This window comes from Streptomyces sp. NPDC006512 (assembly GCF_040611935.1).
Taxonomy (GTDB): Bacteria; Actinomycetota; Actinomycetes; order Streptomycetales; family Streptomycetaceae; genus Streptomyces.
The window spans coordinates 1,277-113,408 of record NZ_JBEXPG010000013.1; the positions used below are offsets into that span (position 1 = coordinate 1,277).

Here is a 112,132-nt window from a genome sequence, read left to right on the forward strand (position 1 = left end):
ACGATGACCGTGGTGGCCGTCCCACCGGTGGTGGCGACCGTCCCTCGTACCCGCGTCGCGATGACCGTGGTGGGGACCGTCCGTCGTACCCGCGTCGTGACGATGACCGTGGTGGTTTCCGTGGCGGTCGTGACGACCGTGGTGGCGACCGCCCCTCCTACCCGCGTCGTGACGACCGGGGCGGCGACCGTCCGTCCTACCCGCGTCGCGATGACCGGGGCGGCGACCGTGGTGGGTTCCGTGGCGGCCGCGATGACCGCGGTGGCGACCGTGGTGGCTACCGCGGGCGTGACGACCGTGGCGGCGACCGCGACTACCGCGCCGACCGCGACCGCGACCCGGTCAAGCGGCTCCCGATCGACGACGACGTCACCGGTCACGAGATCGACGCCGACGTGCGTCAGGAGCTCCTGAGCCTGCCCAAGGGCCTGGCCGAGGAGGTCTCGCGCAACCTGGTCATGGTGGCCCGGCTGATCGACGAGGACCCGGAGCAGGCGTACGCGTACGCCCGCATCGCCCTGCGTCTGGCTTCCCGCGTCGCCGCCGTCCGCGAGGCCGCCGGCTTCGCCGCGTACGCGACGCAGAAGTACAGCGAGGCGCTCGCCGAGTTCCGTGCCGCGAAGCGGATGACCGGTTCCGTCGAGCTGTGGCCCGTCATGGCCGACTGCGAGCGCGGCCTCGGCCGCCCGGAGCGGGCGCTGGCCATGGCCGGCGAGCCCGAGGTGCAGAAGCTGGACAAGGCCGGTCAGGTCGAGATGCGTCTCGTCGCCGCCGGTGCCCGCCGCGACATGGGCGAGCTCGACGCCGCCATCGTCACCCTGCAGAGCCCGGAGCTGGCCTCCAGCTCCGTGCAGCCGTGGACCGCGCGCCTGCGGTACGCCTACGCCGACGCCCTGCTGGCGGCCGGCCGTGAGGACGAGGCGCGGGAGTGGTTCGCCAAGACCCTCGAGGCCGACAAGGACGGCGCCACCGACGCCTCCGACCGGCTCGCCGAGATCGACGGCGTCGAGTTCGTGGACGCGGCGACCCTGGAGGACGAAGCGGACGACGAAGCGGACGCCCGCTTCGACGACGAGGACGACGAAGACGACGAGGACGACGACCAGGACGAAGCCGAAGTCGCCGCCGCCGAGCGCGCGGGCGACCAGGCCGAGTACTACGACGAGGACGACGACGAGTACGAGCCCGCCGAGGACTCCGACGTCGACGTCACCGACGAGATCGTGGTCATCGAGGACGACGAGGTCGAGGACGACGAGCGCGACAAGGCCTGAGTGGTCTGACTGACGGCGAAAGGGCGGTACCCCACCAGGGGTACCGCCCTTTCGTGCGTTCGGGGTCCGGTCAGTCGAGGCTGCGCAGGACCAGTCCGGTCGCCGGCTTCGGGCCGAACGACGTGGACTTGCGGGGCATGGTGACGCCCTGCCGGGCCAGGTCCCGCACCACGTCCTCGCGCACGGGGTGCAGCAGGACCGCCGTACCGCCGTGGCGCTCGGCCATGGCCACGGTCGCCGGGGCGTCGTGGATGTACGCGATGTGCTCCGGGGCGTCCGGCACCTGCCATAGGGCGTCGAGCAGGGAGGCGTGCAGCACGGTCGCGTCGAGCCGGCGCCAGGCCTCGGGGCGGTCGCGGCGGACGGTCCGGGCGATGAGGGCCGGATCGGGGTCCGTGACCAGGTGGAAGGTGCCGTCGCCGGTGAGCAGGAAGGCGTTGCCGCGTTCCGAGGCGTCCGCGAGCACTTCCAGAGCGAGCGGCAGGGGGCCCTCGACCGGGCGGACGCGGAAGTTGCCCTCCAGTGCGGCCAGCGCGTCCGCGAGGGGGAGCCGGCGCAGCATCCGGTGGATCGCCCGGACCTGGAGCGGGTAGCGGGCCGTGTCGACGAGGAGGACCAGGCCGAAGTCCCAGGGGGTGGGGGAGCCGTGCTCCTCCTGGAGGCGCAGGTACGTCGCCCAGCGGTGGTGGCCGTCGGCGATGAGGGCCTGGCGGTGGCCCAGGTCGTCGGCCACGGCGGCCAGCTCGGCCGGGTCGGTCACGGCCCACAGCCGGTGCAGGAAACCGTCCTCGGTGACGGTCGACAGCAGGGGGGTGCGGGCCGCCGCCGCCTCCACGACGCCGGCCGCTCCGGCGCCCGGGCCGTCGCCCCGGTAGGTGAGCAGGAGCGGTTCGAGATTGGCCGAAGTGGCGCGCATCAGGCCGGCGCGGTCGGTGACCACGTCCGGCATCACGTCCTCGTGCGGCAGGACGATGCCGGCGTCCGCGGTGGACAGGGCGAGGGCGCCGACGATGCCGCGTTGCAGGAGAGCGCCCTTGCGCTGCTCGTACACGTAGAGCGCGGGTTCCGGGTCGGCGCTGAGGACGCCCTCGGCCAGCCAGTCTCGGAGGGTGCGGGCGGCCTGCTCGTTGCGGGCGGCCGGGGTCCCGGCCTGCGGGAGGATCAGCCGGACGATGTTGTGCGGGTCGGCGGATTCGAGGTAGTCGACTCCGTCGGGTCGTACGACCACGTCGTACGGCGGCGAGGTGACGGCGGCCAGGCTGCCGACGCGTTCCGGGACGTAGCGCAGTCCGTGGAAGGGGATCAGGCGCAGCCCGTGCTCCGCGTTGCCAGGTGTGGTCATTGGTGCATGGTAAGACGCGTCTCGCGATGCGGGATGATCGGGGGAGCAATGGGGCAGAACAAACTCGGACAAGATCGATCATGTGAGGAGCGGACCGGATGACCCGGCAGAGCAGGACCAGTCCCGCGGGCAGTGAGCGGAGTCTGCACCAGGCGTACGACACGGCCCTGCTGGACCTCGACGGGGTGGTGTACGCCGGAGGGCTCGCCATCGCGCACGCGGTGGACTCCCTCGCGACGGCCCGGGCGGAGGGGATGCACCTCGCCTACGTCACGAACAACGCGCTGCGGACGCCGGACGCGGTCGCGGAGCACCTGGGCGAGCTGGGGATCCCCACGGACGCCGCCGAGGTGATCACCTCGGCGCAGGCGGTGGCGCGGCTGATCGCGGAGCAGGTCGAGCCGGGCTCGAAGGTGCTGGTGATCGGCGGCGAGGGGCTGCGGGTCGCGCTGCGGGAGCGCGGGCTGGTGCCGGTGGACTCCGCCGAGGAGGAGGGGCTCGCGGCGGTCGTCCAGGGGTACGGGGGGCCCGACCTGGCCTGGGGGCGGTTCGCGGAGGCCTCGTACGCCGTCAACCGCGGGGTGCCCTGGTACGCGTCGAACACCGACCTGACGATTCCGGGGGCGCGCGGCATCGCGCCGGGCAACGGGGCCGCCGTGGAGGTCGTACGGATCGCGACGGGCGCGGAGCCCCAGGTCGCCGGGAAGCCGCTGCCCCCGATGCACCGGGAGACCGTGCTGCGGACCGGGGCGAAGCGGCCGCTGGTGGTCGGGGACCGGCTGGACACCGACATCGAGGGTGCCTTCAACGGGGACGTCGACTCGCTGCTGGTGCTGACCGGGGTGACGGACGGGGCGCAGCTGCTGCGGGCCGAGCCGAAGCACCGGCCGACCTATGTGGACCGCGACCTGCGGGGGCTGCTGACGGGGCAGCCGGAGGTGACCGGGCAGGGCGGTGCGTGGCGGTGCGGCGGGTGGAGCGCCGTGGACATGGGCACGTTCCTGGACGTGTCGAAGGTCCTCGACATCAGCGGCGGCTCGCCGGTCGAGGGGGACGCGGAACCGCTCGACGGGCTGCGGGCCCTGTGCGCGGCGGCCTGGTCGGCGGCCGGAGACGGGGCGTACGCGCACGACGTGGAGAAGGCCCTGGCCAAGCTGGGCCTGTAGCCCCGGCCTTTGGGCCGTTCGGAGGAATGTCGGGCGGGCGAGGTAGGTTAGCCTAACCTTCGTGTTGGTTGACAGTCCCCCCGAATCCGAACAGGGCGCCGCCGTGCCGGTGCCCGCCGCCCGCCCGCGGCACGCGGTGCGCGCCGCCGGTCTGCTGGTCGCGGTCCTCGCGCTGGCGCTGGTCGTGGTGGCGAGCATCGCCGTCGGCGCCAAGGCGATGTCCCTCGACGACGTCTGGCACGGCCTCTTCGCGTACGCCGGAACCCCGAACGACGTGGTGGTGCGGGACCTGCGGGTCCCGCGCACCCTCCTCGGGGTGCTCGTCGGACTCGCACTGGGCCTGTCCGGGGCGGTGATGCAGGCACTGACCCGCAACCCGCTGGCCGAGCCCGGCATCCTGGGCGTGAACGCGGGCGCCGCGGCCGCAGTCGTCTCGGCGATCAGCTTCTTCGGCGCCGCCTCGCTGACCGAGTTCGTGTGGTGGGCCTTCCTCGGAGCCGGGACCGTCTCGGTCGTCGTGTACGTGCTCGGCGGCAGCCGCAGCGCGACGCCGGTGCGCCTCGCGCTCGCCGGTACGGCGGCCAGCGCGGCGCTCGTCGGCTACATCAACGCCGTGCAGCTGACGGACACCAAGGCGCTGGACAAGCTGCGCTTCTGGACGGTCGGTTCGCTGTCCTCCGCGAACATGGACACCGTCACGCAGGTGGCGCCGTTCCTGCTGGCCGGCGCGGTCCTCGCACTGCTGCTGGGCCGGCCGCTCAACGCGATGGCGATGGGCGACGACACGGCGAGGGCGCTCGGCGCCCACCTGACGCGGACCCGGATCGCCGCCATGGCCGCCATCACCCTGCTGTGCGGGGCGGCGACCGCGGCCTGCGGGCCGATCGTCTTCGTCGGGCTGATGATCCCGCACCTGGTGCGGGTCATCACCGGGCCGGACATGCGCTGGGTGCTCGCGTACTCGGCGGTGCTGTCGCCGGTGCTGCTGCTGGGCGCCGACGTGGTCGGACGGGTCGTCACCCGGCCCGCCGAGCTCCAGGTCGGCATCGTCACGGCGCTGATCGGCGGCCCGGTCTTCATCTACCTGGTTCGGCGCAAGAGGATGGCCCAGCTGTGACCGCGAACGGCATCGAGAGCGCCGCCCCCGCCGCCACGGCCACCGGCCCGAAGGCACGGCTGCGCGCGCTGCGCGGACCCGGGCGGACCTCGCTGCGGATGGAGCCGCGTGCGCTGGTGACCGGCCTGGTGCTGGCCGTCGCGACGGCGGTGCTGGCCGTCGTGCTCATCGGCACCGGCGACTTCGAGATCGCGCCCTGGGACGTCGTACGGACCCTGCTGGGCGACGGCAGTCCCGCCCACGACTTCATCGTCAACGACCTGCGGCTGCCGCGGGTCCTGGTCGCGCTGCTGGTCGGGGCGGCCCTCGGGATGGCCGGGGCGGTCTTCCAGTCCGTGTCCCGCAACCCGCTGGGCTCGCCCGACCTGCTGGGCTTCGCGCACGGCTCGGCCGTGGGCGCGCTCACCGTCATCGTCTTCTTCGGGGGCGGTGCCACGGAGGTGGCGGCGGGCGCGCTGGCGGGAGGTCTGCTGTCCGGTGCGGCCGTCTACCTGCTGGCCTACAAGCAGGGCATCCAGGGGTACCGGCTGGTGCTCGTCGGCATCGGGGCCTCGGCCGTCCTCGTCGCCGTGATCCAGTACCTGATGACCAAGGCCCACGTCGTCGAGGCGACCCGGGCGATGGTCTGGCTGACCGGCTCGCTGGCCGGCCGGGACTGGGCGCAGGTGTGGCCACTGCTGGCGACCTGCGCGGTGCTGTTCCCGCTGGTCCTCGGGCAGAGCCGGGCGCTGCGCATGATCGAGATGGGGGACGACGCCGCGTACGCGCTGGGCGTGCGGGTGGAGCGGACCCGGATGCTGCTGATGCTGGCGGCGATCGTGCTGACCACCGCGGCGGCCGCCGCGGCCGGCCCGATCAGCTTCGTCGCGCTGGCCGCGCCCCAGCTGGCCCGGCGCCTGAGCCGCTCGACCGGCTCGAACCTGCTCACGGGAGCGCTGATGGGCGCGGTGCTGCTGCTGGCCTCGGACCTGGCCTCGCAGCGGGCCTTCGGCGCCGACCAGTTGCCGGTGGGCGTGGTGACCGGGCTAGTCGGCGGCCTCTACCTGCTGTGGCTGCTCGTCACCGAGCGCAAGGCGGGACGCATATGAGGGCGCGGGCCGACGGCCGCGCCCCGCAGAACACGTCCGGGTACGAGCCCGGCCCTACGAGGAGTACGCACGTGCAGCGGCTGACCGCGGAGAACGTCACGCTCGGCTACGACCAGCGGGTCATCGCCGAGAACCTGTCGGTGGAGATCCCCGACCGCTCCTTCACGGTGATCGTGGGCCCCAACGCCTGCGGGAAGTCGACGCTGCTGCGGGCCCTGTCGCGGATGCTGAAGCCGTCCGCCGGGCGGGTGCTGCTGGACGGTCAGTCGATCGCGTCGATGCCCGCGAAGAAGGTGGCCCGGACGCTGGGCCTGCTCCCGCAGTCCTCGATCGCCCCGGACGGCATCACCGTCGCCGACCTCGTCTCGCGCGGCCGGTACCCGCACCAGGGGCTGCTGCGCCAGTGGTCGCCCGAGGACGAGCGGATCGTCGACGAGTCGATGGCCGCCACCGGGGTCGCCGAACTCGCCGACCGGGCCGTGGACGAGCTGTCGGGCGGCCAGCGCCAGCGCGTGTGGATCGCCATGGCGCTGGCCCAGCAGACCCCGCTGCTGCTCCTCGACGAGCCGACGACCTACCTGGACATCCAGCACCAGCTCGACGTCCTCGACCTGTGCGCGGAGCTCCACGAGGAGCAGGGGCGGACCCTGGTGGCCGTGCTCCACGACCTCAACCACGCGGCCCGCTACGCGACCCACCTGATCGCGCTGCGCGGTGGCGTGGTCGTCGCCGAGGGCCCGCCGGCCGAGGTGGTCACGGCCGCACTGGTGGAGGAGGTCTTCGGGGTCCGCTGCCAGATCATCGAGGATCCGCAGACGGGGACGCCGCTGGTGGTGCCGGCGGGGCGGTCGGCCCGTACGCGGGCGACCGCCGGGGCGCTGTAGGGACGGTCGCTGTAGGGGCGGTCGCTGTAGGGACGGTTCAGAGGAGGGACTTCAGGCGGAGCAGGTCGCGGAACCCCGCCTCCAGCCGGACCCGGCCGGAGGCCCAGGCCTTGGCGAACTTCAGCTCGCCGGCGACCAGCGCGAGCAGGTCGTCCCCGGTCATCGCCAGCCTGATCTCGGCCTTCTGGCGGGGCGGGCCCGCCTCGACGGAGTCCACCCGGATCCGGCCGCCGTCGAGGCGGCCGGCGAAGGTCCGGTCGAGGTCGGTGATGTGGCAGCTCAGGGAGCGGTCCAGGGCGGCCGCGCCGCGCACGTCCCCCTCGGCCTTCGCCAGGTTGCCGGAAAGTCGGTCGAGTGCTTCGCGGCACTCCTCGATCGTAGCCATGGTGATCACGACCGTACCGCAGAGCCGTGCGCGGCCGTCGCCCCGCTTCGGGGTAGCGTCGGTCCATGACCGACGAAGAGCCCGCGAGCGCCCCGGACGTCCCCGAGGGCCCGGAAGCCCCGGGGGCACCGGCCGGCGCGGAGCACGCCGGACCGGCGGGGCCCGCCCCGCTGGGCGTCGTGCGCACCCCCACCGGACACCCCGCCGTGGACGCCCACCTGGAGCGGCTGGCGGACGCGGACCGGCTGGCGGCGGACGGACACGTCGAGGTGTACGAGGATGTGCACAGGGGACTGCGCGAGGCGCTGACCGCGCTGGACGCACCGACCGTCCCCGGACCGAACGAAAACAGGAGCTGAACCGATCGTGGCAGGAGTGGCACGCCGCCGCCTGGACGCCGAACTGGTACGCCGCAGCATGGCCCGCTCGCGGGAGCACGCGGCCCAGCTGATCGCCGCGGGCCGGGTGACCGTGGGCGGTACCACCGCGACCAAACCGGCCACCCAGGTCGAGACCAGTGCGGCCCTCGTCGTACTCAAGGACGACAGCGACCCCGACTACGTCTCCCGCGGCGGCCACAAGCTGGCCGGCGCCCTCGCCGCGTTCACGCCGCAGGGGCTGCTGGTCGAGGGCCGGCGGGCGCTGGACGCGGGGGCCTCGACCGGCGGCTTCACGGACGTGCTGCTGCGCGCGGGCGTGGACCACGTCGTCGCCGTCGACGTCGGCTACGGGCAGCTCGCCTGGTCCTTGCAGAGCGACGACCGGGTCACCGTGAAGGACCGCACCAACGTCCGTGAGCTGACGGTCGAGCTGATCGACGGGATCCCGGTGGACCTCGTCGTCGGAGACCTGTCGTTCATCTCGATCGGACTGGTGCTGCCCGCGCTCGTCCGGTGCACGGCGCCCGGCGCGGACCTCGTGCTGATGGTGAAGCCGCAGTTCGAGGTGGGCAAGGAGCGCCTCGGCAGCGGGGGCGTGGTGCGCAGCGCCGAGCTGCGGGCGGAAGCCGTGCGCGAGGTCGCGGCGCGGGCCTGGAAGCTGGGACTGGGCGTGCTCGGGGTGACGGCGAGCCCGCTGCCCGGGCCGTCGGGGAACGTCGAGTACTTTTTGTGGCTGCGGGCGGGGGCACCGGCACTCGACCCGGGGGATGTGGACCGTGCAGTGGCGGAGGGGCCTCAGTGACAGATTCGTCGGCGTCGGCAGCTTCGGGAGTTTCACCGGACCCGGCGGATCCGGGAGGGACGCGTACGGTCTTCCTGGTCGCGCACACGGGGCGGCCGGCGGCCATCCGCAGTGCCGAACTGGTCGTCCAGGGCCTGCTCAAGTCCGGGCTGGGGGTCCGCGTCCTGGAGCACGAGGCGGCGGACCTGCCGCTGCCCCCCGAGGTGGAGCTCGTCGCGGAGTGCACGCCGACGGTGCTCGAAGGGTGTGAGCTGCTGATCGTCCTCGGCGGCGACGGGACCCTGCTGCGCGGGGCGGAGTTCGCGCGCGGCTCGGGCGTCCCGATGCTCGGCGTCAACCTGGGCCGGGTCGGCTTCCTCGCCGAGGCCGAGCGCGACGACCTCGACCGGGTCGTGGACCGGGTCGTCACCCGGGAGTACGAGGTCGAGGAGCGGATGACCCTCGACGTCCTCGTACGGACGAACGGTGACGTGGTCCACCGGGACTGGGCGCTGAACGAGGCCGCCGTCCAGAAGGTGTCCCCGGAGCGGATGCTGGAAGTGGTCCTGGAGATCGACGGACGCCCGGTGACCGGCTTCGGCTGCGACGGGATCGTGTGCGCGACGCCGACGGGCTCCACCGCGTACGCCTTCTCGGCCGGCGGGCCGGTGGTCTGGCCGGAGGTCGAGGCGCTGCTGATGGTGCCGATCAGCGCGCACGCGCTGTTCGCGAAGCCGCTGGTGACCTCGCCGGACTCGGTGCTGGCGGTCGAGGTGCAGACCGGGACCCCGCACGGCGTGCTGTGGTGCGACGGGCGGCGGATGCTGGAACTGCCCTCCGGGGCCCGCGTGGAGGTCCGCCGGGGCACGGTGCCGGTACGGCTCGCCCGGCTGCACCACGCGTCCTTCACGGACCGGCTCGTCGCGAAGTTCGCGCTGCCGGTGTCGGGGTGGCGCGGTGCACCCCATTAGTACGTATTCGCACACGCGTTCGGAAGGCTCCGGGCGGGTGCTGTCCCATGGCACCGGTGAAACCTCGGTATCGTCGTCCCGTGCTTGAGGAGATGCGGATACGGTCGCTCGGGGTCATCGACGACGCGGTGGTCGAGCTGTCGCCCGGATTCACCGCGGTGACCGGCGAGACCGGCGCGGGCAAGACGATGGTCGTCACCAGCCTCGGGCTGCTGCTCGGCGGCCGCGCCGACCCGGCCCTGGTGCGGATCGGGGCCAAGGCGGCGGTGGTCGAAGGGCGCATCGTGCTGCGCCCGGACGCGCCCGCCGCCCTGCGCGCCGAGGAGGCAGGGGCGGAGCTCGACGACGGCACGCTGCTGATCAGCCGGACCGTGTCCGCCGAGGGGCGTTCGCGCGCCCACGTCGGCGGCCGCTCCGTGCCCGTCGGCCTGCTCGGGGAGCTCGCGGACGAGCTGGTCGCCGTCCACGGCCAGACCGACCAGCAGGGCCTGCTGCGGCCCGCCCGGCAGCGCCAGGCCCTCGACCGGTACGCCGGGAACGCGGTCGCCGTCCCCCTGGAGAAGTACGCCGGCGCCTACCGCAGGCTGCGGGCCGTCGCCGTCGAGCTGGAGACCCTCACCACCCGGGCCCGGGAGCGGGCCCAGGAGGCGGACCTGCTGCGCTTCGGGCTGGACGAGGTCGCCGCCGTCGAGCCGCTGCCCGGCGAGGACGCCGAGCTCGCCGCCGAGGCCGAGCGGCTCGGGCACGCCGAATCCCTCGCGTCGGCCGCGCAGGCCGCCCACGCGGCCCTCGCGGGCAACCCGGAGGACCCGGAGGGCATCGACGCCAACACGCTCGTCGCGGGCGCGCACCGGGCCCTGGAATCCGTACGCTCCCACGACCCGGCCCTCGGCGCGCTCGCGGAGCGGATCGGGGAGCTCGGCATCCTGCTGGCCGACGTGGCCGGCGAACTGGCCGGGTACGCCGACGACCTCGACGCCGATCCGCTGCGGCTGGCCGCGGTGGAGGAGCGGCGGGCGGCGCTGACCCAGCTGACCCGCAAGTACGGCGATTCGATCGACTCCGTACTGGAATGGGCCCAGCAGGGCTCCGCCCGGCTGCTGGAGCTGGACGGCGACGACGAGCGGATCGCGGAGCTGACCGCCGAACGGGACGCGCTGCGCGACGAACTGTCGCTGCTGGCCCAGGCGTTGACGGACGCGCGCGGCGAGGCGGCCGAACGGTTCGCCTCCGCCGTCACCGCCGAGCTGGCCTCCCTGGCCATGCCGCACGCCCGGGTGACGATCGACATCCGGCAGACCGAGGACGCCGAGGGCGTCGAGGTCGGCGGCCGCACGGTCGCGTACGGGCCCTCCGGCGCGGACGAGGTCGAACTGCTGCTGGCCCCGCACCCGGGAGCCCAGCCCCGGCCGATCGCCAAGGGCGCCTCGGGCGGTGAGCTGTCGCGGGTCATGCTCGCGGTGGAGGTCGTGTTCGCCGGGTCCGACCCGGTGCCCACCTACCTCTTCGACGAGGTCGACGCGGGCGTCGGCGGCAAGGCGGCCGTCGAGGTCGGACGGCGGCTCGCGAAGCTCGCGAAGTCCGCGCAGGTCGTCGTCGTCACCCACCTCCCGCAGGTGGCGGCCTTCGCCGACCGGCAGCTGCTGGTGGAGAAGACCGTCGACGGGTCCGTGACCCGCTCGGGCGTGACCGTCCTGGAGGGCGAGGACCGGATCCGGGAACTGTCCCGGATGCTCGCCGGCCAGGAGGACTCGCAGACCGCCCGCGCCCACGCCGAGGAACTGCTCGCGGCGGCGCGGGCCGACGCCTGAGCGCACCGGCGGGGTCCGGAGCCCGCAGGCCGCCGGGCGGCCGGTGGCCGAGGAGCCGGCGGGGCCCGGGACGGACGCCGTCCCGGGCCCCCGGCGTGTCCGGGGCCGGGCCCGGGCCGGGTTCGGAACCGTAGATTCCGGGGGCTCCGGGATGACACCGGGATAGCCCGTGTGGGTGAGGCTGGAAGACGTCGCGCGGTATCTCGTACGGGATCCGCACCCGTATGGTCCCGGAACGCGCGTGCGGACTGGCATCCTGGGCGACGTCTCTGACTCCTCCCCCTGGAGCTTCGGCCCGTGAGCAGCTCCCCGGTTTCGCTCCCCGCCCCCGCACAGCCGTACGGGCGGCCGCCGCTGCGTACCGTCCAGGTCCTCGGCGGTGCGGGCGCGGGCAGCAGTGCCCACGTACGGTCCCTGACGACCGGTCTGGCCGCGCGCGGTGTACGGGTGACCGTGTGCGCCCCCGTCACCGCCGAGGGCGAGTACGACTTCACCGGCGCGGGCGCCGAGTTCACCCCGGACGCCGGGAGCGCCCTGCGGGCCGCCTGCGCCGGAGCCGACCTGGTCCACGCGCACGGCGTACGGGCCGGCATGCGGGCCGCGCTCGCACTGCGCGGCGGCGGGCGGCGGGTGCCGCTGGTGGTGACCTGGCACGGGGGCGCCCCCGAAACGGCGGGCGTCTTCGGGCGGCTGGGCCGGCTGCTGGAGCGGCGCGTGGCGCGGGCCGCGGCCGTGGTGCTCGGCGCCTCCTCGGACCAGGTGGACCTGGCCCGGCTGCGGGGGGCGCGCGACGCCCGGCTCGCGGCCGTGGCCGTACCCGCACCCGCGGCCGCCGGACCGGAACCGGTGGCCGACGCCGACAAGACCCGGGCGGAACTGGGCGTCGTCGAGCGGCCGTTGGTCATCGCGGTCGGGAGCCTGGTGGCACGCCGCGGGTACTCCGTCCTGCTGGACGCGGCGCGCTCCTGGCGGGCGCTGGACCCGGTGCCGCTGCTCGTGATCGCGGGGGAGGGGCCGCTGCGGGCCGAACTGTCCCGGCGGATCGAGGAGGAGGGCCTCCCGGTACGGCTGCTCGGGCGGCGCCGGGACGCGGACCGGCTGCTGGCCGCCGCGGACGTCGCGGTCCTGCCGAGCCGCTGGGAAGGACGCTCCCTGCTCGCCCAGGAGGCGCTGCGGGCCGGGGTGGCCCTCGTGGCCACCGAGGTCGGCGGAGTGCCCGAGCTGGTCGGGAACGCGGCCGTGCTCGTCCCGTACGGGAATCCCGGCGCGCTCGCGGGCGCCGTGGCCGCGCTGCTGGGCGATCCCGGGCGGCGGGCCGAACTCGCGGAGGCCGGGCGGGCCCAGGCCGCGACGTGGCCGTCCGAGGACGACACCGTCGCCCAGGTCCTGTCGGTGTACGACGAACTGATGGAGCGCCGGCGCTGAACCCCGCCCCGGCGCGTCAGGCCGGGGCCACGTGCCGTCGGGCGCGCAGGGCCAGGCTGAGGGAGAGGACCGTCTCCGGGTCGTCCAGGTCCGTGCCCAGCAGCTCCGAGATCCGCGCCAGCCGGTTGTACAGGGTCTGGCGGTTCAGGTGCAGCTCCCGGGCCGTCTCCGCCTTGCGCCCCGCGTGCGCCAGGTACGTCTCCAGGGTGGGCAGCAGCGGCGGCCGGGAGGCGGCGTCGTGGACGCGCAGCGCCCCGATCGCCCGGTCCACGAACGCCGCCAGGTCGGGGTGTTCGCGCAGCCGCCACAGCAGCAGGTCGATGTCCAGGCGGCGGGCGTCGTACCAGGGCCGGGCCGGGAGCCCGTGCGCGGCGGTGGCGGTCTCGGCCGCGTGCCGCAGGCCCGCCGAGGCGGCCGCCCAGCTGCCGGAGACCCCCACGACCACCGCCGGCGGCGACCCGGCCCGGTCCAGGCCGGCCCGCTCGACGCCCGCCCGCAGCGCCGAGGCGACCCGGTCGGCGACCGTCGTGCGCTCCGACTCCGCGCGCAGCGACACCAGCAGCGGCACCCGTCCCTCCACCGGCCGGACGCCCAGCAGCACCGGGACCCCGACCGACGACAGCTCCTCCAGCACCGCCCGGGCCAGGACGGCCCAGTTCCCCGCGGCCCCCAGTTCGGTGGACAGCCGCATCACGATCGGCAGCAGCGGCCCCGTGCCCGGCCGGAAGCCCAGCACCCGCGCCTGCGCCGGGGCGTCCTCCGCCGAGATCCGGCCCTCCGCCAGGTCCGTCAGGAAGTCGCCGCGGCCGCGCGCCGCCAGCTCCTCCTCCTGCCGCGCCTGCATGAGGACCACGGCCAGCACCCCGGCCGTGCGCTCCGCCGCCATCCGGTGGACGGGCAGCAGCGGCGCCGAGACCCCGGCCAGGACCACCCGGGCCCGGACCGAGCCCGTGCCGTGTCCGCCGCCGGGGACGTCGACCACCACCGCGTTCCCCGAGGGCTCTGCCTCCCGCTGGCCGCGCAGGCCCTCCCACACCTGGAGCGGGTCCGCCGCGGCCTCCCCGGACACCGGCCCGGCCGCGTACAGCAACTGCCCGTCCGGGGTCTCCAGGAAGACCGGGTTCGCCGTGAAGTCGGCCAGGATGCGCAGCACCTGCGGGATCCCGCCGCCGCCGAGCAGGGCCTCCGTACAGCGCCGGTGGACCTCCTCGGCCCGCTGCAGGAGGGCGTAGTGGCCGTTGACGATCTCGGTGTGGACCTCCTCGGTCACCGCCACGAAGGGCACCTCGCGGTGGAGCTGCACCAGCGGCAGCCCGGCCGCGCGCGCCGTCTCCACGATGGTCGCCGGCAGCCGTGTGAAGCGCGGTCCCAGCTCGACGACCAGCGCGGCGATGCCCCGGTCCGCGAGGCGGCGTACGAAGGCGCGCTGCTCGGCGGGCCGGGTGCCCAGGCCCAGGCCCGTGGTCAGCAGCAGCTCGCCGCCCTTGAGCAGCGAGGCGATGTTGGGGACCTCGCCCGCGTGCACCCAGCGGACGGTCCGGCCGAGCCGGTCGGCGCAGGCCACCACCTCCGGGAGACCGCCGCGCAGCCCCGGCAGCTCAAGTGCCCGCTGAACCGTGATTCCGCCCTGGTTGTCCATATCGCGGACCGTACCCGTGCGTCACGCCGGAGCGCTAAGCGGGTGCGATGTTGTGGTTGAACCGGAAGACGTTGTCCGGGTCGTACTCCCGCTTCACCGCCCCCAGCCGCCGCATGTTCTCCGCGCCCAGCCCGGCCACGACCCGCTCCGCGCCCTCGTGTCCGGTGAAGTTGAGGTAGACCGCGCCGGTCGACCAGGGCCGCACGTCCTCCCGCACGTCCTTGACCCACTGGCGGCACAGCTCGTCGTCCGCGGGGTCCTCCCAGATCGCGAACGGGTGCACGGCCCACGGCGCGTCCCGGTAGGGGACCGGGTAATCGGCCGGGCCGTCGGCGATCGCGCCGCCCTGCGGGAACACGAGGTGCTGCGTGCCCGTCGGCACCGGCATGGCGCCCGCCCGGGCGCAGAACACGTCCACGAACGCGTCCGGGACGCCCGTCAGATACTCCGCCGACCAGTAGTTCCGCATCCCCGGCGGGTCGTCGATCATGCACTGGAGGTCGGCGTACGGGATGGCCGTCACGATCTCCGACTCGTGCGGCAGCGCCAGCAGCGGCTCGGCCAGCCGGCGCATCTCGTCCTCCGGACCGGCGTACGTCAGCAGCGCACCCGCCATCAGCCGCCCCACCAGGTGGGCCGGTACGAACTCCTCCGGCGGGCCGGTCAGGTACATGGCCGCCCCGCTCGCCTCGCGCGGACCCGCCTCGATCACGGCGCGGAACGTACGGAGCACCTCGGGCCCGTACTCGGGCAGGTACAGGACGAACGCGATCGACATGGCGGGCAGCTCGTGCAGCCGCAGCGTCATCGAGGTGGCGATCCCGAAGTTCCCGCCGCCGCCGTGCAGCGCCCAGAACAGCTCGGGACGGTCCTCGGCGGTCGCGGTCACCGTCTCTCCGTCCGCGGTCACCAGGTCCACGCCGAGCAGATTGTCGACGGCCAGCCCGAACGCCCGGTCCAGCCAGCCCGACCCGCCGCCCAGCACGAACCCGCCGACCCCGGTGGTGGAGACCCGCCCGCCGGTCGTGGCCAGGCCGTGCGGCTGGCAGGCCCGGTCCAGGTGGCTCATGGTCGCGCCGCCGGCCACCCGTACCGCCCGGGCCGCCGGATGCACCGTCACCTCGTTCATCCGCCGCAGGTCGATCACCAGCGCCCCGTCGCCGAGCGCCGTCCCGGCCACGCTGTGCCCGCCGCCGCGCACCGCGACCGGCAGGTCCAGCTCGCGGGCGAAGCGGACGGCCGTGACCACGTCCGCCTCGCTCTCGCACTGGGCGATCACGGCCGGCCGCCGGTCGATCATGGCGTTGAAGACCGTCCTGGCCTCGTCGTAGCCGCTGTCCTCCGGAGCGAGGACCGGGCCCGAGAGGTCCTCGCGGAGCGCGGCCAGGGCCGTACCCGCCTTCGATGGGGAAGCCATGACCGGCCCCCTTCCGGGAAGGGCATGGGACCCCTTCAGGCTAGGCGCGCCACCGCCTCGGGGCATCCCGGGGGCGGCGGCCCTGCGGGCGGCCGCCCCCGGGATCCGGTGCGTCAGCCCCCGTACGCGCCGCTCGCGGTGAGCCGCAGCGCGGTGTCGATCAGCGGGACGTGGCTGAAGGCCTGCGGGAAGTTCCCGACCTGCCGCTGGAGCTTGGGGTCCCACTCCTCGGCCAGCAGCCCCAGGTCGTTGCGCAGGGCGAGGAGCTTCTCGAAGAGCCGGCGGGCCTCGTCGACCCGGCCGATCATCGCCAGGTCGTCGGCCATCCAGAACGAGCAGGCCAGGAAGGCCCCCTCGTCACCCGCCAGCCCGTCCACACCGGCCTCCTCGCCGGCCGTCGGGTAGCGCAGGATGAAACCGTCCTGGGTCGACAGCTCGCGCTGGATCGCCTCGATGGTCCCGATGACGCGCTTGTCGTCCGGCGGCAGGAAGCCCATCTGCGGGATCAGCAGCAGCGAGGCGTCCAGCTCCTGGGAGCCGTAGGACTGCGTGAACGTGTTGCGTTCCTTGTCGTAGCCCTTCTCGCACACGTCGGCGTGGATCTCGTCGCGCAGCTCGCGCCAGCGCTCCAGCGGGCCGTCGGCGTCGCCGCTCTCGATCAGCTTGATCGTGCGGTCCACGGCCACCCAGGCCATCACCTTGGAGTGCACGAAGTGGCGGCGCGGGCCGCGCACCTCCCAGATGCCCTCGTCCGGCTCGCTCCAGTGGGTCTCCAGGTAGCGGATCAGCTTGAGCTGGAGCAGCGACGCGTAGTCGTTGCGCGCCAGCCCGGTCATGTGCCCCAGGTGCAGGGCCTCGGTGACCTCGCCGTACACGTCGAGCTGCAGCTGGTGGGCGGCCCCGTTGCCGACGCGGACCGGACCGGAGTTCTCGTAGCCCGGCAGCCAGTCCAGCTCCGTCTCGCCCAGCTCCCGCTCGCCCGCGATCCCGTACATGATCTGCAGGTTCTCCGGGTCGCCGGCGACCGCGCGCAGCAGCCAGTCCCGCCAGGCCGCGGCCTCCTCGCGGTAGCCGGTGCGCAGCAGCGAGGACAGGGTGATCGCGGCGTCCCGCAGCCAGGTGTAGCGGTAGTCCCAGTTGCGGACCCCGCCGATCTCCTCCGGGAGGGAGGTGGTCGGCGCGGCGACGATCCCGCCCGTGGGGGCGTACGTCAGGGCCTTGAGGGTGATCAGGGAGCGCACCACGGCCTCCCGGTAGGGCCCGTGGTACGTGCAGTGCGCCACCCACTCCCGCCAGAACTCGCTGGTGGCCTCCAGCGCGGCCTCGGCGTCGGGGCACTCGGGGGCGCTGCGGTGCGAGGGCTGCCAGCTGATGGCGAAGGTCACCCGGTCACCGGGGCCGACGGTGAAGTCGGAGTACGTCGTCAGGTTCTTGCCGTACGTCTCGGCCTCGGTGTCCACCCAGACCGAGTCCGGGCCGGCGACGGCCACCGTACGGCCGTCCACCTTGTGCACCCAGGGCACGACCCGGCCGTAGCTGAAGCGCATGCGCAGCGCCGAGCGCATCGGGACGCGCCCGCTGACGCCCTCCACGACGCGGATGAGCTGGGGCGCGTGGCCCTCGCGCGGCGGCATGAAGTCGATGACTCGGACGGTCCCCCGCGGGGTGTCCCACTCCGACTCCAGCACCAGTGATTCGCCGCGGTAGCGGCGACGGTCGGCTCGCGGCGCCTCGGTCCCGGGCGGGACCGCGGGGCCGACCCGCCAGAACCCGTGCTCCTCGGTACCGAGAATGCTCGCGAAGGCGGCAGGGGAATCGAAACGGGGCAGACACAACCAGTCCACCGCTCCGTCCCGGCAGACCAACGCCGCGGTCTGCATGTCCCCGATCAGTGCGTAATCCTCGATGCGCCCGGACACGTTGCATCTCCAGTCGAACGGCCACGTCCGCCCCTGAGGGCGCTTGCATTGCGCGGATGCGCGGTCTTCCTGCGTGTAGGGATCACCGCGTCGAGCTCCAGACTGCCGGACGAGGCGTGGTGACGCCGAATTCCGGCCTGCTCGACGGCGATGTAACAGCGGTATCCGAGCAGGGTATGACGGGCACCCTAGTGATCTCCTGAAGTCCTGGGACAATGTGGCTGGACTGAACGGGTGACCTGGGCGAACGGCCCTGACGGGCCGCCCCGGGAGGGTGTGGCGCGCGCCCGCCGCCGCGCGCCCGGAGGCGGACCGTCCCGGGCGCTGATAGGCTGGTACCCCGTGGACCGGTGGTCTGCCTGTGCGAATCAGGAGCCCCGAAACCGCAGCTTCGGCGCCCCCTGAGACCCCTTCCGGATCTCCGCGGAACGGCGCCGGACGCACCTCACCTCGCGACCACGGGAGCCCCCTCTTGGCGATGCCGCCCAAATCCATGACGACCAAGCACATCTTCGTCACCGGGGGTGTCGCTTCGTCCCTCGGCAAGGGGCTGACGGCCTCCAGCCTGGGTGCGCTGCTGAAGGCGCGCGGCCTGCGGGTCACGATGCAGAAGCTCGACCCGTACCTGAACGTCGACCCCGGCACGATGAACCCCTTCCAGCACGGTGAGGTGTTCGTCACCAACGACGGCGCCGAGACCGACCTGGACATCGGCCACTACGAGCGCTTCCTCGACGTCGACCTCGACGGCTCGGCCAACGTCACCACCGGCCAGGTCTACTCGCAGGTCATCGCCAAGGAGCGGCGCGGCGAGTACCTCGGCGACACCGTGCAGGTCATCCCGCACATCACCAACGAGATCAAGCACCGCATCCGCCGCATGGCGACCGCGGACGTCGACGTGGTGATCACCGAGGTCGGCGGCACCGTCGGCGACATCGAGTCGCTGCCCTTCCTGGAGACCGTCCGCCAGGTCCGCCACGAGGTCGGCCGCGACAACGTCTTCGTCGTGCACATCTCGCTGCTGCCCTACATCGGCCCCTCCGGCGAGCTGAAGACCAAGCCCACCCAGCACTCCGTCGCGGCGCTGCGCAACATCGGCATCCAGCCCGACGCGATCGTGCTGCGCGCCGACCGCGAGGTCCCCACCTCCATCAAGCGCAAGATCTCGCTGATGTGCGACGTGGACGAGGCCGCCGTGGTCGCCGCGATCGACGCCAAGTCGATCTACGACATCCCGAAGGTCCTGCACACCGAGGGCCTCGACGCGTACGTCGTCCGCAAGCTCGACCTGCCCTTCCGCGACGTCAACTGGACCGTCTGGGAAGACCTCCTGGACCGGGTCCACAACCCCGACCACGAGGTCAAGGTCGCGCTCGTCGGCAAGTACATCGACCTGCCCGACGCCTACCTGTCGGTGACCGAGGCGCTGCGCGCCGGCGGTTTCGCCAACCGGGCCCGCGTCCAGATCAAGTGGGTCGCCTCCGACGACTGCAAGACCCCGGCCGGGGCGGCGGCGGTGCTCGGCGACGTGGACGCGATCTGCGTCCCCGGCGGCTTCGGCGACCGCGGTGTCAACGGCAAGGTCGGCGCGATCACCTACGCCCGCGAGAACAAGGTCCCGCTGCTCGGCCTGTGCCTGGGCCTGCAGTGCGTGGTCATCGAGGCCGCGCGCAACCTCGCGGGCATCGAGGACGCGAACTCCACCGAGTTCGACGCCTCCACCCCGCACCCGGTCATCTCGACCATGGAGGAGCAGCTGGCCTTCGTCGAGGGCGCGGGCGACCTGGGCGGCACCATGCGCCTCGGCATGTACCCGGCGAAGCTCGCCGAGGGCTCCATCGTGCGCGAGGTCTACGGCGACCAGGCGTACGTGGACGAGCGCCACCGCCACCGCTACGAGGTCAACAACGCCTACCGCGGCGAACTGGAGCAGAAGGCGGGCCTCGTGTTCTCCGGCACCTCCCCGGACAACAAGCTCGTCGAGTACGTCGAGTACCCGCGCGAGGTCCACCCCTACCTGGTGGCCACGCAGGCCCACCCGGAGCTCCGCTCCCGCCCGACCCGGCCGCACCCGCTCTTCGCGGGCCTGGTCAAGGCGGCCGTGGAGCGCCAGCAGTCGGCGAAGTGACCGCCTGAGCGCATAACGTAGGCAGCCGGGGTACGGAAAGATCCGTACCCCGGCTGTCGCGCGTTGTGTGGAGGCTAGGGGCATGGGCATCAGCGATACGTCGGAAAGCTGGGAGACGCTGTCGACGCGGCGGCCCTTCCAGGGCGCCAAGACGGCCGTCGACTCGGACATGGTGCGGATGCCGGACAGGTCGGTGGCCCGCCGCGACTACCAGGTCCACCCCGGCTCGGTGTGCGCCCTGGCCCTCGACGCCGAGGACCGGGTCCTCGTGATCCGCCAGTACCGCCACCCGGTGCGCCACCGGCTGTGGGAACTGCCCGCCGGTCTGCTGGACGTGCCGGGGGAGAACCCGCTGCACGCGGCGCAGCGCGAGCTGTACGAGGAGGCGCACGTCAAGGCCGAGGACTGGCGGGTGCTGGCCGACTTCTTCGCCTCGCCCGGCGGCTCCGACGAGGCGATCCGGATCTTCCTGGCGCGGGGCGTCTCCGCCGCCGAGGGGGAGCGGTACGAGGAGTCCGACTCGGAGGAGGCCGACATGGAGGTGGCCTGGGTACCCCTGGCCGACCTCGTGCGCGGCGTCCTCGCGGGCGAACTGGGCAACCCCGGCCTCGTCACGGGCGTACTGGCCCTCGCCGCCGCCACGGCCTCCGGGGACGGCCCCGACGGCCTCCGCCCGGCCCTGGCCCCCTGGCCGGCCCGCCCGTACGAAGCGTAGTCACCGCGCCCCGCACCCCGGCGCGGCCCGGGGGTCCGGCCCGGCCGGGGGAGCGGGGGAGGCCTCCCCGCCCGGCCGCAGCCGCCCACGGGCGGCTGGCCGCCGCCCCGCTCCGTACCGCGACCCGCCCGGCCTGCGCGGGACCCGCCGGCGGGCGGTGGCGCGGGGCGGCAACCCGGCCCGGGCGGGGCGCCGGAGCCGGGACGTGCCGCCCGCGCACGATAAAGCGGACCATCCGCTGATCCGATTGGGGGATCTACCCGCCGCGCTCCACCCGGGTCGTCGCTCTGCGTGAACTACGCTCGCAACCCGAAGGCAGGGAGAGGAGCGGATCCGTGACGGATTTCGTCGGGCGGCGGCGTGAGCTCAAGGAGCTGCGCGAGGACATCGCGCGGACCGGGCTCGACACCCTCTCCGGCCGCAAGGCCAAGGCGCCCCGCGCGCGGGTGCTGCTGGTCGCCGGACGGCCCGGCTCCGGCCGGACCGCCCTCGCCGAGGCCTTCGTCCGCGAGGTCGCCGACCAGTACCCCGACGGGCTGTTCACGGTCCGTCTCACCACCCCCGGCGGGGAGGCGGTGACCGCCGAACGGGCCGGCCGCACCCTGCTGGAGGCCCTCGGCAGGCCCACCCCGCCCGGCGCCGGTGAGGAAGACCTGAGCGCCGCCCTGCGGGAGGCGCTCGCCGGCCGGCGGGCCATCCTCCTCCTCGACGACGCCGCCGACCCGCAGCAGGTCGACGCCCTGCTCCCGGACACCCCCGAGTGCCTGGTCGTCGTCACCGCCGAGGGACCGCTCACCGGGATCCCGGACGTCCGCCCCTGCACCCTCGGCGGCCTGGACACCCCCTCCGCCGTCGAGATGCTCGCCCAGCAGATCGGCGACACCCGCGTCACCGTCGACCCCCGCGCCGCCGAGGCCCTCGCCGAGGAGTGCGGAGGCCAGCCCGCAGCCCTCGCGCTGGCCGGCGGCTGGCTCGCCGCCCACCCCAAGGCCGCCGTCGCCGACCTGGCCAAGCAGCTCCACGACATGCCCCCGGGCACCAGCGGCCCGCTCGCCCGCTCCTTCCGGCTCGTCTACGCGTCCCTCCCGCAGCCGGCCCAGCGCACGCTGCGGCTCCTGCCGCTCGCCCCCGCCGGGATGCTCGACTCGCACACCGCCTCCGCCCTCGCCGGATGCTCGGTGGCCGCCGCGCAGTCCACCCTGGAGGACTTCGCCGGGCTGGGCCTCGTACGGCACGCGCACAACGGCCTGTTCCTGCTCCCCGGCTGCCTCGCACCGCTGCTCCAGTCCCTGCTGGAGGCCAAGGAACGGCCCGCCGAGGTCCAGCTCGCCCGCGCCCGGATGCTGGAGCGGACCGTACGGCTGCTGACCTCCTGCCGCGCCATGGCCGAGGACGACGAGGACCTGCTGCGGGAGCGCCTCGACGGGACGCCCCGCGCCCTGCGGTTCCCGGACCGGCGGGCCGCGGCCGTGTGGCTGGACACCCGGCTGCCCGCCCTGACGGCGGCCGCCACCCTGGCCGTCGCCGACGGCGGCCTGGACACCCTCGCCCGGCGCCTGGTGTCCGCCCTGGTCAGGGCCCTCGCCGAGCACCGGGGCACCGAGGCCGCCGCCCCCGAGCTGTACGGGCTGCACCGGCTCGTCCTCGACGTGGCCGAGCGGCGCGGCCTGCACCGGGAGCAGGCCGCCGCCCTGCTGAACCTGGCCGACCTCGACGCCGAGACCGGCCGCACCCAGGAGGCCCTGGAGCGGTACCGGGCCGCGCTCGACGCGGGAAAGGCCGCGAAGGACCCGTACGCCACCGGCCGCGCGATGGAATCCGTAGGCGGCGCGTACCAGGAGCTGGAGGACTGGCCGCGGGCCTCCGACTGGTTCGGCCGCGCCCTGTCCCACGCCCTCGCCCGGGGGGAGCGCGCGGACGAGGCCAGGCTGTACGGCCGGCTGGGCAACGTGCACACCTACGCGGGCCGCTACGGGGAGGCGCTGCGCAGCTGGCGGGCCGCCGCCGCGGGCTACCGCAAGCTCGCCGATGTTCCGGGCCAGGCAAAGGCGTTGAGCGAGATGGCGCGGGTCCAGGAGTACGCCGGACGGCCCGAGGAATCCCTGCACACCTGCCGCGAGGCGATCGAGCTGGCGCGCCGGGCCGGGGACCTGCGACTTCAGGCCGCCCTACAGGTCCGGCTGGCCGACACGCTGGACCGGCTCGGCGACCCCGCGGCCGCCAGGCTGCACCGGTCCGCAGCCGACAGATTGCTGGGAGATGACCCCGCTGCCTGCGAAATCCGTAGTGCTTCCGACTGAGATTATTCGTTTGCAAGGCTAGACAGCGACTCATCCTTCATTAGACTGGGTTCACCGCGGCTTCCCGTGGTGCATCCCGTTGCGCGTTCTTGTGGGCGGGTATGTATGGAAGTAGCCCGTAATATCCCCTGAGCCAAGGACCGTGATCGACGATGAAGGTCGGCATCCCCCGCGAGGTCAAGAACAACGAGTTCCGGGTCGCCATCACGCCCGCCGGCGTGCATGAGCTGGTCCGCAACGGCCACCAGGTCTTCGTCGAGCAGAACGCCGGTGTCGGCTCCTCGATCACGGACGCCGAGTACGTCTCGGCCGGTGCCGAGATCCTCGGTACCGCCGACGAGGTCTGGGCGACCGCCGACCTGCTGCTGAAGGTCAAGGAGCCCATCGCGGAGGAGTACCACCGCCTCCGCAAGGACCAGACCCTCTTCACCTACCTGCACCTCGCGGCCTCCCGCGAGTGCACGGACGCCCTCCTGGAGTCCGGCACCACCGCCATCGCGTACGAGACGGTCGAGCTCGCGAACCGCGCGCTCCCGCTGCTCGCCCCGATGTCCGAGGTCGCGGGCCGCCTGGCCCCGCAGGTCGGCGCCTACCACCTGATGCGCTCGGCCGGCGGCCGCGGCGTGCTCCCGGGCGGCGTGCCCGGCACCTCCGCGGGCGAGGCCGTCGTCATCGGCGGTGGCGTCTCCGGCTGGAACGCCGCGCAGATCGCCATCGGCATGGGCTTCCACGTGACCCTGCTCGACCGCGACATCAACAAGCTCCGCGAGGCCGACAAGATCTTCGGCACGAAGATCCAGACGATCGTCTCCAACGCCTACGAGCTGGAGAAGGCCGTCCTCGCGGCCGACCTCGTCATCGGCGCGGTGCTGATCCCGGGTGCGAAGGCGCCGAAGCTGGTCACCAACGAGCTCGTCTCCCGGATGAAGCCCGGAAGTGTCCTTGTCGACATTGCGATCGACCAGGGAGGCTGCTTCGAGGACTCCCGTCCGACCACTCACGCCGAGCCGACCTTCCAGGTCCACAACTCGGTCTTCTACTGCGTCGCCAACATGCCGGGCGCGGTGCCGAACACCTCCACCTACGCGCTGACCAACGCGACCCTGCCGTACATCGTGCAGCTCGCGAACCTCGGCTGGGCCGAGGCCCTCCGTCGCGACCCGGCGCTCGCGCTCGGCCTCAACACCCATGACGGCCAGGTCGTTTACGGTCCCGTCGCCGAGGCCCACGGCCTCGAGACCCTTGAGCTGAGCACGCTGCTCGGCTGATCCGTCAACGACTGACGTCAATCTCACGTATCCGGCCGGACCTTGCCCGCAAGGTCCGGCCGGACGCGTTCGCGGGGTGCCCGCCGACCCGCCTCAACTCGCCTCGAACGTAACCCTTTAACCCTTTCGCACACCCGCGAAACTTCGCGGCGACAGCTCGTACGCCCTTGACAGAGTGGTGTTCGGTTGCCGACACAACGCGTCGGGTCCGGCGGATTGTGTTGCCGCTGAGCGGTGACACGCCATAGAGTCGCCAACCGTCGGCATGGTGCAACGCTGACCTATCGATAAGTGTCCTGGTCACGTCCGAGGAGGTAAGACGACTTGTGAATGAGTCGACATTTGCTCCTGGGGGTGGTCGAGCAGGGACGCCTGAGCGGGCCCAGGGTCCTGCCGGGCTCGAAGCTGTCGGCTCCGTCGCAGTCCGCACCTTCGCAAACCACCAGCACATGACGACGCCCCAAAAGAGCATGGACGGCCTAGACGTGAACTCCAGGGCCGGCGACCTGAGCGGCGAAAAGCCCACTGGTTTCGCCGACTACGACAATGTGCCCGAGGGGCACTTCTACGACCCCGACGCGGAGTACGAACCGGACCCCGAGTACGCGGCCACTCTCGCCCCCGACGCTGCCCGCCAGCGCCGCGAGCGGATCGGCCCGACCGGACGCCCGCTGCCGTACTTCCCGATCCCGGGTCCGCTGGCCGAACACGGCCCGGCGAAGATCATCGCGATGTGCAACCAGAAGGGCGGCGTGGGCAAGACCACGTCGACCATCAACCTGGGTGCCGCGCTCGCCGAGTACGGGCGCCGCGTGCTGCTCGTCGACTTCGACCCGCAGGGCGCGCTGTCCGTGGGCCTCGGCGTGAACCCGATGGAACTCGACCTGACGGTCTACAACCTGCTCATGGAGCGGGGCATGTCGGCCGACGAGGTGCTGCTCAAGACGGCGGTCCCCAACATGGACCTGCTGCCGAGCAACATCGACCTCTCGGCCGCCGAAGTGCAGCTGGTCAGCGAGGTCGCGCGCGAGTCCACCCTCCAGCGGGCCCTCAAGCCCCTGATGGCCGACTACGACTACATCGTGATCGACTGTCAGCCCTCGCTCGGCCTGCTGACCGTGAACGCCCTGACGGCGGCTCACAAGGTCATCGTCCCGCTGGAGTGCGAGTTCTTCGCGCTGCGCGGCGTGGCGCTGCTGACCGAGACGATCGAGAAGGTGCAGGAGCGGCTCAACCCGGAGCTGGAGCTCGACGGCATCCTCGCCACGATGTACGACTCCCGTACGGTGCACAGCCGCGAGGTCCTGGCGCGCGTCGTCGAGGCGTTCGACGACCACGTCTACCACACGGTCATCGGCCGGACGGTGCGCTTCCCGGAGACCACGGTCGCCGGTGAGCCGATCACCACGTACGCGTCCAACTCCGTCGGCGCCGCCGCCTACCGCCAGCTGGCCAGGGAGGTGCTCGCCCGGTGTCCCGCCGAGTGAGTCTGCCCGGAGCCGACGAACTGTTCCGCACGACCGGGGGCACGGCCCTCCAGTCGTCCTCGCCGAGGCGGGGAGCCGACGAGGTGCCGGCCGGCGGCACGGAACACGCGGCCGCCCCGGCGGACGGCACGGCGAGGACCACGGGAGACGGCCGCGTCCGGGAGGGCGGCGACCCGGCGGTGGGCGCGCAGCGCAGGCCGCAGGAAGGTTCTGCCACTGCCGCCGGGGCGTCCTCGCCCCGGTCCGGCAAGGGGCAGGGCCGGGGCGCGAACCGGCGGCCGAGCGGCCGCGAGCGGCACGACGAGAAGATCACGGTCTACGTCTCCGCCGAGGAGCTCATGGACCTGGAGCACGCCCGGCTGGTCCTGCGCGGCGAGCACGGGCTGGCCGTGGACCGCGGCCGCATCGTCCGCGAGGCGGTCGCCGTGGTCCTGGCGGACCTGGAGTCCCGCGGGGACGCCAGCATCCTCGTACGCCGCCTGCGCGGCCGCTGATCCGGCCCGGGCCCCAGGGCATAGGCTGCGTCCGGGGGCGGGCGGTGCCCGCCCGGCCGTAAGCCGAACCCTCCGCACCACCCTGGACCGCGATGCCCCCGCACGACGACCCCGCCCGTCCCGCCCGCCCGGCCCGCCGGAGTCTGGGCCGCGGGAGCCTGGGCCGCGAGCCGGGAGCGGCCGAGGAGCCCCTGACGGGCCCGCCGCAGGACGTCCCGGACGAGGAGACCCCCGAGGCCCCCCGGGCCGCCGACACCCCCGCCGAGCCCCGCCAGGAGGCCGCGGGGGAGGGCGAGGCCCCCGGTGACGGACGGTTCACGCTGCGGCTCGCCAACTTCGAGGGCCCCTTCGACCTCCTGCTCCAGCTGATCTCGCGGCACAAGCTCGACGTCACCGAGGTGGCGCTGTCCGAGGTCACCGACGAGTTCATGGCGCACATCCGTGCCATGGGCCCCGACTGGGACCTCGACCAGACCACCGAGTTCCTGGTGGTGGCGGCCACCCTCCTCGACCTGAAGGCGGCCCGGCTGCTGCCCGCCGCCGAGGTGGAGGACGAGGCCGACCTCGCCCTGCTGGAGGCGCGGGACCTGCTCTTCGCGCGGCTGCTCCAGTACCGGGCGTACAAGCGGATCGCCGAGATCTTCGAGCTGCGGGCCGAGGATGAGGGCAGGCGGTACCCCCGCACGGTCGGCCTGGAGCCGCACCACGCGGACCTGCTGCCCGAGGTGGTCATCAGCATCGGCGCCGAGGGCTTCGCCCGGCTGGCGGTGCGGGCCATGCAGCCCAGGGCCAGGCCCGAGGTGTACGTCGACCACATCCACGCCCCGCTCGTCAGCGTGCGGGAGCAGGCGGGACACCTCGTACGCCTGCTCAAGGCGCGGGGCGAGGCGACCTTCCAGGAGCTGACCGAGGACGCCCCGGACACCCTGACCGTCGTCGCGCGGTTCCTGGCGCTGCTGGAGCTCTACCGGGAGAAGGCCGTCGTCCTCGACCAGGAGGAGGCCCTGCGGACCCTCACGGTGCGCTGGAGCGGCGGGGACGGGGACGGAATGCCGAAGGTCACCGACGAGTTCGACCAGGTCGTGGAGGCGGGCGAATGACACAGGCGCTGGACGTCAAGGGCGCCCTGGAGGCCGTCCTGATGGTCGTGGACGAACCCGCGACCACGGAACACCTCGCCAAGGTGCTGGAGCGCACCCCGCGCGAGGTGGCCGACGCCCTGCGCGAGCTCGCCGACGAGTACACCGTGCAGCGCAGGGGCTTCGAGCTGCGGCCGGTCGCCGGCGGCTGGCGGTTCTACACCCGGCCCGAGTACGCACGGGCCGTCGAGGCCTTCGTCCTGGACGGCCAGCAGGCCCGGCTCACCCAGGCGGCCCTGGAGACCCTGGCGGTCGTCGCGTACCGCCAGCCGGTCAGCCGGTCGAGGGTCTCGGCGGTCCGCGGAGTCAACTGCGACGGGGTCATGCGGACCCTCCTGCAGCGGGGTCTGGTGGCCGAGGCGGGGACGGAACCCGAAACAGGTGCGATCCTGTACAGGACGACGAACTACTTTCTGGAGCGGATGGGCCTGCGCGGCCTGGACGAGCTCCCGGAGCTCGCGCCCTTCCTCCCCGAGGCGGACGCGATCGAAGCCGAGACGCAAGAGGGTGTTCCGTCGTTCGATCCGGATGCACCGGATACCTCTGAAGACGACAAGACGACGGAACTTTGATGCGAAGCAGCGGCAACGGTAACGGCAACGGCGGCGGCAACAGGAACAGCAGCGGCGGCGGTGGCGGCGCACGCGGCGGCAGCTCCCGCGGCGGCTCGGGCTCGGGCGGCGGCAGCCGCGGAAGCGGCTCCGGCGGCGGTGGCTACCGCGGCGGCTCGGGCAGCGGCGGCTCCGGCGGCGGCTACCGCGGCGGCTCGGGCGGCGGCAGCTCCTCCGGCGGCTACCGGGGCGGCTCGGGCGGCGGCTACCAGGGTGGCGGCGGCTACCAGGGCGGCTCCGACTCGCGCGACCGCGACCAGCCGGCGCCCCGCATCCGCAACCCCCGCCCCGAGGAGCGCCGCTACGACGTCGGCCCCGAGGGCGAGCGCAACGGCCGCGGCGGTGCCAAGGCGGGCGGCGGCGGTGCCCGCGGCGCCGCCGACGGCGGCCGGGGCGGCTCCGGTGCCCGTGGCGCCGCGGCGCGCGGTGGCGCCAAGGGCGGCCCCAAGACCTCCAAGACCCCCGGCATCGGCGGGGCCGGCGGCCCGCGCCGCGGTCCCGGCAGCCGCAGCGGCCAGTCCCGCCCGCGCGAGCTGGACGCGCGGATCGAGGAGCGCGTGCGCGACCGGTACGCCGACAAGCCCGTGATCAAGACCCCGAAGACCTTCCCGGGTGCCGAGGAGGAGGGCGAGCGCCTGCAGAAGGTCCTCGCCCGCGCCGGCATGGGTTCGCGCCGCGCCTGCGAGGAGCTCATCGAGCAGGCCCGCGTCGAGGTCAACGGCGAGATCGTGCTGGAGCAGGGCAAGCGCGTCCTGCCGAAGGACGAGATCAAGGTCGACGGCCTGACCGTCGCCACCCAGTCGTACCTGTTCTTCGCGCTGAACAAGCCCGCCGGCGTCGTCTCCACCATGGAGGACCCCGACGGCCGCCAGTGCCTCGGCGACTACGTCACCAACCGTGAGACGCGTCTCTTCCACGTCGGCCGGCTCGACACCGAGACCGAGGGCATCATCCTGCTCACCAACCACGGCGAGCTGGCGCACCGCCTCACGCACCCGAAGTACGGCGTGAAGAAGACCTACGTCGCCGCGATCACCGGCCCGCTGCCGCGCGAGATCGGCAAGCGCCTCAAGGACGGCATCGAGCTGGAGGACGGCTACGCCCGCGCCGACCACTTCCGCGTCGTCGACCAGGTCGGCAAGAACTACCTGGTCGAGGTGACCCTCCACGAGGGCCGCAAGCACATCGTGCGCCGCATGATGGCGGAGGCCGGCTTCCCGGTCGAGAAGCTCGTCCGGACCTCCTTCGGCCCGATCGAGCTCGGTGACCAGAAGTCCGGCTGGCTGCGCCGCCTGACCAACACCGAGGTCGGCATGCTGATGCGCGAGGTCGGTCTGTAACCCCTCCCGTTCCCCGAGAAGAGCCCGCGGCGCCCCGGCGCCGCGGGCTCTTCCGCTTGTCAGGCCGTCCCGCCCCTGTTTATAGTCAGGATGACTATTAAAGGGAGCGGGGGCCGTCATGGGCTGGAGTACGAGCTGGACCGAGATCCTCGGGTTCGCCACGGGGGCCGTCTGCGTCTGGCTGGTGGGCCGGCAGCACGTCGCGAACTGGCCGGTCGGCATCGCCAACAACGTCTTCTTCATCGTGCTCTTCACCCAGGCCGGCCTCTACGCCGACGCCGGGCTCCAGATCGTCTTCATCGCCCTCGCCGCCTTCGGCTGGTGGACCTGGACCCACGGGGGTGGACCAGGAACCGCGGGAGCCCTGCCGGTGCGCCGCACCACGCGCGCCGAATGGGCCTGGCTGATCGCGGCGGGGGCGGTAGGAACCACCGCGCTGACCCTCCTGCTGGACCGGGTCACCGACTCCACCGTGCCGTTCTGGGACGCGCTGACCACCGCCCTCTCGCTCATGGCCACCTACGGGCAGTGCCGCAAGCGCCTGGAGTCCTGGTGGCTGTGGATCGCCGCCGACCTCGTCTACGTCCCGCTCTACGCCTACAAGGGGCTGTACCTGACCTCGGTCCTGTACACCGGCTTCCTCGCCCTGTGCGTGGCCGGGCTGATCGGCTGGCGGCGCACCCTGCCGGCGCGGGACGCCCGTACGGCCGTCGGGGCGGCGGCATGAGCGCCGGCGAGCGGTACGGGCACGGGCTGGTGCTGGGCAAGTTCTACCCGCCGCACGCCGGCCACCACCACCTCGTGCGCACGGCCCAGGACCGGTGCGAGCGGCTGACCGTACTGGTCTGCGCCGCCTCCGTGGAGTCGGTGCCGCTCGCCGACCGGGTCGCCTGGATGCGCGAGGAACACCCCGGTGCGGACGTGGTCGGCGCCGTCGACGACATCCCGGTCGACCTGCACGACCCGGCGGTCTGGGAGGCCCACATGGCGATCTTCCGGAGCGCGGTGGGCCGGCCCGTGGACGCCGTGTTCACCTCCGAGGCGTACGGGACGGAACTCGCGCGGCGGTTCGGGGCGCAGGAGGTCTGCGTGGACCCGGAGCGGACGCTGTTCCCCGTCTCCGGGACGGCCGTGCGCGCGGATCCCGTGGCGTGCTGGGAGTTCCTGGGACCGGCCGTGCGGGCCGCCCTGACCCGGCGGGTCGTCGTCCTGGGCGCCGAGTCCACCGGGACCACGACCCTGTCGCGGGACCTGGCGGCGCACTACCGGGCGCGGGGCGGGGTCTGGGCCGGGACGGGCTGGGTCGCCGAGTACGGACGCGAGTACAGCGAGGAGAAGCTCGCCGCGGCCCGGGCGGCCGACCCGGCCGCCTCCTGGTCCGAGGTGACCTTCGCCTCGCGGGAGTTCCCCGTGATCGCCCGCCGCCAGGAGGAGGCCGAGGAACGGGCGGCCCGGCTCGGCTCGCCCGTCCTCTTCTGCGACACCGACTCCTTCGCGACCGGCATCTGGCACGAGCGGTACCTGGGCGGCCGCAACGCCGAGGTCGAGAAGATCGCCGCCCTGACCCGCCGGGACCTGTACCTGCTGACCGACGACGCCGGGGTGCCCTTCGAGGACGACGGGCTGCGGGACGGCCCGCAGCTGCGGCCGTGGATGACCGGCCGGTTCCGGGAGGAACTGGAGGCGACCGGACGGCGCTTCCTCGTCCTGCGCGGGGACCGGCGCACCCGGCTGGAGACGGCCGTCACGGCGGTCGACGCCCTCATCGCCGAAGGCCACCACTTCGCGGACCCCCTCCCGGAGAAGCGGTGAACGGGCCGGGGCCGGCGGGCGGTCCCCCCGCGCGCGGTCCGCAGGACTACGACCCCCACGCCTTCGAGCCGTTCGCGGTGACCGTCGACCTCGCCGTCCTCACCGTGCGCGGCGGCGCCCTGCACGTGCTGCTGATCCGCCGCGGCCAGGAACCGTACGCGGGTGCCTGGGCGCTCCCCGGCGGCTTCGTCCTGCCCCGGGAGTCCGCCGAGACGGCCGCGCGCCGCGAACTGGCCGAGGAGACCGGTCTGGCCGAGGCCCTCGTCGCGGACCTGCACCTGGAACAGCTGCGCACCTACAGCGAACCGGACCGGGACCCCCGGATGCGGGTGGTGTCGGTGGCCTTCACCGCCCTGGTCCCGGACATGCCCGAACCGGCCGCGGAAGGCGGCGGCGACGCCGACGGGGCCCGGTGGGTGCGCGTCGAGGACGCCGCGGACCTGGCCTTCGACCACGCGCGGATCCTGGCCGACGCCCGGGAGCGGGTGGGCTCGAAGCTGGAGTACACCTGCCTGGCCACCGCCTTCTGCCCGCCCGAGTTCACCCTCGGCGAGCTCCAGGCCGTCTACGAGACGGTCTGGGGCACCGCCCTCGACCGGCCCAACTTCCGCCGCAAGGTGCTCGCGACGCCCGGCTTCGTCGAGGCCGTGCCCGGCGCCGCCCGGCTGACCGGCGGCCGCGGCAAACCGGCCGCGCTCCACCGGGCGGGACCGGCGACCACCCTCCACCCTCCCCTGCTCCGACCCCCGGAAGGCTTCGCCCGATGACGACGAACACGACGACGGCCCGCGCGCCGAGGACGACCGCCAAGCGCCCCGCGACCGGAGCCCTCGTCGGCCTGGCCCTGGGCGACGCCCTGGGGTTCCCGACGGAGTTCAACGACGTCCCCTCGATCCTGGCCAAGACCGGGCCGTGGCGGGAGATGGCCCTGCCGCGTCCGGCGATCGTCACCGACGACACCCAGATGACGCTGGCCCTGGCCCGCGGCATGCGGACGGCCGGCGAGCGGGGCCGCGTCGGCCCGCTGCGGCTCGCCCGGCCGGTCCGGGAGGAGTTCGTCGACTGGTACCACTCCCCGGAGAACAACCGCGCGCCCGGCCGCACCTGCATGACGGCCTGCCGGCTGCTGGACCACCCGGAGCGGGACTGGCGGGACGCCAGCCAGATCGGCTCCAAGGGCTGCGGCGCGAACATGCGCGTGGCGCCCGTCGGGCTGGTGCCCGGCTGGACCGAGGAGGAACGCGCCGGGGCGGCCCAGCTCCAGTCGGCCCTCACCCACGGCCACCCGACCGCCCTCGCCGCATCCGACCTCACCGCCCGGGCGGTCCACCTGCTCGCCGGCGGCACCGAAGTGACCGGCCTGGTCGGCCGGCTGCGCTCGTACGCACTGGAGAACCGCACCCGCTACCACGAGCGCTGGCTCGGCGACCTCTGGACGCGCACCGCCTCCGACGCCTCGCCGGAGTCCTTCATGGCGCGGGGCTGGGACGACTGCCTGGGCGTCCTGGACCGGCTCGCGGCGGCCCTGCGCACGCCCTCCCCGGAAACCGACCCCTGCCTGACCACCGGCGCCGGCTGGATAGCGGAGGAGGCCCTGGCCACGGCCCTCCAGTGCTTCCTGCTCTTTCCGGAGGAACCCCTCCTGGCCCTGCGCCGCGCGGCCTGCACGTCGGGCGACTCCGACTCGATCGCCTGCCTCGCCGGCGCGTTCGCGGGAGCCCACCTCGGCGCGGACGCCTGGCCCCGCGACTGGGAGGGCCGCATCGAGTACCGGGACGAACTCCTGGCCTTCGGCGCCCTCTGGGACGCGTGACGGCGTGACTGCGTGATCGTGTGACCGTGTAACCGCCTACGCCGCCGAGGCGCGGCGCCAGTGGTGCAGGAAGGACTCGACGCGGGCGCGGTCGGGTTCGGGCGGGAGGGGGCTGGTGGTGAGGGCCGCGTCGGACGCGTCGGCGAGGCGGGTCATCCAGGCGTCGACCTCTTCCCACGACAGTTCGCCCCGCTTGACCGCGAGGAGGCGCTCGCGGTCGGGGCCCGCGTCGATCGTGAGGCGGCCCGTGCGGAGCAGGTCGCGGCAGGATCCGAGGAGCCGCAGCAGGTGCATGGCGTGCTTCCAGCGCGGGGCGCCGTGCAGCCGGACGTCCGCGAGGAGCTTGCCGTGCTGGGACTTCGCGTAGCGGGTGAAGGTGGTGTGGGCCCGGCGGGAGAGGAAGGCCTCGCGCAGGGAGAGGAGTTCCTCTCCGGCCGGGGTGATCCGTTCGGTCAGGGGGGAGTGCAGGCACTCCAGGATGTTCGGGTTGGCCCGCAGCGCGAGTTCGCAGAAGCGTTCCAGCTCCCAGGAGAACTCCTCCTCCCGGGGCCCCTCCACGTGCGTAGGCGGCTTGTCGAACCGCCAGAACAGCGGCGTCGGGGCGAGGTAGACACCGCGCCGGTCGGTGTCGCTCGCCTCCGTCGCCAGGCCGAAGGCACGGGAGCCCATCACGCAGGCGTAGATCGTGTGGTCCCGTACCAGGGTGAGGTCGTCCATCCCGGGAGGTTAGGCGGGGAGCGTTCCGCTAGGCGAGCGAGATATTGCCGTCCGCCGCCACCGTGATCTTCTTCTCGGGCAGCGGCCGGGTGGCCGGACCCTTCGTCACGGCACCGTCCGTGTCCTTGAACCTGCTGCCGTGGCAAGGGCAGTCGATCTCCCCGTCCTGGACCTTGTCGACGAGGCAGCCCGAGTGCGTGCACACCGCCGAGAAGCAGCGGAAGGACCCGGCGGTCGGCTGGGTGACCACCAGCTTCTCCGCCTTGAGGACCTTGCCGCCGCCGACCGGCACCTCCGAGGACTTGACCAGTGCCTTCGCGGCCGGGGCCGCGGCGGACCCGCTCGGCTCCGCGACGGACGCGCCGCCCGACTCGCCCGCCGGCTCGTCGCCGCCGCCTCCGCAGGCGGCGAGCGTGCCGGCGGCGAGGGCGGCGGCTCCGGCCGCGAGTACGGTGCGCCGGGCGGTGTGCGTGGGGTCGTTCATGGGATCTCCTCGCTGGGGTGCCGGGATGGCGAGCATCCTGGCGTGTGGAGGGCCCCAGGTGAAGCCCGCCACACCGGTTCAGACCCCGGGCTCCCGGCGGGTCAGTTCCGCCGGGCGGCCGGGGGTGCGTACGACCTCCCACACGCGGGCCACCGCGTTCCGGTTCAACGGACCGTGAACGTGGGGGTAGCGGTCGCCGGATTCACCCGCCCGGCGGACCTCCGACGTGAGCGCCGCCTCGTCCAGCTCCACGGCGAGCAGGGTGCCGGGCACCTCCCGGTAGTGGGACTCCACGATGGCGAGCGCGGTCGCGCGGTCCGCCGAACAGTGGACGAAGCCCTCGGAGGCGAGCGAGGGAGGGGCGTACGGGAACTCCGGCGCGGCGTTCCAGTCGGCGAGGGGGACGATGTGAAAGATCATGACGGCCGTTGTACCGCACCGGCCGGAGGGCGTTGCGCCGAGTGGCGATACGGGTCGATCCGGGTGACATTGTCCGTGTCTCGAAGCCGGGCCCTCCGCTGGGTGTGCGGCCCGGTCCCTCTTCGAAAGGCATGACCATGGCGGGTAACGACCTCGGCTCCCTTCTCGGCAGTCTGCTCGGCGGTGGCGGTCAAGGCGGTCAGGGCGGTGGCGCGGGCAACATCCTCGGCGCGCTGCTCGGAGCCCTCGGCGGCGGGGGCGGAGGCCAGGGTGCCCAGGCCGCGGGCGGCGGCAACCCGCTGGGCGGGCTGATGGACATGCTGACCAAGTCCGGTCTGGCCGACCAGGCGCAGTCCTGGCTCGGCACCGGCGAGAACAAGGCCGTCAGCGGGGCGGAGATCGCCGACGCGCTGCCGGACGAGGTCCTCCAGAAGGCCGCGGGCCAGGCCGGCGTCAGCCCTGAGCAGGCCGCCGACCAGATCGCCCAGGCGCTGCCCACGGCCGTCGACAAGCTGTCGCCGCAAGGTCAGCTGCCGACCGGTTCGCTGGAGGACATCATCAAGCAGCAGAAGTTCTAGCCCCGGATCCCGCAGTCCGGATCCCGCAGTCCGGATCCCGCACTCCGGATCCCGGTCCGGATCCCGCGGTCCCGGATCCGACGAGGGCCCGGCCGCCGTCCCACGGGGTGGCCGCCGGGCCCTCGCGCCGTACGGGCTGGCTACCCTGAGTCAGGCCCCGCCGTCCGCGATCACCCTGGAGCACCCCGTGAGAACCGCCGTCGTCATCGGAACCGGACTGATCGGCACCTCCGCGGCGCTCGCCCTGACCGGCCGAGGCATCACCGTCCACCTCGTCGACCACGACCCCTCGCAGGCCCGTACCGCCGCGGCCCTCGGCGCGGGCACCGACGAGGCGCCGGAGAACCGCGTCGACCTCGCCGTCGTGGCCGTCCCCCCGGCCCACGTGGCGGCCGCCCTGGCCGACGCGATCGGCCGCGGCCTCGCCCGCGCCTACGTGGACGTCGCCAGCGTCAAGGGCGGACCGCGCCGCGAACTCGCCGCGCTGGGCGTCGACGCGACGGCGTACATCGGAACCCATCCGATGGCCGGCAAGGAACGCTCCGGACCCCTGGCCGCGACGGCCGACCTCTTCGAGGGCCGCCCCTGGGTGCTCACGCCGACCCGCGACACCGACCACGAGGTGCTGAACCTCGCGCTGGAACTGGTCGCCCTGTGCCGGGCCGTCCCCGTCGTGATGGACGCCGACGCCCACGACCGGGCGGTGGCGCTGGTCTCGCACACCCCGCAGCTCGTGTCCAGCATGGTCGCGGCCCGGCTGGAGGAGGCGGACGAGACGGCGGTGCGGCTCTGCGGGCAGGGCATCCGGGACGTCACGCGGATCGCGGCGTCGGACCCGCGGATGTGGGTGGAGATCCTGTCGGCCAACCCGGGTCCGGTCGCCGACGTCCTGTCCGGGATCGCCGCCGACCTGGAGGAGACCGTGGAGGCCCTGCGCGGACTCCAGTCCTCCGACGAGGCCAAGCGCCGCGGCGGCGCCGCCGGCATCGAGGACGTCCTCAGGCGCGGCAACGCGGGGCGCGTCCGCGTCCCGGGCAAGCACGGCGCGGCCCCCACCGCGTACGAGACGGTCGGGGTGTTCATCAGCGACCGCCCCGGAGAACTGGCGCGCATCTTCGCGGACGCGGGCCGGGCCGGGGTCAACATCGAGGACGTGCGCATCGAGCACGCCACCGGCCAGCAGGCCGGCCTGGTCCAGCTCATGGTCGAGCCGCGCGCCGTTCCCGGCCTGGAGGCCGAGCTGCGCGAGCGGGGCTGGGCGCTGCGCCAGCAGTAGCCGCCGGAACCGGCCGCGGGACGGGCGGCGGGACGGGCCGTAAGACCGGCCGCGGCACGGGCGGAATCAGCGGGTGCCGGGGGCCGGTAACCTGGGGGAGGGGCGCTTTTGGCGCGCCCGGACACGTACGCGCAACCAGGAAGGTGCCCGCACCGTGGAAACCGCAGCTCCGTCCGCCGTGATCGTCGCCATCGACGGTCCCTCCGGCACGGGCAAGTCCAGCACCTCCAAGGCCGTGGCAGCCAAGCTCGGACTCCGCTACCTGGACACCGGCGCCCAGTACCGGGCCATCACCTGGTGGATGATCACCAACGGCGTCGACACCGACGACCCGCAGGCCATCGCGGTCGCCGCCGGCAAGCCCTCCCTCGTGTCCGGTACGGATCCGGCCGCGCCCACGATCACCGTGGACGGCCTGGACGCCGCCGGCCCCATCCGCTCCAGGGAGGTCACCTCCAAGGTCAGCGCCGTCAGCGCCGTCCCCGAGGTGCGCACCCTGATCACGGACCTCCAGCGCTCCATCGCCGCCGAGGCGGCGGAGGCGGGCGCCGGGATCGTCGTCGAGGGCCGGGACATCGGCACCACCGTCCTGCCCGCCGCCGACCTCAAGGTGTTCCTGACGGCCTCGGCCGAGGCCCGCGCCGCCCGCCGCAGCGGGGAACTGCGCGGCAAGGAGGCCGCGGACCTCGCGGCCACCAGGGAAGCCCTGATCAAGCGGGACGCCGCCGACTCCGGCCGCAAGACGTCCCCGCTGGCCAAGGCCGACGACGCCGTCGAGGTGGACACCACCGAGCTCACCCTCGACCAGGTCGTCGAATGCGTCGTGACCCTGGTCGAAGAGCGGCGCGCCAGGTGACCTCAACGCCCTCCTCCAAGGGTGCGGCGGTCGGCAGGCGCATCGGCATCGGGCTCATGTACGGGCTGTGGAAGCCGCGCGTGCTGGGTGCCTGGAAGGTGCCCGCCTCCGGCCCCGTCATCCTGGCGGTGAACCACTCCCACAACATCGACGGGCCCATGGTCATGGGCACCGCCCCGCGCCCGCTGCACTTCCTGATCAAGAAGGAAGCCTACGTGGGCCCGCTCGGCCCCTTCCTGGAAGGGATCGGGCAGGTCAAGGTGGACCGCACCGGCGCGGACCGGACCGCCATCACCCGCGCCCTCGGCGTCCTGGACAACGGAGGCGCCCTGGGGATCTTCCCCGAGGGCACCCGCGGCGACGGCGAATTCGCGTCCCTGCGCGCCGGACTCGCGTACTTCGCGGTCCGCAGCGGCGCCCCGATAGTGCCCGTCGCCGTCCTGGGCAGCACCGAGGCCAAGGGCCGCGTCGTCAAGGGGCTGCCGCCGCTGCGCAGCCGCGTCGACGTGGTCTTCGGCTCCGCCTTCGACGCCGGGGACGGCACGGGCCGCCGTACGCGGACCGCGCTGGACGCGGCCACCGTACGCATCCAGGACCGGCTGACCGCCCACCTGGCCGACGCCAAGCGCCTCACCGGGCGCTGAGCGAGACTTGACCTAGTAGTGGAACCGCGCTGCGCGGGTGCCACCGATCACCACGAACGACGAGGAACGGACTTCATGAACGACCAGCACGACCACGGAGCACTTGGCGACGCCGAGTACGCGGAGTTCATGGAGCTCGCCGCGGAGGAAGGCTTCGACGTCGAGGACGTCGAGGGCGCGATCCAGGAGGCGGGCCACGGCCCGCTGCCCGTGCTCGCCGTCGTCGGCCGCCCGAACGTCGGCAAGTCGACCCTGGTGAACCGCATCATCGGCCGCCGCGAGGCAGTCGTCGAGGACAAGCCGGGCGTGACCCGCGACCGCGTGACCTACGAGGCGGAGTGGGCAGGCCGCCGCTTCAAGGTCGTCGACACCGGCGGCTGGGAGCAGGACGTCCTCGGCATCGACGCCTCCGTCGCCGCCCAGGCCGAGTACGCCATCGAGGCCGCCGACGCGGTCGTCTTCGTCGTGGACGCCAAGGTCGGCGCCACCGACACCGACGAGGCCGTCGTCAAGCTGCTGCGCCGGGCCGGCAAGCCCGTCGTGCTGTGCGCCAACAAGGTCGACGGCCAGAGCGGCGAGGCCGACGCGGCCTCCCTGTGGTCCCTGGGCCTCGGCATGCCGCACCCGGTCTCCTCGCTGCACGGCCGCGGCACGGGCGACATGCTCGACGCCGTGCTGGAAGCGCTGCCGGAGGCCCCCGAGCAGACCTTCGGCGGGGCCCCCCTCGGCGGCCCGCGCCGGATCGCGCTGATCGGCCGCCCGAACGTCGGCAAGTCCTCCCTCCTGAACAAGGTCGCGAAGGAGGACCGGGTCGTCGTCAACGAGCTGGCCGGCACCACCCGCGACCCGGTCGACGAGCTGATCGAGCTCGGTGGCGTCACCTGGAAGTTCGTCGACACCGCCGGCATCCGCAAGAAGGTGCACCTCCAGCAGGGCGCCGACTACTACGCCTCCCTGCGCACGGCCGCCGCCGTCGAGAAGGCGGAGGTCGCGGTCATCCTGATCGACACGACCGAGAGCATCAGCGTCCAGGACCAGCGCATCATCACCATGGCCGTCGAGGCCGGGCGCGCGATCGTCATCGCCTACAACAAGTGGGACGAGCTCGACGAGGAGCGCCGCTACTACCTCGAGCGCGAGATCGAGACCGAGATGCAGCAGGTCGCCTGGGCGCCCCGGGTGAACGTCTCGGCGCTCACCGGCCGCCACATGGAGAAGCTGGTCCCGGCCATCGAGACCGCACTCGCCGGCTGGGAGACCCGTGTCCCCACCGGCCGGCTGAACGCCTTCCTCGGCGAGGTCGTGGCCGCGCACCCGCACCCGATCCGCGGCGGCAAGCAGCCCCGCATCCTGTTCGGCACCCAGGCGGGCAGCAAGCCGCCGCGGTTCGTCCTCTTCGCCTCCGGCTTCCTGGAGCACGGCTACCGCCGCTTCATCGAACGCCGCCTCCGCGAGGAGTTCGGCTTCGAGGGCACCCCGATCCACATCTCGGTGCGGGTGCGCGAGAAGCGCGGCGCGCAGTACAAGAAGAAGAAGTAGCAGCGGTACCGGCGCGGGGTCAGTAGCCCCGGCGCGGAGCGGGCGGCAGGGCCGCCGGGATGTGCTGCATCCCGGTCTGGTGCTGCCGCCCGCCGCCGTATCCGGACCCGGTGGTGCCGGCGTGGGCGTACGAGGGCTGCGGGGCGGGTGCGGGCGGCACCGGGGCGTACGAGGGCTGCCAGGGGTCGCTCTGCCATGCGGAACCGTTCCATCCGCTGCTGTAGGAGCTGTACGGGCTCCCCTGCGAGAACGCCGTGAAGCCGAGGTCCTCCTCGCCCGTCCGGTCTCCCGGCAGGGCCCGGAAGGCGCGCAGGTACTCCGAGTAGAGCGTGTCGTAGATCGGGGTGTGCGAGGCGGCCGGAGCGTGGTCCCGGTCCCGTGAAGGGCGCATCGGGGGGACGCTGCTCGGATAGGACGGGGCGCGGGATGGGTCGTATGAATGCACGTATCAGCCAACGAACCCGAGGCCCTGCGGATGCGGGGTGACGGGGCGGAAAACGCAGATCGCCGGGGGTGCGCGGGACGGACCGCGCACCCCCGGCGCATGCCTCCCGGCCCCCTCGTGAGGGGCGGGCGGCCGTCTTCCGGAGGGAAGTCTGGAGCTGGCTGGAAGGGGGATCAGGCGCCCGGCGTACCGGCCAGGGGCATGGAGGCGGCGACCAGCTTGCCGTTGCTCGCGGCCTTGTCCAGGGCGTCGCGGAGCAGGTCCTCACGGGGCTGCTGGCCGATGGAGCCCACGGGGGCGGCGTAGATCAGCACGCGCTGGGTCTTGTTGACGGCGGCCCGCCAGCCGTCGGTGACGCTCAGCGCCTGGTGCGCCTGCCACCAGGCCACCTGGGCCCCGCCGTCGACGCCCGGCTGGAGGACGGCGTGCAGCTGGCCGCCCGCGAGCAGGACGGACCAGCCGGCGAGCGCGGAGGGAACCTCGTCGGTGTCGGTGACGGGGATGAAGCCCTGCTCGATGAGGAGCGGCAGGAAGTCGTCGCCCGGGCCGGTGGTGCCGGGGCGGGCGATCGGGGCGGTCGGCTCGACGACCAGCGCGGGGTGCAGGTCTCCGTTGATCAGGACCAGACCGCTGGTGATGCCGAGGACGGCCTGGCCGCCGGGGACGGCCTGCGGCACCTCGCCGGCGGGCGCCGGGGCGGGGGCCGGGCTGTCGCCGGTGATGCTGCGGACCGCGCCCTGCAACTGCTCCTCGGACACGGAGACGACCTGCGAGGGAATGCAGTTGGCGTGGGCGAACGCGAGGACGGCGGTCTCCTCGCCGACGAACAGCACCGTGCTGGTGGGGTCTCTCTCGGGGTCGCCGGGGGTACGGCAGGAGGTGCAGTCGTAACTGCGCGGGGCGTCGTCGCCGGTGAGCAGCCTGTCGGCTTCTTCGTCACCGATCTCGGCACGTACCTCAAGACTGACGTCGAGCATGCGCGGCACGGGGTGGCTCCTCATTCGTGCGGAGGCCGGGAGGCTCCCGGCTCGCCGGGCTCAACGCGGGAGCGGCGGCCGGGGTCACGCCGTTTGAGGGAACGGAATCGAACCTGACACCCGGAAGAGTGAACCGTCCGGCGGCCGCTTCGTGTTCGTGTCAACTGTTGCCTGGTTGTGCGCAGTTGGTGGCTGCCGATGGCCGTTTGAGTGGTGGCGGGCGGTGCGCCGTACGGGTGGGCCGCGCGGGCGCGCCGCGTGGCGGGGCGGGGGGCGGGCGGGGGCTGCGTAGCGTGAGCCGATGCCCGACCTCCGTCTCCGGATCCGGTGGGCCGCGGTCCGGGCCGCCGCCGCGCTGGCGCTCGTTCTCCCGTCGGGCGCCGCGGCGGCCGCCCCGGCCCCCGCCCCCCTCGCACCGCCGCCCCCGGCACCGGGACCCGCGGGCGCCGCGCACCCGGGATCGCCCGGGATGATCGGCAGCGGTCCGGGGGACTGCGGACCGGGCGGGGAATGGCCCTGGGACTGCGTGGCCGACTGCGAGAGCGGCGGACGCTGGGCGGTCAACACCGGCAACGGCTTCTACGGGGGACTGCAGTTCTGGCAGCCGACCTGGGAGGACCACGGCGGGCTCGCCTACGCGCCCCGAGCGGACCTCGCCACCCGGACCCAGCAGATCCGGGTGGCCGAGGACCTGCTCGGCACCCAGGGGTGGGATGCCTGGCCGGTGTGCTCGAAGCGGTACGGCCTGGCCGGCCGGATGCACGTGGTGCGGCCCGGGGACACGCTCGCCGCGATCGCGGGCAAGCGCCGGGTGCCGGGGGGCTGGCGGGCGCTCTACGAGGCCAACCGGAAGGTGATCGGGGAACGGCCGCAGCGCCTCGTGGTGGGGACCCTGCTGGCCCTGCCGCCCGGGCCAGCGCCCGCCCCCGAGCCGCAGACGCAGCCCGCTCCGGCGCCGGTACCCACCCCCGCTGCGCCGACCGCGGCGCCTCCTGGACCCGCGCCCGCACTCGCACCCGCGCCCGTACCCGGACCGGCGAACGCGCGCTGAGCCGCGGCGCCGGGGGCTGGACCGGGGGCGCCCCGGCGGTCGGCGAGACTACGGGGATGCTGGAGACCTCCGCACGACTGCTGCGCCTGCTGTCCCTGTTGCAGGCCCACCGCGAATGGACCGGGGCCGACCTGGCCGACCGGCTCGGCGTCACGCCGCGCACCGTGCGCCGCGACGTGGACCGGCTGCGCGAGCTGGGGTACCCGGTGAACGCCAGTCCCGGGACGGGTGGCGGGTACCAGCTGGGGGCGGGGGCCGAGCTGCCGCCGCTGCTCCTCGACGACGACGAGGCCGTCGCGGTGGCCGTGGGCCTGCGGACGGCGGCGGGCAACGGCGTCGAGGGGATCGGGGAGGCCTCCGTACGGGCGCTCGCCAAGCTGGAGCAGGTGCTGCCGTCGCGGCTGCGGCGACGGGTGTCGGCCCTCAACGAGTTCACCGTGCCGATGCTGCGCGGGCCCGCCCCCTCGGCCGTCGACCCGTCGGTGCTGACCGAGCTGGCCGCCGTGTGCCGGGACGGCGAGCGGCTGCGCTTCGGCTACCGCGACCACGAGGGCAACGTCAGCCGCCGCACCGTCGAACCGCACCGGCTGGTGTGCACCGAGCGGCGCTGGTACCTCGTCGCCTGGGACGTGGACCGGGAGGACTGGCGCACGTTCCGGGCGGACCGGATCGAGCCCCGGCCGCCGCACGGCCCGCGCTTCACCCCGCGCCCGGCGCCCGCCGAGGACCTGGCGGCGTACGTCTCCCGGGGGGTGTCGCAACGGGCGTACGCGGCCCAGGCGGTGGTGCGGCTGCGGATGCCGGCGCAGGAGGCGGCGCGGGTCATCGGCCCCTCGGACGGCGCGCTGGAACCGCTCGACGCGCACAGCTGCCTGCTGCGCACCGGGGCCGTCAGCCTCGACGTTCTGGTGATTCACCTCATGCTGCTCGGCTGTGAGTTCGAGGTGGTGGAGCCGGCCGAGCTGACCGGCCGGCTCCGGGCCGCGAGAGACCTTCTCGGCCGCGCACTGGAAGGCACAACGGACAAAAGGTGAGGGGGTCCGGCGGCTCTCCGAGCGGCGGGAGCCCGGCAATACCCGGGGGAATTCGACGGTTCTCGACCGGAATTCGAAAGGGACTCCGACCGCGTTGTGCGGGGGCCGGAAACAATGCCGCGCGCGCTCCCCGACGGCGGATCCCGGGCGGGGCGGCTCGGCCAATCGGCTGTCGACAACCCGTGACACAAGCGTGACCCGGTACGGAGGAACCTCCTGGCGTGACGCTGACGCGCCGGGCATATGAACGACGAAGGCGGGCCGGTCAGGTGAACCGGCCCGCCTCGTGTGCGCGGGGCAGGGGGTGTGCGTACCGCCTCCCGCGCGGGGTGCCTCAGCCGCCGGTGGCGGGCCGGGCCGCGGCCCCCCGGGCGGCGGTCCGCTCGGTGTGCGCCGGCCGGCGGCTGCCGGCGGGGGTGACCGGGGTGCGCTCGGAGCGGATCAGGTGCGGCCGGGCCGCGGGGTGCGCCGCGGGACGCGGCGCGGGGGAGTGCCCGGCGGTGGCCGCGGCCGCGGCGGTGGCTGCAGCGGCGGCGGGCGCGGGAGCCTGGGCCCCGGTCCCGGTGGCGCGTCGCGGCTGCCACTTCCCGCCCGCGGAGAGCAGCGGGGTGAGCGCCGCCGCGACCGGTTCGGAGATCCGGCCCTCCTCCAGCCGGCGCCGCAGCATCTCGCGCAGCTCGAAGACGTAGGCCTCGGCGCGGGCGATCAGCGGCTCGAACCACGGCAGCGCCAGCATGATCAGGATGCCGGCCGTCCAGCCGAGCAGGACGTCGGAGACCCAGTGCGTACCGAGGTACACGGTGGTGGCGCCGACGCTCAGCGAGACGACCGCGGAGACGATGGACAGCACCCGCCGGGTGACCGAGGTGGAGGCCAGGTAGGCCAGGATTCCCCAGGTCACGACGGCGTTGGCGGTGTGGCCGGAAGGAAATATATCGCCGCCCGCGAAGAGCTCGGCCGAGCCGATCTGGGTGGCGTAGTGGGGGCCGAGCCGGCCGAGGCCGAGCTTGACGGCGCCGACGGTGACGTTCAGGAGCAGCAGGGCCACGCCGAGCGTGATCAGCGGCCGGAGGGTGTGCTGGCGCCAGGAACGCCAGCCGAGCCAGGCCGCGACCATCACCGCGGTGGGTCCGCGCTGGCCGAGCACGACGAGGTAGTCGAGGAAGGCGTGCAGCTGCGGCCACTGCTCGTAGGGCCGGAAGAACATGATCTGCCAGTCCAGCCGGACGAGCCAGGACGTCATCAGCACGGCCACGACGATCGCGAGGTAGAAGGCGAGGGTCGAGGCGAGGAGCACGACGCGGTGCCGGCTCATCTGCGGCGTTTGCAGATGAGCCGGTCGCTCTGGTTCCCGGTCCAGCCGGGCGAACACCGGCTCCAGACGGGTCAGCAATTGGTCGGTACGCACTCAATCGACGTTACCGCGCGTCGAAGCGCGGCCCGGTCGAATCGCGGGCTTTGTGATGACCATGTGATGTGGAGTGCGTCTCACGCAGTACTTAATTCCCGTTATTCCGGCACCGGTTGGAACTCCGTGGATTCAACTCCCGTGGCTCCGGCCCCGTAATTATCTGCATACTTACGGGAGTCTTATTGCCGCAGGTCAATTCCTTTGCCCAATCATGGATTGGAATGATCCGTTCCGTGATCGCGGCCCCGGCGGTCCTCCGGCGGCCCCTTCCCGCGCCCTTCCCGCGCCCTTCCCGCGGCCCTCCCTACGGAGGCCCCGACCCGTTCAGCCAGAAGGCCCCGTACACCGCCGAGCACAGGGCCAGCGCCCCCAGCACCGCCGCCGCCCGCCGGGTCCGCCACCGGCCCAGCGCCACCGCCACCGGCAGCAGCAGCGGGAACGCCGGCAGCAGCAGCCGGGGCTTGGAGCCGAAGTACCCGGAGGCGCACAGGGCCAGCGCCACCACGATCCCGCAGTACACGAGCAGCGCGGCGGGCTGCCGCTGCCGTACGCACAGCCGGTACAGCCACAGCACCAGCAGCACCCCGACGATCAGCCCGACCCCGGCGAGGAAGGCCGGGGAGGCCAGCCGCGCCCCGACGAAGCGGGCGAAGGCCCAGCCCCCGTCGAAGCCGTTGCCCCAGCCGGCCTGCACGTCCAGGTACCCCAGCAGGCCGCCGCCGGTCCGGTGTCCCACCCACAGCACGTACGCCGCCGCGCCCAGCGGGGCCAGCAGCACCCCGGCGGCCGTCCGCCAGGACCGCTCCCCGCGCCGCCACGCCAGGGCGGCCGCCACCCAGAGCGCCGCGACGACGGCGGCGCCGACCGGGCGGGTCAGTCCGGCCGCGGCCGCGAGCAGGCCCGCCGTGATCCAGTGCCCGCGCAGCACCCCGTACAGCGCCCAGGCGGCCAGGGCCGTGAAGAGGGCCTCGCTGTAGGCCATGGACTGCACGACGGCGACGGGCAGCGCCGCCCAGAGCGCGACCGCGAGGATCCCGGCGCGGCGCCCGTACAGCAGTGCGGCCACCGCGAAGATCCCCCAGGCGGCGGCGAGCCCCGCCAGCACCGAGACCACCAGGCCCGCCGAGCCGTACGAGAGCCCCGTGACCGCCGCCACCAGCCGCTCCAGCCACGGCAGCAGCGGGAAGAAGGCCAGGTTGGAATGGACGGCCCCGCTCGGCAGGACCACCTCGTACCCGTACCCCTCGGCGGCGATCCGGGCGTACCAGAGCGAATCCCAGCGGGCCGAGAGCAGGGTGTGGGGACTGCTGTCCGCCACCGCCCCCCACACCGAGAGGACGGCGAGGCCGAGCAGCCGGACCGCCGCGAAGACCGCCAGCGCCGGCGCGGCCCGCCGCAGCCCGGGGGCCGCCACCGGCACGTCGTTCACATCGTTCTCAGGGATCAGGGGCGCGTCTCTCACCCGCACAGTCTCGCGGGCCCGGCCGTCGGCGGCTCCGCCGCCCGGCCGGACCGGACCGGACGGAACCACGCAAAGTGAACGGCCGTGTACACGGAGGGAAGGCGGACGGAGGACGGCCGGAGGGAGGAGGGGAGCGAGTGGCGCACACCACACGGCGGCCGCCGCCGCGATGAGAGCTTGACCACGTGTCGGACACGCGAACTCGCGTACGCTGACCCTTCACTCGCGTGTCGATGCCGGACCCCGTTGGACGCCGCAAGCGCACCACCCGCGGCGGGCCGACGACGCAGGTCCGCCGAGTGCGAGGGATCACCTGGGAGGTACATGCATGTCGGGGACGAACATGACCGGCGACAGGACCCCTTCCCTCCGGCAGCGGATCGGCGCGGCCTCCGGTGGGGCGAACCGCTGGCTGGTCCTCGCGGTCCTGTGCGTCAGCCTGGTGCTCGTCGCGCTCGACGCGACGATCCTGCACGTCGCCGTCCCCTCCGTCACCGAGGACCTGCGCCCCGGCCCGATCGAGCTCCTGTGGATCGTCGACGCCTACCCGCTGGTCTGCGCCGCGCTCCTGATCCTCTTCGGCACCCTCGGAGACCGCGTCGGCCGCCGCAGGATCCTGCTCCTCGGCTACGGGCTCTTCGGCGTGGCCTCCGCCATCGCGGCCCTCGCCGACAACGCGCAGGTCCTGATCGCCGCGCGCGCCCTGCTCGGCATCGGCGGCGCGATGATCATGCCCGCCACCCTGTCGATCCTGCGCCAGGTCTTCCCCGACCGGCGCGAGCGGGCGCTGGCCATCGGCATCTGGACCGCCGTCGCCGCGATCGGCGCGGCCAGCGGCCCCGTACTCGGCGGATTCCTCGTCCAGCACTTCTGGTGGGGCTCCGTCTTCCTGATCAACATCCCGCTGATGGCCCTGATCCTGCCGCTCGGCCGCTGGCTGCTCCCCGAGTCCAAGGGCTCCTCGGACGGACCCTGGGACGTCCTCGGCGCCCTGATGGCCGCCGCCGGTGTGCTCGGATCGGTCCTCGGCATCAAGCGGATCGGCGCCGAACGCCACCTCGCGGACCCCCAGGCGCTGGTCCCGCTGGTGATCGGCGTGACCCTGCTGATCCTCTTCGTACGCCGCCAGAAGCGGCGCGAGCACCCGCTGATCGACATGCGGATGTTCTCCCGGGCCGCCTTCTCCACCTCCGTCGGCTGCATCGTGCTGGCCATGCTGGCCCTGGTCGGCCTGGAGCTCATCGCCGTCCAGTACCTCCAGCTGGTGCTGCACCTGACCCCGCTGGAGACCGGCCTGCGGCTGCTGCCGCTCACCTTCGCCGCGATGGCCGCGGGCGCCACCGGCTCGTACACCCTCCAGCGCGTCGGGCCCCGCACGATGGTCTCGCTGGGCTTCCTGCTCACCGCCGGCGCCGTGCTGCTGCTGACGCTGATGGGCCAGCAGGACCGGCCCGTGCTGCTGACCGCGGGCTTCATCCTGCTCGGCTTCGGCCTCCAGACCACGCTGTTCGCCGCCTACGAGTCCATGCTGAGCGAGGCCCCGGCGGCCACCGCCGGCGGCGCGGCCTCCATAGGCGAGACCTCGTACCAGCTCGGCGCGGGCATGGGCATCGCCCTGCTCGGCAGCGTCATGAACGCCGCCTACGCGCCCGGTCTCCTCGGGATCCCCGGAGTCTCCGCCGCCGAGTCGGCGGGCGCCGCGCACTCCCTCGGCGAGGCCTACCAGATCGCCGCGCAGCTCGGCGGCCCGGCGGGGGAGTCCCTGTACGCCGCCGCCCGGCACTCCTTCGTCCACGGGCTGCACGTCACCCTCGTCGTCAGCGCCGGCCTGCTGCTCGCGGGCGCCGTCATGGCGCTCAAGCTGCCGCGCACCATGGACACCGCGCCGGCGGCCGACGAGCCCGCCGAGCAGTCCGTACGCCTCCCCGCGCAGGCATCCGGCCCGGCCGCTCCCGCCGGCGCGCGGATCCCCGGTCCGGCGCAGGCCGAGTGCGACCGGGCCGTCGGCGGGGCGTCCGGCCGCACCGCCTGACGGCCCGCCCCGAAGACGGGGGTGGACCCGGGGCCCGACCGGCGACAAACTTGCACCGCTAGGTTTCGCCCACGTGCCTGCCGGGAGGCCCCTCTTGTCCGCCTCGTCTGCGTCCTCCGCGTCGAAGACCCCCTTCGTCCCCACCGATCCGCTCGGGCTCGACGAGCTGCTCGGCCCCGAGGACCTCGCCGTCCGCGACACGGTCCGCTCCTGGGCCGCCGACCGGGTCCTGCCGCACATCGCGCAGTGGTACGAGGACGGCGAGCTCCCCGGCATCCGCGAGCTGGCCCGTGAGCTCGGCTCGATCGGCGCCCTCGGGATGTCCCTGGAGGGCTACGGGTGCGCCGGCTCCAGCGCCGTCCAGTACGGCCTGGCCTGCCTGGAGCTGGAGGCCGCCGACTCCGGGATCCGCTCGCTGGTCTCCGTACAGGGCTCGCTGGCCATGTACGCGATCTGGAAGTACGGCTCCGAGGAGCAGAAGCAGCGCTGGCTGCCCGGCATGGCGGCCGGCGAGCTGATCGGCTGCTTCGGGCTGACCGAGCCCGACGTGGGCTCCGACCCGGCGGCCATGCGCACGTACGCGAAGCGGGACGGCACCGACTGGGTGCTGAACGGCCGCAAGATGTGGATCACCAACGGCTCGGTGGCCTCCGTCGCCGTGGTCTGGGCGCAGACCGACGAGGGGATCCGCGGCTTCGCCGTCCCCACGGACTCGGCAGGCTTTTCGGCGCCGGAGATCAAGCACAAGTGGTCCCTGCGCGCCTCGGTGACCAGTGAACTCGTCATGGACGACGTACGGCTGCCCGCGGACGCGGTCCTGCCGGGCGTCACCGGGCTCAAGGGGCCGCTGGGCTGCCTCAGCCACGCGCGGTACGGGATCATCTGGGGTTCCATGGGCGCGGCGCGCGCCAGCTTCGAGTCGGCGCTCGACTACGCGAGGACGCGGGAGCAGTTCGGCAAGCCGATCGGCGGCTTCCAGCTCACCCAGGCCAAGCTCGCGGACATGGCGCTGGAACTCCACAAGGGCATCCTGCTCGCCCACCACCTGGGCCGGCGCATGGACGCGGGCACTCTGCGGCCGGAGCAGATCAGCTTCGGCAAGCTCAACAACGTCCGCGAGGCCATCGACATCTGCCGCACCGCGCGGACCGTCCTCGGGGCCAACGGGATCTCCCTGGAGTACCCCGTCATGCGGCACGCCACCAACCTCGAATCGGTGCTCACCTACGAGGGCACCGTGGAGATGCACCAGCTGGTGCTGGGCAAGGCGCTCACCGGGCTGGACGCCTTCCGGTGAGAGCCCCGCTCAGCTCTGGTTGAAGAAGTCGCGCGAGCGGCCGCCCGCTTCACCGTTGACGATCTGGGTGTCGGCCGGGGTCAGGAGGAAGACCCTGGTCGCCACCCGCTCGATCGAACCGCGCAGTCCGAAGGTCAGGCCCGCCGCGAAGTCGACGACCCGCTTCGCGTCGCCCGGGTCCATCGACGACAGGTTCACGATGACCGGGACGCCCTCGCGGAACAGCTCGCCGATGCCGCGGGCGTCACGGAAGCCGTCCGGGGTCACGGTCGCGATGCGCCGGCCCTGCTCGACGGCGGACTCGGAGGCCACCTTCACACGGGGGTCGGTGACCCACTGGTCACCGGGGCCGGAGACCGTGCCCTGCTGGCGCTCCACCGCCTCCGCGTAGTCGTCGTCGTAGTACCGCTCGTCGTCGCTGTCCTCTACGAGACCCAACCAGGCACTCGCCTTGCGTACCGAACCCATGGACGCCTCCTTTCACCGTGGCCAGTCTGTCTTCTTCTCCGCTGCCCCTATGGTCGTCCATGATGCTGACAACGCGCCAAGTGGATAGTCGCCGCGCAGGGGTTTCGTGACGGGACTGGTGCAGAACATCCGTTGCACGGTCAAGGATTCAGAGCGGCTGCCGCTGCTGTCTGAGTGAAAATACGACCGCCGCCGCCGTCCGGGTGAGCGGTTGGGGCGGACGAGTGAACGACCTGGCTGGATACGATGCCCCGGAAACGCGCGGATCACACACGGGGGAAACGGATTGTTCGGCATCGTCAGACCTTGCACGCACCGGCTCGGCGAGCGGTTCAAAACGGAGTGGATGGCCCATCTGTGCGGGCTCTGCCTGGCACTTCGCGGCGACCACGGACAGTTCGCCCGCATCGTCACCAACTACGACGGGCTGCTCGTCTCCGTCCTGACGGAGGCTCAGTCCGGACCGCTGCCCGGTGCGCGGCGCACCGCGGGGCCCTGCCCGCTGCGCGGCATGCGGACCGCCCCCGTGGCGAACGGCGAGGGGGCCAGGCTCGCGGCCGCGGTCTCGCTCGTACTGGCGTCCGCGAAGGTGCGCGACCACGTGGCCGACCGCGACGGGCTGTTGGCGCGGGCCCCGATCGCCGCCGCCGCGCGCAAGGTGGCCCGGGGCTGGGACCGGGCCGGCGCCCGCACCGGGGCCTCGCTCGGCTTCGACACGGCCGTGCTCGTGGACGCCGTGGACCGGCAGGGCGGCATCGAGACCCTGGCCGGGACCGGCACGTCCGTGCTGGTGGTGACCGAGCCGACGGAGACCGCGACCGCGGCCGCCTTCGCGCATACCGCGGTCCTCGCGGGCCGGCCAGGCAACGGCCCCGCGCTCGCCGAGGCCGGCCGGTACTTCGGGCGGCTCGCGCACCTGCTGGACGCGGTCGAGGACCAGGCCGCCGACGCCGCGGCGGGCGCCTGGAACCCGCTCACCGCCACCGGGACCTCCCTGGCCGAGGCGCGGCGGCTGTGCGACGACGCGCTGCACGGGATACGCCTGGCGCTGCGCGAGGCGGAGTTCGCCGACGCGGGCCTCGCCCACCGGTTGCTGGTGCACGAGCTGCGCACCTCGGTGGACCGCGCCTTCGGGACCAGCGCCTGCGGGCACACCGCGACCGCCTCCGCCGGCCAGGACGGCGGCCCGTACGGGGCAGGCCCGTACGCGGGCGGCCCGGAGGTGGGCGGGAACCCCTACGGGGGCGGTCCCTACGGCAGCAATCCCTACGCCCCCGGAGCCCCGCAGGCTCCGCAGGCACCGGGCGGGCCGGGCGGGCCGCCGCCCATCTGGCCCGGTGGCGGCGGCGGTGGCGGCGGCCTGCCCCCGCAGCGGCCGCGCCGCGGGCTGCTCGCCGGCTGCGCGGTGGCGATCGGGCTGTTCTGCACCTGCCAGCTGTGCTGCACCGAGCACGACGGCCCCTGGTCGCGGGAGAAGCGCGACCCGTGGTGCGATGCCGGTGACTGCTGCGACGGCTGCGACTGCTGTAGCAATTGCGGCTGCGACGACTGCTGCTGCTGTCCCTGCGACGGCTGCTGAGCCCCTTTCAGGTCCGCGCGCCCGGACGGCGTACCGGTGGATTCCCGTCCGGGCCCGTGTGGAAGGGTTGAGCGGCATGAGTGACGATGACGCCGCCACGGCCTGGCAGGAGTGGCACGAGCACCGGGTGGCCACCGTTTCCGGCCCCTACGGACCCCTCGCCCTGACCGGGACCCACTGGCTCTCCGAGGCGGGCGACGAGCACCCGGAAGGTCGAATTCCGGCCGTTCCGGGGCGCTGGCGCGCCACCGACGGCGGCGTCCTGCTGAGCGCCGCCGCCGAGGACGGCCTCACGCTCGACGGCGAGCCGTTCACGGGGGACGCCGTCCTCGGCGCCGACGAGGGCCGGCCCGCGGACTCCCGGGTCGGTGCCGGGGACGTACGGCTCGTCGTGATCCGCCGGGAGGGGGAATGGGCGCTGCGCGTCTACGATCCCGCCTCGCCCGCCCGGCGGGCCTTCGCCGGGATCGAAGCCACCCCGTACGACCCCGCCTTCGCGCTGCCCGGCCGCTTCCGCCCGTACGGCGAGGACCGGACCGTCCAGGTGGAGAACGCCGACGGGCGGGAACGCGGGCTCGGACTCGGGGGCGAGCTGAGCTTCTCGTACGAAGGGAGCCCCCACACCCTCCAGGTCGCCGTGGACGGCGAGGACGGCAGCCTCTGGGCCGTCTTCGCCGACACCACCGGCGGCCGTTCCAGCTACCGCTTCCGCTTCCTGCGGCCCGGAACCCCGGCCGCCGACGGGGCCGTCACCGTCGACCTCAACCGGGCCCTGCTCCCGCCCTGCGCCTTCGCGGACCACTTCGTCTGCCCGTTCCCGCCGCCCGGCAACACCCTGCCCTTCGCGGTCGCGGCGGGCGAGCGACGGCTGAAAGGCGCCCTTGCCGCCGGTAACTGACGCCAGGACACTCCCGTCAGCGTCATCCGGCGGACTTGTCAGGGGCACGGCGAAAGTGTGCGGGGCGGAACCCCGCGCCCAGGCCCTGCCCCCACCGCCGCTCACGGGCTCCGGCACCCCCACGACCGCCGGGCCCCCGACCCCCCATCGGGAGGACGTGCAGTGAGGATCAACCGCATCACCCGTGTCAGGCTGCTCGCGGCGGCCACCGGCCTGGCCGCCGTCGCCGCACTCGCCGCCCCCACGGCCGCCAGCGCCGCCGCACCCGACCCCACCGACAACGGCTTCAGCGCCGCCCGGCTCGCCGCCGCCGAGGCCTCGGTGCTGCGCGCCGACGTGGCCGGTACCGCCTGGCACACCGACCCCGCCACCGGCACCCTCGTGGTCACCGCCGACTCCACCGTCAGCGCCGCCGACCTGACCAGAATCCGCCGCGGGGCCGGAGCCGACGCGCAAGCCCTGCGCATCGAGCGCACCCCGGGCAAGCTGACGAAGCTGGCCTCCGGCGGCGACGCCATCTACGCCAGCAGCTGGCGCTGCTCGCTCGGCTTCAACGTGCGCAGCGGCAGCAACTACTACGCCCTCACCGCCGGCCACTGCACCGACGGCGCCGGCACCTGGTGGACCAACTCCGCCAAGACCAACGTGCTCGGCTCCACCACCGGCTCCAGCTTCCCGACCAACGACTACGGCCTGATCAAGTACGCCAGCAACTCGCCCGTACCGCCGGGCACCGTCGGCAGCCAGGACATCACCAGCGCGGTCAACGCCACCGTGAACATGTCCGTCACCCGGCGCGGCTCCACCACCGGCATCCACAGCGGCCGGGTGACCGGCCTCAACGCCACCGTCAACTACGGCGGCGGCGACGTGGTCTACGGAATGATCAAGACCAACGTGTGCGCCGAACCCGGCGACAGCGGCGGCCCGCTCTACTCCGGCACCCGCGCCGTCGGTCTCACCTCCGGCGGCAGCGGCAACTGCTCCTCGGGTGGAACCACCTACTTCCAGCCCGTCGTGGAGGCCCTGAACGCCTACGGGGTCAGCGTCTACTGATCCACGCGCCCCCCGTCACGCCCCTGGACGTCCTCCCGCCTTCCGGGAGGGCGTCCAGGGGCCCGTGTGCGCGGGGGCCGTCTGGGACGGCCATAGGGTGCACTCCGGGAATTTCTTGTGAAAGTTTTCACAAGCGCGCAGGGGTCCTAGGTCCCTCGCCATTTCCGCAGGTCACGCACCTGTTGGCGAGGGAGCGGGCGGGGGTGAAGGGTCCTTCGGCCCGCCTGGGCAGGGCTTTTTCGGCGCCACCGCTTCCGCTTTCGGGTGTCGAATTGAGACATCAGGAAAAGGCCGAAACGAAGGAGTCGTGCCATGCGGGCCAACGAGACGGTGGACGGACTGGTCCAAAGGGCGCTCCGGGCGCTCGGCCGGTTCGAGTCGTTCAACCAGGAGCAGGTCGACCACATCGTCAAGAAGGCCTCCCTCGCCGCGCTGAGCCGGCACGGCGACCTCGCCGGGCTCGCGGTCGAGGAGACCGGCCGCGGTCTCTTCGAGGACAAGGCCGTCAAGAACCTCTTCGCCTGCGAACACGTCGTGAACTCGATGCGCGGGCTGAAGACCGCCGGCGTCATCCGCCGCGACGAGCTGAACGGCATCACCGAGATCGCCGAACCCGTCGGCGTCGTCTGCGCGATGACCCCGGTCACCAACCCGACCTCGACCACGGTCTTCAAGGCGCTGATCGCCCTGAAGACCCGCAACCCCATCATCTTCGCCTTCCACCCCTCCGCGCAGAACTGCTCCGCCGAGGCCGCCCGCATCGTGCGCGACGCCGCCGTGGCCGCCGGGGCACCGGAGGACTGCGTGCAGTGGGTCGAGCAGCCCTCCATGGAGGCCACCGGCGCCCTGATGAACCACCCGGGGGTCTCCACCATCCTCGCCACCGGCGGCAACGCCATGGTCAAGGCCGCCTACTCCTGCGGGAAGCCGGCCCTCGGCGTCGGCGCGGGCAACGTCCCGGCGTACGTCCACAAGAGCGCCAAGCTGGGCCGCGCGATCCACGACATCGTGCTCTCCAAGGCCTTCGACAACGGCATGATCTGCGCCTCCGAGCAGGCCGTCATCCTGGACGCGGAGATCTACGAGCAGGGCATCGCCGAGTTCCGGCGGCTGGGCGCCCACGTGGTGAGCGCCGCCGAGAAGACCAAGCTGGAGCAGTTCGTCTTCGGCACGACGGCCCACGCCGCCGACTGCCCGGCCGCCAGGCTCAACCCGGCGGTCGTCGGCAAGTCCCCGCGGTGGATCGCCGAGCAGGCCGGGTTCACCGTCCCCGAAGGCACTTCGATCCTCCTCGCGGAGTGCGGCGAGGTCGGCGAGGGCGAGCCGCTGACCCGCGAGAAGCTCTCTCCGGTGCTGGCCGCCCTCAAGGCCTCGGACACCGCGCACGGGCTCGAACTGGCCGCCGCCATGGTCGAGTTCCACGGTCTCGGCCACAGCGCCGCCATCCACGCCGAGGACGAGGCCCTCGTCGAGGAGTTCGGCCGCAAGGTCAAGGCGGTCCGCGTCATCGCCAACGCGCCCTCCACCTTCGGCGGCATCGGCGACGTCTACAACGCCTTCCTCCCCTCGCTGACCCTCGGCTGCGGCTCGTACGGCCACAACTCCGTGTCCGCCAACGTCACCGCGGTGAACCTGGTCAACGTCAAGCGGATCGGACGGCGCAACAACAACATGCAGTGGTTCAAGGTCCCGCCCAAGATCTACTTCGAGCGCAACTCCATCCGCTACCTCGGCGAGATGGAGGGCATCGGCCGGGTCTCGATCGTCACCGACAAGACGATGGTCGCCCTCGGCTTCGTCCGGAAGGTCACCGACATCCTGCACGCCCGCGAAGGCGCCGTCGCCGTCCAGGTGATCGACGACGTCGAACCCAACCCGGAGCTCTCCACCGTCCGGGCCGGCGCGGCGCTGATGCGGGACTTCCGGCCCGACACGATCATCGGCCTCGGCGGCGGCTCCCCGATGGACGCCGCGAAGATCATGTGGCTGATGTACGAGCACCCGGAAGTCGAGTTCGCGGACACCAAGGAGAAGTTCTTCGACGTCCGCAAGCGCGCCTACACCTTCCCCCCACTGGGCGGGAAGGCCAGGATGGTCGCCATCCCGACCACCTCCGGCACCGGCTCCGAGGTCACCCCCTTCGCCGTCATCTCCGACCCGGCCGCCGCCCAGAAGTACCCGCTGGCCGACTACGCGCTGACCCCGGACGTGGCCATCGTCGACCCGGTCCTGCCCATGGGGCTGCCGCCGACCGTCACCGCGGACTCCGGCTTCGACGCCCTGACCCACGCCACCGAGGCGTACGTGTCCGCCTACTCCAACGACTACACCGACGGCCTCTGCCTCCAGGCCGTCAGGCTGATCTTCGAGAACCTCCAGCGGTGCGTCGTCGACGGCCCGAACGACCCCGAGGCCCGCGAGAAGATGCACAACGCCTCGACGGTCGCGGGCATGGCCTTCGCCAACGCCTTCCTCGGCCTCGTGCACGCCATGGCCCACACCCTCGGCAACACCTTCAAGGTCGCCCACGGCCGGACCAACGCGATCCTGCTGCCCCACGTGATCCGCCACAACGGAACCGTCTCGCACAAGGCCACCCCGTGGCCCAAGGCCGAGGTCTACCGGGCGCCGGAGCGCTACCAGGAGATCGCGAGGATGCTCGGCCTGCCGGCCGCCACCCCGGCCGAGGGCGTCGAGTCCTACGCCCGTGCCGTCGAGGACCTGCGCACCCGGTGCGGGATCCCCGCCTCCTTCGCCGAGGAGGGCGTGGACGAGCGGGCCTTCATCGAGGCCCTGCCGGCCCAGGCCATGAACGCGTACGCCGACCAGTGCGCCCCCGCCAACCCGCGGATGCCGATGATCGACGACATGGAGCGGCTGATGCGGCAGGCGTACTACGGCAACGCCGAGGGCGCTCCCGCCGGGAAGGAATGACGCCACCCGCCCCCCGCCGGGGGCGGCAGGAGGACGGCCCGTCCGGGCCCGCGGGGCCCGGGCGGGCCGCTCCCGTACGCGCGCCTACGCGGGCGGCACCCGCAGCGGGGCCGGGATCAGCAGGGCCGCCGCCGAGCGGGCCTGTTCCAGCGCCCGGGCGCGGTCCGCGCCGCGCTGGCCGAGCACCACGCGGGTGCTCAGCCCGTCCAGCAGGGCGAGCAGCTCCGAGGCGCGGGCGGGCACGTCCAGCGGGGCGAAGCGGCCCTGCTCCACGCCCCGGGTCAGCAGCGCCTCCAGGTCCTGTTGCCAGCCCTCGTCGATCTCCTCCTGGGCGGCCTTGAGCGGCTCGTTGGAGGCGGTGCGGGCCCACAGCTCGATCCACAGGGTCCAGCGGGGGTCGCGCGGGCCCTCGGGGAGGTAGAGCTCCAGGTAGAGGGCGAGTTTGCGAGGGGCGGGCGACCGGCGCGCGAGCAGCGCGCGGCGTTCGACGGCCAGCTGGTCCTCGCTCCATCGCAGGGCCTCCAGCAGGAGCCGGTCCTTGCTGCCGAAGTAGTACAGGATGTGGCCGCCGCTGGTGCCGAGCCGCTCGGCCAGCGCGGACATCGTGAGGGTGGCGAGTCCGTCCTCGGCGATCGCCGCCATGGCCTCTTCGAGCATGCGTTCCTGGGCGATCTGCCCGTCCCGCCGCCGTGCCGCTCCCGCCACCGGTCCCCGCCTTCCCGATCTTCCCTGGCCAGACCTTATCCCGGACAGGGTCTTGACGAGGTCCGCTTCGGCGGCGCATCTTGAATGCCATTCAAGAACCTAGAACGTCATTCAAGGTTTGCGTCCAGAGTCAGGGGTCCGCCATGGGGCAGCAGGAGACAGCCGACGTCGACGAGGTGTTCCGGGTCGAGACCCACGGGATCGACCCCATCCCCGACGCCGAGCGCCACGGCAGCGCCAAGGACCTCTTCTGGCTCTGGTTCGGCTCCAACCTCACCTTCACCTACGTGATCAACGGCGCCCTCGCCGTGGCCTTCGGACTGTCCTTCTGGCAGGCCACCGCCGTGGTCGTGGTCAGCGGGCTGTCCTTCTTCGCCGTCAGCGCCGCCGGACTCAGCGGCATCCGCACCGGCACCGCCACCCTGGTCATCTCCCGCGCCGCCTTCGGAGTCCGCGGGAACTTCCCGGCCGGCGTCCTCAACTGGGTGGTGAGCATCGGCTACACCATCGTCAACACCGTGGTCGGCACGCTGGCCCTGGAGGTCTTCCTCGCCGAGGCCGGCCTCGGCGGCGGCACCGCCGTCCGCGCCCTCGCGCTGACCGTCACCCTCGCCCTGACCTTCGCCGTCGCCATGTGGGGCCACGCCACCGTGCAGTTCGCCGAACGCTGGATGGCCTACGTCCTCGCCGCCGGCTTCGGCGTCCTGCTCCTCTTCGTGCTGCCCGGCGCCGACACCTCCGCCCCGGCCGCCGCCCCCGGCCTGTCCGGCTGGAGCCTCGCCTTCGTCGTCATGCTCGCCGGGCCGTTCTCGTACCTGCCGATGCCCGCCGACTACACCCGCTACCTGCCCCGGACCACCACGCTCAAGTCGATCACCTGGAGCGGAGCGCTCGGCGGCTTTGTCTCCTCCGTGGCCCTGGGCGTCGCGGGCGTCGCCGCCGCCACCCAGACCGACATGACCGACGCCGTCGCCGGGGCCGAGGGCCTGCTGCCCGGCTGGTTCCAGCCGCTGTTCCTGGCCCTCGTGCTCGGCGGCTCCGTCACCAACTCGATCATCACCCTCTACTCCTCCAGCCTGAACCTCCAGGTCCTCGGCATCCCCTGGAGCCGCGCCCGGGCCATCGTGATCAGCGCCGCGGTCACCGCCGCGGGCTCGCTCGCCGCCCTCTTCCTCACCGACTTCACCACCTCCCTCCTCTCCTTCCTCTCGCTGCTGATCATCGTGTTCGCCCCCTGGGGCGGGGTCTTCCTCGCCGACATGCTGCTGCGCCGCTGCCACTACGACGCCGACGCGCTGCACGCCGGGAGCGCGGGTGCCTACTGGTACCGCGCCGGCTACCACCCCGCCGGCCTCGCCGCCCTCCTCGCAGGCATGGTCTTCTCCGCCCTGACCTGCGACTCCGCCCTGTGGACCGGGCCGCTGGTCGCCCCGCTCGGCGGCGCCGACCTCACCCTGCTCGGCGCGGTCGTCTCCGGACTCGCGTACGCGGCCCTGGTCCGGCGCGTCCCCGCGTACGCCCCGGCCGTCTGACCCCGCCCCCCGCCCCACATCCACCGTCACCCCACCGCACAGGAGCACCACCCCATGCCCGGCACCGCACAGCCCTTCCCCGCCGACCTGCTGCTCACCGGAGCCCGCATCCACACCGTGGACCCGGAGCTGCCCGAGGCCGAGGCCCTCGCCGTCCACGACGGCCGGATCGTCTGGGTCGGCCCCGACACCGGCGCGGAGGCCTGGGCCGGACCGGACACCGAGCGGATCGACGCGGGCGGGAAGCTGGTGCTGCCCGGCTTCGTCGACGCCCACAACCACGTCCGGCTCGGCTCCGACGACGCCTGCGTCCAGCTCGCCGGGGTCCGGACCCTGGAGGCCATCCTCGACCGCATCGGCACCTGGCGCGAGGCCCACCCGGACGCCGCGTGGATCGAGGCCGAGGCCTTCGACTACTCCGCCATCCCCGGCGGGCGGATGCCCTGCGCCGCCGACCTGGACCCGGTCACCGGGGACACCCCCGCGATCGTCCTCTCGTACGACGTGCACACGGCCTGGCTGAACACGGCCGCCCTGCGCCGCCTCGGCGTCACCCGGGACCACACCGACCTGCCCTTCGGCACCGCCGCCGTCGACCCGGAGACCGGCGAGCCCACCGGCTTCGTCAAGGACTTCGCGATCAAGGGGCTCTCCCGCGACGGCCACCGGGCCCTGCGCGACCTCGGAGTGCCGTGGGCCTCGACGGACCGGCAGTACGGGCGCCTCGCCAAGAGCCTCGACGACGCCATCGGCTTCGGCATCACCACCGTCGTGGAACCCCAGAACTCCCTCGACGACCTGGAACTCTACGAACGGGCCCGCGCCGAGGGCCGGCTGCGCTCGCGCATCGTCGCCGCCCTGTTCCACCCGCGCGGCACCACCGAGGAGGAACTCGACGCCTTCGCCGACGCCGCCCGCAGGTACGCCGGGGACCGGCTGCGGGTGGGCCCGCTCAAGCTGTACATCGACGACGTGGTGGAGCCGCGCACGGCCGCCCTGCTGGAGCCGTACACCGGCTGCGGCAAGCACCGGGGCGAGACCTTCTACCCGGCCGAGGAGTTCGCGGAACTCCTGGCCGGGCTGGACGCGCGGGGCTTCCAGTGCTTCGTCCACGCCACCGGAGACCGGGGCATCCGCACCGTCCTGGACGCCGTCGAACACGCCCGTACGGTCAACGGCCCGCGCGACGCCCGCCACCAGGTCGTGCACGTGGAGTGCCTGGACCCGGCCGACGTCCCGCGCTTCGCGGAACTCGGCGTGGTCGCCTGCATGCAGCCCCGGCACTGCGCCCCGGAGATCGCGGGCCCCGGCCAGGACTGGGCGGAGAACGTCGGCGAGGACCGCTGGCACAAGGCCTGGCCCATGCGCAGCCTGCACGAGGCCGGCGCGGTCCTGGCCTTCTCCAGCGACTGGAACGTGGCCGAGATGGACCCGATGATCGGCATCTACACGGCGGTCACCCGCCGCCCGCTGGACGGCGGCGACCCGTGGCAGCCGTCCGAGACGGTCGACGTGGCGACGGCCGTGCACGGCTACACGATGGGCTCCGCCTACGCCAACTTCCTGGAGCGGGAACGCGGTTCCCTCACGGTCGGCAAGGTCGCCGACTTCGTCGTCCTGTCCCGCGACATCCTCGCCATCGCCCCGGAACGCATCCCCGGCACCGTGGCGGAAACCGTGGTGGTCGGGGGCGAGGTCGTCCACCGGGCGCCCTGACCCGGACCGGAACCGGCCGTCAGCGCTGGGGCCAGTACCAGAGGGGTTCGTCCAGGGGACCCTCACGGCCCGCCACCTCGGTGCGGCCGAACTCCTTGAACAGGGTGATCGTCCGCAGGTCCACCCGGTGCCGGCGGGTGCCCGCCGCCAGGGCCTCGGCCAGCGGGGCCGCGTGGGTGACCACCACCGTCTGGGTGTCCCGGGCCGCGGTCAGGATCAGGTCGGCGAGGGGGGCCAGCAGGTCCGGGTGGAGGCTGGTCTCCGGCTCGTTGAGGACCATCAGGGACGGCGGCCGGGGCGTCAGCAGGGCCGCCGTCCACAGCAGGTAGCGCAGGGTGCCGTCGGAGAGTTCGGCCGCGCCCAGCGGACGCAGCAGGCCGTGCTGGTGGAGCTCCAGCCCGAACCGGCCGTCCCGGTCGGTGACGGTGACCCGCGTCCCGGGGAACGCCGCGTCGACGGCGGCGTCCAGCGCCGCGCCGTCCCCGGTCTCCCGGATCGTCTGCAGCGCCGCCGGCAGGTCCGAGCCGTCGGCGCCGAGCACCGGCGTACGGGTGCCGACGCGCGCGGTCCGGGCGGGCGCCTCGGCGTCGGTGCGGACGTGGTCGTAGAACCGCCACGACCGGATCAGCTCGCGCAGGGCGAGCAGGTCGGGCGCCAGCTGCGGGTCGGCGAGTTCGCCGAGCATGGAGTCGTAGGGGCGCAGCGCGTTCTGGGTGCGGTGCCAGCCGCCGTCCGCCGTGCGCGTCCGCACGGCCGGCCCCGCCCGGTCGCACAGCAGCGCCGCGGGGCGCAGCACGGGCCCGGCCCAGGTGCACTCGCGCTTGATCTCCGGGTCCAGGGAGAAGAGCGAGTCCGGTACGGGCGCCGGGTGCCCGAAGTCCACCGCGTACCCGAACTCGTCACCGGCGAAGCCCAGCCGCAGGCTGACCGGCTCGGCGCGCACCGTCCCCTGGAGCGGCCGGTGCCCGTCCCGGACGTCCCGGGACAGTTTCTCCGGACCCGCCCACAGGGTGGAGGGCAGACCGCCCTCCCGGGCCAGCGCGGCGACCGCCCCGCCGCGCGCGGAGTCGGCGAGGAGCCGCAGCGAACGGTAGAGGCTGGACTTGCCGGTGCCGTTCGCCCCCGTGACCACGGTCAGCCGGCCCAGCGGCACGATCAGCCTGCGCAGCGAGCGGTAGTTCTCCACGGCCAGGGTGGTGATCACGTCTCGGGGTGCTCCTCGGGAGCGAGGGAACGGCCCCTCGGGAGCACCCGCGGGCCCGGCCGGTCGTGGAAGACGGGGGTGTTCACCGCCCGGCCGTTCCCTCGCCGGCGAACCGGGCGACCGAGGGGGAGTCGTCGGGGAGCCCGCTGCCGACGGCGGCTCCCGGCTTGCCCTTGCGGAAGGCCGCGCAGGCGATCGTGACGGCGGAACCGAGCACCGCCCAGCCGGCGAGCACCAGCATCGGACCGCCCGCGCCGTTGCCACTGAAGTACGCGATGGAGCGCCCGGCGTACGTACCGGCGCCCGGCGGCAGGGCCGGGCCGATGGTGCTCCAGAACGGCGGCAGCAGCGGGTACGGGTAGGCGCCGCCCGCGCTCGGGTTGCCGAGCACCACGACCAGCAGGATCGCCAGGCCGATGCCGACGACGCCCGCCAGCCCCTGGAGGGCCAGGGTGATCGCGCCGACCGCGAAGACGACCAGGGCGCCGAGGCCCCACAGGGCCATGAGCGAGCCGGGCAGCGCGTCCAGGACCGGGCCCGCGATGACCGCGCCGAGCAGGCCGGCGACGATCGCGTACACGAGCAGCGCGCCGAGCCGGATGACGGCGCGGGCGGAGTTCGCGGGCCGGGCGCCGGCGCTGATCGCGAGGATCGCGGCGCACAGGTACCCGCCCACGCACCAGCCGACGACGAGGTAGAAGGAGCTCAGGCCGCGCCCGTCGCCGGCTGCGGCCGGGGCCACGTCGGTGACCCGGACGGTGCGGCCCTGGCTCTTCTCGGCGCGGCCGACGACCTCCTCGATGGCCTGGGAGAGGGAGGCTCCGGCGCCGCCCGCGACGAGCAGCCGGTCGGTGGTGCCCTCGGGGTCGACGACCAGGGCGCCGTCCACCTCGCGGTTCTGGATCAGCCGGACGGCGTCGACCTCGTTCTCGGCGACCCGGGTGTCGAGCGGCTCGCCGGGCAGCTTGCCCAGCTGCTGCGCGGTCCGGTCGGCGAGCGGGGCCGTGGGGGCGGCCACGGCGAGCGGGATCTCGCTGGGCTTGGGGTGGTGGAAGGCCCCGATGTAGGAGGTGATGAAGGCCAGCTGGAGGGCCAGTACGCCCAGGACCAGCAGGGCTGCCCGGGTGGTCACGGCGTCCTTGATCTCGGCGAGGAAGCCGCCGGGCGGACCTGGGTCGGTGCTCTGGGTGGGCTGGGTCATGCCTCCCACGCTCGGCGCGCCGGGGACGGGGCGCAGCAGGGGAGGGCCGAACGGATGATCGAACAAGTGTTTCGCACGGGTATTCGAATTGCTCTATGGTGGAGACCGGGGGGAGACCGAAGGAGCCGGGGGGCATCGAGCGAAGCAGGAGGCCGCGGGTGCCTGGTTTTACGCATCTGCACACCGTTTCGGGGTTCTCCGCGCGCTACGGAGCCTCCCACCCGGAACAACTGGCGGAACGTGCCGTCGAGCGGGGCATGGACGCCCTCGCCCTGACCGACCGCGACACCCTCGCGGGCGCGGTGCGGTTCGCGAAGGCGGCCGCCGGCGCCGGGATCCGGCCCCTGTTCGGAGTGGACCTGGCCGTGGCCCCGGCGGTTTCCGGGCCGGCCGGCCGGCCCGCCGTCGCCGCGGGCGAGGCCTCCCGCCGGCGCCGGGTGCCCGTCAAGGGCGGGGCCTTCGTGGACGAGTCCGCCGCGCGGGCCGTCTTCCTGGCCCGGGACGGGGCCGCCGGATGGGCCGCGCTGTGCCGGATGGTCACCGCCGCGCACGCGACCCACCCGGGCGCGGAGCCGGGCACGACCGGAGCCTGGGGCGTCGGGGCTGGCGGGGCGGACGGGGCCGACGGTACGGACGGGGCCGACGGAGCGTCCGGCGGGCCCCGGCCCGACGGGTCCGGCGCGCCCGGCATCCGCGTCCGCACCGGACAGCCGCTGCTGCCCTGGGAGGCCCTGCGCGCCGACGGCGTGTTCGTCCTGCTCGGCCCCGGCTCCGAAGTCGGCCGGGCCCTCGCCGCCGGCCGCCCCGACCTGGCCGCCCGGCTGCTCGCACCCTGGCGGGAGGTCTACGGGGACGCCCTGCGCCTGGAGGCCGTCCACCACGGCCGCCCCGGCACCGGCCCCGGCTCGCTGCGGCTGGCCGCCCGTACGGTCGGCTTCGCCGCCGAACAGGGGGTCCCGGCCGTACTGACCAACGCCGTCCGGTACGCCGACCCCGGCCAGGGCCCCGTCGCCGACGTCCTCGACTCCGCCCGCCGGCTCGTCCCCCTCGACCCCCGCGGCCCCCTCGACACCGGCGAGCGCTGGCTCAAGGCCCCCGCCGCCATGGCCGAGACCGCCGACCGGATCGCCGAAGCCGCCGGGCTGCGCCCCGCCGACGCCCGGCGCCTGCTCGCCCGTACCCGGGAGACCGCCGGGGCCTGCTCCGTCGATCCCGAGGAGGACCTCGGCATCGGCTCCGTGCACTTCCCCGAGGCCCGCCTCGTCGGCGCCGCCCACCGCACCGCCCAGCGGGTCCTCACCTCCCGCGCCTCGGCCGGCATGGTGCTGCGCGGCTACGCCGGCGACCGCGCGTACTGGGACCGGATGCACCAGGAACTCGACGTCATCGCCCACCACGGCTACGCCTCCTACTTCCTGACCGTCGCCCGGGTCGTGGACGACGTGCGGGACATGGGCATCCGCGTGACCGCCCGCGGCTCCGGCGCCGGCTCCCTCGTCAACCACCTCCTCGGCATCGCGCACGCCGACCCCGTCGCCCACGGCCTGCTGATGGAACGATTCCTGTCCAAACGCCGCCGCGTCCTGCCCGACATCGACATCGACGTGGAGTCCGCCCGCCGCCTGGAGGTCTACCGCCGGATCATCACCCGCTTCGGAACCGAACGCGTCGCCACCGTCTCCATGCCCGAGACCTACCGGGTCCGGCACGCCATCCGCGACGTCGGCGCCGCCCTGTCCATGGACCCCGCCGCCGTCGACCGGCTCGCCAAGGCCTTCCCGCACATCCGCGCCCGCGACGCCCGTGCCGCCCTGGAGGAACTGCCCGAACTGCGCGACGTACGGGGGGAGTCGTACGGGCGGCTGTGGGACCTCGTCGAGGCGCTGGACGCACTGCCGCGCGGCATCGCCATGCACCCGTGCGGGGTGCTCCTCTCCGACGCCTCGCTCCTCGCCCGCACCCCCGTCGTCCCCACCAGCGGCGAGGGCTTCCCCATGTCCCAGTTCGACAAGGAGGACGTGGAGGACCTCGGCCTGCTCAAACTCGACGTGCTCGGCGTCCGCATGCAGTCCGCGATGGCCCACGCGGTCGCGGAACTGCGCCGGGCGACCGGGCGGGAACTCGACCTGGACGACCCGGCGCAGCTGCCGCCCGGTGACGCGGCGACGTACGAACTGATCCGCTCCGCCGAGACGCTGGGCTGCTTCCAGATCGAGTCCCCGGGCCAGCGCGACCTGGTGGGGCGGCTCCAGCCCGCCACCTTCCACGACCTCGTGGTCGACATCTCGCTGTTCCGCCCGGGACCGGTCGCCGCCGACATGGTGCGGCCCTTCATCGAGGCCCGGCACGGGCGGGCCCCCGTCCGCTTCCCGCACGAGGACCTGGCCGGGGCGCTGCGGGAAACGTACGGGGTGGTGGTCTTCCACGAGCAGATCATCGAGATCGTGCACGTCATGACCGGCTGCGGCCGCGACGAGGCGGACCGCGTCCGGCGCGGGCTGTCCGACCCCGGCTCGCAGGCCCGGATCAAGGTCTGGTTCGCGGCGGCCGCCGCGGCGCGCGGCTACTCCCCGGAGGTGACCGCCCGCACCTGGGAGATCGTCGAGGCCTTCGGCAGCTACGGCTTCTGCAAGGCGCACGCGGTGGCCTTCGCCGTACCCACCTACCAGTCGGCCTGGCTCAAGGCCCACCACCCGGCGGCCTTCTACGCCGGACTGCTGACCCACGACCCCGGCATGTACCCCAAGCGCCTGCTGCTGGCCGACGCCCGCCGCAGGGGAGTGCCCGTGCTGCCGCTCGACGTGAACCGCTCTGCGGTCGCCCACCGCATCGAACTGGTGTCCGGTACTCCGGAGCGCTGGGGGCTGCGGCTCGCCCTCGCCGACGTCCACGGCATCAGCGAGACCGAAGCCCGCCGCATCGAGACCGGCCAGCCCTACGCCTCCCTGCGCGACTTCTGGGACCGCGCCCACCCCGGCCGCCCCGTCGCCGAACGCCTCGCCCAGGTCGGCGCCCTGGACTCCTTCGGCACCAACCGCCGTGACCTGCTGCTCCACCTGACGGAACTCCACGGCGCCCAGCGCGCCTCGGCCACCCAACTCCCCCTGGGCGGAGGCCGTTCCACCGCCCGCGTCGGACTGCCCGACCTCACCGGCGCCGAACGGCTCAGCGCCGAACTCGGCATCCTCGGCATGGACGCCTCGCGCCACCTCATGGGCGACCACCACGCCTTCCTCACCGAACTCGGCGTCACCCCGGCACACCGGCTCCGGGACACCGCGCACGGCCGGACCGTCCTCGTCGCCGGCGCCAAGGCCGCCACCCAGACCCCGCCGATCCGCTCCGGCCGCCGCGTCATCTTCACCACCCTCGACGACGGCACCGGACTCGTCGACCTCGCCTTCTTCGACGACAGCCAGGAAGCCTGCGCCCACACCGTCTTCCACTCCTTCCTGCTCCTCGTACGAGGCGTCGTGCAGCGACGCGGACCGCAGAGCCTGAGCGTGGTCGGAGCGGCCGCCTGGGACCTCGCCGCCCTCGCCGAACTGCGCGCCGACAGCGGCCTCGAAGCCGTCACCACCCGGCTCGCCGAACCCCCGGCCGCCCCCGGCCCCGGCGACTCCGGCCGCCGCATCCACCTGCCGACCGGCTACGAGATGAACCCCTGGGCCGACCTCCAGCCGCCCGGCGAACGCGCCGCGACCGGCCGCAAGCTGTGGCACTCCAGCCCCGGGAGCGCCGGATGACCGCGATCCTCCACGTCCGCTGCGCCCCCGGGCTCCCCGAAGACGGCTACCGCGAACTCCTCGACCTGCTCCGGGAGTTCTCCCCGTTCGTCCAGGCCCTGCCGCCCCGCGCCGCCCTCGTCCAGGCCCGCGGTGCCCAGCGGTACTTCGGCTCCGGCCCCACCCGCATCGCCGAGGTCGTCCGGCTCCGCGCCGTGGCCCGGCTGGGCACCGACGTCCGCATCGGCGTCTCCACCACCTGGGCCGTCGCCGCCATGGCCTCCGCGCGCGTCCCCGAACCCGGCGGAGTCCTCTCCGTCCCCGGGGAATCCGTCACCGCCTTCCTCGCCCCCCTCCCCGTCGAAACCCTGCACGGACTCGGCGCCCGGCAGGCCGACGCACTGCGCCGGTACGGGCTCCACACCGTCGGAGCCCTCACCCGGGTCCCGCCCGGGGTCCTGGAACGGATCCTCGGCAAACGGGCCGGCCGCACCGTCGCCGACCGCGCCCGCGGCATCGACCCCCGCCCCGTCACCCCGCGGGACCTGCCCGCCTCCACCGCCGTCCGCACCCGCTTCACCCGCCAGGAACTCGACGGCCCCCACACCCGGGCCGCCCTGCTCACCCTCGTGGTCCGGCTCGGCGCGACCCTGCGCGGACGCCACCAGGCCGCCCGCTCGCTCCACCTCACTCTCCACTTCGCGGGCGGCACCCGGTGGGAGAAGACCCGCCGCCTCCCCGAACCCTCCGCGCACGACGAAGACCTCCGCACCCTCGCCTACCGCCTCATGGACGCCGCGGGACTCCAGCGGGCCCGCCTCACCGGCATGACGCTCCGCGCCGAAGACCTCACCGGCGCGGCAGCCGCCACCCGGCAGATCTCCCTCGACCCCGTCCGCGAATCCCGCCTCACCGTCGAAGCCGCCGTCGACCGCGCCAACGCCCGCTTCGGCCCGGGCACCGTCAGACCCGCCGCGACCCTTCTTTCCGGGGGCGCCTCCGCCTCCGGGACGCTCGCGGCCTGACCCCTTTCCCCAGGGGGGCGGGACGGGACCCTCAGAGGTCCTCCAGCATCCGCCGGGCTGTCTCCGCCTTCAGGGCGGTGGTCTGGGCCTGGATCAGGTGGAACTGGGCCTCGCGGGAGAGGCGGCCCGCGGTGTGCCCGTACTGGACCGCGCGGCCGCCGGCCACCGCCACGCAGGTCGCGGCCGCCCGGACGGCCAGGTCCAGGGCGGCGGCCCGCAGCGCGAGGCGGTCCTGCGCCCGTTCCCCCGGCGGGAGTTCGTCCCGCAGCGCGTACGCCTCCGCGCGCAGCCGGGCGGCCCGCCGGGCGACCCGCAGGCCGAGGTCCTCGTACGGGGGCGAGGCGAGCAGGAAGTCCGCCGTGGCCCGCAGCTGGCCGAAGACCGCGGGCTGCGCATCGGCGTTCTCCAGGTCGTACGCCCGGATCCAGTCCGCCCGCGCCGCCCGGCCCAGCACCCGCGCGTCCGGCACGTGGACGTCGCGCAGCTCGACGGAGGCCGTGTGCGTACCGCCCATCGCCCACAGCGGGGCCCCCGCGACCGCGGTCAGACCGTCCCCCGGCACGCGGTCCACCAGGGCGAGGACCACCTCGTCGGACGCGGTGGCGGCGCCGACGAACAGGGAGTCGGCCAGCGCCCACCCCGTCACCCACGGCACCCGGCCCGCCAGCCGCCACCCGCCCGGAACCCGTTCCGCGGTGACGGGCGGGCGCGGGTGCCGCAAGAAGGCGAAACCGGCCGTCGCCCGCCGCTCACCGGCCGCCAGCGCGGGCAGCCACTCCTCGCGCAGGGCCGTGCCCGCCGGGTCCCGGGCCGCGAGCAGGGCCTTGGCCAGCGGAACGTGCTGGGTCCAGACGAACCACGTCGAGGGGTCCACCGCCGCCAGCACCTCGTGCACCTCCCGGGTCACCTGACGCGGCGTGAGACCGCTCCGCGGCGCCGGTTCGTATCCGATCAGCCCGTACGCGCCACAACCGGCGAGGGTTTCCAGGTGCGTGACGGGCACCCCCGCCTCGGCCGTCCGCTCCGCCTCGGGCCGCAGGACGCGTACGGCGGCCTCCGTGACGGCCGCGACGAGCGGATCGGCCGCCAGGGCCGCCGGGGCGGCCAGGTCGGTACCGGCGCCAGGAGCCCTCTGCATGGCCGCGCTCACCTCAACTGGGGGTTCGGGGGCGTCCATTGTTCCTGAGCGGCACTGGAGACGGACTCGACACGCGAGTTTTTACCGACGCGTAACTTCCCTGTCTTGCTACTCGCCCGTAATTTGGCCGGAGCAGCCCCCTTGTGATCCGGATCACGGGACGAACCCCCACGAACATTCCCCTTGACCCGCGAGGAGATCACACGATGCTGCCCTGGAGACGCCTGCTCCGCCCGCTGGCCGTCCTCACCCTCGCCGCCGCGGCCCTCGTCGCCCCCACCGGCACCGCACAGGCCGCGGCCGCCCCCAGCAGCGGCTGGAACAACTGGTCCTGCAAACCGTCCGCCGCACACCCCCGGCCCGTGGTCCTCGTCCACGGCACCTTCGGCAACTCCGTCGACAACTGGCTCGGGTTCGCCCCCTACCTGGTCCACCGCGGCTACTGCGTCTACTCCCTGGACTACGGCCAGCTCCCCGGCGTGCCCTTCTTCAACGGCCTCGGCCCCATCGACAAGTCGGCCGCCCAGCTCGACGTCTTCGTCGACAAGGTCCTCGCCGCCACCGGAGCCTCCAAGACCGACATCGTCGGCCACTCCCAGGGCGGCATGATGCCGCGCCACTACCTGAAGTTCCTCGGCGGCGCCCCCAAGGTCAACGCGCTCGTCGGGATCGCCCCCGACAACCACGGCACCACCCTCCTCGGCCTCACCCAGCTGCTCCCGTACTTCCCCGGAGCCGAGGACCTGATCAGCACCGCGACCCCGGGCCTCGCCGACCAGATCGCCGGGTCCCCCTTCATCACCCGCCTCAACGAGGGCGGGGACACCGTCCCCGGCGTCAAGTACACGGTGATCTCCACCAGGTACGACCAGGTCGTCACCCCGTACCGGAGCCAGTTCCTCGACGGGCCGAACGTCCGCAACGTCCTCCTCCAGGACCTGTGCGTCCTGGACTTCTCCGAGCACGTCACCATCGGCCTGACCGACCGGCTCGCCTGGCACGAGGCGCTCAACGCCCTCGACCCGGCCAACGCCGAACGGACCACCTGCGCGTCGGTCTTCGACTGACGCGCAGGTGGTCCGCGGCGGGAGGGCGCCGTTGGGGCGGCGCCGTGGTCGGTGAGGTCTGCCCGGTCCGCCCAGGCTGCCGGGTCTGTTCGGTCCGGCCGGACTAGCGGCCGTGGCGGCCCGTCGTCGCCCGGCGGCGGGCCAGGCCGAACAGCACGGCCGCACCGGCGGCCAGCGCGCCCGCACCGGCGATCGCGAGCGCCGGGGTGGCGCCGCTGCCGCCCGTCTCCGCGAGGTTGTCGCCCTTGACAGCGAACGGGGTCGAGGACGCGAGCGGCGCGGGGCCGCCGGCGTGGCCGTTCGTCTTCGGGTCGTCGTCACCGTGGCCGTTGTGCTCCACCGAGGACTTGGCCGCGCCGTCCGCGATCTGCCGGTCCGTCGGGGCCTCGGCCTTCGGGCCGTCACCGCCGACGGGCGCGGTGGTGGGCGTGGCGGGCGCGGAGGTGCCCGCTCCCGGCTTCGAGCCGGGCTTCGTCCCCGCGGGGACGCTCGCCGACGCGCTCGGCCCGGTGCCCGGAGCGGTCGTTCCCGTGCCGCCGCCGGTGCCCCCGCCGTCCTTGCCGAAGACGACGTCGGAGCAGGTGTAGAAGGCCTCCGGGCTGTCCGAACGCTGCCAGACGCTGTAGACGAGGTGGCGGCCGGTCTTCTTCGGGACGGTCCCGCTGAAGACGTAGTCGCCGTTCTGCATGCCCGGGTCGGTGACCTTCGCGAACGGCGCCGGCTCCAGGTCGGACCACTTCAGCGGCTTCGTCGGGTCGTACCCGTCCTTCGTGACGTACAGCTCGAAGGAACCCTTGTGCGGGGCGGTGCCCTTGTAGCGGAAGGTGTGCGCCCCGGCCGTCATCGGGCTGGCCGGCCAGTCGGCGCGCGGCAGGTCCAGGCCCTTGTATTTCGCGTTGCCGGCCGAGCACAGCTGCCCGTCCGGGATCAGGGACTTGCTCTGGCCCGCGGCGTTGGCGATGTTCACCGCGTTCCAGTCGTAGAACGCCTGCGCCCCGCTCGCCGCGACGGCCGCCTTGCACGCCGCCGACTTCGGGGACTCCGGCCCTTCCGCGTAGCACGCCGCCACCCGGCTGACCGGGTCCGTCATCGACCCGTGGGCGGCCGCGGGCACGGCGGCGTACGCGGCCACCGCGAGCGGGGCGAGACCGACGGCGGCGATTCGGGTGGCGGTGCGGCGTACGGGCATGGGGGAACTCCTTCGGGCACGGGGCAGGGTGCGCCAGCGGGCCGGGGCCGTGCGGCGCCGCCCCCGAATCGGGGTCCCGACGCCGCGACCGGCCCTCCCTGGCCCCGCCAAGCTAGCCCCCCGGACCCCGCGTTTTCCCCTGACGGAGCCCCCGGAGCCGATCCTTAGGGTCCGGTTAAGGCAGAGGAAAGCGGCACCTCAGGAACGGGCCTCGACGTGCTCGTCGGACCACTTCAGGAGCGTCACGGCCAGCTCGGAGAGGTCGACGCCCAGCTGTACGAGCTCCTCCGGGAGGGACTCGTACGCGCTGGATCCCTCCTGGGGGCGGTCGTTCGCCGGATCCTGGACGGCCACGGCCGCTTCCCCCGCCGGCTTCCGCAGGCCGTAGATGTGCCTGTTCCGCTTCCGGAACGCCGCCACGCAGTCGTCGAGGACCTCGCGGAGCTCACGGGAGGCCTCCGCGTCGTACGCGCCGGTGTCGAGGATCTGCTTGACGGTGTCGAGGGCGTCCGGTCCCGACGCCCTTGCCGCCACCACGGAAGCGAACGGACCGGCGACCATCCTCTCCATCGTCTGGAACAGGGCGAATTCGGTCGCTGCCGAATTCCTGACCATGAAGCCCAGGGCCAAGTCCAGGTCCTTCTCTTCGGGGCTGTGAGCGTAGAAGTCTTCCATCCGGCCATCCTCGCCTTCCCCGTGGTCTCCGGACAGCGAATATCCGCGCCCCCGGCCGGACCGCGCTACGGGAGCAGGGCCGCCAGGCCGGACGGGGTCCTGGCCTGGTCGTCCAGGGCGTCCAGGGCGCGGACCGCCTGGGCGGCGGCCTCCGGGTCCGTCGCGGTCAGCCCGCTCGCCGCGAACTCGTCCTCGTCCAGGCGCAGTACCGACGTCCGGTCCGCGGAGACCCACAGGTCGAGGTCCAGGTCCTCCACCAGGATCTCGCCCTCGCGGACCACCGCCGGGCGCGTGACGTCGCAGTACCAGCCCTTGAGGACCCCCTCGCCGGTCCACACCTCCTTGACCGCGTACCAGCGCGTGCGCCAGAAGTGCTCGACGAACACGTCACCCGGCTCGAAGCGCACGAAGCCGAAGTCCTTCACCGCCTCGGCCGCCCAGGGGGCGCGGACGGAGATCCGGTCGCCGTCGTCGGCGACCTCCACCGCCGGATAGCGGATCTTGGTGCGGCCCGCCTTCGTCAGGGTGACGGTCCATCGGCTGCTCACTGTGCGGCTCCCGTCTTCTTCGCGTACCGCGTCTCGGTCGCGCAGATCTCGTACCCGAACCACCTGTTGATGGCGAGCATCGGTTCGTTCCCGGCGTCGTTTCCGGTGAACGCCTCCCGGTAGCCGGCCGCGCGGGCCCGCAGCAGGGAGTCGGTCTTGGCGAGCTTGGCCAGCCCGCGTCCGCGGAAGGCGCGCAGGGTGCCGGTCATCGCCGAGGAGTAGCGGCCGGCGCCGTCGGTCCGCGCCGCGGAGAAGGCCGCCACGACCCCGTCGACGAGGACGGCCGTGGTCAGCTCGTGGTCGAGGGCCGGGTTGTGCCAGACGTCGCGCAGCCAGTCCTCGTAGTCGTCCAGCTCGACGGGTACGTCACCCGGCTCGTCGGCCGAGGCCTCGCAGTCCGCGCGGTGGAACGGGCGCGGGTCGGCGGCGAAGGCGCTGCCGGGCCGCAGCTCCACTCCGGCGGGAAGCTCGGGCAGCGGCGGCAGCGCGGCCGCCGTCAGGTCCAGGCGCAGGAAGTGGGCCGAACGGCCGGCGCGGTACCCGCGCCGCTCGGCGAAGGCCCGGTGCTCCGGCTCGTCCAGTACCCAGCTGTACGTGTCCGTCACGTCCGGCCGCGCCAGGTGCGCCTCGGCCGCCCGCACGAGCGCGCCCCCGGTGCCGAGGCCGCGGTGCTCGGGGTCGACGTACACGTTGACGTACGCCTGCCCGGGCTCGGTGCTTCCGTGGGCCACGCCCACCTCGGCGGTGCCGACGGCCAGGCCCTCCGGGGTCTCGGCGAGCAGGACGCGGCGGTGGCCGTCGGGATGGGCGCGGGCGAGTTCGTAGGTCACGGCCGCGGCCGTGGTGACCATGAAGGGCAGCGCCGCGCGGCGCACCCGGACGGCGGATCCGGCATCGGCGGTGTCGCCCGGGCGCAGGTCGCGGATGGTGATGGTGGTCATGCGGCCGACGCTACGGGCGGCCGGGTGCGGGCCGCCTCCGAATTACGGCCGATGGGGGAGAATCCGTCAGGTGACCCCGACGAACCTGAAGATCACCATCGACGACGGGGCGGGCTCGGCCGCCCCGTACGAGCAGTTGCGCGCGCAGATCGCCGACCGGGCCCGGTCGGGGAGGCTGCCGGCCGGCTTCAAGCTGCCCACCGTGCGGGGCCTGGCGGAGGAGCTGGGGCTGGCCGCGAACACCGTCGCGAAGGCCTACCGGGCGCTGGAGGCCGACGGGGTGATCGAGACCCGGGGCCGCAACGGCACCTACGTCGCGGCGGCAGCGGAGGGCGCCGCCCGCGAGGCCGCGGGAGCCGCGCAGACGTACGCGGAGCGCGCGCACCGGCTGGGCCTGACCCAGGCGCAGGCCCTGGAGGCGGCCGCGGACGCCCTCCGGGCCCGGTACGCGCAGTAGCCCGGGCGGCCCGTTCCGGCAGCGGGCGCGGGGCCCGCACCGGGGCCCGGCCCGGTTGACCGGGTACCCCCGGCTCCGGTGGACCGGGTACCCCTGCCCCCGTTGACCGGGTACCCCCGGCCCGACGGCGGGACCCCCAGCTCAGAGGTAGAGGCCCTCCGGGCTGTGCGGCTGGGCCGGGAGGACGGCGGCCGGGCCCGTGCCGCGCCGGAGGGCGAACAGTTCGGCGAGGGTGGCGCCCTCGCGGGACACGCCCTCGTCCGTCCCGAGCCAGTCCACCGCCTCCCCGTGCGTCAGCCGTCCGACCTCGATGCGGGCCAGGCAGCGGCCCGGCCGTACCACCGCGGGGTGCAGCCGCTCCAGGTCCTCGTTGGTGGTGACGCCGACCAGGACGTTGCGGCCCTGCCCCAGCAGACCGTCCGTCAGGTTCAGCAGCCGTGACAGGGCCTGGCCGGCCGTGTGCCGGGCCTCGCCGCGGATCAGCTCGTCGCAGTCCTCCAGCAGCAGCAGCCGCCAGCGGCCCTTCGCCGTGCCCTCGTCCTCGCCGATCGCGATGTCCATCAGGTAGCCGACGTCGTTGAACAGCCGCTCCGGGTCCAGGACGCAGTCCACCTGGCACCAGTCCCGCCAGGACCGGGCCAGCGTGCGCAGCGCGGACGTCTTGCCGGTGCCCGGCGGGCCGTGCAGCAGGAGCAGCCGCCCCGCGATGTCGTCCGGGGTGACCTTCATCAGCCGGTCCAACGCCCCGGCCACCGGCGCCGTGTAGTTGGGGCGGACCTCTTCCCAGGTGCCGGCGGAGATCTGCCGCGTCGTGCGGTACGGGCCGCGCCGCGGGGAGACGTACCAGAAGCCCATCGTGACGTTCTCCGGCTGCGGTTCGGGCTCGTCCTGCGCCCCGTCCGTGGCCTCGCCGAGCACCCGCGCCGCGACTTCGTCGGTGACCGCCGTCACCGTCACGTCCGCGCCCCGGCTCCAGCGCGAGATCAGCAGGGTCCAGCCCTCCCCCTCGGCGAGGGTGGCGCTGCGGTCGGTGTCGCGCGCCGAGCGGAGCACGACCGCCCGCGGGGGCAGCAGCGTCGCCTCCGCCTTGACCCGTTCGATCGACACGCTCTGCGAGTACGGCTGCTCGCCGGAGGCGAACCGGCCCAGGAACAGCGCGTCGACTACGTCCGACGGTGAATCGCTGTCGTCGACATTGAGCCGGATCGGCAGCGCGTCATGCGGGTCTGCTGGCATGGCGCCCATGATCCGGCACGAACTGGCCCCGTGCACCTGTGTTTCGCCGGATCGGGTGCCCGAATTCCCTCTTCAAACGCATCGGGAGTGAAGATTCCGGCCCGTTCCCACCCCGAACATTCTTGGCATGAACACTTACAGAATCCCCCGGCTGCTTGTACCACGGACTCAGGAGTAACCCCCACTAGGAGCCGCACACATGAGCAAGAGAATGTCGCGCTTCGCAGCCCTCACCTCCTCCCTGGTCCTCGCCGCGGGTGCCGCCCTGTTCGGCGCCGGCCAGGCGGCCGCCGCCCAGGCCGACTTCGGCTACGTCGCCCTCGGCGACTCGTACTCCTCCGGCGTCGGCGCCGGCAACTACGACAGCGGGAGCGGCGACTGCAAGCGCACCGCCCGCGCCTACCCCGCGCTGTGGGCGGCCGCCCACGCCCCGCAGACCTTCTCCTTCACCGCGTGCTCGGGCGCCCGTACCGGTGACGTCCTCGCCGGCCAGCTCGGCCCGCTCAACTCCGGCACCGACCTCGTCAGCATCACCATCGGCGGCAACGACGCCGGATTCTCCGACGTCATGACGACCTGTGTGCTCCAGTCCGAGTCCACCTGCGTCAACCGCGTCAACCAGGCCAAGGCGTACGTCGACTCCACCCTCCCCGGCCGGCTCGACCAGGTGTACGACTCCATCCGCGGCCGGGCCTCCGGCGCCAAGGTGGTCGTCCTCGGCTATCCCCGCTTCTACAAGCTGAACGGAACCTGCGCCACCGGCCTCACCGAGGGCGAACGCTCCGCCATCAACGGCGCGGCGGACCACCTCAACGCCGCCATCGCCAAGCGCGCCGCCGACCACGGCTTCACCTTCGCCTCGGTCGCCGGCGCCTTCACGGGCCACGAGATCTGCTCCGGCAACGCGTGGCTGCACAGCGTCAACTGGCTCAACATCGGCGAGTCGTACCACCCCACCGCCGCCGGACAGTCCGGCGGCTACCTGCCGGCCTTCACCTCCAAGGCCTGAGTCCCGGCCCTGAGCCCGGGTCCTGGGGCCCGGGCTTCAGGGAGCGGGTTCCGGGTCCGGCGCCCCCGTGGACGGGGGCGCCGGGTCCGGTGACCCGGAGGGCTCCGGCGAAGCGGGCGGGGAGGAGGAGGCTCCGCCCGTCGGGGTCGGCGGCGCCGAGCAGGTGACCGAGAACTCCAGCCACGCGGACTCCGTCCGTACCGGCTGCCGCACCTCCAGCCGGACCGCGTCGTCCAGGGTCGCCCCCGGCCGGTACCCGGACGCGGTGTGCAGGACCTGACGGGTCCGCGGTCCGCCCTCCTCGTACGAGACGCTCTCCCAGCCCCGGTCCGCGGCGTCCCCGCCGCGCGTGGCCCAGCGGTACTCCAGCACGACGGGAGTACGGGCGACTTCGAGGGTGGCGGTGAAGGCGGGCGCGCCCACGGCGGGCGGCGGACAGCTGCCGCTGTAGACCGCGCGCAGGGTGTGGACGTACACGGTGACGCTCTGGGCGGGCTCCGCGCTCCCCGAAGCCGAGGCCGAGGCGGACGCGGAGGCCGAAGCGGAGGCCGGCGCGGACGGGGAAGGGGAGGGGGACGCGGACGCCGGAGCCGGGGAGTCCGGACCCGTACCCGGAGCCCCGGCGCCCCGGCCGCCCCCGCTCTGGCGGTCCTTCAGCAGCAGCCACCCCAGCAGGCCCAGGGCCACCAGCAGGACCACGATGCCGAGGGTCAGCACCGTGCCCGCGTTCCCCTGCCGCGCACCCGGCCCCGGCGCGGGGCCCCGTACCGGCACCGGCACCGGCGGGGTCGCCGCCCCGTACGGCCCGCCGCCCTCGTCCTGCCCGAACCGCGCCGTCACCGCAGGGGCGCCGGGCTCCGACACCGGTCCGCCGGCGGCCCGTACGGCGCCGCCCGCACCGATGATCCGCAGCATCCGGGAGGCCTCCGCCGCGTCGAGGCGCCGGTCCGGATCCTTGCGCAGCAGCCCTTCCAGGACCGGTTCCAGGGGGCCGGCCCGGCGCGGCGGCGGCAACTCCCCTTCCACCACGGCCCGGAGCGTCGACAGCGCGGTGTCCTGCCGGAACGGCGAGACCCCCTCCACGGCCGCGTACAGCAGCACCCCGAGCGACCACAGGTCCGACTCCGGTCCCGGATCGCGCCCGAGCGCCCGTTCCGGAGCCAGGAACTCGGGGGAGCCGACGACCTCGCCGGTCATCGTGATCGCCGACGAACCCTCCAGGCTCGCGATCCCGAAGTCGCCCAGCACCACCCGGCCGTCGTTGGCGATCAGCACGTTGGCCGGCTTGACGTCGCGGTGCAGCACCCCCGACCCGTGCGCGGACCGCAGCGCGGCGAGGACCTGCTCGCCGACGTGCGCCGCCCGCTGCGGGGTCATCGGCCCCTCGCCCTCCAGTACCTCGGCCAGGGAGAGCCCGCGCACCAGCTCCATCACGATCCAGGGGCGGCCGTCCTCGCTCGCCACGTCGTAGACCGTGACGACCCCGCGGTGCGAGACGCGGGCCGCGGCCCAGGCCTCCCGCTCCAGGCGCCGGTACATCCGGGCCACCTCCGCCGCGTCCAGACCGGCGGGCGCCCGCACCTCCTTGACGGCGACCTCGCGGCCCAGTACCTCGTCCCGGGCCCGCCAGACGATCCCCATGCCCCCGCGGCCGAGCGGGCCGAGCAGCCGGTACCGGCCCGCGACGACACGCGCGGCGTCGTCACTTTCGTTCCCACTCACGCGTACCCCCATGCGTCACCGGGCGATCACTCCAAGTTAGCGCAGGAAGGCTTCCGTGGCCCCTGCCGTGACGTCACTCCCTGCGGGGCTCCCCAAGTGGGCCGATTTGTGCGGAGAGTGACGGCCGACTCCGCTGAGTAATCGTCAACTACCCGTAAGGACAGGGGTAATTCACACCACCGGGATACCCGAGCGCGACGCGGGGGCGATAGGGTTACCCTGCCCGGGCCGGGTGCCCTCGTACGGGTGGGGAGAGACATGGAACAGATAGCAATGCGCAGCAGGCCGCCTCGCGTGCCTGCCATCACCTGCGGCAGCAACGCGACCAGCTCGCGCCTCGACCGCCACCTCGCAGTGCTGGGCGGCCCCGCCGTCCCGCGCCACGAGTCCGCCGAGGCGACCCTGCTGATGCGTGAGCTCACGTCCCGCGACCACACGCACGTCCAGCGGAGCCGGAGCGCGCGCGTCGCCCTCTTCGCCCCGCTGCGCAGGCTGCGGCGCACGCTCTTCGGCAGCCGCCGCTCGTAAACCGACCCCGTCGCGCAGCCGGCCGCTCCGGCTGCACCCCGGCCCACGTCCCTACTCGCCGGCGTCTCCCCGGCCTCCGGCGATCACACCGTCCCGGCGCAGTGCCGCGATCTGCGCGCCCGTCATCCCCAGGGCGCGCAGCAGGGCATCGTCGTGCTGGCCGAGCGCGGGCACCGCTCCCATCCGCGGTGCCGCGCCGCCCGGCAGCCCGATCGGCGGCAGCAGCGCCCGCAGCGGGCCCACCGGAGAACCCACCTCCCGCCAGCGGTCCCGTGCCGCCAGCTGCGGGTGCCCGGCCAGCTGGGCCACCGAGTTCAGCCGCGCGCAGGCGATCCCCGCCTCCTCCAGCCGCCGGACCGCCTCCTCCGCGCCCAGCCCCCCGAGCGCCGCGGCCACCACCGCGTCGGTCTTCTCCCGGTTTCGGGTGCGCGCCGCGTTCGTCGCGAACGCCGGATCCGCGGCCAGGTCCGGCCGGTCCAGCACCTGCCGCGCGAGCCGCTGCCACTCCCGGTCGTTCTGCACCGACAGCAGCACCCGGTCCCCGTCGGCCGTCGCGTACGCGTCGTACGGAGCGATCACCGCGTGCGCGAGTCCGGTGCGGACGGGCTGCTCCCCGTCGTGCATCGTGTGGTGCAGCGGGTGCCCCATCCACTCGGCGAGCGAGTCCAGCATCGACACCTCGACCGGACCGCCGCGCCCGGTGGTCCCGCGGCGCAGCAGCGCGGCGAGGACCCCCGAGAAGGCGTACATGGCCGCCGCGATGTCGGCCGCCGGGATCCCCGCCTTCACCGGCTCGTCGCGAGTGCCGGTCACCGACACCAGACCCGCCTCGCACTGCACGAGCATGTCGTAGGCGCGCTTGTGGGCGTACGGGCCCTGCGGACCGTAACCCGAGACGTCCACGGCGATCAGCCGCGGGTAGCGGGCGCACAGCGTCGCCGCGTCCAGCCCGAGCCGGGCGGCGGCGCCGTGGGCGAGGTTCTGGACGAAGACGTCGGCGTCGTCGAGCAGCCGGTGCAGCACCTCCAGACCGCGCGGGTCCTTCAGGTCGAGCGTGAGGGACTCCTTCCCGCGGTTGGCCCAGACGAAGTGGGAGGCCAGACCGTGGGCGGCGGTGTCGTAGGCGCGGGCGAAGTCCCCGCCGTCGGGGCGCTCGACCTTGATGACCCGGGCGCCGAGGTCGGCGAGCTGACGGGTCGCGAAGGGGGCGGAGACGGCCTGTTCGACGGCGATGACGGTGAGGCCGGCGAGGGGAAGGGGCTCGGTGTCGGTGTCCATGACACCGATCCCTATCCCGGCGCGCCCCGGTCTGTCACCCCCCGGAGGGGACGACGCGCTGCGGAGCGCGGAGGTCAGAGCAGGGCGAACTGGCCGCCCGGACCCTCCTCCTGGTGGTCCAGCACCGAGGCGGGCCGCCGGGCCCAGCGCGGCGGCGGCAGCACCCCGGCGGCCGTGAGCTCGGAGGCGGGCAACGGCGGCCCCGGGACGAACGCCGCCCGCTCCGGGGCCAGCGCGGCCAGCAGCGCCAGGGTCGTCACCAGCGCCGGCAGCTCCGAGGTCCAGGCCTGCGGCCAGCCGGCCGGGCCCAGCGCGGCCAGCCCGTCCGCGTCCGCCGCCCGGTGCGCGCAGCGGGCGGCGAACCAGGCCTCCAGCACCCGGACGCCCTGGGCCTCGTACTCCCAGGCCGCCGCCGGGACCGGCGACACGGCCCCGTCCCCGAGGGTCAGCGTCTCGCTCTCCGCGTCGTACCCGATGCCGTCCGGCCACCCCGTGACCGCCGCCCGGACGTACGGCCGCCGGCCGCCGGGCAGCCGGGGCGGCTCCCCGCCCCGCGCCCCGCGCAGCTGGACGGCCAGCAGCCGGTGCCCCAGCTCCAGCCCGGCCCGCCAGCGCTCCGGGTCGGCCGTGAGCGGGACCTCGTGGCCCCGGGGCCCCGGGCGGCCCGCGGCGAGGATCCAGCACAGCACGTCCTCCGCGGTGACCCAGCCGCCGAGGCGCTCGCCCAGCAACGGCAGCAGGCCCGGCGCGAGGTTCGGCTCGGCGCCGCCGGGGCGCCGGTGCAGCGGCCGGATCCGGCCGAGCCGGCCCGCCGGGAGGTGCGCCGTGACCAGCAGCTCCGGCATCTCCACCACGAACAGCTGGTACCCGTCGCGGACCCGCCACAGCTCCGGCCGCGCCGAGTCGATGAGCCGCTGGTCGGGCAGCAGCCACTGCTCGTCGAAGGGGGCCCGGAGCACCCGTACGGGTTCGGGGAACGGGCCGGGCGCGTCGGCGAACCGGGCCGTCGCGGAACGCTGCCCCGGCAGGGCGGCGGCGCCGGAGGCGGTCGTACGCGCCCGGGACGGGCGGAACAGCCGCTCCCGTTCGGCCCCTTCGGCGCCCGTCAGGGCGCTCCAGCGGGTGCGCAGCGTGGCCGGGTCGGGCGCAGCGACCCAGTCCCGGCCCAGGCGCAGGCCGCCCACGGCCCAGGGCATCAGATCGTCCAGCAGCGGGTTCGGCGGCGGTGTCTCAGCGCTCACCCGGCAGATGGTAGCGACGCCCGCCGGGGGCGGGCCGCGTCCTGGCCGAAGCGTTACGCTCCTTATGGACGCATATGTGACGTGTGCACCCATCCGTACCGACGGAGGAGCCGGCCATGAGCCAGTACGACGAGTACTCGACGCCCTCGCAGGCCGAGGGCGAACGCCTCGACGAGGACATGGACGACAAGCAGCGCGAGCAGCGCCACCACCCGCAGACCGTGCGCACCACCCCCTCGCAGGCCGAGGGCGAGCGCAGCGCCGAGGACGACGAGACGAAGTAGCAGCGTCCGGGGCTCAGGGCGCGTCGACGGTGACCGTGAAGGAGAACCGGTCGCCCCGGTACCGGATCCGGGCCACGTCGGCCACCCGCCCGTCCTCGTCGTAGGTCACCCCCGTGTAGTGCAGGATCGGGCTCAGCAGCGGGACCCGCAGCAGTTCGGCCGTCACCGGGTCGGCCAGCCGCGCCTCGACCGTGTCCGTGATCCGGCTGATCCGTACGCCGACCACGTCGCGCAGCACCTTCGTCATCGGCCAGCGCACCAGGTCCGCCAGGTCCACCGCCTCGGCGAGCTCCGGGCGCACCGCGTTCTCCGCCCAGTTCGAGGGCTCGTCGCTCTCGCCGTCGTACCGGAGCCTGCGGTACGTGACGACCTCCGCCGTGTCCGGGAAGTGCTCCAGCAGCTCCCCGGACACCGGCGTGCGCTCATGGCCGAGAATCGTCGTCCGCTCGCCCGACTGCTGCGCCACGATCGCGTCGACCGAGCCCAGCAGCCGCACGGGGGCGCCGCGCCGCGCCCCCGGCTCGATGAAGGTCCCGCGCCGCCGGTGGCGGCTGATCAGGCCCTCGCCCTCCAGCTCCTTGAGCGCCTGGCGCATCGTCAGCACGCTCACCCCGTAGTGCTCGGCGAGCTGTTCCTCGGTCGGCAGCCGCAGGGAGGCGTCCGGGGTGCGCCCGAGTATCGAGGCGCGCAGGGACTGCGACACCTGATACCAGAGCGGCAGCTTCCGGTTCAGTACGAGGGAGTCGGGGGCGAAGGCGGTCACGGGTGGTTCTCCGTAGGGCTGGCCGGACGTCGTGCGGTGCGCGGCGCGAGCGGACTCCCGCCCGCGCATGCGCATGTTAGGCGCGGAAGTGGCGCTGGAGACCCTGCCATACGTCGTCGTATCCGCGCTGGAGGTGGTCGGCGTCCGCCGCCTGGGGGGTGGCGGTGATCGGCCAGCGGGTCTCGAACATGAAGGCCAGTCCGTCGTCGATCTTCTGCGGCTTCAGCTCGGCGGCGCTCGCCCTGTCGAAGGTCTCCCGGTCCGGACCGTGCGCGGACATCATGTTGTGCAGCGAGCCGCCGCCCGGGACGAAGCCCTCGGCCTTGGCGTCGTAGGCGCCCTCGATCAGGCCCATGTACTCGCTCATCACGTTCCGGTGGAAGTACGGCGGACGGAAGGTGTCCTCGCCGACCAGCCAGCGCGGCGCGAACACCACGAAGTCCACGCCCGCGAGACCGGGGGTGTCGGAGGGCGAGGTCAGCACCGTGAAGATCGACGGGTCCGGGTGGTCGTAGCTGATCGAGCCGATGACGTTGAACCGGCGCAGGTCGTACACGTACGGGACGTGCGTGCCGTGCCAGGCGACCACGTCGAGCGGCGAGTGGTCGTACGTCGCCGACCAGAGGTTGCCGCAGAACTTGTTGACCACCTCGGTCGGGCGCTCGCTGTCCTCGTACGCGGCCACCGGGGCCCGGAAGTCGCGCGCCGAGGCCAGGCCGTTGGCGCCGATCGGGCCGAGGCCGGGCAGCTCGAAGGGCTGGCCGTAGTTCTCGCAGACGTAGCCGCGCGCGGGGCCGTCGCCGGCGTCCAGCGGCTCGACGCGGAAGCGGACGCCGCGCGGGATCAGCGCCACCTCGCCCGGACCGGCGCTCAGCAGGCCGAGCTCGGTGCGCAGCAGCAGGCCGCCGCGCTCGGGGACGATCAGCAGCTCCCCGTCCGAGCTGCTGAACACCCGGTCCGTCATGGGGGCGTTCGCGGCGTAGAGGTGGATGGCCATGCCGGTGCGCTGGGCCGCGTCGCCGTTGCCGCCCAGGGTCCACAGGCCGGCCAGGAAGTCGGTGCCGGGGGCCGGGTCGGGCAGCGGGTTCCAGCGCAGCCGGTTCGGGTCGGGGACCGTCTCGGTGAAGGGCGCCGTGCGCAGGGCGCCGTTGTCGACGCGGGTGAAGGCCGGGTGCGCGGCCGAGGGGCGGATCCGGTAGAGCCAGGAGCGGCGGTTCTGGGCCCGCGGCTCGGTGAAGGCGCTGCCGCTGAGCTGCTCGGCGTACAGGCCGAGCGGGGCGCGCTGGGGCGAGTTCCGGCCGTGCGGGAGAGCGCCGGGCACGGCCTCCGAGCTGTGCTCGTTTCCGAAGCCGGTGAGGTACTCCAGCGCCTCCGCCGTCTTCCTGGCCTGCTCACTCATGTGCTGCTCCCGCTCCGTCGAAGGAATCCTATGGTCGACAGTAGGATTCCGCGACCCGCCCGTCAACGGTGCCCGGCGGCCGCGTCGCCCGCCTGGCTCGATCCGGCGGGTGTCGGCCGGGGCCCCGGCGGGCCTCGGGCGGGCCTTCGGCGGATCTTCGGCGGGTCTTCAGCGGGGTCGATGTTCTGCCGGACGTACGGATTCCCGCAGAGGGGGATCCGAAAAGATGAACATTGCTCTACTCTCTCGCGCATGTCGTGGACCCGCAGGTTCCCTGCCGTGCCGGCGGCGCTCCTCGCCGCCCTCCTCGCGCTCCTGTCCCTCCTCGCCGCCGCGCCCGCCGCCCGCGCGCACGAGGAGCGCCCCGTCGCCCTCCCCGACGGCACCGGATCCGTCCCGCAGTACCGTTCCGCCGAACCCGACCTGCTGGTCTGCAAGACCGACCGGGCCGCCTTCGAACGCCGCACGTCCGGCTTCCCCGACGCCCTCAGACAACGCAACCTCGCCCTGTACGAGCGGTGCGAGAAGAGCGGCTACCGCCACCTCCAGGAAGCCGTCGACGCCGTCGACCGGCCCGGGATGAACATCGCGATCCTCCCCGGCCTCTACGAGGAGGAACCCTCGCTGCCCCCGCCCACCGGGGAGTGCGCCGCGCTCAAGGCCCCCAACTCCTCCTTCGGCTACCAGATCCTGTCCTACGAGCAGCAGGAGCAGTGCCGCCACAACCAGAACCTCGTCGCGATCCTCGGCAAGACCGACCTCCAGATCGAGGGCACCGGAGCCTCCCGCACGGACGTCGTCATCGACGCCAAGTACCGGAAGCTGAACGCACTGCGCGCCGACCGGTCCAACGGCATCTACTTCCGCAACTTCACCGCCCAGCGCACCACCTTCAACTCGCTGTACGTCCTCGCGGGCGACGGCTTCGTCATCGACGACGTACTGACCCGCTGGAACGACGAGTACGGCTTCCTCACCTTCGCCAGCGACCACGGCCTCTACAAGAACTGCGAGTCGTACGGCAACGGCGACTCCGGCATCTACCCCGGCAGCGCCTCCGACATCAACGACGGCCGCGGCTACGACGTCCCCCGCTACTCCATCGAGATCACCGGCTGCCGCAGCCACCACAACATGGTCGGCTACTCCGGCACCGCGGGAGACTCCGTCTGGGTCCACGACAACGAGTTCGACCAGAACATGGGCGGCGCCTCGATGGACAGCGCCTTCCCCGGCCACCCCGGACTCCCGCAGAACCACGCCCGGTTCGAACGCAACCTCATCCACGACAACAACCAGGACTACTACCGGTACGTCGCCGACGGCACCTGCGCCAAACCGCCCGCAGAACGCGGCTACGAGCAGGGCGTCGTCTGCCCCCAGATCTCCATGCCCCCGGGCACCGGCATCATCACCGCGGGCGGCAACTGGAACCTCTACGAGGACAACTGGGTGTACGGGCACCGCCGCGCGGGCTTCTTCCTCAGTGCCGTGCCCGCCTTCATCCGCGGCGAGGAGGAGTGGTCGAAGCAGACCGACACCTCCCACCACAACCGCTACGCGGGCAACGTGCTCGGCAAGGACAAGTCCGGGGCCTCCCGCCCCAACGGCACGGACGTGTGGTGGGACGGCCAGGGCAAGGGCAACTGCTGGCAGGACGGACCCGACGGCTCCACCCCCGGCACGCTCCCGCAGTGCGGTGACCGCCGGGGCGCGGTGTCCGGCGCGTCGGCCCGCCTGGTGGGCGAACCGGTGAAACTCGCCCAGCTGCTGGTCTGCGCCGACTACAGCGTCCAGGCGCGCAAGCTCCCGGCGGGCTGCGACTGGTACGGAGCCCGCGGCCTGGAGCGGGTCGAGACCCAGATCGCCCTGGGGGCGGCCGCCGTGCTGCTGCTGGTCGGCGGGGTGCTGTGGCGGCGCCGGCTGCGCGGCTCCCGGCTGGGCGCGGCGGCGTCCCTCCTCGGCCTCGCCGGCCTCGCCCTGGACGTGGCCGGATCCACCATGCCCCTGGTGGACACCTTCGTCCCGGCCCTCGCCCTGCTCCTGCTGGGCCTGTGGTGGACGGGCGCCGGACTGGTCCTGCGCGCGGAACGCCCCTGGCTGGCCCGCCTCACCCTGCTCCTGGGAGCCCTGACCCTGCTGGACGCCTTCGACAAGGCCGTCCTGATGATCCCGTGGATCCCGCTGAGCCCCGCCTGGGTACGGGCCCTGCTCGCGGTGGTGTGGGTGCTGTGGGCCGTCGTCGCCTCGGCCCGCCCCGGCCCGCCCACCCCGGCCCATCCCGCGGGCCCCGGCGCCGACCCGGAAGGCGACCGCGCCCCCACCCCGCCACCCCCGTCCCCACCCCTGACCACGACCGCCCCCACCCCATGACCCCCGCCCACCCGGCCCCCGCCCCCGGCCGGGCCCACGGTCCGCGGCGGGGGTGTGTGAGGCCGCGCCCGTGGCCCGCCGGGTACCGGGGCGTCATGGACCGGCGGGCCGGCCGTGGCGGGGGCCCGCGTGGGCGGAATTTCGATACGGCCCGTCCCCTGACCGGAGGTCCGCAGTGAGTGTCCGCCCCGAAGACCGCGTCCGCTGTGACGCCTGCGGGATACCGCCCCGCGCCACCCGGCCGCCCCGCAGGCGCACCCGCGTCGCCGCACTGGTGGCCGTCCTCCTGGTCCTCGCGGGCGGCGCAGTGACCGGCTGCGGGGGCCGGGCCACCACCCACCACAAACCCGGCACCACCCACGAAGAGGCCTCCGGAGGAGTCGGGACCCTCCTGGAGGCACAGGACGGCACGGGACACCGACTACGCGAGGTCCCCGCGCGGGGCGCGCCGGAGGTCCGGCTCACCGCACGCCCCGACTCCGAGGACGGCTGGAACCTCCAACTGGCCGTGACCAACTTCCGCTTCACCCCCGACAGCACCGGCGGAGGCGCCCTCCCGGGCGCCGGCCACGCCCACCTGGAGCTCGACGGCCGCAAGCTGGCCCGGCTGTACGGCCCCTGGTTCCACCTGCCCGCGGCGCAGGTGCCGGAGGGCGCGCACACCCTGACGGTCCGCCTCTACGCCGACGACCACACCGCCTGGGCCGTCGCCGGCAAGGCGGTCGAGGCCGGCCTCCCCCTGACCGCCGGCCCAGGGGCACAGGCCGCCCACAGCCACCCGGCAGACGCCCCGAGCGGCAGCGCCACCGGCACCCCGACCGGAGCCGCGACACCCACCGGAACCCCGCCGGCCGACCGGGCCGTCACCCTCACCGTCCGGGACGGCAAGGTGCACCCCGCCCCCGGCCGCACCGAGCTCAAGCGCGGCGAGCGCGTGGCCCTGCGCGTCACCAGCGACCGCGCGGACACCCTCCACGTCCACGGCTACGACAAGGAACTCGCCCTGCCCGCAGGACAGGAGGCGACCCTCGTTCTGACGGCAGACCGCGCAGGCCTCTTCGAGGTCGAAACCCACGAGTCCGAGCTGCTCCTGACCCAGCTCCTCGTCCGATGACGCCGGGCGGCCGGACGTCGTCGGAAAGCGCGCCGGGGGCTTGGCCCTGGCCCCCCGGCGAACCCGGCTCCGGCCTCGCCACCGGCCTCGCCCCCGGATTCGCCCCCGGTCCCGGCGAGGGCCCGGCCGGCGGGGCCGGCCAGGGCGTGGTCCTTCACCCGGCCGACCCGTCGACCCTGCTCGCGCACGGGATCGGATCCCAGCACGACCTGCCCATCTCCCCCTTCTACGCCTTCGCCGGCGCCTTCACCGCACTGTTCGTCTCCTTCCTGGCACTCGGCCTGCTCTGGTCCGCCTCCCGCTTCCGCGGCGACCGCTCCGGCCTCGCCCTGCCCGCCGGGCTCCAGCGGGTGGCCGACGCGCCGGCCACCCGCCTCACCCTGCGCGGACTCGGTCTCGCCGCAGCCCTCGCCGTCCTCCTCCACCTCCTCCTCGGTCCCGACGACCCCGCCCGCAACCCCGCACCGGGGGCCGTCTACGTCCTGCTCTGGGTCGGCCTCGTCCCCGCCTCCCTCCTCCTCGGCCCCGTCTGGCGCCTGATCAACCCGCTGCGCACCCTGCACCTCCTGCTCTCCCGGGGACGAGCCCGGCTCCGGGGCCGCCCGCCCGGACCCGGCCGCCCGCTGCCCGCCCGGCTCGGCCAATGGCCCGCCGCCGCAGGCCTGTTCGGCTTCACCTGGCTGGAGCTCGTCGCCCCCGATCCCGCATCCACCACCACCCTCCTGATCGCTCTCACCGGCTACGCCGCCGTCCACCTGCTCCTCGCCGCCCGCTTCGGCGAGCGCTGGTTCACCGACGCCGACGCCTTCGAGGCCTACTCCGGCCTCCTGGCCCGGCTCGCCCCGCTCGGCCGCCGCAGCGACGGCCGCCTGGTCCTGCGCAACCCCTTCCACGGACTCGACGCGACGCCCGAGCGGCCCGGACTCGTCGCCACCGTCTGCGTCCTCCTCGGTTCCACCGCCTACGACGGCTTCAGCGACAACCCCTCCTGGATCAACGCCGTTCAGACCTCCCCCCTCGGCCGTACCCCCACGGCCACGCTCGGACTGCTCGCTTCCATCGCCCTCGTCGCCACCCTCTACTGCCTGTGCGCGGCGGCCACCCGCCTCGTCGCCGGTCCTCACCCCGGCCCGCTGACCGCCTTCGCGCACTCACTCGTGCCGATCGCCGTCGGCTATCTCATCGCCCACTACTTCTCCCTCCTCGTCACCGAAGGGCCACGCACAGTGAGCATCGCACTCGGCACTGACAACGGCCCCGAACCCAGTCCCCCCTTGGGTCCTGGCGGTCTGGCCACCCTCCAGGTCCTCGCCGTCGTCACCGGGCACGTACTCGGAGTGATCGCCGCCCACGACCGTTCCGTACGTCTCTTCCCGCCCGCCAAGGCGGTCGCCGGCCAACTCCCGCTGCTCGCGCTGATGATCGCGTACACCGTCGGCGGACTTGCCCTCCTGCTGAACTGACCGCCCGCCGGAGGCGGAAGGGGGGACTGCGGGGGAGGGGGACGATTCACGAGGGGCGGGGCCGGGAACGCTGGACCGAAAAGCCAGGAGCGGCATGATGGACCCCGTGCCTCCCGCCCACCCCCTGCGCCGGACCCCCGTCCAGCAGCGCAGCGCCGACCGCCTCGTCCGGATCCTCGACGCCTGCGCCGAACTCCTCGACGAGACCGGGTACGAGAACCTCAGTACCCGGGCCGTCGCCCTGCGCGCCGGAGTGCCCATCGGCTCCGTCTACCGCTTCTTCGGCAACAAGCGGGCGATGGCCATCGCCCTGGCCCACCGCAACCTCGACCGCTACGCCGACGGCATCCAGGAACGCCTCGCCGCACTCCCCGCCGCCGACTGGCGGCCGGCGGTCGACGCGGTGCTGGACGAGTACCTGGCCATGAAGCGCAGCGTCCCCGGGTTCGCCCTGGTCGACTTCGGGGTGCCCGCGCCGCCCGCCGACGGCCCGGCCGCCGACCCGAACAACCTCGTCGCCGCCCGCCTGACCGAACTGCTCTGCGCGCACCTCGGCCTGACCCCCGGTGCCGAGCTCCGCAGGGCGGTCCTGGTGGCGGTGGAGGCGACCGACGCGCTGATCCAGCTCGCCTTCCGGACGGACCCGGCCGGAGACCCCGGAATCGTCGTCGAGACCCGGGCCATGATGCAGGCCTACCTGGCCCGCGTCCTCGACTGAACCGGCTTCCGCCCCGCGCCGGCCTCCCGCCCAACCGGATCCCCCCCGGACTCCGCGTCGAACAGGCGGCCGCAGACCCCTCCCCGCCGTGCCTACCGGTCGGTATGCTCGGTGCGCCCGCCGCCCAGCCCCTCCGGAGGCAGGGCCCGGCCCGTGCCCGCGCTGCAGCCCGCCGCCCTACAGGAGCGTCCATGCCCCGCACCGCCCCGCGCATCTGCCCCCTCTGCGAAGCCACGTGCGGCCTCACCCTCACCATCGAGGGCACCACCGTCACCGGCGCCCGGGGCGACCGCGACGACGTCTTCAGCCGCGGCTTCATCTGCCCCAAGGGCGCCGCCTTCGGCGCGCTCGACGCCGACCCCGACCGGCTGCGCACCCCCCTCGTCCGCCGCGGCGGACGCCTGCGCGAGGCCGGCTGGGACGAGGCGTACGAGGCCGTCGCCGCCGCGGTGCCGGCCCTCGTCGCGGAGTACGGGGCCCAGTCCGTCGGCGTCGTCCTCGGCAATCCGAACGTCCACACCATGGCCGGCGCCCTCTACCCGCCGCTCCTCGTCAACGCCCTCGGCACCCGCAACCTGTTCACGGCCAGCACCCTGGACCAGATGCCCAAGCACGTTTCCAGCGGGCTCCTGTTCGGCGACCCCTTCGCCATCCCCGTCCCCGACCTGGACCGTACGGACTTCCTCCTGGTCCTCGGCGCCAACCCGGTCGAGTCGAACGGATCCCTCTGCACCGCCCCCGACTTCCCCGGCCGCCTCAAGGCGCTGCGCGCCCGCGGCGGCACGCTCGTCGTCGTCGACCCGCGCCGCACGCGCACCGCCCGCCTCGCCGACCGGCACCTCGCCCCGCGCCCCGGCAGCGACGCCCTGCTGCTGGCCGCGCTCGCGCACACCCTGCTCACGGAGAAGCTCGCGGATCCCGGCCCGCTCACCGAGCACCTCGAAGGGCTCCGGGAACTCGGCGACGCCCTCGGGAGTTTCACCCCTGAGGCAGCAGCCCCCGCCTGCGACCTCCCGGCCGCCGAGATCCGCGCCCTCGCCCGCGAACTCGCGGCCGCGCCGACCGCCGCCGTCTACGGCCGGATCGGCAGCTGCACCGTGGAGTACGGAACCCTCGCCAGCTGGCTGGTCGACGTGCTGAACATCCTCACCGGCAACCTCGACCGCCCGGGCGGAGCCCTCTTCCCGCTCGCCGCGGCCGGCCCGCGGCCCCGTCCCGCCGGGCCGGGCCGCGGGTTCGCCCTCGGACGCTGGCACAGCCGGGTCAGCGGCCACCCCGAGGCGAAGAGCGAACTGCCCATCGCGGCCCTGGCCGAGGAGATCCAGACCCCCGGCGAGGGGCGGATCCGTGCCCTCATCTCCATCGCGGCCAACCCGGTGCTGTCCGCCCCCGACGGCCGCCGGCTCGACGCCGCCCTCGCCGGACTCGACTTCATGGTCAGCGTCGATCCCTACCTCAACGAGACCTCGCGGCACGCCCACGTCGTCCTGCCCCCGCCGCCGCCCTCCCAGAGCGCGCACCACGACTTCGCCTTCAACGGCTTCGCCGTACACAACCAGGTCCGCTACACCCGCCCGGCCGTTCCCCTCGAAGCGGACCGGCTGGACGAGTGCGAGATCCACGCCCGTCTCGTCCTGGCCGTCTCCGGCACGCACGGCTCCGCCGAGCCCTCCGCGGTCGACGACCTCGCCATCCGGGCCGCCCTCGCCAAGGAAACCGCCGACCGGCACTCCCCGCTGCACGGAGCCGACCCGGCGCGCCTCGCCGGCCTCCTCACCGGTGAGAACGGCCCCGAGCGGCGGCTCGACCTGATGCTCCGGCTCGGCCCGTACGGGGACCGGTTCGGGGCGGCCGGGAACGACGCCGCCACGAGCGCCGGCCACCGGGCGGACGGCGGCCCGGACGCGGCTGAGCCCGGGGCCGGGCTCAGCCTGGAACGGCTGCTCGCCCACCCGCACGGCATCGACCTGGGCCCGCTGAGGCCCCGGCTTCCGGGCGTGCTCAGGACCCGCAGCGGCAGGATCGAGCTGCTCCCGGACCCGATCGCGGCCGAGCTCCCCAGGCTCCGCGCGGCGCTCGCCGAACGCCCCGCCGCCCTGGTGCTCGTGGGCCGCCGCCACCTGCGGTCCAACAACAGCTGGTTGCACAACGTCCCGGCCCTCGTCGGAGGTTCCAACCGCTGCACCCTTCAGGTCCACCCCGAGGACGCGGCCCGGCACGGCCTCACCGACGGCGGCCGCGCCAGGCTCACCGCGGACGGCGGCAGTCTGGACGTACCCGTGGAGATCACCGACGCCGTCCGCGCGGGCGTCGTCAGCCTCCCGCACGGCTGGGGCCACGACCGGGCCGGCACCCGCCTCACGGTGGCCGCCGCCGACCCCGGAGCCAACGTGAACCAGCTGCTCGACGGCAGCCTGCTGGACCCCCTGTCCGGCACGGCGGTGCTCAACGCCTTCCCGGTCCAGCTGGCACCCCTGCCCTGAGCTGGGGTTTTGCTCGTATTGCTCACGCGCGGACATCTTGTTGGGTCCAGGAGGCGGCACCTACGTTCCCTGCATGCTGACCTTCCTCGGCTTCGCCATGATCGCGACTTTCCTGGTCCTGATCATGCTGAAGAAAATGTCGCCCATCGCGGCGCTCGTGCTCATCCCCGCGCTCTTCTGCGTGTTCGCCGGCAAGGGCGCACACCTCGGGGACTACGTCATCGACGGGGTCGGCAAACTCGCGCCGACCGCCGCGATGCTGATGTTCGCCATCGTCTACTTCGGCGTGATGATCGACGTCGGTCTCTTCGACCCGATCGTGCGCGGCATCCTGCGGTTCTGCAAGGCCGACCCGATGCGCGTGGTGGTGGGCACGGCCGTGCTCGCCGCGATCGTCTCGCTCGACGGGGACGGCTCGACCACCTTCATGATCACGGTTTCGGCGATGTATCCGCTGTACAAGCGGCTGGGCCTGAGCCTGGTGGTCATGACCGGCGTCGCCGCGACCGCCAACGGCGTCATGAACACCCTGCCCTGGGGCGGCCCCACGGCCCGCGCGGCCACCGCCCTCAAGCTCGACGCGGCCGACATCTTCGTCCCGATGATCCCCGCGCTCGCCGCCGGTCTGCTCTTCGTCTTCGTGCTGGCCTACGTCCTGGGCGTCAAGGAGCGCCGCCGGGTCGGTTCCCTGGTGATGCCCGGCGGGGAAGGCGAGGAGAGCGCCGCGGAGGTCCTGGTCCCGGCGGGTGCCCGCGCCGACGGCGGCAAGCGTCCGGGCAGCGGCAGCGGCACCGGCGCAGGTACCGGCGCCACCTCGCCGGCCTCCGGTTCCGTCCCCGGCCCGCGGGCCTCGGACCCCGCCGGGCCCGCCGGGGAGCCGGCCGGGCGCGTCGACGCCGCCGGTTCGCCGGACGAGGACGGCTTCCAGGGCCTGGACCCCCACCGCCCGACGCTCCGCCCCCGCCTCTACTGGTTCAACGCGGGCCTGACCGTCGCCCTGCTCACCGCCATGATCACGGAGCTGCTGCCGATCCCGGTGCTCTTCCTCCTCGGCGCGGCCCTCGCCCTGACCGTGAACTTCCCCCACATGCCCGACCAGAAGGCCCGGATCGCCGCGCACGCGGACAACGTCCTCAACGTGGCGGGCATGGTCTTCGCCGCCGCAGTCTTCACCGGGGTCCTCACCGGAACGGGCATGGTCAAGGACATGGCCGACTGGCTGGTCGGGGCCATCCCGGAGGGCATGGGGCCGCACATGGCCCTGGTCACCGGACTGCTCAGCCTGCCGCTGACCTACTTTATGTCGAACGACGGCTTCTACTTCGGCGTCCTGCCGGTGCTGGCCGAGGCGGGTGCCGCCCACGGCGTGTCGCCGTTGGAGATCGCCCGCGCCTCCCTGGTCGGCCAGGCCCTCCACATGTCCAGCCCGCTGGTTCCGGCCGTCTACGTCCTCGTCGGCATGGCCAAGGTCGAGTTCGGCGACCACACCCGCTTCACCGTGAAGTGGGCGGCCCTCACCTCCCTCGTGGTCCTCGGGGCGGGGATGCTTTTCGGCATCATCTGATCCGGTCCGCCCCTGGCGCCCAGAAAACTACCGGCGCTAGTTTGTAGGCTGTCGGCGACGTCAGGTCTACAGGTCTACGCGCTCGTGCGTGCTCGGGAGGAATGCCATGAAGGCCCACGACGGGATGTACATCGGCGGGGCGTGGGTGCCCGCCGCCGGAACCGGCCGGATCGAGGTCGTCAACCCGGCGGACGAGCAGGTCATCGCCGAGGTCCCGGCCGGCAGCGCCGAGGACGTGGACGCGGCCGTACGCGCCGCCCGCGCGGCGTTCCCCGGCTGGGCGGCCACCGCCCCGGCCGAACGGGCGGCCCTGATCGGTGCCCTCCGCGACGTACTGGCCGCCCGCAAGGCCGAGATGGCCGAGACGATCACGGCCGAACTCGGTTCCCCGCTCGGCTTCGCGGAGGCCGTGCACGTCGGCTCGCCCATCGCCGTGGCCGGCTCGTACGCCGAACTGGGGGCCTCGTACGGCTTCGAGGAGCGGATCGGGAACTCCACCGTGCTGCTGGAGCCCGTCGGCGTGGTCGGCGCGATCACCCCCTGGAACTACCCGCTGCACCAGATCGTTGCCAAGGTGGCACCCGCACTCGCCGCCGGCTGCACCGTCGTCCTCAAGCCGGCCGAGGACACCCCGCTGACCGCACAGCTCTTCGCCGAAGCCGTGCACGAGGCGGGCGTGCCGGCCGGAGTCTTCAACCTGGTGACCGGAACCGGACCGGTCGCCGGGCAGGCGCTGGCCGAGCACGAAGGAGTCGACCTCGTCTCCTTCACCGGCTCGACCGCCGTCGGAAAGAAGATCGGCGCGATAGCCGGCGCCGCGATCAAGCGCGTCGCCCTCGAACTGGGCGGCAAGTCGGCCAACGTCATCCTGCCCGGGGCGGACCTCGCCAAGGCCGTCGCGGTGGGCGTCGGCCACGTCATGAACAACTCCGGCCAGAGCTGCAACGCCCTCACGCGCATGCTCGTGCACCGGGACCAGTACGAGGAGGCCGTCGCCCTCGCGGCCACCGCCGTCACCAAGTACCCCTCCGGCGACCCGCGCGACCCGGGCACCCGCCTCGGCCCGGTCGTCAACGCGACCCAGCGCGACCGCGTCCGCGCGTACATCGCCAAGGGCGTCGAGGAAGGCGCGCGCCTCGTCGCGGGCGGGCCCGACAGCCCGCACGAGCAGGGGTACTTCATCGCCCCGACCGTCTTCGCCGACGTCACCCCCGAGATGACGATCGCCCAGGAGGAGATCTTCGGCCCGGTACTGGCGATCCTCCCCTACGCCGACGAGGACGACGCCCTCGCCATCGCCAACGGCACCGTCTACGGCCTGGGCGGCGCGGTGTGGGCCGCCGACGAGGAGACGGCCGTGGCCTTCGCCCGCCGCATGGACACCGGCCAGGTGGACATCAACGGCGGCCGCTTCAACGTGCGCGCCCCGTTCGGCGGGTACAAGCAGTCGGGCGTCGGCCGCGAGCTGGGCCCGCACGGCCTGGGGGAGTACCTCCAGACCAAGTCCCTGCAGTTCTAGCCGCACCGAGACGGAGAAGAACACCATGGTCCGCGCCGCCGTCCTGCCCGCCGTCGGAGCCCCGCTGGAGATACGGGAGATCGTGCTGCCCGAGCCCGGCCCCGGCCAGGTCCGGGTGCGGCTCGCCGCAGCCGGGGTCTGCCACTCCGACCTCTCCCTCACCAACGGCACCATGAGGGTGCCCGTCCCCGCGATCCTCGGGCACGAGGGCGCGGGCACGGTCCTCGCCGTCGGGGAGGGCGTCACGCACGTCGCCCCGGGGGACGGGGTGGTGCTCAACTGGGCGCCGTCCTGCGGAGAGTGCCACCACTGCCGCATCGGCGAGGTCTGGCTCTGCGCCAAGGCCCTGGCGGGCGTCGGCGCGGTCCACGCCCACGACGCAGAGGGCACCGAACTGCACCCCGGGCTCAACGTCGCGGCCTTCGCCGAGGAGACCGTCGTCGCGGCCAACTGCGTCCTGCCCGCGCCCGCGGGGATCCCGCTCACCGAGGCAGCCCTCCTCGGCTGCGCCGTCCTCACCGGCTACGGCGCCGTCCACCACAGCGCGCAGGTCTTCCCGGGCGAATCGGTGGCCGTGTTCGGCGTCGGCGGGGTCGGCCTCGCCGCGCTCCAGGCGGCCCGGATCGCGCAGGCCGGTCCCATCGTCGCCGTGGACGTCTCCCCGGCCAAGGAGGAGCTCGCGCGGGCGGCCGGAGCCACCGAGTTCGTGCTCGCCTCCGACACCACCGCCAAGCAGGTCCGCGCGCTCACCGGCGGGCAGGGCGTGGACGTCGCCGTCGAATGCGTGGGCCGGGCGGAGAGCATCCGCGGAGCCTGGGAGTCGACGCGCCGGGGCGGACGGACGACGGTCGTCGGGATCGGGGGCAAGGAACAGCAGGTCACCTTCCACGCCCTGGAGATCTTCCACTTCGCCCGTACCCTCAGCGGCTGCGTCTACGGCAACAGCGACCCCGCCCGCGACCTCCCGGTGATCGCCGACCACGTCCTCGCGGGCCGCCTGGACCTCGGGTCCATGGTCACCGACCGCATCACCCTCGACGGCATCCCGGCGGCCTTCGACGCGATGCTCGCGGGCAAGGGAGGCCGCTCGCTGGTCGTCTTCTGACCCCGGTCCCTGCCCGGCCCGGCCCCGCAGGCCGGGGCGTCCGGCCGGCGGCCAGGTCGTCGGGCGGCCAGGCGGTCGGGCCGTCAGGCCGTCGGGTCGTGAAGGGCCTCGTCGTGAAGGGCCTCGAACTGCAGGGCCAGGCCGTCCAGCAGGGCCGCGAGGCCGGTCTCGAAGGCGCCCTCGTCCACCTCGCGCCGCCGCTCCGCCAGCAGATGGGCCTGGCCCAGGTGGGGGTAGTCCGCCGGGTTGTAGGCCGCCTCGTCGTCCACGAACCCGCCGGCGAAGGAGGCCACCGCCGAGCCCAGGATGAAGTACCGCATCAGCGCCCCGATCCGGGTCGCGTGCGCCGGTGGCCAGCCCGCCTCCGTCATCGCGCCGAAGACCGAGTCCGCCAGCCGCAGTCCCGCCGGGCGCCGGCCCGGCCCCCGCGCCAGCACCGGGACGATGTTCGGATGGTCCGACAGCGCGTCGCGGTACGAGTGCGCCCAGGCGTGCAGGGCCCGGCGCCAGTCCGTGCAGCCCTCGAACATCGACAAGTCGACCCGCGCGCTCACCGCGTCCGCCACCGCCTCCAGGATCTCGTCCTTCGTGCGGAAGTGGTTGTACAGGGAAGGCCCGCTGACCCCGAGCGCGGCGGCCAGCCGACGCGTCGACACCGCCTCCAGCCCCTCGGCGTCCACCAGCGCACCCGCCGCCTCGACGATGCGGGCACGGCTGAGGAGGGGCTTGCGCGGTCTGGCCATGCGCCACATAGTAGGGCCTGCCCGCCATAAACTACCGGTGCTAGTTAAAGGCCGGTCGACCCGCCCCGGAGGTGCCCGGTGAACCTGGAGCCGAGCGAGGAGCAGAGCGCCGTACGCCGGCTGGCCCGCGCGTTCACCGAGCGCGAGATCGTCCCGTACGCCGCCGAGTGGGACCGGGCCGAGAGCGTGGACCGGGGCATCGTGAAGAAGCTCGGCGACCTCGGATTCCTCGGTCTCACCGTCCCCGAGGAGTACGGCGGCTCCGGCGGGGACCACCTCTCCTACGCCCTGGTCACCGAAGAGCTCGGGCGCGGCGACTCCGCCGTGCGCGGCATCGTCTCCGTCTCCCTCGGCCTCGTCGCCAAGACCATCGCCGCCTGGGGCGACGAGGAGCAGAAGCGGGCCTGGCTGCCCCGGCTGTGCTCCGGCGAAGCGCTCGGCTGCTTCGGCCTGACCGAACCCGGCACCGGCTCCGACGCGGGCAGCCTCACCACCCGCGCCGTGCGCGAGGGGGACGCGTACGTCGTCACCGGCAGCAAGATGTTCATCACCAACGGCACCTGGGCCGACGTCGTCCTCCTCTTCGCCCGGACCAACGACACCCCCGGCCACCGCGGGATCTCCGCCTTCCTCGTGCCCGCCGACGCCCCCGGCCTGACCCGGCGCGAGGTCCACGGCAAGCTCGGCCTGCGCGGCCAGGCCACCGCCGAACTCACCCTCGACGGCGTCCGCGTGCCCGCCTCCGCGATGCTCGGCCCCGAGGGCAAGGGCTTCTCCGTCGCGATGTCCGCCCTGGCCAAGGGCCGGATGTCGGTGGCCGCCGGCTGCGTCGGCATCGCCCAGGCGGCCCTGGACGCGGCCGTCTCGTACGCCGCCCAGCGCGAGCAGTTCGGCAGGCCGATCGCCCACCACCAGCTCGTCCAGGAGCTCATCGCCGACATCTCCGTCGACGTGGACGCCGCCCGGCTGCTGACCTGGCGCGTGGCCGACCTCATCGACCGCGGCCGGCCCTTCGCCACCGAGTCCTCCACCGCCAAGCTCTTCGCCTCCGAGGCCGCCGTGCGCGCCGCCGGCAACGCCCTCCAGGTGCACGGCGGCTACGGCTACATCGACGAGTACCCGGTCGGCAAACTGCTGCGCGACGCCCGCGTCATGACCCTGTACGAGGGCACCAGCCAGATCCAGAAGCTGCTGATCGGGCGCGCCCGTACGGGAGTTTCCGCGTTCTGAGTACGTACGTGAGTACGTGCGCCCATGTGCGCCCGGCGGCGGCGCCCGATGCTGGACCCATGAACGAGACACCGGTCAAGCAGCAGAACACGGGGGCCTACTACGGCCAGGCCGTCGCCTCCTTCGGCGTCGCCATCGCCGCGGTCGCGCTCGGGATCTACAACATGGACGCCGACGGCTGGGTGCGCGCCTTCCTCGGCATCGCGGTGCTCTACCTCACCACCTCGGCGTTCACCCTCGCCAAGGTGATCCGCGACCGCCAGGAGGTGACCCAGATCGTCACCCGGGTCGACCAGGCCCGGATGGAGAAGATCATGACGGGCTACGACCCCTTCGCGCCGAAGCCCACCGCGCAGGACCGCTGACGCCGGCCTGCCCGGGAGTCCGCTGCGCTAAGCGCTTGCTCACCCTCCGGTAGGGTGTTCCTTCCTACAAGCGGAAGAGGTGGGCGGGGCATGGACAGCGCGGCGGAGACCGGCGGATACCAGCCGTGGTCGGAGGTCACCCCCGACGCCGCGCGACGGCTGCTCGTCGCCGCCGTCGAGGCCTTCGCGGAGCGCGGCTACCACGCGACCACCACGCGCGACATCGCCGGCCGTGCCGGAATGAGTCCAGCCGCGCTCTACATCCACTACAAGACCAAGGAAGAACTGCTCCACCGGATCAGCCGCATCGGCCACGACAAGGCGCTGGAGATCCTGGAGACCGCCGCCTCCGGTCCGGGTACGGCCGCCGAGCGGCTCGACGGCGCCGTGCGCTCCTTCGTGGGCTGGCACGCCGCGCACCACACCACCGCGCGCGTGGTCCAGTACGAGCTCGACGCGCTCGCGCCGGAGCACCGCTCCGAGATCGTGGCCCTGCGCCGGCGGAGCGACGCGGCCGTGCGGCGCATCGTCGCCGAGGGCGTGCGGGCGGGGGAGTTCGAGGTCCCGGACGTGCCGGGCACCACCCTCGCCGTGCTGTCCCTGTGCATCGACGTGGCCCGCTGGTTCAGTGCGGCCGGACCGCGTACGCCCGACGAGGTCGGCGCGCTCTACGCCGACCTCGTGCTCCGCATGGTGGGCGCCGGCCCCGGCGTCGTCGGGGGCGCGGCCCGCGAGCGGTGACCGGAGCGGGGCCGGCTCAGAAGTAGTAGCGGGACACCGACTCCGCCACGCACACGGGCTTCTCGCCGCCCTCGCGCTCCACCGTCACCGTGGCCGCGACCTGCACGCCGCCGCCCGCCTCGGTGACCGACGTGATCACGGCGGTCGCGCGCAGCCGCGATCCGACCGGCACCGTCGCCGGGAACCGGACCTTGTCCACGCCGTAGTTGATGCCCATCCGCATGCCCTCGACCAGCATGATCTGCGGCACCAGGCTGGGCAGCAGGGACAGGGTCAGATAGCCGTGCGCGATGGTGGAGCCGAAGGGGCCGGAAGCCGCGCGCTCGGGGTCCACGTGGATCCACTGGTGGTCGCCGGTCGCGTCGGCGAAGAGGTCGATCCGCTTCTGGTCCACCTCCAGCCATCCGCTCGGGCCGAGCTGTTCGCCGATGCCGGCGCGCAGCTCCTCGGCGGAGGTGAAGATCCTCGGTCCGGCCATGCCCTGCCCCTGTCTGCCGTCGCCTGCACTGCCCGCGCCGAATAAGCGCTTGCTCAGCATGCTGGGCGCCGCGTGTGAATGTCAACGACGTCCGGCTAGGCTCGGCAGGGTGCCGCAGATTCCCGAGAAGATCCACGAACTCACCGTCGGCCAGCTGTCCGCACGCAGCGGAGCGGCCGTCTCAGCGCTCCACTTCTACGAGACCAAGGGCCTGATCAGTAGCCGGCGCACCTCCGGCAACCAGCGCCGCTACGCCCGTGACGCCCTGCGCCGGGTCGCCTTCGTGCGCGCCGCCCAGCGCGTGGGCATCCCGCTCGCCGACATCCGCGACGCGCTGGCCCAACTGCCGGAAGGGCGCACGCCGAACCGTGAGGACTGGGCGCTCCTGTCGGAGGCCTGGCGGGCCGAGCTCGACCAGCGGATCGAGCAACTCAGCAGCCTGCGCGACCGATTGACGGACTGCATCGGCTGCGGCTGCCTCTCCATGAAGACCTGCGCGCTGTCGAACCCCGACGACGTCTTCGGCGACCGCTTCACGGGCTCCCGCCTGTCGCAGTAGCGGCAGGCGGGAGCAGCACCAGCGGTACCAGCGGGCCGTGCCGCCGTCACCGCCCGGCCCGGGCGGCGGCGTCCGGCGCGCCCGCGTCCCACGGAGCGGCTTCGGCGGTCATGTCCCGGGCGGCGGCGACCAGTTCGGCGTTCGACCGGGCCGGCCGCCCGTCCGCCAGGCGCAGCACCTCGCCCACCCCGATCCGCAGCCCCGCACCGCACCGGGCGGCCAGCCGCAGCACCGGCCACGCCTCGGCCTCCCGGCCGTACAGCACCACCGGTACGGGCGGCAGCCAGCGCAACCCCGCCACCAGCGCGGGATCGGCCCGCGCCAGCTCCGCCACCAGCCGCACCCGCCCGTGGTCCGGCGGTGCCCAGGCGAGGAAGCGGGCCAGTGGCTCCGGTCCGGCCGCGCCGCCCAGCGGTACCACCGCGTCCACCGCCACCCCGCGCGCCAGCAGGGCCCGCCCCAGCTCGCGGGCCCCGGGCTCGGCGAAGGACACCGTCGCCCGGTCCGGCAGCACCGACCAGTCCCGCACCCGCTCCAGGCGCCCCGCCCGGTCCGGCTCCGCACCGATCGTCGCGGGCACCGCCAGGGGTACGCGGACCCCCGCGCCGCGCAGCTCCTCCAGCAGGGGCCCGACCACCCGGGGCGAGAGGCTCTCCCGGCCGCACGGGGTCCGCGGGTGCACCAGTACCTCGTCGGCCCCGGCGGCGACGGCGGCCAGAGCCGACTCTGCCAGCGCCCGCGGGGACATCGGTACGGCCGCCCCGTCGGCGGCGTCCCGCGAACCGTTGAGCGCGACCTGGAGCGGCGCGCCCCGGAGCGGCCCGCTCATGCCGCGCCCGCCGACGCCGGATGCACCACCGCCGCGTAGGCCAGGGCCGGTCTGGGCACCACGATCCCGCAGCCCCCGCACACCGGCCCGTCCCACGCCCCGGCCCAGTCCCCGCCGCGGCGGGAGAGCGCCGACGGCCAGCGCAGCTCTTCCTCCCCGCACACCGGACACGAGGTGCCCGGCTCCGACTCCAGCGCGGTCACCAGCCTGCGCAGTACCTCGCCCAGCGTTCCCTCCGGCCGCACCCCGGGGTCGGCGCAGCGCACCACCGCGTCCCCGCTGCCGCCCCAGGCCCACTCCGGCCTGCGCACTCCGTCGTGCTTCTCACGTCTGCGCCGCGCCGCGAACTGCCGCTCGTACTCCAGCCAGACCGCCCGCGCCTCTTCCAGTTCCTCCAGCGCCGCGACCAGCCTGAGCGGATCCGCGCCCCGGTCCTCGGGGGCGATCCCGTGCCGGTCGCACAGGTGCCACCACGTCGCGCGGTGCCCGTACGGGGCGAACCGTTCCAGGCAGCGGCGCAGCGAATGGCGCCGCAGGGCCCGGTCGTTGCGCGCGTCGCGCACCTGATAGGCCAGACTTCGAAAACCCGCCATCGCACCTTCACCTCCGCCGTGCCCATCCCCCACACCGTGCCCGTGCCCGTGCTACTCCGTCGAACGAAGCAGCCCGCCCCGACGTGCCCAACATGCCCTGCCGGATGTGGGCGCATGCGGGGGCGGTCGAGGCGTGCGGGTGGCACATGGCCGGAACTCAGCGCCCCATGCGCCCCGCGGTGACCACGACCCGGGCCAGTTCCTCGTGGCAGATGTCACTGTGCGCCCCCGACGGAGCCCCGCCCCGGCGGACCACGGAGCCCGCGTCGACGCTGACGCAGCCGGTCTCCGGCAGGCCGCCGCGCAGGACGGCGTCCAGGCCCAGCCGGGGCGCGCCCGGCACCGCCCGTACCCCGTCGTGCCCGATCGCGCCCCACCGCTCGTCGAAACCGAGAAGTCCGGCCGAATCACCCGCCATCCGGGAGGCCAGCGGGTAGAACACCCCGAGCGAGGAGTCGTGCGGGGAATGGCAGGCCACGACCGGCCCGTCCACCCGGCGCTGGAGTCCCCCCAGGGCGCCGCCGCGCCGCGGGTCGTGGGGGAGCCGCTCGCTGAAGGCGTAGTGCGAGAAGGCCCCTTGGAGCAGCGTCAGCGACTTCAGGGTCCGCACCCCGTCCGGCAGGCCGCGCAGCGCGAAGGACACCACGCGGCCGCCGAAGCTGTGGCCGATCAGGTGGATCCGCAGGGCGGGCCGGCGTCCGGCCAGGTCCGCCAGTACCGGGCCGAGGCCGTGCTCCCCGACCACCCCGGCGCGCTTCTTCATCTCGTAGTACGTCGCCTGCCGCAGCAGTTCCTTGGCCCCGCCCCACAGCGTCCGCAGCCCGCCGCCGAGTGCCAGGCCCGGGGCTCCGGGCGGCACCGGGTCCGCGTCCGCGCCGGCGGCCCGCGCCCCGCCGGCCTCCTCCAGCGCCCGGGCGAGGGCCCGGCAGACCGCCAGCACGTCCTCGGCGAAAATGGCCGGTACGTCGTGCCGCGCGGCCGGGGCCGGCCCCGCGCCCGGGCCCGTCGTGAACGGGGTTCCCACCCGGTCCACCCTGACCAGCTCCCGCACCAGCGCGCCGAACTCGACGAGGGCCGCCGCGGTGTCCGGCCGGTCCTCCAGCAGTTCGGCGACCCGGTCCAGTTCCGCCTCCCGGCCCGGCCAGAACTCCCCGAGCGCCCGCCGCGTGGCGGGGTCCAGCTCCGTCCCGAAGCCCGGCGCGGCGAGGGCGCCGCGCGCCTCGAAGTCGGGTATCGGCTCGTCGGAGAAGCGGATCGAGGGCCAGACGACCCCCACGTACCCGAGCCGCACCCCCGTCCCGACCAGGTCCGGGAAGGGGGCGAAGAAGCGGTCGTAGAGCCGGGTCGCCGCCGACCGGTCGCTGTTCCAGCCGTGCGCGAACACCAGCAGGTCGGTGGCCTCGATGCGGGCCACCGCCTCCCGCGTCGCCGGATCCACGTCCCCCTGCGCGTCGAAGGTCAGCTCCCGGTACGGTCCGACGCCGATCCCCGCACCGACCGCCGCCCGTGTCCCGGCCCCGGCCCAGGCCCCGGCCCCGGCTCCTGTCCCGATTCCGATCCCGGTCCCGGCCACCGCCCCGGCTCCCGCGCCCGTCCCGGTTCCGCCGCCGGATCCGCCCGGCCGTCCACCCGCCATGAGGTCCCCCTCCGCGCCGCGCCTGTGCTGCGTGTGCAGCATCTCGCCGCGCGGGCCGCCCGGCCAGACCCGGGACGCCACCGGATCGGGCGGCCGCCGCCCGGCCGTTCAGGGGTAGAGCAGGTACTTCTCCCGTACGGCCGCGAAACGCGCCAGCCCGGCCGCCCAGTCGCCCGCGATCTCCTCCACCCCGGCCCCCGCGTCCACCAGCGTGCGCACCCGGTCCGAGCCCGTCAGCCGGTCGATCCAGTGGTCGCTCCGCCAGCCGAACCCGGACCACACCCGCCGCGCCGTGACCAGCAGCCCGATCCCCGCCCGTACCGGATCGAAGGCCTCCCGGTCGTGCACGACCAGCCGCACCCCGCCGCAGACCTTCCCGGCGTGCTTGGAGAAGGAAGGCGTGAACCAGGTCTCCCGGAACCACACCCCGGGCAGCTCCAGCCCGTTCGCCGCCTCGGCCCACCGCCGGTCGACGCCCTCCGCGCCCACCACCTCGAACGGCGTGGTGGTGCCCCGGCCCTCCGACAGGTTGGTCCCCTCGAACAGGCAGGTCCCCGCGTACGCCAGCGCCGTGTCCGGAGTCGGCATGTTGGGGCTCGGCGGCACCCAGGGCAGCCCGGTCGCCCCGAAGAACGACTCCCGCCGCCAGCCGGCCATCCGTACGGTCCGCAGCCGGACCGGCCCCTGGGGAAAGGACGCGCCGCCGAGGAACTCGCCGTTGAACAGGAGCGCCAGCTCGGCCGCCGTCATCCCGTGCGCGAGCGCGATCGGCTCCCGGCCCACGAAGCTCGCGTACGGCCGCTCCAGCACCGGCCCGGCCGCCCGCCGCCCGCCCACCGGGTTCGGACGGTCCAGGACCACCACCGCCTTGCCGGCGAGAGCGGCCGCGCGCATGCAGTCGTAGAGGGTCCACACGTAGGTGTAGAAGCGCGCGCCGACGTCCTGGATGTCGAAGACGACGGTGTCGATGCCGGCCGCCGTGAACAGGTCCGCCAGCTTCTGTCCGCTCGTGGCGTAGGTGTCGTACACGGGCAGCCCGGTCGCCGGATCCCGCCCGGCCCCCTCGGAGCCGCCCGCCTGGGCCGTCCCGCGGAACCCGTGCTCCGGCCCGAACACCGCGACCAGGTCGACCCGTTCGTCCGCGTGCAGTACGTCGACCAGGTGGCGGGCGTCGGCGGTGATCCCGGTGGGATTGGTGACGACCCCGACCCGCTGGCCGGCGAGCGACGCGTACCCCTCGGCGGCGAGCTGCTCGAAGCCCGTGCGCACCCGCCCCGACCGGGGACCCCCGGCCGCGGCCGCGCCCGTACCGCCCAGGGCCCCCGCTCCGCCCAAGACTCCGGCGGCCCCCGCCGTTCCCGCCCCCGCCAGCCCCAGCACCCCGCGTCGTGACAGCGTCATCCCGCCACGCTAGGGCCCGCGCCCCTTCCGGCCGGGCATACCGACTGGTTAGTCTGCCGGGAACCGGCCCCCCGGGGCAGCGACGAAAGGTGACCCCCGTGAGCGCGTACCAGGACCAGCGAGTCGTCGTCACCGGCGCGGGCGGCGGCATCGGCGCGGCCCTCGCCCACCGCTTCGCCGCGGCGGGGGCGACCGTCGTCGTCAACGACCTCGACCCCGCCAAGGCCGCCTCCGTGGCGGGGGAGATCGGCCCCCGCGCGATCGCCGTGCCCGGCGACGCCTCGACCGTCGTCGCCGAGGCCCGGGACGCCCTGGGCGGCACGGTCGACGTGTACTGCGCCAACGCAGGCCTCGCCTCCGGCGGTGACGCCTTCGCGGACGAGGCCGTCTGGGAAGCCGCCTGGGACACCAACGTCATGGCCCACGTGCGCGCCGCCCGGACCCTGCTGCCCGGCTGGCTGGAACGGGGCAGCGGCCGCTTCGTGTCCACGGTCTCGGCCGCCGGGCTGCTGACCATGATCGGAGCGGCGCCGTACAGTGTCACCAAGCACGGCGCCCTCGCCTTCGCGGAATGGCTCTCGCTGACGTACCGCCACCGGGGCGTGCGGGTCCACGCCATCTGTCCGCAGGGGGTGCGCACCGACATGCTGACCGCCGCGGGATCGGCGGGAGAGCTCGTCCTGGCGCCGACCGCGATCGAGCCCGGAGCGGTCGCGGACGCGCTGTTCGACGGCATGGAGAAAGGCCGGTTCTTGATCCTCCCGCACCCCGAGGTGGCGGACTACTACGCCGCGCGCGCCACGGAACCCGACCGCTGGCTGAGCGGCATGAACCACCTCCAGCAGAAGTGGGAGTCCTCGTGACCCCGGCCCCCGAGGCCCCGGCCGCAACTCCGATCCCCGAGGCCCCGGCCGCAACCCCGGCCCCCGAGCCCCCCGCCTCGCCGTACGCCGCCCGGCCCTGGCTGGGCCGGCTGAGCCCCGCGCAGCTGGCGCCGGTCTCGCCGCCGCCCAGCGTGCTGCACGCCTTCCGTGCCGCCGTCGCCCGGGCCCCCGGGCATCCGGCCCTGGCGTACTTCGACGGCCGGATCGGCTACGCGGAGGCCGACGCCCTCTCCGACTCCCTCGCCGGCCACCTCGCCGCGCGGGGCGTCGCCCGGGGCGACCGGATCGCCGTCATGCTGCAGAACACCCCGCACTTCGTGCTCGCCGTGCTGGCCGCCTGGAAGGCCGGGGCGGTGGTCGTCCCGCTCAACCCCATGTACAAGTCCGCCGAGGTCCGGCACGTCCTCGGCGACTGCGGCGCCGTCGCGCTGGTCTGCGAGGAGCGGGCCTGGGCGGAGTACCTGCGCGAGACCGTGCGGGGGACCGGCGTACGGGCCGCCCTGACCGCCCGCGACCGGGACTTCCAGACCCGGAACGACCCCCGCGTCCTGCCCCCGCAGCCTCCGCAGCCCGCCCCCGCCCCCGCCCCCGCCCCCGCCCCCGCCCCCGGCCCCGCCCCCGCCGGCGCCGGACCCGTCCCCGCCGACCTCGCCACCGAGGCCCGCCACGGCCACCCCGCGCCGCCCGGCCCCGGCCCGGCCGCGACGGACACCGCCCTCATCAGCTACACCTCCGGCACCTCCGGCACCCCCAAGGGCGCCCTGAACCCGCACGGCGCGCTCACCTACAACGCCACCCGCCAGGTCACCGGACACCCCCTCCCCGAAGGCGCCGGCTACTTCGCCCTCGCCCCGCTCTTCCACATCACCGGCATGGTCTGCGAGCTCGCCGCCTGCCTCACCAACGCGGGCACCCTCGTCCTCGCCCACCGCTTCGACGCCGGGACCGTCCTGGACGCCTTCCTCGAACACCGCCCCGCCTACGCCATCGGACCGGCCACCGCCTTCATCGCGCTCGCCGCCCACCCCGCCGTCACCCGGGACCACTTCGCCTCCTTCCAGGTGCTCTCCTCCGGCGGCGCCCCACTGCCGCCCGCCCTCGTCGAGCGGCTGCGCGCCGACCTCGGCTTCTACCTGCGCAACGGCTACGGACTCACCGAGTGCACCGCCCCCTGCTCCTCTGTCCCCGCACACCTCGAAGCCCCCGTCGACCCGGCCTCCGGCACCCTCTCGGTCGGCGTCCCCGGCGCGCAGACCCTCGTCCGGATCCTCGACGAGCACGGCGCCGAGGTCCCCTTCGGGGAGACCGGCGAGATAGCCGTCCGCGGCCCCCAGGTCGTGCCCGGCTACTGGGGGCTGCCCGAGGACACCGCGATGGCCTTCCCGGACGGCGAACTGCGCACCGGCGACGTCGGCTTCATGGACCCCGACGGCTGGCTCTACGTCGTCGACCGCAAGAAGGACATGATCAACGCCTCCGGTTTCAAGGTGTGGCCGCGCGAGGTGGAGGACGTCCTCTACACCCACCCCGCCGTGCGCGAGGCGGCCGTCGTCGGCGTCCCCGACCCGTACCGGGGCGAGAGCGTGAAGGCCTACGTGAGCCTGCGCCCCGGAGCCCGCGCCGAGCCCGCAGAACTGTCCGCGTACTGCGCCGGGCGCATCGCCGCGTACAAGTACCCGCGCCAGGTCGAGATCCTGCCTGTTCTTCCCCGTACGACCAGTGGCAAGATCCTGCGACGGGAACTGCGCGAGCGAGGCTGAAAACAGTCGGATGGTCGTACGACGCAGCAGGTGAGGGATCAGGAAAGGAAGGCGAGCGCCATGGCCGCCAGGACCACCACGGAGCCAGCGGAGGGCAACCGGGAGACCCCGGTGCCGCAGCGGCTGCTGGCCGTGGCCACCAGGCTGTTCGCCGAACGGGGCTACGACCGCACCTCCGTCCAGGAGATCGTCGAGGCCGCCGGCGTCACCAAGGGCGCGCTCTACCACTACTTCGGGTCGAAGGACGACCTGCTCCACGAGGTGTACGCGCGGATGCTGCGCCTCCAGCAGCAGCGGCTCGACGCGGTGGCCGGATCCGACGCCCCCGTCGAGGAGCGGCTGCGGGCTGCGGCCGCCGACGTCGTGGTCACCACCATCGAGAACCTCGACGACGCGATGATCTTCTTCCGGTCGATGCACCAGCTCAGCCCGGAGAAGTACAAGCAGGTACGGGCCGAGCGCAGGCGCTACCACGAGCGCTTCAGGGCCCTGGTAGAGGAGGGCCAGCGCACCGGGGTGTTCGCCACGGCCACGCCCGCCGACCTGGTGGTCGACTTCTACTTCGGGTCCGTCCACCACCTGTCGACCTGGTACCGCACGGACGGGCCGCTCACCCCGCACCAGGTCGCCGACCACCTCGCCGACCTGCTGCTGCGCTCCCTGCGCCCCTGAGCGGCCCCGCTCACACCCGGGCCAGCGCCGGGTAGTCGGAGTACCCCTCCGCCCCCTGTACGTACATCAGGAACTCCGGGCGGAGCTCGTTGAGCGGGGCGCCGGTGCGCAGCCGCTCCACGAAGTCGGGGTTGGCGAGGAAGCCCCGGCCCAGCGCGATCAGGTCGGCGCCGGCGGCGAGCAGCCGTTCGCCCCGCAGCTTCCCGCCGTCGGACGCGGCCTCCTCGCGGGAGAGCACGGGGTTGGCGATCAGCGTGCCCGGCCAGGCGGCGCGGATCCGCCCGAAGAGGGGCCGGTCCGGATCGGCGTGCACCTGGTGCAGGTACACCGGGCCGACCCCGGCCAGGGCCTCGACCAGCGCCGGGTAGATCTCCTCGGTGTCCCCTTCCTCGATGCCGTTGACGCTCGCCCCGGGGGAGATCCGTACGCCCACCCGCTCGGCGCCGATCGCCTCGACGACGGCCCGGACGACCTCGACGGTGAAGCGCACGCGCCCCTGGACGGAGCCGCCCCAGCCGTCGGTGCGCCGGTTGGTGTTCCCCGCGAGGAACTGGTGGAGCAGGTGGCCGTTGGCGGAGTGCACCTCGACGCCTTCGAAGCCCGCCGCGACGGCGTTCCGGGCCGCGGTCGCGAAGTCGGCGATGGTGGACCGGATGTCGGCCTCCGTCATCTCGCGCGGTACGGGGGCGTCCTGGAGCCCGCCCGGGGTGTGCAGCGGCTCCGGGAAGCGGACCGCGGACGGGGCGAGCGGGACGTGCCCGCTGGTGTCGGGGTGGCCGACCCTCCCGCCGTGCTGGAGCTGGAGGAACATCCGCCCGCCCGCGGCGCGCACGGCGTCGGTGACCCGGCGCCAGCCGGCGACCTGCGCGGGGGAGTGGATGCCGGGGATGTGCGGGTAGGTCTGGCCGACGGCGTTCGGCGTGGTGCCCTCGGCGATGATCAGGGCGGCCGAGGCACGCTGCGCGTAGTGGGCGGCCATGAGGTCGCCCGGGACGCCGTCGGCGTCCGCGCGGTTGCGCGTCAGCGGCGCCATCACCAGGCGGCTGGGCAGCTCCAGGCCGCCGAGGCGGGCGGATGCGAAGAGGCGGGATGCGGCGGGAACCTGCTCGGTGTGCGTCATCATGCCGGTACCGTAGAACTTGACACTGATGTCAGATTCAAGCCCGGGAGCGCGGCATGCGGATCGGCGAACTGGCGGCGCGCACCGGGGTCGGCCCGCGTTCGCTGCGCTACTACGAACAGCAGGGCCTGCTCGTGTCCGACCGGACGCCCGGCGGCCACCGGGACTACCCCGAGCGGGCCGTCGACCGGGTCATCCGGATCCAGGAGCTCTACGCGGCCGGCCTGCACAGCGCCAGGATCGCCCGGATCCTGCCGTGCATGCGGGACGAGGACGGCGGCCCGTCGGTGCGCGCCACCCCGCAGCTGGTGGCCGAACTGACCGCCGAGCGGGAGCGCATCGACCGGATGATCGGCGATCTGCTGCGCTCCCGCGAGGTGCTGGACGAGGTCATCGACGCGGCCGCGGGACACCTCGCCGCGGGCTCCGTCTGACCGGGGGCTGGGGGGATCAGCCCAGCGGGAGGACCTTGCGGCCCCAGGTCTCCTCGGCCACCACGGCGAAGGAGACGTACCAGGCGATGCCCGCGCACAGCAGGCCGAGGAAGCCGCCGGCGCGGCCGAGGGCGGTGACCTGGGTGAGGTCGCCCAGCGCCAGGAACAGGAAGGTCAGCGCCAGCGCGCCGAACAGCAGCCGGTGCGCCAGGTCCAGCTTCAGGGCGGCGACGGCCATGTACGCGGTGAAGACGAACCAGGCGACGAGGAACCAGCCGGTCGCGACGTGCGCCTGCCCGGCCGGCAGGGCCGGGACGACGAACTTCACGTAGCCCGCGAAGGACATCCAGAAGGCGCCGTACGAGACGAACGCCGTGGTGGCGAAGGTGTTGCCGCGGCGGAACTCCATCGCGCCGGCGACGAACTGCGCGAGACCCCCGTAGAAGAGGGCGAGCGGCAGTACGACGGTGCTCAGCGCCGTGTCCGCGATCAGGCCGGAGTTGAAGAGGCTGAGCACGAAGGTCGTCAGCGCGAAGGCGGCCAGGCCCAGCGGCCCGGGGTTGGCGAGCCGGGGTGCCTGCGCCTGCGGGGCGGTGACCTGCGGGGCGGCGGCACCGGCCGGGGCGGGGGCGGCCGGGGTCAGGGTGGAGCTGGGCATGGCGATATGCACCTTCGGTGGGGGGATGCACCGAATATAGCCCACCTCGCGGGACCCCTCCGACCGCATCGGGCGGGACGCCGCGGGGCGAAGGTCCCGTCCCCGGCGGGCCGACCGGCCGCTGCGACCCCGCACACCGACCCCGCACACCGACCCCGCACACCGACCCCGCACGCCGACCGCGCACACCGCCTCCGCACACCGACCCCGCACGCCGGACCGGCCCGCCCCCCGGCACGCCCCTGGCGGGGGCGGCCGGTGGACGGGCCGGTCCGGTACGTCGGGTCACCCGTTACGGGGCCACCTTCAGCAGCTTGTTCGCCGTGCCCGTCGACGGGTTGGTCACCGCGCCCGCGGTCGCCGCCGCGGTCAGCGCCGCCGCGGTCTGCGCCGGGGTCGAGGACGGGTGCCCGGAGAGGTAGAGGGCGGCGGCACCCGCCACGTGCGGGGCGGCCATCGAGGTGCCGGAGATGGTCTTGGTGCCGGTGTCGCTGTCGTTCCAGGCCGAGGTGATGTCCGAGCCCGGCGCGTAGAGGTCCACCACGGAGCCGAAGTTGGAGAAGGAGGACTGCGCGTCGTCGATGGTGCTCGACGCCACGGTCATCGCCTCCGTGACCCGGGAGGGCGAACCCTGCCCGGCGTCGCTCGACTCGTTGCCCGCCGCCACGGAGAAGGCGACGCCCGCGGCGACCGCCCGGCGCACCGCCTCGTCGAGCGCCTCGTCGGCGCCCCCGCCCAGGCTCATGTTGGCGACGGACGGCCCGGAGTGGTTCTGGGTGACCCAGTCGATGCCGGCGACGACCTGCTCGGTGGTGCCCGAGCCGTTGTCGTCCAGCACCCGCACCGCGACCAGCTTCGCCTTCTTGGCGACGCCGTGCGCGGTCCCCGCGACGGTCCCGGCCACGTGCGTGCCGTGGCCGTTGCCGTCGTCGGCGCTGTCGTCGTTGTCCACGGCGTCGAAGCCGTGGGTGGCGCGGCCGCCGAAGTCCTTGTGGGTCACCCGTATGCCGGTGTCGATGACGTACGCCGTCACGCCTTCACCGGCCTTGTCGGGGAAGTCGTACTTCTTGTCCCCCTCCTGTGCGGTCTGGTCGATGCGGTCCAGCCCCCATGACGGCGGGTTGGGCTGGCTGGCCTTGATGGTGAACTTCTTGTTCTGCACGACCTTGCCGACGGCCGGGTCCGCCGCGAGCCGCTTGGCCTCGGTCTCGCTCAGCCCGGAGGCCGAGAATCCGTTGACCTGCGAACCGTAGGTGCGTTGCAGTTCGCCTCCGTACTTGCCGGCGAGCTTCGCCTTGTCCGCTGATTCGTCGAGGATGACGACGTAGCTTCCGCTGATCGCACCGGGTGCGCCCAGTCCGTAGACCGTGCCCTCGGCCGGTGCCGCCGCCCCCGCGAAGGGGGTGGCGAGCAGGGTCACGGCGGCCGCGGTGGCGGCTCCCGTGGCGAGTGCCGCGTACCGGAAACCGCGCGAACGCTTGTGAGTTGCCATGTGGAGGGTTCTCCTCGTGGGTGACGTGTGGGGCGTCGAACCTTCTGGAGAACCCTGTTCCGATTGACAGGCGCAAATCAAGATCGCCCCTGCCCTCAGGGGATATTCAACAAGGTTTCTTAAAAGGCCCCCCGCATCACCTTCACCATGCACACATCTTCACCCGAACTCCCGCACGAATACCGCACGTTCAGCTACGCCCGGCCGCGTACCCCTTCAGCTCCCGGCGCGCCAGCGACCGCTGGTGCACCTCGTCCGGTCCGTCGGCCAGCTGCAACGTCCTTGCCGCGGCCCACAGTTCGGCCAGCGGGAAGTCCTGGCTCACCCCGCCCGCGCCGTGCAGCTGCACCGCGCGGTCCAGGATCCCCACGACCGCGCGCGGGGTCGCGATCTTGATGGCCTGGATCTCCGTGTGCGCCCCCCGGTTGCCGGCCGTGTCCATCAGCCAGGCCGTCTTCAGCACCAGCAGCCGCAACTGCTCGACGGTGACCCGGGCGTCCGCGATCCAGCCCTGCACCACCCCCTGGGCGGCGAGGGGCTTGCCGAAGGCCGTACGTTCCACCGCGCGCCGGCACATCAGCTCGACGGCCCGCTCCGCCATGCCGATCAGCCGCATGCAGTGGTGGATCCGCCCCGGGCCGAGCCGGGCCTGGGCGATGGCGAAGCCGCCGCCCTCCTCGCCGACCAGGTTCCCCGCCGGGACCCGGGCCCCGTCGAAGACCACCTCGGCGTGCCCGCCGTGGTCGTGGTCCTCGTACCCGTACACCTTCATCGCCCGGCGGACCTCGACCCCCGGGGTGTCGCGCGGGACCAGGACCATGGACTGCTGGCGGCGCGGATCGGCGCCGTCGGGGTCGGTCTTGCCCATGACGATGAAGACCTTGCAGTCCGGGTTCATCGCCCCGGAGATGTACCACTTGCGTCCGGTGACCACGTACTCGTCACCCACCCGTTCGATCCGCGTCTCGACGTTGGTCGCGTCCGAGGAGGCCACCTCGGGCTCGGTCATCGCGAACGCGGAACGGATCTCGCCCGCCAGCAGCGGCTCCAGCCACTGCTTCTTCTGCGCCTCGTCCCCGAACTGCGCGAGCAGCTCCATGTTCCCGGTGTCCGGGGCCGCGCAGTTGGTCGCCATCGGCGCGAGGTGCGGACTGCGCCCGGTGATCTCGGCGAGCGGGGCGTACTGGAGGTTGGTCAGCCCCGCCCCGTACTCGGCGTCCGGCAGGAAGAGGTTCCACAGGCCCTGCCGGCGCGCCTCGGCCTTCAGTTCGCCGAAGACGGCCGGGGTGTCCCAGGGCGAGGCCAGCCGTGCGCGCTGCTCGGCGGCGACGGGTTCCGCCGGGTAGACGTACTCCTCCATGAACGCGAGCAGCCGCTCGCGGAGTTCCTCGGTCCGGGTGTCGAATGCGAAGTCCACGGTGAGTGCCTCAGCCTTCCTGAAGTTCCTTGAGAGTGGTCAGACCGTGCTCGATGAAGACCGGGACCAGCTCGCCGATCCGGTCGAAGCCCGCGCCGACGGTCTGCCCGAGCGTGTAGCGGTAGTGGATGCCTTCGAGGATCACCGCGAGCTTGAACCAGGCGAAGGCCGTGTACCAGGCGATGGCGCCGGTGTCCCGCCCGGAGCGCAGGGCGTAGCGCTCGATCAGCTCGGCGGGCGCCGGATGGCCCGGGGCCCGGCTCGTGGTGCTGACGGGAGAGTCGGTCAGGCCCAGGTCCGAGCTGTACATCACCAGCAGCCCGAGATCGGT

Annotated in this window: 99 protein-coding genes and 1 pseudogene (1 of these 100 only partly in view); 61 read left to right on the forward strand and 39 right to left on the reverse strand. The window is 73.8% G+C overall.

Features of this window, described 5'->3' with window-relative positions; all coding sequences use genetic code 11:
- Positions 1-380 (reverse strand): annotated as a pseudogene (locus ABZZ17_RS11835) (hypothetical protein); the annotation flags it as partial.
- Between the two features lie 15 nt (positions 381-395).
- Between ABZZ17_RS11835 and ABZZ17_RS11840 the strand changes: the two are divergent.
- Positions 396-1,274: a hypothetical protein gene (locus ABZZ17_RS11840; protein ID WP_356874673.1), complete on the forward strand. Its 879-nt coding sequence runs from the start codon at positions 396-398 to the stop codon at positions 1,272-1,274.
- A 70-nt stretch (positions 1,275-1,344) separates the two neighbouring features.
- Here the strand turns inward: ABZZ17_RS11840 and ABZZ17_RS11845 are convergent, their stop codons facing one another.
- A complete protein-coding gene (locus ABZZ17_RS11845; RefSeq protein ID WP_356874675.1) occupies positions 1,345-2,616 on the reverse strand; it encodes a DUF1015 domain-containing protein in 1,272 nt (423 codons plus the stop codon).
- A gap of 98 nt (positions 2,617-2,714) precedes the next feature.
- Between ABZZ17_RS11845 and ABZZ17_RS11850 the strand changes: the two genes are divergently transcribed.
- From ABZZ17_RS11850 to ABZZ17_RS11865, 4 genes are all read left to right on the forward strand, one after another.
- Entirely contained in the window at positions 2,715-3,782 is a 1,068-nt protein-coding gene (locus ABZZ17_RS11850) for an HAD-IIA family hydrolase (RefSeq protein WP_356874677.1), read from the forward strand.
- Positions 3,783-3,843: 61 nt separating this feature from the next.
- Complete coding sequence (locus ABZZ17_RS11855) at positions 3,844-4,899, forward strand: iron chelate uptake ABC transporter family permease subunit (RefSeq protein ID WP_356874679.1); 1,056 nt, start codon at positions 3,844-3,846, stop codon at positions 4,897-4,899.
- 98 nt (positions 4,900-4,997) lie between these two features.
- Complete coding sequence (locus tag ABZZ17_RS11860) at positions 4,998-5,987, forward strand: iron chelate uptake ABC transporter family permease subunit (RefSeq protein ID WP_356874911.1); 990 nt, start codon at positions 4,998-5,000, stop codon at positions 5,985-5,987.
- The gene (locus tag ABZZ17_RS11865; protein WP_356874681.1) at positions 5,984-6,871 is read left to right on the forward strand and encodes an ABC transporter ATP-binding protein; all 888 of its coding nucleotides are present in this window, start codon (positions 5,984-5,986) and stop codon (positions 6,869-6,871) included. Before ABZZ17_RS11860 ends, ABZZ17_RS11865 begins: the two co-directional genes overlap by 4 nt.
- Before the next feature lie 37 nt (positions 6,872-6,908).
- Here ABZZ17_RS11865 and ABZZ17_RS11870 read toward each other — a convergent pair whose 3' ends face one another.
- Positions 6,909-7,256 (reverse strand): SCP2 sterol-binding domain-containing protein, encoded by a 348-nt coding sequence (locus ABZZ17_RS11870; protein ID WP_356874683.1) that lies wholly within the window; start codon positions 7,254-7,256, stop codon positions 6,909-6,911.
- Positions 7,257-7,321: 65 nt separating this feature from the next.
- On the opposite strand from ABZZ17_RS11870, the gene ABZZ17_RS11875 reads away from it, so the two are divergent.
- The 5 genes from ABZZ17_RS11875 to ABZZ17_RS11895 all read left to right on the forward strand — a co-directional run bounded on the left by ABZZ17_RS11875 (position 7,322) and on the right by ABZZ17_RS11895 (position 12,624).
- Complete coding sequence (locus tag ABZZ17_RS11875; RefSeq protein ID WP_356874685.1) at positions 7,322-7,615, forward strand: hypothetical protein; 294 nt, start codon at positions 7,322-7,324, stop codon at positions 7,613-7,615.
- Between the two features lie 7 nt (positions 7,616-7,622).
- A complete protein-coding gene (locus tag ABZZ17_RS11880; protein WP_356874687.1) occupies positions 7,623-8,438 on the forward strand; it encodes a TlyA family RNA methyltransferase in 816 nt (271 codons plus the stop codon).
- A complete protein-coding gene (locus ABZZ17_RS11885; protein ID WP_356874689.1) occupies positions 8,435-9,388 on the forward strand; it encodes an NAD kinase in 954 nt (317 codons plus the stop codon). The genes ABZZ17_RS11880 and ABZZ17_RS11885 overlap by 4 nt, the downstream gene beginning before the upstream one ends.
- 92 nt (positions 9,389-9,480) lie before the next feature.
- A complete protein-coding gene (gene recN, locus ABZZ17_RS11890; protein ID WP_356874913.1) occupies positions 9,481-11,199 on the forward strand; it encodes a DNA repair protein RecN in 1,719 nt (572 codons plus the stop codon).
- Positions 11,200-11,496: 297 nt separating this feature from the next.
- Positions 11,497-12,624: a glycosyltransferase family 4 protein gene (locus tag ABZZ17_RS11895; protein WP_356874691.1), complete on the forward strand. Its 1,128-nt coding sequence runs from the start codon at positions 11,497-11,499 to the stop codon at positions 12,622-12,624.
- Positions 12,625-12,640: 16 nt separating this feature from the next.
- Here ABZZ17_RS11895 and ABZZ17_RS11900 read toward each other — a convergent pair whose 3' ends face one another.
- The 3 genes from ABZZ17_RS11900 to ABZZ17_RS11910 all read right to left on the reverse strand — a co-directional run bounded on the left by ABZZ17_RS11900 (position 12,641) and on the right by ABZZ17_RS11910 (position 17,560).
- Positions 12,641-14,263, reverse strand: coding sequence for a PucR family transcriptional regulator (locus ABZZ17_RS11900; RefSeq protein ID WP_356874693.1), 1,623 nt, complete (start codon positions 14,261-14,263; stop codon positions 12,641-12,643).
- A 34-nt stretch (positions 14,264-14,297) separates the two neighbouring features.
- Positions 14,298-15,680: an FAD-binding oxidoreductase gene (locus ABZZ17_RS11905; protein ID WP_356874695.1), complete on the reverse strand. Its 1,383-nt coding sequence runs from the start codon at positions 15,678-15,680 to the stop codon at positions 14,298-14,300.
- Between the two features lie 113 nt (positions 15,681-15,793).
- Positions 15,794-17,560, reverse strand: a complete 1,767-nt coding sequence (locus ABZZ17_RS11910) for a glycoside hydrolase family 15 protein (RefSeq protein ID WP_356874915.1) — start codon at positions 17,558-17,560, stop codon at positions 15,794-15,796.
- 517 nt (positions 17,561-18,077) lie between these two features.
- On the opposite strand from ABZZ17_RS11910, the gene ABZZ17_RS11915 reads away from it, so the two are divergent.
- The 13 genes from ABZZ17_RS11915 (at position 18,078) to ABZZ17_RS11975 (ending at position 32,709) form a co-directional block, all read left to right on the forward strand.
- Positions 18,078-19,730 carry a CTP synthase gene (locus ABZZ17_RS11915; protein ID WP_356874697.1) on the forward strand — a complete coding sequence of 551 codons (1,653 nt, stop codon included), beginning with the start codon at positions 18,078-18,080 and terminating at the stop codon, positions 19,728-19,730.
- An 82-nt stretch (positions 19,731-19,812) separates the two neighbouring features.
- On the forward strand, positions 19,813-20,445 hold the full coding sequence (locus tag ABZZ17_RS11920) for an NUDIX hydrolase (RefSeq protein ID WP_356874699.1): 633 nt from the start codon (positions 19,813-19,815) through the stop codon (positions 20,443-20,445).
- Between the two features lie 335 nt (positions 20,446-20,780).
- A complete protein-coding gene (locus ABZZ17_RS11925) occupies positions 20,781-22,745 on the forward strand; it encodes a tetratricopeptide repeat protein (protein WP_356874701.1) in 1,965 nt (654 codons plus the stop codon).
- Positions 22,746-22,897: 152 nt separating this feature from the next.
- Positions 22,898-24,013, forward strand: a complete 1,116-nt coding sequence (gene ald, locus ABZZ17_RS11930; protein WP_356874703.1) for an alanine dehydrogenase — start codon at positions 22,898-22,900, stop codon at positions 24,011-24,013.
- Between the two features lie 449 nt (positions 24,014-24,462).
- A complete protein-coding gene (locus ABZZ17_RS11935; RefSeq protein WP_356874705.1) occupies positions 24,463-25,500 on the forward strand; it encodes a ParA family protein in 1,038 nt (345 codons plus the stop codon).
- On the forward strand, positions 25,485-25,994 hold the full coding sequence (locus tag ABZZ17_RS11940) for a hypothetical protein (RefSeq protein WP_356874707.1): 510 nt from the start codon (positions 25,485-25,487) through the stop codon (positions 25,992-25,994). The genes ABZZ17_RS11935 and ABZZ17_RS11940 overlap by 16 nt, the downstream gene beginning before the upstream one ends.
- A gap of 92 nt (positions 25,995-26,086) precedes the next feature.
- On the forward strand, positions 26,087-27,094 hold the full coding sequence (locus ABZZ17_RS11945) for a segregation/condensation protein A (protein ID WP_356874709.1): 1,008 nt from the start codon (positions 26,087-26,089) through the stop codon (positions 27,092-27,094).
- On the forward strand, positions 27,091-27,705 hold the full coding sequence (scpB, locus tag ABZZ17_RS11950) for an SMC-Scp complex subunit ScpB (RefSeq protein WP_356874714.1): 615 nt from the start codon (positions 27,091-27,093) through the stop codon (positions 27,703-27,705). Before ABZZ17_RS11945 ends, scpB begins: the two co-directional genes overlap by 4 nt.
- Positions 27,705-29,084: a pseudouridine synthase gene (locus ABZZ17_RS11955; protein ID WP_356874716.1), complete on the forward strand. Its 1,380-nt coding sequence runs from the start codon at positions 27,705-27,707 to the stop codon at positions 29,082-29,084. The genes scpB and ABZZ17_RS11955 overlap by 1 nt, the downstream gene beginning before the upstream one ends.
- Positions 29,085-29,202: 118 nt before the next feature.
- Complete coding sequence (gene pnuC / locus ABZZ17_RS11960) at positions 29,203-29,811, forward strand: nicotinamide riboside transporter PnuC (RefSeq protein WP_356874718.1); 609 nt, start codon at positions 29,203-29,205, stop codon at positions 29,809-29,811.
- Positions 29,808-30,896 (forward strand): AAA family ATPase, encoded by a 1,089-nt coding sequence (locus tag ABZZ17_RS11965; protein WP_356874720.1) that lies wholly within the window; start codon positions 29,808-29,810, stop codon positions 30,894-30,896. Before pnuC ends, ABZZ17_RS11965 begins: the two co-directional genes overlap by 4 nt.
- The gene (locus ABZZ17_RS11970; RefSeq protein ID WP_356874722.1) at positions 30,893-31,663 is read left to right on the forward strand and encodes an NUDIX hydrolase; all 771 of its coding nucleotides are present in this window, start codon (positions 30,893-30,895) and stop codon (positions 31,661-31,663) included. Before ABZZ17_RS11965 ends, ABZZ17_RS11970 begins: the two co-directional genes overlap by 4 nt.
- The gene (locus ABZZ17_RS11975; protein WP_356874724.1) at positions 31,660-32,709 is read left to right on the forward strand and encodes an ADP-ribosylglycohydrolase family protein; all 1,050 of its coding nucleotides are present in this window, start codon (positions 31,660-31,662) and stop codon (positions 32,707-32,709) included. Before ABZZ17_RS11970 ends, ABZZ17_RS11975 begins: the two co-directional genes overlap by 4 nt.
- A gap of 36 nt (positions 32,710-32,745) precedes the next feature.
- Here the strand turns inward: ABZZ17_RS11975 and ABZZ17_RS11980 are convergent, their stop codons facing one another.
- From ABZZ17_RS11980 to ABZZ17_RS11990, 3 genes are all read right to left on the reverse strand, one after another.
- Positions 32,746-33,426, reverse strand: coding sequence for a nucleotidyltransferase domain-containing protein (locus ABZZ17_RS11980; protein WP_356874726.1), 681 nt, complete (start codon positions 33,424-33,426; stop codon positions 32,746-32,748).
- Positions 33,427-33,454: 28 nt separating this feature from the next.
- The gene (locus ABZZ17_RS11985) at positions 33,455-33,910 is read right to left on the reverse strand and encodes a Rieske (2Fe-2S) protein (protein ID WP_356874728.1); all 456 of its coding nucleotides are present in this window, start codon (positions 33,908-33,910) and stop codon (positions 33,455-33,457) included.
- Positions 33,911-33,988: 78 nt separating this feature from the next.
- A complete protein-coding gene (locus ABZZ17_RS11990; RefSeq protein ID WP_356874730.1) occupies positions 33,989-34,330 on the reverse strand; it encodes a DUF952 domain-containing protein in 342 nt (113 codons plus the stop codon).
- 137 nt (positions 34,331-34,467) lie between these two features.
- Between ABZZ17_RS11990 and ABZZ17_RS11995 the strand changes: the two genes are divergently transcribed.
- The 5 genes from ABZZ17_RS11995 (at position 34,468) to der (ending at position 39,223) form a co-directional block, all read left to right on the forward strand.
- Positions 34,468-34,908 (forward strand): YidB family protein, encoded by a 441-nt coding sequence (locus ABZZ17_RS11995; protein WP_356874732.1) that lies wholly within the window; start codon positions 34,468-34,470, stop codon positions 34,906-34,908.
- Positions 34,909-35,095: 187 nt separating this feature from the next.
- Positions 35,096-36,184 (forward strand): prephenate dehydrogenase, encoded by a 1,089-nt coding sequence (locus ABZZ17_RS12000; protein ID WP_356874734.1) that lies wholly within the window; start codon positions 35,096-35,098, stop codon positions 36,182-36,184.
- Between the two features lie 154 nt (positions 36,185-36,338).
- A complete protein-coding gene (gene cmk / locus ABZZ17_RS12005; protein WP_356874736.1) occupies positions 36,339-37,040 on the forward strand; it encodes a (d)CMP kinase in 702 nt (233 codons plus the stop codon).
- Positions 37,001-37,684 (forward strand): lysophospholipid acyltransferase family protein, encoded by a 684-nt coding sequence (locus ABZZ17_RS12010; RefSeq protein WP_356874738.1) that lies wholly within the window; start codon positions 37,001-37,003, stop codon positions 37,682-37,684. Before cmk ends, ABZZ17_RS12010 begins: the two co-directional genes overlap by 40 nt.
- Before the next feature lie 75 nt (positions 37,685-37,759).
- The gene (der, locus tag ABZZ17_RS12015) at positions 37,760-39,223 is read left to right on the forward strand and encodes a ribosome biogenesis GTPase Der (RefSeq protein ID WP_356874740.1); all 1,464 of its coding nucleotides are present in this window, start codon (positions 37,760-37,762) and stop codon (positions 39,221-39,223) included.
- A gap of 19 nt (positions 39,224-39,242) precedes the next feature.
- Here the strand turns inward: der and ABZZ17_RS12020 are convergent, their stop codons facing one another.
- Both ABZZ17_RS12020 and ABZZ17_RS12025 read right to left on the reverse strand, forming a co-directional pair.
- Positions 39,243-39,614 carry a hypothetical protein gene (locus tag ABZZ17_RS12020; protein WP_356874742.1) on the reverse strand — a complete coding sequence of 124 codons (372 nt, stop codon included), beginning with the start codon at positions 39,612-39,614 and terminating at the stop codon, positions 39,243-39,245.
- Between the two features lie 227 nt (positions 39,615-39,841).
- The gene (locus ABZZ17_RS12025; protein ID WP_356874744.1) at positions 39,842-40,654 is read right to left on the reverse strand and encodes a hypothetical protein; all 813 of its coding nucleotides are present in this window, start codon (positions 40,652-40,654) and stop codon (positions 39,842-39,844) included.
- Between the two features lie 292 nt (positions 40,655-40,946).
- Here ABZZ17_RS12025 and ABZZ17_RS12030 point away from each other — a divergent pair, with 292 nt between their 5' ends.
- Positions 40,947-41,696, forward strand: a complete 750-nt coding sequence (locus ABZZ17_RS12030) for a transglycosylase family protein (protein WP_356874746.1) — start codon at positions 40,947-40,949, stop codon at positions 41,694-41,696.
- Positions 41,697-41,752: 56 nt separating this feature from the next.
- Complete coding sequence (locus tag ABZZ17_RS12035) at positions 41,753-42,730, forward strand: YafY family protein (RefSeq protein ID WP_356874748.1); 978 nt, start codon at positions 41,753-41,755, stop codon at positions 42,728-42,730.
- A gap of 334 nt (positions 42,731-43,064) precedes the next feature.
- Here the strand turns inward: ABZZ17_RS12035 and ABZZ17_RS12040 are convergent, their stop codons facing one another.
- Both ABZZ17_RS12040 and ABZZ17_RS12045 read right to left on the reverse strand, forming a co-directional pair.
- A complete protein-coding gene (locus ABZZ17_RS12040; RefSeq protein WP_356874750.1) occupies positions 43,065-44,138 on the reverse strand; it encodes a phosphatase PAP2 family protein in 1,074 nt (357 codons plus the stop codon).
- Between the two features lie 307 nt (positions 44,139-44,445).
- Positions 44,446-45,570, reverse strand: a complete 1,125-nt coding sequence (locus ABZZ17_RS12045; protein WP_356874917.1) for a glycosyltransferase family 39 protein — start codon at positions 45,568-45,570, stop codon at positions 44,446-44,448.
- A gap of 376 nt (positions 45,571-45,946) precedes the next feature.
- On the opposite strand from ABZZ17_RS12045, the gene ABZZ17_RS12050 reads away from it, so the two are divergent.
- The gene (locus ABZZ17_RS12050) at positions 45,947-47,635 is read left to right on the forward strand and encodes an MFS transporter (RefSeq protein WP_356874919.1); all 1,689 of its coding nucleotides are present in this window, start codon (positions 45,947-45,949) and stop codon (positions 47,633-47,635) included.
- A gap of 94 nt (positions 47,636-47,729) precedes the next feature.
- Complete coding sequence (locus ABZZ17_RS12055) at positions 47,730-48,932, forward strand: acyl-CoA dehydrogenase family protein (RefSeq protein WP_356874752.1); 1,203 nt, start codon at positions 47,730-47,732, stop codon at positions 48,930-48,932.
- 9 nt (positions 48,933-48,941) lie between these two features.
- Here ABZZ17_RS12055 and sepF read toward each other — a convergent pair whose 3' ends face one another.
- Positions 48,942-49,400, reverse strand: coding sequence for a cell division protein SepF (sepF, locus tag ABZZ17_RS12060; protein WP_356874754.1), 459 nt, complete (start codon positions 49,398-49,400; stop codon positions 48,942-48,944).
- 286 nt (positions 49,401-49,686) lie between these two features.
- Here sepF and ABZZ17_RS12065 point away from each other — a divergent pair, with 286 nt between their 5' ends.
- The 4 genes from ABZZ17_RS12065 to adhE all read left to right on the forward strand — a co-directional run bounded on the left by ABZZ17_RS12065 (position 49,687) and on the right by adhE (position 55,867).
- The gene (locus ABZZ17_RS12065) at positions 49,687-50,979 is read left to right on the forward strand and encodes a DUF5685 family protein (protein ID WP_356874756.1); all 1,293 of its coding nucleotides are present in this window, start codon (positions 49,687-49,689) and stop codon (positions 50,977-50,979) included.
- A gap of 76 nt (positions 50,980-51,055) precedes the next feature.
- On the forward strand, positions 51,056-51,877 hold the full coding sequence (locus ABZZ17_RS12070) for a DUF1684 domain-containing protein (RefSeq protein ID WP_356874758.1): 822 nt from the start codon (positions 51,056-51,058) through the stop codon (positions 51,875-51,877).
- A gap of 162 nt (positions 51,878-52,039) precedes the next feature.
- Positions 52,040-52,933, forward strand: a complete 894-nt coding sequence (locus tag ABZZ17_RS12075; RefSeq protein WP_356874760.1) for a S1 family peptidase — start codon at positions 52,040-52,042, stop codon at positions 52,931-52,933.
- A 312-nt stretch (positions 52,934-53,245) separates the two neighbouring features.
- On the forward strand, positions 53,246-55,867 hold the full coding sequence (gene adhE / locus ABZZ17_RS12080; RefSeq protein WP_356874762.1) for a bifunctional acetaldehyde-CoA/alcohol dehydrogenase: 2,622 nt from the start codon (positions 53,246-53,248) through the stop codon (positions 55,865-55,867).
- Positions 55,868-55,951: 84 nt separating this feature from the next.
- On the opposite strand, the gene ABZZ17_RS12085 is transcribed toward adhE, so the two are convergent.
- Entirely contained in the window at positions 55,952-56,572 is a 621-nt protein-coding gene (locus ABZZ17_RS12085; RefSeq protein WP_356874764.1) for a TetR/AcrR family transcriptional regulator, read from the reverse strand.
- A 143-nt stretch (positions 56,573-56,715) separates the two neighbouring features.
- Here ABZZ17_RS12085 and ABZZ17_RS12090 point away from each other — a divergent pair, with 143 nt between their 5' ends.
- Both ABZZ17_RS12090 and ABZZ17_RS12095 read left to right on the forward strand, forming a co-directional pair.
- Entirely contained in the window at positions 56,716-58,104 is a 1,389-nt protein-coding gene (locus tag ABZZ17_RS12090; RefSeq protein ID WP_356874766.1) for a cytosine permease, read from the forward strand.
- A gap of 54 nt (positions 58,105-58,158) precedes the next feature.
- Positions 58,159-59,820 carry an amidohydrolase gene (locus tag ABZZ17_RS12095; protein ID WP_356874768.1) on the forward strand — a complete coding sequence of 554 codons (1,662 nt, stop codon included), beginning with the start codon at positions 58,159-58,161 and terminating at the stop codon, positions 59,818-59,820.
- Positions 59,821-59,839: 19 nt separating this feature from the next.
- Here the strand turns inward: ABZZ17_RS12095 and ABZZ17_RS12100 are convergent, their stop codons facing one another.
- Complete coding sequence (locus ABZZ17_RS12100) at positions 59,840-61,024, reverse strand: AAA family ATPase (RefSeq protein ID WP_356874770.1); 1,185 nt, start codon at positions 61,022-61,024, stop codon at positions 59,840-59,842.
- 82 nt (positions 61,025-61,106) lie between these two features.
- A complete protein-coding gene (locus ABZZ17_RS12105) occupies positions 61,107-62,225 on the reverse strand; it encodes a DUF3533 domain-containing protein (RefSeq protein ID WP_356874773.1) in 1,119 nt (372 codons plus the stop codon).
- 158 nt (positions 62,226-62,383) lie between these two features.
- On the opposite strand from ABZZ17_RS12105, the gene dnaE reads away from it, so the two are divergent.
- Entirely contained in the window at positions 62,384-65,971 is a 3,588-nt protein-coding gene (dnaE, locus tag ABZZ17_RS12110) for a DNA polymerase III subunit alpha (protein WP_356874775.1), read from the forward strand.
- The gene (locus ABZZ17_RS12115; RefSeq protein WP_356874777.1) at positions 65,968-66,975 is read left to right on the forward strand and encodes a hypothetical protein; all 1,008 of its coding nucleotides are present in this window, start codon (positions 65,968-65,970) and stop codon (positions 66,973-66,975) included. The genes dnaE and ABZZ17_RS12115 overlap by 4 nt, the downstream gene beginning before the upstream one ends.
- A 31-nt stretch (positions 66,976-67,006) precedes the next feature.
- Here ABZZ17_RS12115 and ABZZ17_RS12120 read toward each other — a convergent pair whose 3' ends face one another.
- Positions 67,007-68,113 (reverse strand): acyl-CoA dehydrogenase family protein, encoded by a 1,107-nt coding sequence (locus ABZZ17_RS12120; protein WP_356874779.1) that lies wholly within the window; start codon positions 68,111-68,113, stop codon positions 67,007-67,009.
- A gap of 206 nt (positions 68,114-68,319) precedes the next feature.
- Here ABZZ17_RS12120 and ABZZ17_RS12125 point away from each other — a divergent pair, with 206 nt between their 5' ends.
- The gene (locus tag ABZZ17_RS12125) at positions 68,320-69,180 is read left to right on the forward strand and encodes an alpha/beta fold hydrolase (protein WP_356874781.1); all 861 of its coding nucleotides are present in this window, start codon (positions 68,320-68,322) and stop codon (positions 69,178-69,180) included.
- Between the two features lie 103 nt (positions 69,181-69,283).
- On the opposite strand, the gene ABZZ17_RS12130 is transcribed toward ABZZ17_RS12125, so the two are convergent.
- From ABZZ17_RS12130 to ABZZ17_RS12145, 4 genes are all read right to left on the reverse strand, one after another.
- On the reverse strand, positions 69,284-70,369 hold the full coding sequence (locus ABZZ17_RS12130; RefSeq protein ID WP_356874783.1) for a lytic polysaccharide monooxygenase: 1,086 nt from the start codon (positions 70,367-70,369) through the stop codon (positions 69,284-69,286).
- Positions 70,370-70,567: 198 nt separating this feature from the next.
- The gene (locus ABZZ17_RS12135; protein ID WP_356874785.1) at positions 70,568-71,044 is read right to left on the reverse strand and encodes a hypothetical protein; all 477 of its coding nucleotides are present in this window, start codon (positions 71,042-71,044) and stop codon (positions 70,568-70,570) included.
- A gap of 65 nt (positions 71,045-71,109) precedes the next feature.
- Positions 71,110-71,592, reverse strand: coding sequence for a DUF402 domain-containing protein (locus ABZZ17_RS12140; protein WP_356874787.1), 483 nt, complete (start codon positions 71,590-71,592; stop codon positions 71,110-71,112).
- Positions 71,589-72,533, reverse strand: a complete 945-nt coding sequence (locus ABZZ17_RS12145; RefSeq protein WP_356874789.1) for a GNAT family N-acetyltransferase — start codon at positions 72,531-72,533, stop codon at positions 71,589-71,591. Before ABZZ17_RS12145 ends, ABZZ17_RS12140 begins: the two co-directional genes overlap by 4 nt.
- A 70-nt stretch (positions 72,534-72,603) precedes the next feature.
- On the opposite strand from ABZZ17_RS12145, the gene ABZZ17_RS12150 reads away from it, so the two are divergent.
- Positions 72,604-72,990 (forward strand): GntR family transcriptional regulator, encoded by a 387-nt coding sequence (locus ABZZ17_RS12150; RefSeq protein ID WP_356874791.1) that lies wholly within the window; start codon positions 72,604-72,606, stop codon positions 72,988-72,990.
- Between the two features lie 141 nt (positions 72,991-73,131).
- Here ABZZ17_RS12150 and ABZZ17_RS12155 read toward each other — a convergent pair whose 3' ends face one another.
- Entirely contained in the window at positions 73,132-74,235 is a 1,104-nt protein-coding gene (locus tag ABZZ17_RS12155) for a DUF5925 domain-containing protein (RefSeq protein ID WP_356874793.1), read from the reverse strand.
- A 190-nt stretch (positions 74,236-74,425) separates the two neighbouring features.
- Here ABZZ17_RS12155 and ABZZ17_RS12160 point away from each other — a divergent pair, with 190 nt between their 5' ends.
- Positions 74,426-75,235, forward strand: coding sequence for an SGNH/GDSL hydrolase family protein (locus ABZZ17_RS12160; RefSeq protein WP_356874795.1), 810 nt, complete (start codon positions 74,426-74,428; stop codon positions 75,233-75,235).
- 36 nt (positions 75,236-75,271) lie between these two features.
- Here the strand turns inward: ABZZ17_RS12160 and ABZZ17_RS12165 are convergent, their stop codons facing one another.
- Entirely contained in the window at positions 75,272-76,957 is a 1,686-nt protein-coding gene (locus ABZZ17_RS12165; RefSeq protein WP_356874797.1) for a serine/threonine-protein kinase, read from the reverse strand.
- Positions 76,958-77,215: 258 nt separating this feature from the next.
- Between ABZZ17_RS12165 and ABZZ17_RS12170 the strand changes: the two genes are divergently transcribed.
- The gene (locus ABZZ17_RS12170; RefSeq protein WP_356874799.1) at positions 77,216-77,485 is read left to right on the forward strand and encodes a hypothetical protein; all 270 of its coding nucleotides are present in this window, start codon (positions 77,216-77,218) and stop codon (positions 77,483-77,485) included.
- A gap of 51 nt (positions 77,486-77,536) precedes the next feature.
- Here the strand turns inward: ABZZ17_RS12170 and ABZZ17_RS12175 are convergent, their stop codons facing one another.
- Positions 77,537-78,763, reverse strand: a complete 1,227-nt coding sequence (locus ABZZ17_RS12175) for a CaiB/BaiF CoA-transferase family protein (protein WP_356874801.1) — start codon at positions 78,761-78,763, stop codon at positions 77,537-77,539.
- Between the two features lie 74 nt (positions 78,764-78,837).
- Complete coding sequence (locus ABZZ17_RS12180) at positions 78,838-79,959, reverse strand: type ISP restriction/modification enzyme (protein WP_356874921.1); 1,122 nt, start codon at positions 79,957-79,959, stop codon at positions 78,838-78,840.
- Between the two features lie 161 nt (positions 79,960-80,120).
- Here ABZZ17_RS12180 and ABZZ17_RS12185 point away from each other — a divergent pair, with 161 nt between their 5' ends.
- Positions 80,121-80,288, forward strand: a complete 168-nt coding sequence (locus tag ABZZ17_RS12185) for a hypothetical protein (RefSeq protein WP_356874803.1) — start codon at positions 80,121-80,123, stop codon at positions 80,286-80,288.
- A 13-nt stretch (positions 80,289-80,301) separates the two neighbouring features.
- Here ABZZ17_RS12185 and ABZZ17_RS12190 read toward each other — a convergent pair whose 3' ends face one another.
- Together ABZZ17_RS12190 and hmgA are read right to left on the reverse strand one after the other, a co-directional pair.
- Entirely contained in the window at positions 80,302-81,051 is a 750-nt protein-coding gene (locus ABZZ17_RS12190; RefSeq protein WP_356874805.1) for a GntR family transcriptional regulator, read from the reverse strand.
- A gap of 76 nt (positions 81,052-81,127) precedes the next feature.
- Positions 81,128-82,450, reverse strand: coding sequence for a homogentisate 1,2-dioxygenase (gene hmgA, locus ABZZ17_RS12195; RefSeq protein ID WP_356874807.1), 1,323 nt, complete (start codon positions 82,448-82,450; stop codon positions 81,128-81,130).
- Between the two features lie 252 nt (positions 82,451-82,702).
- On the opposite strand from hmgA, the gene ABZZ17_RS12200 reads away from it, so the two are divergent.
- From ABZZ17_RS12200 to ABZZ17_RS12235, 8 genes are all read left to right on the forward strand, one after another.
- The gene (locus ABZZ17_RS12200; RefSeq protein ID WP_356874809.1) at positions 82,703-84,823 is read left to right on the forward strand and encodes a right-handed parallel beta-helix repeat-containing protein; all 2,121 of its coding nucleotides are present in this window, start codon (positions 82,703-82,705) and stop codon (positions 84,821-84,823) included.
- Positions 84,824-85,094: 271 nt separating this feature from the next.
- On the forward strand, positions 85,095-85,937 hold the full coding sequence (locus tag ABZZ17_RS12205) for a hypothetical protein (RefSeq protein ID WP_356874923.1): 843 nt from the start codon (positions 85,095-85,097) through the stop codon (positions 85,935-85,937).
- Positions 85,938-86,083: 146 nt separating this feature from the next.
- On the forward strand, positions 86,084-87,400 hold the full coding sequence (locus ABZZ17_RS12210; protein ID WP_356874811.1) for a hypothetical protein: 1,317 nt from the start codon (positions 86,084-86,086) through the stop codon (positions 87,398-87,400).
- A gap of 97 nt (positions 87,401-87,497) precedes the next feature.
- On the forward strand, positions 87,498-88,118 hold the full coding sequence (locus ABZZ17_RS12215; protein ID WP_356874925.1) for a TetR/AcrR family transcriptional regulator: 621 nt from the start codon (positions 87,498-87,500) through the stop codon (positions 88,116-88,118).
- Between the two features lie 191 nt (positions 88,119-88,309).
- A complete protein-coding gene (locus tag ABZZ17_RS12220; protein WP_356874813.1) occupies positions 88,310-90,601 on the forward strand; it encodes a molybdopterin-dependent oxidoreductase in 2,292 nt (763 codons plus the stop codon).
- A gap of 73 nt (positions 90,602-90,674) precedes the next feature.
- Positions 90,675-92,165 (forward strand): citrate:proton symporter, encoded by a 1,491-nt coding sequence (locus ABZZ17_RS12225; protein ID WP_356874815.1) that lies wholly within the window; start codon positions 90,675-90,677, stop codon positions 92,163-92,165.
- Positions 92,166-92,271: 106 nt separating this feature from the next.
- A complete protein-coding gene (locus tag ABZZ17_RS12230) occupies positions 92,272-93,684 on the forward strand; it encodes an aldehyde dehydrogenase family protein (protein WP_356874817.1) in 1,413 nt (470 codons plus the stop codon).
- Positions 93,685-93,709: 25 nt separating this feature from the next.
- Positions 93,710-94,789 (forward strand): Zn-dependent alcohol dehydrogenase, encoded by a 1,080-nt coding sequence (locus tag ABZZ17_RS12235; protein WP_356874819.1) that lies wholly within the window; start codon positions 93,710-93,712, stop codon positions 94,787-94,789.
- An 83-nt stretch (positions 94,790-94,872) separates the two neighbouring features.
- Here ABZZ17_RS12235 and ABZZ17_RS12240 read toward each other — a convergent pair whose 3' ends face one another.
- Positions 94,873-95,541: a TetR/AcrR family transcriptional regulator gene (locus ABZZ17_RS12240; protein ID WP_356874821.1), complete on the reverse strand. Its 669-nt coding sequence runs from the start codon at positions 95,539-95,541 to the stop codon at positions 94,873-94,875.
- A gap of 69 nt (positions 95,542-95,610) precedes the next feature.
- Between ABZZ17_RS12240 and ABZZ17_RS12245 the strand changes: the two genes are divergently transcribed.
- The 3 genes from ABZZ17_RS12245 to ABZZ17_RS12255 all read left to right on the forward strand — a co-directional run bounded on the left by ABZZ17_RS12245 (position 95,611) and on the right by ABZZ17_RS12255 (position 97,868).
- The gene (locus tag ABZZ17_RS12245) at positions 95,611-96,762 is read left to right on the forward strand and encodes an acyl-CoA dehydrogenase family protein (RefSeq protein WP_356874823.1); all 1,152 of its coding nucleotides are present in this window, start codon (positions 95,611-95,613) and stop codon (positions 96,760-96,762) included.
- Between the two features lie 59 nt (positions 96,763-96,821).
- Positions 96,822-97,127 carry a YiaA/YiaB family inner membrane protein gene (locus tag ABZZ17_RS12250; protein ID WP_356874825.1) on the forward strand — a complete coding sequence of 102 codons (306 nt, stop codon included), beginning with the start codon at positions 96,822-96,824 and terminating at the stop codon, positions 97,125-97,127.
- 90 nt (positions 97,128-97,217) lie between these two features.
- Complete coding sequence (locus tag ABZZ17_RS12255; RefSeq protein WP_356874827.1) at positions 97,218-97,868, forward strand: TetR/AcrR family transcriptional regulator; 651 nt, start codon at positions 97,218-97,220, stop codon at positions 97,866-97,868.
- Between the two features lie 16 nt (positions 97,869-97,884).
- Here ABZZ17_RS12255 and ABZZ17_RS12260 read toward each other — a convergent pair whose 3' ends face one another.
- Complete coding sequence (locus ABZZ17_RS12260; protein WP_356874829.1) at positions 97,885-98,346, reverse strand: MaoC family dehydratase; 462 nt, start codon at positions 98,344-98,346, stop codon at positions 97,885-97,887.
- Positions 98,347-98,455: 109 nt separating this feature from the next.
- On the opposite strand from ABZZ17_RS12260, the gene soxR reads away from it, so the two are divergent.
- On the forward strand, positions 98,456-98,905 hold the full coding sequence (soxR, locus tag ABZZ17_RS12265) for a redox-sensitive transcriptional activator SoxR (protein WP_356874831.1): 450 nt from the start codon (positions 98,456-98,458) through the stop codon (positions 98,903-98,905).
- 46 nt (positions 98,906-98,951) lie between these two features.
- On the opposite strand, the gene ABZZ17_RS12270 is transcribed toward soxR, so the two are convergent.
- The 4 genes from ABZZ17_RS12270 to ABZZ17_RS12285 form a co-directional block, all read right to left on the reverse strand.
- Entirely contained in the window at positions 98,952-99,734 is a 783-nt protein-coding gene (locus ABZZ17_RS12270) for a 3-keto-5-aminohexanoate cleavage protein (protein WP_356874833.1), read from the reverse strand.
- A complete protein-coding gene (locus ABZZ17_RS12275; RefSeq protein ID WP_356874836.1) occupies positions 99,731-100,327 on the reverse strand; it encodes a hypothetical protein in 597 nt (198 codons plus the stop codon). The genes ABZZ17_RS12270 and ABZZ17_RS12275 overlap by 4 nt, the downstream gene beginning before the upstream one ends.
- Positions 100,328-100,484: 157 nt before the next feature.
- Complete coding sequence (locus ABZZ17_RS12280) at positions 100,485-101,963, reverse strand: serine-threonine protein kinase (protein WP_356874837.1); 1,479 nt, start codon at positions 101,961-101,963, stop codon at positions 100,485-100,487.
- 108 nt (positions 101,964-102,071) lie between these two features.
- A complete protein-coding gene (locus tag ABZZ17_RS12285) occupies positions 102,072-103,364 on the reverse strand; it encodes a DUF1343 domain-containing protein (RefSeq protein WP_356874839.1) in 1,293 nt (430 codons plus the stop codon).
- An 89-nt stretch (positions 103,365-103,453) separates the two neighbouring features.
- On the opposite strand from ABZZ17_RS12285, the gene ABZZ17_RS12290 reads away from it, so the two are divergent.
- From ABZZ17_RS12290 to ABZZ17_RS12300, 3 genes are read left to right on the forward strand one after another with little or no spacing between them, the layout of a single operon-like run.
- Positions 103,454-104,227 (forward strand): SDR family NAD(P)-dependent oxidoreductase, encoded by a 774-nt coding sequence (locus ABZZ17_RS12290; RefSeq protein WP_356874841.1) that lies wholly within the window; start codon positions 103,454-103,456, stop codon positions 104,225-104,227.
- Positions 104,228-104,259: 32 nt separating this feature from the next.
- Positions 104,260-106,008 (forward strand): AMP-binding protein, encoded by a 1,749-nt coding sequence (locus tag ABZZ17_RS12295; RefSeq protein WP_356874928.1) that lies wholly within the window; start codon positions 104,260-104,262, stop codon positions 106,006-106,008.
- A 60-nt stretch (positions 106,009-106,068) separates the two neighbouring features.
- Positions 106,069-106,680: a TetR/AcrR family transcriptional regulator gene (locus ABZZ17_RS12300; protein WP_356874843.1), complete on the forward strand. Its 612-nt coding sequence runs from the start codon at positions 106,069-106,071 to the stop codon at positions 106,678-106,680.
- 10 nt (positions 106,681-106,690) lie between these two features.
- On the opposite strand, the gene ABZZ17_RS12305 is transcribed toward ABZZ17_RS12300, so the two are convergent.
- Positions 106,691-107,800, reverse strand: coding sequence for an alkene reductase (locus ABZZ17_RS12305; RefSeq protein ID WP_356874930.1), 1,110 nt, complete (start codon positions 107,798-107,800; stop codon positions 106,691-106,693).
- Positions 107,801-107,856: 56 nt separating this feature from the next.
- On the opposite strand from ABZZ17_RS12305, the gene ABZZ17_RS12310 reads away from it, so the two are divergent.
- Positions 107,857-108,234 (forward strand): MerR family transcriptional regulator, encoded by a 378-nt coding sequence (locus ABZZ17_RS12310; RefSeq protein ID WP_356874845.1) that lies wholly within the window; start codon positions 107,857-107,859, stop codon positions 108,232-108,234.
- 16 nt (positions 108,235-108,250) lie between these two features.
- On the opposite strand, the gene ABZZ17_RS12315 is transcribed toward ABZZ17_RS12310, so the two are convergent.
- The 4 genes from ABZZ17_RS12315 to ABZZ17_RS12330 form a co-directional block, all read right to left on the reverse strand.
- Entirely contained in the window at positions 108,251-108,892 is a 642-nt protein-coding gene (locus tag ABZZ17_RS12315) for an acetate uptake transporter (protein ID WP_356874847.1), read from the reverse strand.
- 292 nt (positions 108,893-109,184) lie between these two features.
- Entirely contained in the window at positions 109,185-110,384 is a 1,200-nt protein-coding gene (locus ABZZ17_RS12320; RefSeq protein WP_356874849.1) for a S8 family serine peptidase, read from the reverse strand.
- Between the two features lie 190 nt (positions 110,385-110,574).
- Positions 110,575-111,801: an acyl-CoA dehydrogenase family protein gene (locus ABZZ17_RS12325; protein WP_356874851.1), complete on the reverse strand. Its 1,227-nt coding sequence runs from the start codon at positions 111,799-111,801 to the stop codon at positions 110,575-110,577.
- Between the two features lie 10 nt (positions 111,802-111,811).
- Positions 111,812-112,132 carry the 3' end of a phosphotransferase family protein gene (locus tag ABZZ17_RS12330; protein WP_356874853.1) on the reverse strand. 720 nt of this gene lie beyond the right edge of the window, so 321 of the gene's 1,041 nt are visible here — the last part of the coding sequence; its start codon lies beyond the right edge, outside the window — the gene reads right to left on this strand; it ends in the stop codon at positions 111,812-111,814.

What these genes read in the sequence shown, in the direction of transcription:
- recN (WP_356874913.1), top strand. Translation starts at nt 9,481, where the DNA reads ATGCGGATACGGTCGCTCGGGGTCATCGACGACGCGGTGGTCGAGCTG.
- der (WP_356874740.1), top strand. Translation starts at nt 37,760, where the DNA reads ATGAACGACCAGCACGACCACGGAGCACTTGGCGACGCCGAGTACGCG.
- ABZZ17_RS11945 (WP_356874709.1), top strand. Translation starts at nt 26,087, where the DNA reads ATGCCCCCGCACGACGACCCCGCCCGTCCCGCCCGCCCGGCCCGCCGG.
- ABZZ17_RS12095 (WP_356874768.1), top strand. Translation starts at nt 58,159, where the DNA reads ATGCCCGGCACCGCACAGCCCTTCCCCGCCGACCTGCTGCTCACCGGA.
- ABZZ17_RS12090 (WP_356874766.1), top strand. Translation starts at nt 56,716, where the DNA reads ATGGGGCAGCAGGAGACAGCCGACGTCGACGAGGTGTTCCGGGTCGAG.
- ABZZ17_RS12255 (WP_356874827.1), top strand. Translation starts at nt 97,218, where the DNA reads ATGGACAGCGCGGCGGAGACCGGCGGATACCAGCCGTGGTCGGAGGTC.
- ABZZ17_RS12145 (WP_356874789.1), bottom strand. Translation starts at nt 72,533, where the DNA reads ATGACCACCATCACCATCCGCGACCTGCGCCCGGGCGACACCGCCGAT.
- ABZZ17_RS12160 (WP_356874795.1), top strand. Translation starts at nt 74,426, where the DNA reads ATGAGCAAGAGAATGTCGCGCTTCGCAGCCCTCACCTCCTCCCTGGTC.
- ABZZ17_RS12275 (WP_356874836.1), bottom strand. Translation starts at nt 100,327, where the DNA reads ATGGCGGGTTTTCGAAGTCTGGCCTATCAGGTGCGCGACGCGCGCAAC.
- ABZZ17_RS12120 (WP_356874779.1), bottom strand. Translation starts at nt 68,113, where the DNA reads ATGCAGAGGGCTCCTGGCGCCGGTACCGACCTGGCCGCCCCGGCGGCC.
- ABZZ17_RS12250 (WP_356874825.1), top strand. Translation starts at nt 96,822, where the DNA reads ATGAACGAGACACCGGTCAAGCAGCAGAACACGGGGGCCTACTACGGC.
- ABZZ17_RS12230 (WP_356874817.1), top strand. Translation starts at nt 92,272, where the DNA reads ATGAAGGCCCACGACGGGATGTACATCGGCGGGGCGTGGGTGCCCGCC.
- ABZZ17_RS12315 (WP_356874847.1), bottom strand. Translation starts at nt 108,892, where the DNA reads ATGCCCAGCTCCACCCTGACCCCGGCCGCCCCCGCCCCGGCCGGTGCC.
- ABZZ17_RS12035 (WP_356874748.1), top strand. Translation starts at nt 41,753, where the DNA reads ATGCTGGAGACCTCCGCACGACTGCTGCGCCTGCTGTCCCTGTTGCAG.
- ABZZ17_RS12180 (WP_356874921.1), bottom strand. Translation starts at nt 79,959, where the DNA reads ATGCCCTGGGCCGTGGGCGGCCTGCGCCTGGGCCGGGACTGGGTCGCT.
- ABZZ17_RS11860 (WP_356874911.1), top strand. Translation starts at nt 4,998, where the DNA reads ATGGAGCCGCGTGCGCTGGTGACCGGCCTGGTGCTGGCCGTCGCGACG.
- ABZZ17_RS11920 (WP_356874699.1), top strand. Translation starts at nt 19,813, where the DNA reads ATGGGCATCAGCGATACGTCGGAAAGCTGGGAGACGCTGTCGACGCGG.
- adhE (WP_356874762.1), top strand. Translation starts at nt 53,246, where the DNA reads ATGCGGGCCAACGAGACGGTGGACGGACTGGTCCAAAGGGCGCTCCGG.
- ABZZ17_RS11965 (WP_356874720.1), top strand. Translation starts at nt 29,808, where the DNA reads ATGAGCGCCGGCGAGCGGTACGGGCACGGGCTGGTGCTGGGCAAGTTC.
- ABZZ17_RS12310 (WP_356874845.1), top strand. Translation starts at nt 107,857, where the DNA reads ATGCGGATCGGCGAACTGGCGGCGCGCACCGGGGTCGGCCCGCGTTCG.
- ABZZ17_RS12240 (WP_356874821.1), bottom strand. Translation starts at nt 95,541, where the DNA reads ATGTGGCGCATGGCCAGACCGCGCAAGCCCCTCCTCAGCCGTGCCCGC.
- ABZZ17_RS12225 (WP_356874815.1), top strand. Translation starts at nt 90,675, where the DNA reads ATGCTGACCTTCCTCGGCTTCGCCATGATCGCGACTTTCCTGGTCCTG.
- ABZZ17_RS12130 (WP_356874783.1), bottom strand. Translation starts at nt 70,369, where the DNA reads ATGCCCGTACGCCGCACCGCCACCCGAATCGCCGCCGTCGGTCTCGCC.
- ABZZ17_RS11955 (WP_356874716.1), top strand. Translation starts at nt 27,705, where the DNA reads ATGCGAAGCAGCGGCAACGGTAACGGCAACGGCGGCGGCAACAGGAAC.
- ABZZ17_RS11935 (WP_356874705.1), top strand. Translation starts at nt 24,463, where the DNA reads ATGACGACGCCCCAAAAGAGCATGGACGGCCTAGACGTGAACTCCAGG.
- ABZZ17_RS12235 (WP_356874819.1), top strand. Translation starts at nt 93,710, where the DNA reads ATGGTCCGCGCCGCCGTCCTGCCCGCCGTCGGAGCCCCGCTGGAGATA.
- ABZZ17_RS12270 (WP_356874833.1), bottom strand. Translation starts at nt 99,734, where the DNA reads ATGAGCGGGCCGCTCCGGGGCGCGCCGCTCCAGGTCGCGCTCAACGGT.
- ABZZ17_RS11975 (WP_356874724.1), top strand. Translation starts at nt 31,660, where the DNA reads ATGACGACGAACACGACGACGGCCCGCGCGCCGAGGACGACCGCCAAG.
- ABZZ17_RS12200 (WP_356874809.1), top strand. Translation starts at nt 82,703, where the DNA reads ATGTCGTGGACCCGCAGGTTCCCTGCCGTGCCGGCGGCGCTCCTCGCC.
- ABZZ17_RS11845 (WP_356874675.1), bottom strand. Translation starts at nt 2,616, where the DNA reads ATGACCACACCTGGCAACGCGGAGCACGGGCTGCGCCTGATCCCCTTC.
- pnuC (WP_356874718.1), top strand. Translation starts at nt 29,203, where the DNA reads ATGGGCTGGAGTACGAGCTGGACCGAGATCCTCGGGTTCGCCACGGGG.
- ABZZ17_RS12135 (WP_356874785.1), bottom strand. Translation starts at nt 71,044, where the DNA reads ATGGAAGACTTCTACGCTCACAGCCCCGAAGAGAAGGACCTGGACTTG.
- ABZZ17_RS12030 (WP_356874746.1), top strand. Translation starts at nt 40,947, where the DNA reads ATGCCCGACCTCCGTCTCCGGATCCGGTGGGCCGCGGTCCGGGCCGCC.
- ABZZ17_RS11990 (WP_356874730.1), bottom strand. Translation starts at nt 34,330, where the DNA reads ATGATCTTTCACATCGTCCCCCTCGCCGACTGGAACGCCGCGCCGGAG.
- ABZZ17_RS12115 (WP_356874777.1), top strand. Translation starts at nt 65,968, where the DNA reads ATGACCGCGATCCTCCACGTCCGCTGCGCCCCCGGGCTCCCCGAAGAC.
- ABZZ17_RS11900 (WP_356874693.1), bottom strand. Translation starts at nt 14,263, where the DNA reads ATGGACAACCAGGGCGGAATCACGGTTCAGCGGGCACTTGAGCTGCCG.
- ABZZ17_RS12215 (WP_356874925.1), top strand. Translation starts at nt 87,498, where the DNA reads ATGGACCCCGTGCCTCCCGCCCACCCCCTGCGCCGGACCCCCGTCCAG.
- ABZZ17_RS12300 (WP_356874843.1), top strand. Translation starts at nt 106,069, where the DNA reads ATGGCCGCCAGGACCACCACGGAGCCAGCGGAGGGCAACCGGGAGACC.
- ABZZ17_RS12010 (WP_356874738.1), top strand. Translation starts at nt 37,001, where the DNA reads ATGCGTCGTGACCCTGGTCGAAGAGCGGCGCGCCAGGTGACCTCAACG.
- ABZZ17_RS12125 (WP_356874781.1), top strand. Translation starts at nt 68,320, where the DNA reads ATGCTGCCCTGGAGACGCCTGCTCCGCCCGCTGGCCGTCCTCACCCTC.
- ABZZ17_RS11995 (WP_356874732.1), top strand. Translation starts at nt 34,468, where the DNA reads ATGGCGGGTAACGACCTCGGCTCCCTTCTCGGCAGTCTGCTCGGCGGT.
- ABZZ17_RS11865 (WP_356874681.1), top strand. Translation starts at nt 5,984, where the DNA reads ATGAGGGCGCGGGCCGACGGCCGCGCCCCGCAGAACACGTCCGGGTAC.
- ABZZ17_RS11905 (WP_356874695.1), bottom strand. Translation starts at nt 15,680, where the DNA reads ATGGCTTCCCCATCGAAGGCGGGTACGGCCCTGGCCGCGCTCCGCGAG.
- ABZZ17_RS12220 (WP_356874813.1), top strand. Translation starts at nt 88,310, where the DNA reads ATGCCCCGCACCGCCCCGCGCATCTGCCCCCTCTGCGAAGCCACGTGC.
- ABZZ17_RS12175 (WP_356874801.1), bottom strand. Translation starts at nt 78,763, where the DNA reads ATGGACACCGACACCGAGCCCCTTCCCCTCGCCGGCCTCACCGTCATC.
- ABZZ17_RS11850 (WP_356874677.1), top strand. Translation starts at nt 2,715, where the DNA reads ATGACCCGGCAGAGCAGGACCAGTCCCGCGGGCAGTGAGCGGAGTCTG.
- ABZZ17_RS12305 (WP_356874930.1), bottom strand. Translation starts at nt 107,800, where the DNA reads ATGACGCACACCGAGCAGGTTCCCGCCGCATCCCGCCTCTTCGCATCC.
- scpB (WP_356874714.1), top strand. Translation starts at nt 27,091, where the DNA reads ATGACACAGGCGCTGGACGTCAAGGGCGCCCTGGAGGCCGTCCTGATG.
- ABZZ17_RS11910 (WP_356874915.1), bottom strand. Translation starts at nt 17,560, where the DNA reads ATGCAGACCGCGGCGTTGGTCTGCCGGGACGGAGCGGTGGACTGGTTG.
- ABZZ17_RS12260 (WP_356874829.1), bottom strand. Translation starts at nt 98,346, where the DNA reads ATGGCCGGACCGAGGATCTTCACCTCCGCCGAGGAGCTGCGCGCCGGC.
- ABZZ17_RS12170 (WP_356874799.1), top strand. Translation starts at nt 77,216, where the DNA reads ATGGAACAGATAGCAATGCGCAGCAGGCCGCCTCGCGTGCCTGCCATC.
- ABZZ17_RS12185 (WP_356874803.1), top strand. Translation starts at nt 80,121, where the DNA reads ATGAGCCAGTACGACGAGTACTCGACGCCCTCGCAGGCCGAGGGCGAA.
- ABZZ17_RS12070 (WP_356874758.1), top strand. Translation starts at nt 51,056, where the DNA reads ATGAGTGACGATGACGCCGCCACGGCCTGGCAGGAGTGGCACGAGCAC.
- ABZZ17_RS11915 (WP_356874697.1), top strand. Translation starts at nt 18,078, where the DNA reads ATGCCGCCCAAATCCATGACGACCAAGCACATCTTCGTCACCGGGGGT.
- ABZZ17_RS12020 (WP_356874742.1), bottom strand. Translation starts at nt 39,614, where the DNA reads ATGCGCCCTTCACGGGACCGGGACCACGCTCCGGCCGCCTCGCACACC.
- hmgA (WP_356874807.1), bottom strand. Translation starts at nt 82,450, where the DNA reads ATGAGTGAGCAGGCCAGGAAGACGGCGGAGGCGCTGGAGTACCTCACC.
- ABZZ17_RS12280 (WP_356874837.1), bottom strand. Translation starts at nt 101,963, where the DNA reads ATGGCGGGTGGACGGCCGGGCGGATCCGGCGGCGGAACCGGGACGGGC.
- ABZZ17_RS12155 (WP_356874793.1), bottom strand. Translation starts at nt 74,235, where the DNA reads ATGGGCGCCATGCCAGCAGACCCGCATGACGCGCTGCCGATCCGGCTC.
- ABZZ17_RS11980 (WP_356874726.1), bottom strand. Translation starts at nt 33,426, where the DNA reads ATGGACGACCTCACCCTGGTACGGGACCACACGATCTACGCCTGCGTG.
- ABZZ17_RS12320 (WP_356874849.1), bottom strand. Translation starts at nt 110,384, where the DNA reads ATGGCAACTCACAAGCGTTCGCGCGGTTTCCGGTACGCGGCACTCGCC.
- ABZZ17_RS12105 (WP_356874773.1), bottom strand. Translation starts at nt 62,225, where the DNA reads ATGACCCAGCCCACCCAGAGCACCGACCCAGGTCCGCCCGGCGGCTTC.
- ald (WP_356874703.1), top strand. Translation starts at nt 22,898, where the DNA reads ATGAAGGTCGGCATCCCCCGCGAGGTCAAGAACAACGAGTTCCGGGTC.
- sepF (WP_356874754.1), bottom strand. Translation starts at nt 49,400, where the DNA reads ATGGGTTCGGTACGCAAGGCGAGTGCCTGGTTGGGTCTCGTAGAGGAC.
- ABZZ17_RS11985 (WP_356874728.1), bottom strand. Translation starts at nt 33,910, where the DNA reads ATGAACGACCCCACGCACACCGCCCGGCGCACCGTACTCGCGGCCGGA.
- ABZZ17_RS12285 (WP_356874839.1), bottom strand. Translation starts at nt 103,364, where the DNA reads ATGACGCTGTCACGACGCGGGGTGCTGGGGCTGGCGGGGGCGGGAACG.
- ABZZ17_RS11870 (WP_356874683.1), bottom strand. Translation starts at nt 7,256, where the DNA reads ATGGCTACGATCGAGGAGTGCCGCGAAGCACTCGACCGACTTTCCGGC.
- ABZZ17_RS12050 (WP_356874919.1), top strand. Translation starts at nt 45,947, where the DNA reads ATGACCGGCGACAGGACCCCTTCCCTCCGGCAGCGGATCGGCGCGGCC.
- ABZZ17_RS11875 (WP_356874685.1), top strand. Translation starts at nt 7,322, where the DNA reads ATGACCGACGAAGAGCCCGCGAGCGCCCCGGACGTCCCCGAGGGCCCG.